At 70.8% G+C, this 115,343-nt stretch carries 96 protein-coding genes (2 of these 96 only partly in view); 26 read left to right on the plus strand and 70 right to left on the minus strand.

Annotation, left to right across the window (positions count from 1 at the left end):
* From G4G93_RS22290 to pepT, 4 genes are all read left to right on the plus strand, one after another.
* A protein-coding gene (locus tag G4G93_RS22290; protein ID WP_165087256.1) for an efflux RND transporter periplasmic adaptor subunit crosses the window boundary here: on the plus strand, positions 1-341 show its final stretch. Its footprint begins 1,009 nt before the window's first position; the window shows 341 of its 1,350 coding nt (coding positions 1,010-1,350); its start codon lies off the left edge, out of view; it ends in the stop codon at positions 339-341.
* Between the two features lie 7 nt (positions 342-348).
* Complete coding sequence (locus G4G93_RS22295; RefSeq protein ID WP_165087258.1) at positions 349-3,498, plus strand: efflux RND transporter permease subunit; 3,150 nt, start codon at positions 349-351, stop codon at positions 3,496-3,498.
* 132 nt (positions 3,499-3,630) lie between these two features.
* Positions 3,631-4,254 carry a glutathione S-transferase family protein gene (locus G4G93_RS22300; protein ID WP_165087463.1) on the plus strand — a complete coding sequence of 208 codons (624 nt, stop codon included), beginning with the start codon at positions 3,631-3,633 and terminating at the stop codon, positions 4,252-4,254.
* A gap of 15 nt (positions 4,255-4,269) precedes the next feature.
* Positions 4,270-5,544 carry a peptidase T gene (gene pepT / locus G4G93_RS22305; protein WP_246736948.1) on the plus strand — a complete coding sequence of 425 codons (1,275 nt, stop codon included), beginning with the start codon at positions 4,270-4,272 and terminating at the stop codon, positions 5,542-5,544.
* A gap of 385 nt (positions 5,545-5,929) precedes the next feature.
* Here the strand turns inward: pepT and G4G93_RS22310 are convergent, their stop codons facing one another.
* Positions 5,930-6,514 carry a TetR/AcrR family transcriptional regulator gene (locus tag G4G93_RS22310; RefSeq protein ID WP_165087259.1) on the minus strand — a complete coding sequence of 195 codons (585 nt, stop codon included), beginning with the start codon at positions 6,512-6,514 and terminating at the stop codon, positions 5,930-5,932.
* Positions 6,515-6,606: 92 nt separating this feature from the next.
* On the opposite strand from G4G93_RS22310, the gene G4G93_RS22315 reads away from it, so the two are divergent.
* On the plus strand, positions 6,607-7,824 hold the full coding sequence (locus G4G93_RS22315) for an MFS transporter (RefSeq protein WP_165087261.1): 1,218 nt from the start codon (positions 6,607-6,609) through the stop codon (positions 7,822-7,824).
* 34 nt (positions 7,825-7,858) lie between these two features.
* Here the strand turns inward: G4G93_RS22315 and G4G93_RS22320 are convergent, their stop codons facing one another.
* The gene (locus G4G93_RS22320; protein ID WP_165087263.1) at positions 7,859-10,171 is read right to left on the minus strand and encodes a PAS domain S-box protein; all 2,313 of its coding nucleotides are present in this window, start codon (positions 10,169-10,171) and stop codon (positions 7,859-7,861) included.
* A gap of 135 nt (positions 10,172-10,306) precedes the next feature.
* Positions 10,307-10,729, minus strand: coding sequence for a DUF1236 domain-containing protein (locus G4G93_RS22325; protein WP_165087265.1), 423 nt, complete (start codon positions 10,727-10,729; stop codon positions 10,307-10,309).
* 289 nt (positions 10,730-11,018) lie between these two features.
* Here G4G93_RS22325 and G4G93_RS22330 point away from each other — a divergent pair, with 289 nt between their 5' ends.
* Entirely contained in the window at positions 11,019-12,098 is a 1,080-nt protein-coding gene (locus G4G93_RS22330) for a replication initiator protein A (protein WP_165087465.1), read from the plus strand.
* A gap of 1,239 nt (positions 12,099-13,337) precedes the next feature.
* On the opposite strand, the gene hutU is transcribed toward G4G93_RS22330, so the two are convergent.
* Both hutU and hutI read right to left on the minus strand, forming a co-directional pair.
* Complete coding sequence (gene hutU, locus G4G93_RS22335) at positions 13,338-15,002, minus strand: urocanate hydratase (protein WP_165087267.1); 1,665 nt, start codon at positions 15,000-15,002, stop codon at positions 13,338-13,340.
* 217 nt (positions 15,003-15,219) lie between these two features.
* A complete protein-coding gene (gene hutI / locus G4G93_RS22340; protein WP_165087269.1) occupies positions 15,220-16,485 on the minus strand; it encodes an imidazolonepropionase in 1,266 nt (421 codons plus the stop codon).
* A gap of 119 nt (positions 16,486-16,604) precedes the next feature.
* Between hutI and G4G93_RS22345 the strand changes: the two genes are divergently transcribed.
* The 3 genes from G4G93_RS22345 to mqo all read left to right on the plus strand — a co-directional run bounded on the left by G4G93_RS22345 (position 16,605) and on the right by mqo (position 20,788).
* A complete protein-coding gene (locus G4G93_RS22345) occupies positions 16,605-17,963 on the plus strand; it encodes a formimidoylglutamate deiminase (protein ID WP_165087270.1) in 1,359 nt (452 codons plus the stop codon).
* 221 nt (positions 17,964-18,184) lie between these two features.
* A complete protein-coding gene (locus G4G93_RS22350; protein WP_165087272.1) occupies positions 18,185-18,691 on the plus strand; it encodes a CYTH domain-containing protein in 507 nt (168 codons plus the stop codon).
* A 396-nt stretch (positions 18,692-19,087) separates the two neighbouring features.
* A complete protein-coding gene (mqo, locus tag G4G93_RS22355) occupies positions 19,088-20,788 on the plus strand; it encodes a malate dehydrogenase (quinone) (protein ID WP_165087274.1) in 1,701 nt (566 codons plus the stop codon).
* Positions 20,789-20,905: 117 nt separating this feature from the next.
* Here the strand turns inward: mqo and G4G93_RS22360 are convergent, their stop codons facing one another.
* The 6 genes from G4G93_RS22360 to G4G93_RS22385 form a co-directional block, all read right to left on the minus strand.
* The gene (locus tag G4G93_RS22360; protein ID WP_165087275.1) at positions 20,906-23,239 is read right to left on the minus strand and encodes an FdhF/YdeP family oxidoreductase; all 2,334 of its coding nucleotides are present in this window, start codon (positions 23,237-23,239) and stop codon (positions 20,906-20,908) included.
* 77 nt (positions 23,240-23,316) lie between these two features.
* Positions 23,317-23,784, minus strand: a complete 468-nt coding sequence (locus G4G93_RS22365) for a YaiI/YqxD family protein (RefSeq protein WP_165087277.1) — start codon at positions 23,782-23,784, stop codon at positions 23,317-23,319.
* Between the two features lie 5 nt (positions 23,785-23,789).
* Positions 23,790-23,981 carry a lytic transglycosylase domain-containing protein gene (locus G4G93_RS22370; protein ID WP_165087278.1) on the minus strand — a complete coding sequence of 64 codons (192 nt, stop codon included), beginning with the start codon at positions 23,979-23,981 and terminating at the stop codon, positions 23,790-23,792.
* 281 nt (positions 23,982-24,262) lie between these two features.
* Complete coding sequence (locus G4G93_RS22375; protein ID WP_165087280.1) at positions 24,263-25,411, minus strand: glycosyltransferase family 4 protein; 1,149 nt, start codon at positions 25,409-25,411, stop codon at positions 24,263-24,265.
* Positions 25,412-25,427: 16 nt separating this feature from the next.
* The gene (locus G4G93_RS22380) at positions 25,428-26,450 is read right to left on the minus strand and encodes a glycoside hydrolase family 5 protein (RefSeq protein ID WP_206289953.1); all 1,023 of its coding nucleotides are present in this window, start codon (positions 26,448-26,450) and stop codon (positions 25,428-25,430) included.
* A gap of 1 nt (position 26,451) precedes the next feature.
* The gene (locus tag G4G93_RS22385; protein ID WP_165087282.1) at positions 26,452-27,819 is read right to left on the minus strand and encodes a lipopolysaccharide biosynthesis protein; all 1,368 of its coding nucleotides are present in this window, start codon (positions 27,817-27,819) and stop codon (positions 26,452-26,454) included.
* A 371-nt stretch (positions 27,820-28,190) separates the two neighbouring features.
* Here G4G93_RS22385 and G4G93_RS22390 point away from each other — a divergent pair, with 371 nt between their 5' ends.
* The 4 genes from G4G93_RS22390 to G4G93_RS22405 all read left to right on the plus strand — a co-directional run bounded on the left by G4G93_RS22390 (position 28,191) and on the right by G4G93_RS22405 (position 33,095).
* Positions 28,191-29,000: a WecB/TagA/CpsF family glycosyltransferase gene (locus G4G93_RS22390; RefSeq protein WP_165087283.1), complete on the plus strand. Its 810-nt coding sequence runs from the start codon at positions 28,191-28,193 to the stop codon at positions 28,998-29,000.
* Between the two features lie 135 nt (positions 29,001-29,135).
* On the plus strand, positions 29,136-30,986 hold the full coding sequence (locus G4G93_RS22395; RefSeq protein ID WP_165087285.1) for an alpha/beta fold hydrolase: 1,851 nt from the start codon (positions 29,136-29,138) through the stop codon (positions 30,984-30,986).
* Positions 30,987-30,996: 10 nt separating this feature from the next.
* Positions 30,997-31,929, plus strand: a complete 933-nt coding sequence (locus G4G93_RS22400; RefSeq protein WP_165087287.1) for a glycosyltransferase family 2 protein — start codon at positions 30,997-30,999, stop codon at positions 31,927-31,929.
* Between the two features lie 122 nt (positions 31,930-32,051).
* Entirely contained in the window at positions 32,052-33,095 is a 1,044-nt protein-coding gene (locus G4G93_RS22405; protein WP_165087289.1) for a zinc-dependent alcohol dehydrogenase family protein, read from the plus strand.
* 7 nt (positions 33,096-33,102) lie between these two features.
* On the opposite strand, the gene G4G93_RS22410 is transcribed toward G4G93_RS22405, so the two are convergent.
* Positions 33,103-35,043: an SDR family NAD(P)-dependent oxidoreductase gene (locus tag G4G93_RS22410; protein WP_165087303.1), complete on the minus strand. Its 1,941-nt coding sequence runs from the start codon at positions 35,041-35,043 to the stop codon at positions 33,103-33,105.
* Between the two features lie 268 nt (positions 35,044-35,311).
* Between G4G93_RS22410 and G4G93_RS22415 the strand changes: the two genes are divergently transcribed.
* Positions 35,312-36,337 carry a UDP-glucuronic acid decarboxylase family protein gene (locus tag G4G93_RS22415; protein WP_165087305.1) on the plus strand — a complete coding sequence of 342 codons (1,026 nt, stop codon included), beginning with the start codon at positions 35,312-35,314 and terminating at the stop codon, positions 36,335-36,337.
* A gap of 336 nt (positions 36,338-36,673) precedes the next feature.
* On the plus strand, positions 36,674-37,786 hold the full coding sequence (locus G4G93_RS22420) for an FAD-binding domain-containing protein (protein ID WP_165087306.1): 1,113 nt from the start codon (positions 36,674-36,676) through the stop codon (positions 37,784-37,786).
* Between the two features lie 258 nt (positions 37,787-38,044).
* Here the strand turns inward: G4G93_RS22420 and katG are convergent, their stop codons facing one another.
* From katG to G4G93_RS22455, 7 genes are all read right to left on the minus strand, one after another.
* Positions 38,045-40,345 carry a catalase/peroxidase HPI gene (gene katG / locus G4G93_RS22425; protein WP_165087308.1) on the minus strand — a complete coding sequence of 767 codons (2,301 nt, stop codon included), beginning with the start codon at positions 40,343-40,345 and terminating at the stop codon, positions 38,045-38,047.
* Between the two features lie 647 nt (positions 40,346-40,992).
* Positions 40,993-41,925, minus strand: coding sequence for a glutathione S-transferase family protein (locus G4G93_RS22430; RefSeq protein WP_165087310.1), 933 nt, complete (start codon positions 41,923-41,925; stop codon positions 40,993-40,995).
* A 36-nt stretch (positions 41,926-41,961) separates the two neighbouring features.
* Entirely contained in the window at positions 41,962-42,378 is a 417-nt protein-coding gene (locus G4G93_RS22435) for an ester cyclase (protein ID WP_165087312.1), read from the minus strand.
* Between the two features lie 146 nt (positions 42,379-42,524).
* On the minus strand, positions 42,525-44,240 hold the full coding sequence (ilvD, locus tag G4G93_RS22440; protein ID WP_165087313.1) for a dihydroxy-acid dehydratase: 1,716 nt from the start codon (positions 44,238-44,240) through the stop codon (positions 42,525-42,527).
* Positions 44,241-44,338: 98 nt separating this feature from the next.
* A complete protein-coding gene (locus tag G4G93_RS22445) occupies positions 44,339-45,103 on the minus strand; it encodes an alpha/beta fold hydrolase (protein ID WP_165087315.1) in 765 nt (254 codons plus the stop codon).
* A gap of 73 nt (positions 45,104-45,176) precedes the next feature.
* Positions 45,177-46,376, minus strand: coding sequence for a hypothetical protein (locus G4G93_RS22450; protein WP_165087317.1), 1,200 nt, complete (start codon positions 46,374-46,376; stop codon positions 45,177-45,179).
* A gap of 322 nt (positions 46,377-46,698) precedes the next feature.
* On the minus strand, positions 46,699-47,064 hold the full coding sequence (locus G4G93_RS22455; protein WP_312892206.1) for a DUF3140 domain-containing protein: 366 nt from the start codon (positions 47,062-47,064) through the stop codon (positions 46,699-46,701).
* A 129-nt stretch (positions 47,065-47,193) separates the two neighbouring features.
* Between G4G93_RS22455 and G4G93_RS22460 the strand changes: the two genes are divergently transcribed.
* Positions 47,194-47,991, plus strand: coding sequence for an enoyl-CoA hydratase/isomerase family protein (locus tag G4G93_RS22460; RefSeq protein ID WP_165087319.1), 798 nt, complete (start codon positions 47,194-47,196; stop codon positions 47,989-47,991).
* Positions 47,992-48,592: 601 nt separating this feature from the next.
* Here G4G93_RS22460 and G4G93_RS22465 read toward each other — a convergent pair.
* From G4G93_RS22465 to G4G93_RS22490, 6 genes are all read right to left on the minus strand, one after another.
* The gene (locus G4G93_RS22465) at positions 48,593-48,751 is read right to left on the minus strand and encodes a hypothetical protein (RefSeq protein ID WP_165087320.1); all 159 of its coding nucleotides are present in this window, start codon (positions 48,749-48,751) and stop codon (positions 48,593-48,595) included.
* Between the two features lie 441 nt (positions 48,752-49,192).
* Positions 49,193-49,501, minus strand: coding sequence for a hypothetical protein (locus G4G93_RS22470; RefSeq protein WP_165087322.1), 309 nt, complete (start codon positions 49,499-49,501; stop codon positions 49,193-49,195).
* 151 nt (positions 49,502-49,652) lie between these two features.
* On the minus strand, positions 49,653-50,255 hold the full coding sequence (locus tag G4G93_RS22475; RefSeq protein ID WP_165087324.1) for an NUDIX hydrolase: 603 nt from the start codon (positions 50,253-50,255) through the stop codon (positions 49,653-49,655).
* Positions 50,252-50,530: a sulfurtransferase TusA family protein gene (locus G4G93_RS22480; RefSeq protein WP_165087326.1), complete on the minus strand. Its 279-nt coding sequence runs from the start codon at positions 50,528-50,530 to the stop codon at positions 50,252-50,254. Before G4G93_RS22480 ends, G4G93_RS22475 begins: the two co-directional genes overlap by 4 nt.
* Before the next feature lie 127 nt (positions 50,531-50,657).
* The gene (locus G4G93_RS22485) at positions 50,658-51,083 is read right to left on the minus strand and encodes a hypothetical protein (RefSeq protein WP_165087328.1); all 426 of its coding nucleotides are present in this window, start codon (positions 51,081-51,083) and stop codon (positions 50,658-50,660) included.
* A 214-nt stretch (positions 51,084-51,297) separates the two neighbouring features.
* Positions 51,298-52,665 carry a glutamate--cysteine ligase gene (locus G4G93_RS22490; protein WP_165087329.1) on the minus strand — a complete coding sequence of 456 codons (1,368 nt, stop codon included), beginning with the start codon at positions 52,663-52,665 and terminating at the stop codon, positions 51,298-51,300.
* Between the two features lie 497 nt (positions 52,666-53,162).
* Between G4G93_RS22490 and dnaE the strand changes: the two genes are divergently transcribed.
* Positions 53,163-56,699, plus strand: coding sequence for a DNA polymerase III subunit alpha (gene dnaE, locus G4G93_RS22495; protein WP_165087331.1), 3,537 nt, complete (start codon positions 53,163-53,165; stop codon positions 56,697-56,699).
* Positions 56,700-56,870: 171 nt separating this feature from the next.
* Here the strand turns inward: dnaE and G4G93_RS22500 are convergent, their stop codons facing one another.
* The 7 genes from G4G93_RS22500 to G4G93_RS22530 form a co-directional block, all read right to left on the minus strand.
* On the minus strand, positions 56,871-58,418 hold the full coding sequence (locus G4G93_RS22500; RefSeq protein ID WP_165087333.1) for a hypothetical protein: 1,548 nt from the start codon (positions 58,416-58,418) through the stop codon (positions 56,871-56,873).
* 4 nt (positions 58,419-58,422) lie between these two features.
* Positions 58,423-60,027, minus strand: coding sequence for a glycosyltransferase (locus G4G93_RS22505; protein ID WP_165087335.1), 1,605 nt, complete (start codon positions 60,025-60,027; stop codon positions 58,423-58,425).
* 409 nt (positions 60,028-60,436) lie between these two features.
* Positions 60,437-61,144, minus strand: a complete 708-nt coding sequence (locus tag G4G93_RS22510; RefSeq protein ID WP_165087337.1) for a sulfotransferase family 2 domain-containing protein — start codon at positions 61,142-61,144, stop codon at positions 60,437-60,439.
* 588 nt (positions 61,145-61,732) lie between these two features.
* Positions 61,733-62,473: a class I SAM-dependent methyltransferase gene (locus G4G93_RS22515; protein WP_165087339.1), complete on the minus strand. Its 741-nt coding sequence runs from the start codon at positions 62,471-62,473 to the stop codon at positions 61,733-61,735.
* Between the two features lie 377 nt (positions 62,474-62,850).
* Complete coding sequence (locus tag G4G93_RS22520) at positions 62,851-64,032, minus strand: winged helix-turn-helix domain-containing protein (RefSeq protein WP_165087340.1); 1,182 nt, start codon at positions 64,030-64,032, stop codon at positions 62,851-62,853.
* A gap of 4 nt (positions 64,033-64,036) precedes the next feature.
* A complete protein-coding gene (gene ilvD, locus G4G93_RS22525; RefSeq protein WP_165087342.1) occupies positions 64,037-65,866 on the minus strand; it encodes a dihydroxy-acid dehydratase in 1,830 nt (609 codons plus the stop codon).
* A gap of 92 nt (positions 65,867-65,958) precedes the next feature.
* A complete protein-coding gene (locus G4G93_RS22530) occupies positions 65,959-66,228 on the minus strand; it encodes a hypothetical protein (protein WP_165087344.1) in 270 nt (89 codons plus the stop codon).
* A gap of 174 nt (positions 66,229-66,402) precedes the next feature.
* Here G4G93_RS22530 and G4G93_RS22535 point away from each other — a divergent pair, with 174 nt between their 5' ends.
* Positions 66,403-68,262 carry an ABC transporter ATP-binding protein gene (locus tag G4G93_RS22535; protein ID WP_165087346.1) on the plus strand — a complete coding sequence of 620 codons (1,860 nt, stop codon included), beginning with the start codon at positions 66,403-66,405 and terminating at the stop codon, positions 68,260-68,262.
* Positions 68,263-68,319: 57 nt separating this feature from the next.
* On the opposite strand, the gene G4G93_RS22540 is transcribed toward G4G93_RS22535, so the two are convergent.
* From G4G93_RS22540 to G4G93_RS22605, 14 genes are all read right to left on the minus strand, one after another.
* Positions 68,320-69,165, minus strand: coding sequence for a BLUF domain-containing protein (locus G4G93_RS22540; RefSeq protein ID WP_165087348.1), 846 nt, complete (start codon positions 69,163-69,165; stop codon positions 68,320-68,322).
* Positions 69,162-70,901: a bifunctional diguanylate cyclase/phosphodiesterase gene (locus tag G4G93_RS22545; protein ID WP_246736949.1), complete on the minus strand. Its 1,740-nt coding sequence runs from the start codon at positions 70,899-70,901 to the stop codon at positions 69,162-69,164. Before G4G93_RS22545 ends, G4G93_RS22540 begins: the two co-directional genes overlap by 4 nt.
* A gap of 680 nt (positions 70,902-71,581) precedes the next feature.
* Entirely contained in the window at positions 71,582-71,734 is a 153-nt protein-coding gene (locus G4G93_RS36780) for an antitoxin MazE-like protein (RefSeq protein ID WP_409513825.1), read from the minus strand.
* Positions 71,735-71,781: 47 nt separating this feature from the next.
* The gene (locus G4G93_RS22555) at positions 71,782-72,423 is read right to left on the minus strand and encodes a class I SAM-dependent DNA methyltransferase (protein WP_165087350.1); all 642 of its coding nucleotides are present in this window, start codon (positions 72,421-72,423) and stop codon (positions 71,782-71,784) included.
* A 39-nt stretch (positions 72,424-72,462) separates the two neighbouring features.
* On the minus strand, positions 72,463-73,203 hold the full coding sequence (locus G4G93_RS22560) for a PIG-L deacetylase family protein (RefSeq protein WP_165087352.1): 741 nt from the start codon (positions 73,201-73,203) through the stop codon (positions 72,463-72,465).
* Positions 73,203-74,333, minus strand: a complete 1,131-nt coding sequence (locus G4G93_RS22565) for an acyl-CoA dehydrogenase family protein (RefSeq protein WP_165087354.1) — start codon at positions 74,331-74,333, stop codon at positions 73,203-73,205. Before G4G93_RS22565 ends, G4G93_RS22560 begins: the two co-directional genes overlap by 1 nt.
* 49 nt (positions 74,334-74,382) lie before the next feature.
* Entirely contained in the window at positions 74,383-75,606 is a 1,224-nt protein-coding gene (locus G4G93_RS22570) for a glycosyltransferase (RefSeq protein ID WP_312892212.1), read from the minus strand.
* Between the two features lie 214 nt (positions 75,607-75,820).
* Positions 75,821-76,813: a catalase family peroxidase gene (locus G4G93_RS22575; protein WP_165087357.1), complete on the minus strand. Its 993-nt coding sequence runs from the start codon at positions 76,811-76,813 to the stop codon at positions 75,821-75,823.
* 104 nt (positions 76,814-76,917) lie between these two features.
* Positions 76,918-78,159 carry a PLP-dependent aminotransferase family protein gene (locus G4G93_RS22580; RefSeq protein WP_165087359.1) on the minus strand — a complete coding sequence of 414 codons (1,242 nt, stop codon included), beginning with the start codon at positions 78,157-78,159 and terminating at the stop codon, positions 76,918-76,920.
* Positions 78,160-78,252: 93 nt separating this feature from the next.
* A complete protein-coding gene (locus tag G4G93_RS22585) occupies positions 78,253-79,869 on the minus strand; it encodes an ABC transporter ATP-binding protein (RefSeq protein ID WP_165087361.1) in 1,617 nt (538 codons plus the stop codon).
* A gap of 285 nt (positions 79,870-80,154) precedes the next feature.
* Positions 80,155-81,570 carry a M20 family metallopeptidase gene (locus G4G93_RS22590; protein WP_165087363.1) on the minus strand — a complete coding sequence of 472 codons (1,416 nt, stop codon included), beginning with the start codon at positions 81,568-81,570 and terminating at the stop codon, positions 80,155-80,157.
* A gap of 157 nt (positions 81,571-81,727) precedes the next feature.
* Entirely contained in the window at positions 81,728-82,660 is a 933-nt protein-coding gene (locus tag G4G93_RS22595; protein WP_165087365.1) for an ABC transporter permease, read from the minus strand.
* Complete coding sequence (locus G4G93_RS22600; protein WP_165087366.1) at positions 82,657-83,571, minus strand: ABC transporter permease; 915 nt, start codon at positions 83,569-83,571, stop codon at positions 82,657-82,659. The genes G4G93_RS22595 and G4G93_RS22600 overlap by 4 nt, the downstream gene beginning before the upstream one ends.
* Before the next feature lie 10 nt (positions 83,572-83,581).
* Positions 83,582-85,102 (minus strand): ABC transporter substrate-binding protein, encoded by a 1,521-nt coding sequence (locus G4G93_RS22605; RefSeq protein WP_165087469.1) that lies wholly within the window; start codon positions 85,100-85,102, stop codon positions 83,582-83,584.
* 181 nt (positions 85,103-85,283) lie between these two features.
* Between G4G93_RS22605 and G4G93_RS22610 the strand changes: the two genes are divergently transcribed.
* On the plus strand, positions 85,284-86,186 hold the full coding sequence (locus tag G4G93_RS22610) for a LysR family transcriptional regulator (protein WP_165087368.1): 903 nt from the start codon (positions 85,284-85,286) through the stop codon (positions 86,184-86,186).
* 37 nt (positions 86,187-86,223) lie between these two features.
* On the opposite strand, the gene fhuF is transcribed toward G4G93_RS22610, so the two are convergent.
* The 10 genes from fhuF to pdxY form a co-directional block, all read right to left on the minus strand.
* Entirely contained in the window at positions 86,224-86,952 is a 729-nt protein-coding gene (gene fhuF / locus G4G93_RS22615; RefSeq protein ID WP_165087370.1) for a siderophore-iron reductase FhuF, read from the minus strand.
* Positions 86,949-88,178, minus strand: a complete 1,230-nt coding sequence (locus G4G93_RS22620) for an MFS transporter (protein ID WP_312892213.1) — start codon at positions 88,176-88,178, stop codon at positions 86,949-86,951. Before G4G93_RS22620 ends, fhuF begins: the two co-directional genes overlap by 4 nt.
* Positions 88,179-88,565: 387 nt before the next feature.
* Entirely contained in the window at positions 88,566-89,192 is a 627-nt protein-coding gene (locus G4G93_RS22625; RefSeq protein WP_165087372.1) for a LysE family translocator, read from the minus strand.
* Between the two features lie 278 nt (positions 89,193-89,470).
* Positions 89,471-89,854, minus strand: coding sequence for a hypothetical protein (locus G4G93_RS22630; protein ID WP_165087374.1), 384 nt, complete (start codon positions 89,852-89,854; stop codon positions 89,471-89,473).
* Positions 89,855-89,913: 59 nt separating this feature from the next.
* Positions 89,914-91,872 carry an alpha/beta hydrolase domain-containing protein gene (locus tag G4G93_RS22635; protein ID WP_281409725.1) on the minus strand — a complete coding sequence of 653 codons (1,959 nt, stop codon included), beginning with the start codon at positions 91,870-91,872 and terminating at the stop codon, positions 89,914-89,916.
* Positions 91,873-91,973: 101 nt separating this feature from the next.
* Positions 91,974-92,672 carry an NUDIX hydrolase gene (locus G4G93_RS22640; RefSeq protein WP_165087376.1) on the minus strand — a complete coding sequence of 233 codons (699 nt, stop codon included), beginning with the start codon at positions 92,670-92,672 and terminating at the stop codon, positions 91,974-91,976.
* Positions 92,669-93,571 carry a PhzF family phenazine biosynthesis protein gene (locus G4G93_RS22645; RefSeq protein WP_165087378.1) on the minus strand — a complete coding sequence of 301 codons (903 nt, stop codon included), beginning with the start codon at positions 93,569-93,571 and terminating at the stop codon, positions 92,669-92,671. Before G4G93_RS22645 ends, G4G93_RS22640 begins: the two co-directional genes overlap by 4 nt.
* A gap of 203 nt (positions 93,572-93,774) precedes the next feature.
* Positions 93,775-94,077, minus strand: coding sequence for a BrnA antitoxin family protein (locus G4G93_RS22650; protein WP_246736950.1), 303 nt, complete (start codon positions 94,075-94,077; stop codon positions 93,775-93,777).
* A gap of 13 nt (positions 94,078-94,090) precedes the next feature.
* On the minus strand, positions 94,091-94,477 hold the full coding sequence (locus G4G93_RS22655; protein WP_246736951.1) for a BrnT family toxin: 387 nt from the start codon (positions 94,475-94,477) through the stop codon (positions 94,091-94,093).
* Between the two features lie 258 nt (positions 94,478-94,735).
* The gene (pdxY, locus tag G4G93_RS22660) at positions 94,736-95,584 is read right to left on the minus strand and encodes a pyridoxal kinase PdxY (RefSeq protein ID WP_165087381.1); all 849 of its coding nucleotides are present in this window, start codon (positions 95,582-95,584) and stop codon (positions 94,736-94,738) included.
* Between the two features lie 193 nt (positions 95,585-95,777).
* On the opposite strand from pdxY, the gene G4G93_RS22665 reads away from it, so the two are divergent.
* Together G4G93_RS22665 and G4G93_RS22670 are read left to right on the plus strand one after the other, a co-directional pair.
* Positions 95,778-96,302 (plus strand): DedA family protein, encoded by a 525-nt coding sequence (locus G4G93_RS22665; protein WP_165087383.1) that lies wholly within the window; start codon positions 95,778-95,780, stop codon positions 96,300-96,302.
* A gap of 154 nt (positions 96,303-96,456) precedes the next feature.
* On the plus strand, positions 96,457-97,611 hold the full coding sequence (locus G4G93_RS22670; protein ID WP_165087385.1) for a GGDEF domain-containing protein: 1,155 nt from the start codon (positions 96,457-96,459) through the stop codon (positions 97,609-97,611).
* A 4-nt stretch (positions 97,612-97,615) separates the two neighbouring features.
* On the opposite strand, the gene G4G93_RS22675 is transcribed toward G4G93_RS22670, so the two are convergent.
* From G4G93_RS22675 to G4G93_RS22685, 3 genes are all read right to left on the minus strand, one after another.
* Complete coding sequence (locus G4G93_RS22675) at positions 97,616-98,620, minus strand: ABC transporter substrate-binding protein (protein WP_165087387.1); 1,005 nt, start codon at positions 98,618-98,620, stop codon at positions 97,616-97,618.
* A gap of 124 nt (positions 98,621-98,744) precedes the next feature.
* On the minus strand, positions 98,745-99,530 hold the full coding sequence (locus G4G93_RS22680) for an ABC transporter permease (protein ID WP_165087388.1): 786 nt from the start codon (positions 99,528-99,530) through the stop codon (positions 98,745-98,747).
* 22 nt (positions 99,531-99,552) lie between these two features.
* The gene (locus G4G93_RS22685; protein WP_246736958.1) at positions 99,553-100,383 is read right to left on the minus strand and encodes an ABC transporter ATP-binding protein; all 831 of its coding nucleotides are present in this window, start codon (positions 100,381-100,383) and stop codon (positions 99,553-99,555) included.
* A 386-nt stretch (positions 100,384-100,769) separates the two neighbouring features.
* On the opposite strand from G4G93_RS22685, the gene G4G93_RS22690 reads away from it, so the two are divergent.
* A complete protein-coding gene (locus G4G93_RS22690; RefSeq protein ID WP_246736952.1) occupies positions 100,770-101,252 on the plus strand; it encodes an MmcB family DNA repair protein in 483 nt (160 codons plus the stop codon).
* 126 nt (positions 101,253-101,378) lie between these two features.
* Here the strand turns inward: G4G93_RS22690 and G4G93_RS22695 are convergent, their stop codons facing one another.
* Positions 101,379-102,074, minus strand: coding sequence for a PilZ domain-containing protein (locus G4G93_RS22695; protein WP_246736953.1), 696 nt, complete (start codon positions 102,072-102,074; stop codon positions 101,379-101,381).
* A 115-nt stretch (positions 102,075-102,189) separates the two neighbouring features.
* On the minus strand, positions 102,190-102,792 hold the full coding sequence (locus G4G93_RS22700) for a PAS domain-containing protein (RefSeq protein ID WP_165087394.1): 603 nt from the start codon (positions 102,790-102,792) through the stop codon (positions 102,190-102,192).
* A 473-nt stretch (positions 102,793-103,265) separates the two neighbouring features.
* On the opposite strand from G4G93_RS22700, the gene G4G93_RS22705 reads away from it, so the two are divergent.
* Together G4G93_RS22705 and G4G93_RS22710 are read left to right on the plus strand one after the other, a co-directional pair.
* Positions 103,266-104,084 carry a rhomboid family intramembrane serine protease gene (locus G4G93_RS22705; RefSeq protein WP_165087395.1) on the plus strand — a complete coding sequence of 273 codons (819 nt, stop codon included), beginning with the start codon at positions 103,266-103,268 and terminating at the stop codon, positions 104,082-104,084.
* Positions 104,085-104,213: 129 nt separating this feature from the next.
* Positions 104,214-104,645, plus strand: coding sequence for a CBS domain-containing protein (locus G4G93_RS22710; protein WP_165087396.1), 432 nt, complete (start codon positions 104,214-104,216; stop codon positions 104,643-104,645).
* Between the two features lie 201 nt (positions 104,646-104,846).
* Here the strand turns inward: G4G93_RS22710 and G4G93_RS22715 are convergent, their stop codons facing one another.
* From G4G93_RS22715 to G4G93_RS22730, 4 genes are all read right to left on the minus strand, one after another.
* Entirely contained in the window at positions 104,847-105,899 is a 1,053-nt protein-coding gene (locus G4G93_RS22715; protein WP_165087397.1) for a patatin-like phospholipase family protein, read from the minus strand.
* Positions 105,900-106,037: 138 nt separating this feature from the next.
* Positions 106,038-106,847, minus strand: a complete 810-nt coding sequence (locus G4G93_RS22720) for an FkbM family methyltransferase (protein WP_165087399.1) — start codon at positions 106,845-106,847, stop codon at positions 106,038-106,040.
* A gap of 115 nt (positions 106,848-106,962) precedes the next feature.
* Positions 106,963-107,157, minus strand: coding sequence for a hypothetical protein (locus G4G93_RS22725; protein ID WP_165087400.1), 195 nt, complete (start codon positions 107,155-107,157; stop codon positions 106,963-106,965).
* A gap of 395 nt (positions 107,158-107,552) precedes the next feature.
* Complete coding sequence (locus tag G4G93_RS22730; protein ID WP_165087401.1) at positions 107,553-108,044, minus strand: Lrp/AsnC family transcriptional regulator; 492 nt, start codon at positions 108,042-108,044, stop codon at positions 107,553-107,555.
* Positions 108,045-108,177: 133 nt separating this feature from the next.
* On the opposite strand from G4G93_RS22730, the gene hppD reads away from it, so the two are divergent.
* Positions 108,178-109,296, plus strand: a complete 1,119-nt coding sequence (gene hppD / locus G4G93_RS22735) for a 4-hydroxyphenylpyruvate dioxygenase (protein ID WP_165087403.1) — start codon at positions 108,178-108,180, stop codon at positions 109,294-109,296.
* Positions 109,297-109,627: 331 nt separating this feature from the next.
* Here hppD and G4G93_RS22740 read toward each other — a convergent pair whose 3' ends face one another.
* From G4G93_RS22740 to G4G93_RS22760, 5 genes are all read right to left on the minus strand, one after another.
* Positions 109,628-109,939: a DUF1330 domain-containing protein gene (locus tag G4G93_RS22740; protein ID WP_165087405.1), complete on the minus strand. Its 312-nt coding sequence runs from the start codon at positions 109,937-109,939 to the stop codon at positions 109,628-109,630.
* Between the two features lie 29 nt (positions 109,940-109,968).
* The gene (gene pyrF / locus G4G93_RS22745) at positions 109,969-110,679 is read right to left on the minus strand and encodes an orotidine-5'-phosphate decarboxylase (RefSeq protein ID WP_165087407.1); all 711 of its coding nucleotides are present in this window, start codon (positions 110,677-110,679) and stop codon (positions 109,969-109,971) included.
* Between the two features lie 171 nt (positions 110,680-110,850).
* Positions 110,851-111,543 (minus strand): uracil-DNA glycosylase family protein, encoded by a 693-nt coding sequence (locus tag G4G93_RS22750; protein ID WP_165087409.1) that lies wholly within the window; start codon positions 111,541-111,543, stop codon positions 110,851-110,853.
* A 40-nt stretch (positions 111,544-111,583) separates the two neighbouring features.
* Positions 111,584-113,788, minus strand: coding sequence for a xanthine dehydrogenase family protein molybdopterin-binding subunit (locus tag G4G93_RS22755; RefSeq protein WP_165087410.1), 2,205 nt, complete (start codon positions 113,786-113,788; stop codon positions 111,584-111,586).
* 13 nt (positions 113,789-113,801) lie between these two features.
* Positions 113,802-114,284, minus strand: a complete 483-nt coding sequence (locus tag G4G93_RS22760) for a (2Fe-2S)-binding protein (RefSeq protein ID WP_312892218.1) — start codon at positions 114,282-114,284, stop codon at positions 113,802-113,804.
* Positions 114,285-114,515: 231 nt separating this feature from the next.
* Here G4G93_RS22760 and G4G93_RS22765 point away from each other — a divergent pair, with 231 nt between their 5' ends.
* On the plus strand, positions 114,516-115,343 hold the 5' portion of the coding sequence (locus tag G4G93_RS22765) for a sensor histidine kinase KdpD (protein WP_165087414.1). It continues 708 nt past the right edge of the window; only the first 828 of its 1,536 coding nucleotides appear in the window; the start codon lies at positions 114,516-114,518; the stop codon falls past the right edge of the window.

Consider the following 115,343-nt stretch of genomic DNA (forward strand, 5'->3'; position numbering starts at 1 on the left):
TCGATCCGGCCACCGGCACCGCGCCGGCCCGCATCGAGATCGCCAATCCGGGGGGCGCCCTGCGCGCCAACATGTTCGTGTCGGTCGAGATCGGTGCCGATCTCGGGCGGGAGGGCACGACGATCCCGGCCGCCGCCGTGCAGCAGACCGAGGACGGCCCGGTCGCCTTCGTGCGCGACGCCGACGACCGGTTCGAGAAGCGGGCGCTCAGCCTCGGGGTGCAGCGGGCCGACTGGGTCGAGGTGACCAAGGGCGTTTCGCCCGGCGAGACGGTGGCGACGAAAGGAAGCTTCGGCCTCAAGGCGATCCTGCTGCGCAGCCTCCTCGGCTCGACGGATTGAGGGTGCGATGACGTCCTGGTTCGCCCTCCTGATCCGGCGCCGCTGGCTCGTCCTGGTCGTGGCGCTCGCTGCCGCCGCCGGCGGCCTCGTCAACCTCCGGGGCCTGTCGATCGACGCGGTGCCGGACATCTCGCCCAAGCAGGTGATGATCCTGACGCTCTCGCCCGGGCTCGGGCCGCTCGAGGTTGAGCGCCTGGTGAGCTTTCCCGTGGAGAGCGCGATGGCCGGCGCGCCGGGGCTCACCGGCATCCGCTCGACCTCGCGCTTCGGCGTCTCGGCGGTCTACGTCACCTTCGACGAGTCCATGCCCGTCACCGAGGCGCGGGCCCAGGTCTTCCAGCGCCTGCCCCAGGCCAAGGCGATGATGCCGGCCGGCATCGGCGACCCGCAGCTGGGCCCGATGGCGACGGGCCTGGGCGAGATCTACCAGTTCGAATTGCGCGGGCCGGCCACCTCGCCGATGGAGCTGAAGCGCATCCTCCAATGGACGATCGCGCCGCGGTTGAAGCTCACGCCCGGCATCGCCGACGTGAACATCTATGGCGGGCAATTGCCGACCTACGAGGTGCGGGTCTCGGCCGAGAGCCTGCAGCGCTACGGCGTCACGCTGGGCCAGGTCTACACGGCGCTCGCCGAGAACAACCTCGCCCGGGGCGGCGCCTATCTCGAGCACAACGACCAGCAGGAGGTGATCCGGGGCTTGGGGCTCGCGACCGGTCCGGAGGACATCGCCCGCATCGTCGTGGCGACGAATCCCGGCGGCGTGCCGGTGACGGTGGCGAGCCTCGGCGAGGTGGTGGAGGCGCCGAAAGTGCGCCTCGGCGCGGTGACCCACGACGCCGCCGGCGAGACGGTGGTCGGCATCGCCATGATGCAGCAGGGCGAGAATGCCAGCGCGGTCGTCGAGCGGGTGAAGGCGACGATCGAGGAACTGCGCCCGCAATTGCCGCCCGGCATCGCGATCCGGCCCTATTACGACCGCTCGGCCCTGGTCGAGCGGACGATCCACACCGTGGCCCACAACCTCGTCGAGGGGGCGGTGCTGGTGATCGTCGTGCTGCTGCTGCTGCTCGGCAACCTGCGGGCCGGCCTCGTGGTGGCCGCAGCGATCCCGCTCTCGATGCTCGTCGCCTTCGCGGGCATGCGGGTCCTCGGCCTGTCGGGCAACCTGATGAGCTTGGGGGCCATCGATTTCGGGCTCATCGTCGACGGCGCGGTGGTGATGATCGAGAACGTGCTGCGCGCCCGCGGCGAGCATCCGGAGCAGCCGGCCCATGCGGTCATCCGCGACGCCGCCGCGGAGGTGGCAAAGCCCGTGATGGTCGCGGTGGCGATCATCATTCTGGTCTACCTGCCGGTGCTGGCCCTCGAAGGGGTGGCCGGCAAGATGTTCCGGCCGATGGCGCTCACCGTCATCCTGGCGCTCGCCGGCTCGCTCGTCGTCACCCTGACCCTGATGCCGGCGCTCGCCGCCCTGGTGCTCTCGGGGCGCGGCATCGGCGAGCGCGAGACCCGCCTCGTCCACGGGATGCGGGCGGCCTACACCCCCGTCCTGCTCGTCGCCGAGCGGCGGGCCGGCGCCACCCTGCTGGTGACGCTCGCCCTGTTCGCCGGGTCCTGCATCCTCGCCACCCGGCTCGGCGGCGAGTTCCTGCCGAAGCTCTCGGAAGGCTCGATCGTCGTCACCTCGGAGAAGCTGCCGGGCATCAACCTCGACGCCTCGCTGGCAGTCATGCGCCGGATCGAGGCGGTGCTGAAGTCCTTCCCGGAGGTGAAGCGGGTGGTCTCGCTCACCGGCAGCGCCGAGATCCCGACCGACCCGATGGGCGTCGAATCGACCGACAGCTTCATCACGCTGACCGACCCCGCCACCTGGACGACGGCGCAGGATCAGGACGGCCTCGTCGCGGCGTTCCGCGAGCGCCTGCTCCGGGAGGTGCCGGGGGTCGCCTACGCCTTCTCGCAGCCGATCCAGATGCGGATGGACGACCTCCTGGAGGGCGTGCGCGGCGACGTGGCGATCAGCCTCTACGGCGACGACCTCGCCGTCCTGAAGGACAAGGCCGACGCCATCGTGCGGGCGGTCTCCGCCGTGCCGGGCGCCACCGACGTGAAGGCCGAGGCCCAGGCCGGGATGCCGGCCTTGTCGATCACGGTCGACCGGGCGGCGGCGGCCCGCTACGGCGTCAGCGCCGGCGACGTCCTCGACGTGGTCGAGGCGATCGGCGGCCGCCCGTCGGGCCAGGTCTATCGCGACGACAACGCCATCACCGACATCGTGGTGCGGCTCGCCGGATCCGACCGCGCCGACATCGAGCGGGTGCGCGCCCTGCCGGTCGGGCGCGGGGGTAAGGATGCCGCGAAGGGCACCGTGCCGCTCTCCCTCGTCGCCTCGGTCGAGGTCGCCAGCGGCCCGGCCCAGATCAGCCGCGAGCGGCTGCAGCGCCGCATCTCGGTCCAGGCCAACGTGCGCGGGCGCGACGTGCAGAGCTTCGTCACCGAGGCCCAGGGCGCCGTCGCGGCGCAGGTGCCCCTGCCGCCGCGCTATTCCCTCGTCTGGAGCGGCCAGTTCCAGAACCTCCAGGAGGCGACGGCCCGGCTCGCCGTGGTGGTGCCGGCGGCGCTGGCGGCGATCCTGGTGCTGCTGGTGGTGCTGTTCTCCGACATCCGGGTGGCGGGCCTGATCTTCCTCAACGTGCCGATGGCGGCGACCGGCGGCATCCTGGCGCTCCATGCCCGCGGCCTGCCGTTCTCGGTCTCGGCGGCGATCGGCTTCATCGCCACCTTCGGCATCGCCGTTCTGAACGGCGTGGTGCTGATGAGCACGCTGCGCGACCTCGAACGGGCCGGCCTCGATCCCCGCGCGGCCGCCACCGAGGCGGCCGAGCGCCGCCTGCGCCCGGTGACGACGACGGCGCTCGTCGCGACGCTCGGCTTCCTGCCGATGGCGCTCTCGACCAGCGCCGGCGCCGAGGTGCAGCGCCCGCTCGCCACGGTGGTCATCGGCGGCCTCGTCACCGCGACGCTCCTGACGCTGGTCGTGCTGCCCGCCCTGTACCCGTACGTCGCGCGGCTGCGCCGGCCGACCGGGGGCGGGGGAGGGGAGGTGGACGGCCGGGAGGGGCGGCGGGAGAGGCGGGTCGGGTCGGACGCGTGACGGGTCACGGCCGGTGACCTTTTCCCCGGCGCCTGCCATGCCGTGGACGCGGATCCGCCCCGCCCACCCCGCCCAAAACCGGCGCGACTCCGCGCCCGAACCGGCCTACGGTCCGGCACCGGAGGAGAGCGCATCATGATCCAGCTCTACACCTGGGACACGCCGAACGGGCGCAAGATCAGCGTCGCCCTGGAGGAGATGGGGCTGCCCTACCGGGTCGAGCCGGTGGACATCACCAAGGGCCGGCAGTTCGAGCCGGACTTCCTGGCGTTGAGCCCGAACAACCGCATCCCGGCGATCGTCGATTCCGAGGGGCCGGACGGGGCGCCGATCTCGGTGTTCGAGTCCGGCGCGATCCTGGTCTACCTCGCCGAGAAGACCGGGCTGTTCCTGCCGGCAGGCGGGCGCGGCCGGGTCCAGGTGATGGAGTGGCTGATGTGGCAGATGGGCGGCTTCGGGCCGATGCCGGGCCAGGTCCACCACTTCCTCGGGGTCGACGAGAAGGACCGCACCTACGGGCTCGAGCGCTACCAGACCGAGACGCGCCGGCTCTACGGCGTGCTCGACCGGCGCCTCGCCGAGGGCGAGTTCGTCGCCGGCGCGCTCTCGATCGCCGATTTCGCGATCCTCGGCTGGGCCTGGCGCCACGCCCGGCACCGGATCGACCTCGCCGACTACCCCCACGTGCGACGCTGGTACGACGCCTTGATGGCGCGGCCGGCGGTGCAGCGCGGCTTTGCCGTCGCGCTCAGCTGAGGATGAACCAGGACCATGCCGGATGAGACGGCCCTGCGGGGCATGCCGGACGAAACGGCCCTGCGGGCCGAGCTCGTCGCGCGCTTCTTCCGCTACCTCGCGGTGGCGAGCCAGAGCGATGCCCGCGCGACTACCCTGCCGAGCACCCCGGGCCAGCGCGCCCTCGCCGAGCTGCTGGCCGGGGAATTGCGCGAGATGGGCCTCACCGAGGTGGTGCTCGACGAGCACGCGATCCTGACCGCGTGCAAGCCCGGCACCCGGCCCGGCGCCCCGCCGATCGGCTTCGTCGCCCATCTCGACACCGTCGATGTCGGGCTCTCGCCCGAGATCCGCCCGCAGGTGCTGCGCTTCGACGGATCCGACCTCTGCCTGAACCGCGACCAGGACATCTGGCTGCGGGTCGCCGAGCACCCGGAGATCGCGCCGTGGGCCGGCGAGGACGTGATCGTCGGCGACGGGACCAGCGTGCTCGGGGCCGACAACAAGGCGGCGATCGCCGTGCTGATGACGCTCCTCGCCACCCTGACGCCGGAGGACGCGCATGGCGACATCCGGGTCGCCTTCGTGCCCGACGAGGAGATCGGCCTGCGCGGCGCCAAGGCCCTCGACCTCGCGCGCTTTCCCGTCGACTTCGCCTACACGATCGATGCTTGCGCGGTCGGCGAGGTGGTGATCGAGACCTTCAACGCGGCCGGCGCCGAGATCGTGTTCACCGGCGTCGCCGCGCATCCGATGTCGGCCAAGGGCGTGATGGTCAACCCGCTCCTGATGGCGCACGACTTCATCGGTCGCTTCGACCGGGCCGAGACGCCGGAGAACACCGAAGGGCGCGACGGCTACATCTGGTTCAACGGCCTCCAGGCCCATTCCGGCGAGGCCCGCCTGCAGGCGATGATCCGCGACTTCGACCGCGCGCGCTTCGCCGCCCGCAAGGCGCGACTGCACGCGGTCGCCGACGAGATCGCGGCGCTCTATCCGACGGGCCGCGTGGCGTGCCGGATCACCGATACCTACGGCAACATCCGCGACAGCCTCGGCGACGACACCCGCCCGGTCGACCTGCTGTTCGCGGCGCTCGAGGCGGAGGGCATCGCCCCGAACCAGATCCCGATGCGCGGCGGCACCGACGGGGCGGCCCTCTCGGCGCGCGGCCTGCCGACGCCGAACTACTTCACCGGCGCGTGCAACTTCCATTCGCGGTTCGAATTCCTGCCGGTGCCGGCCTTCGCGGCGTCGTGGCGGGTGACGCGGCGAATCTGCGGGCTGGCGGCGGGGGAGGGGGCTGCGTGAGCCGACGGGAGGCTCGAATCCCTTCGGGTCGTTCCGGGATGCCACTCCGCACCGCATCCACGACATTGGCGCAGGCTGTGCCGACAGTCTGCCGTTCCGCCGCGAGCCGCTCCCCTGTCCCGGACGAATGCGGCGTCAGCGGACGGAGATCCGGGATCCAGCCCAAGACGTGCCGCGAAGCGGCTCTCCGTGCTGCAACGTGGCAGACACACGGTCGCTTCACGACGTCTGATGGCCGGATCCCGGATCTCCGTCCGCTGACGCCGCATTCGTCCGGGACAGGGGGTTTGGGCGACGAAGACCGTAGAGCCGCCCGTCCCGCCGTCGTGGATCGTGCGTTGCGCAGCCCCGGAACGACCCGGAGAGTGGACAATCCGTCCGCGGATCAGGCCGAGGCCGGGACCGACCTCCGCCCGACGCCCGCGAACACCCCCTCCACCAGTTCCCCGACCCGCTTCCCCCCCAACGCCTCGTCGAACAGGATCCGGAACAGGATCGGCGCGATGACGCCGTCGAGCACCGCGTCGAGGTCCGGAAAATCCTCGCCGCGGGCCGCGGCGCGCTCGGCGATGGTCGCGATCTGCTGACGGGCGTAGCCGCAGCAGCGCCGCGGTCCCGCGGCGCCCTCGGCGGCGAGCACGTCGCGGATCATCTCGCGGCCGATCCCCGACGACATCTCCTCGGCATATTGCTCGGCCCAGGCGAGGAGGTCGCCCCGCCCGCTGCCGGTCTCGACCGGCCCCATGTCGGGGCGCAGCCGCTCGACCGCGACGTCGGCCAGCAACTCGTTCAGCTCGCCCCACCGGCGATAGATCGTCGAGGGCGTGACGCCGGCCTCAGCGGCGATCAGCGGAATCGTGACCTCGGCGCGGTCCATCCGGGCGAGCAGCGCCCGCACGGCGCGGTGGACCGAGGCCTGGACACGCGCGCTGCGCCCGCCCGGGCGCGGCCCTCCCTCCCTCTCCGCCATCGCTGTCCCACCTCCAAACGCAAATAATTTGCTTTTAGCGCATCGCGGCGCTAGATCACTAACGCAACGAATTTGCTTTAAGGGGCACGGCGATGCGTGCAGGTCAAGACGCCCGGCAGCAGGAATCCCGGCAGGAGGCTCGGGCAATCGATCCGCTCGCGTTCCATGCCGCGACGCTCGGGGCGTTCTTCGCCGCCGCGGCGGCCCCGACGCCGCTCTACCGGATCTACCAGGAGACCCTGGCCCTCTCGCCGGTCTTCGTCACCCTGGTCTTCGCGGTCTACGCGGTGGCCCTGCTCAAGGCGCTGCTCGTCGCCGGCTCGCTCTCCGACCATCTCGGGCGCCGGCCGGTGATCGCCGGGGCGCTGCTCCTCGAGGCCGCCGCCATGGGGCTGTTCCTGCTGGTCGGCAACGGCGCCGCCTGGCTCATCGTCGCCCGGATCGTCCAGGGGCTCGCCACCGGCATCGCCGCCGCCTCCCTGGGCGCGGCGCTCGTCGACGTCGACCGCACCCGCGGGCCGATCGTCAACGCGGTAGCGCCGCTCGCCGGGATGGCGCTCGGCGCGCTGGGCACCAGCGCGCTGATCCAGTACGCGCCCCTGCCGCTCCACCTCGTCTACGGGTTGCTGATGGGCACCTTCGCCGGGCTGGCGCTGGCGGTCCGCTTCATTCCCGAGAGTGCCGCGACGCGACCGGGGGCGCTCGCCTCGCTCAAGCCCCACATGGCCGTCCCGCCGCGGATCCGGCGCTCCCTGGCGCTGGTGACGCCGATCAACCTCGCCAACTGGACGCTCGGCGGGTTCTACCTCTCGCTGGTGCCCTCGGTCGTCGCGGCGGCGACCGGCAGCCGGGCGCCGCTCACCGGCGGGGCGGTCGTCACCGCGCTGATGGTGGCCGGCGCGGTCTCGGTGCTCCTGCGCCGGGGCCGGGCGCCGCGGGACAACCTCACCTTCGGGGTGCTCGCCACGGCGCTCGGCGTCGTCATCGTGGTCGCCGGCATCCACATGGCCAGCGTACCGGTGCTGATCCTCGGCACCCTCGTCACCGGCGGCGGCTTCGGCGCCAGCTTCCTGGGCTGCCTCGGCACGATCATGCCCCTGGCCGGGCCCGACGAGCGCGCCGGCCTGCTCGCCGCCTTCTACGTCCAGAGCTACCTCGCCTTCAGCCTGCCGGCGGTCGGCGCCGGCCTCCTCGCCCGCAGCCTCGGCTACGCCGCGACCGCCGACCTGTACGCGGCGGCGATCCTGGCGGTGAGCGTGGGCGGGCTCGCGGCGCTGCGGGCCCGGACGGAGCGGGAGCCGGCGGCGTAGGGGAGGGCGCTCGGGCGAGGTCGCGGACTTCGTATCACTCCCCCGCCAGCAGCTCCGCCAGCGGCGCCGTGAGCGTGCACACCACACCCTCGGGCAGGAAATGCGTGGCGACCTCGCCGTCGACGGTGCCGGCGAGCCCCCGCTCGATCAGGCGCGAGCCGAACCCCTTGCGGGCGGGCGGCGTCACCCGCGGCCCGCCATGCTCCTGCCAGCGCAGCGCGAGCACCGGGGCGGCGGAGGCGCTCACGGTCCAGTCGAGGGTGACGTAGCCGTCGGGGTGGCGCAAAGCGCCGTACTTGACCGCGTTGGTGGCCAGCTCGTGCGTCATCAGGCTCAGCGACAGGGCCGCCCGGGCGCCGCACGGCACCGGCGGGCCCCGGAGCCGGAACCGGCCGGGGCGGCCGTCGTCGTGGATCGCCAGCGCGCCGTCGAGCACCGCCCGCAAGGGGGCGCTCTCGCCCTCGCCGGTCAGCAGGATGTCGTGCGCCTTGCCGAGCGCCACCAGGCGGGCCACCAGCGCCTCGCGGGCGGCGGCCGGGTCGGGGGCGTTGCGCAGGGTCTGCACCGCGACCGCCTGCACCATCGCCAGGGTGTTCTTGAGCCTGTGGCTCAGCTCGCGGTTGAGGATCTCCTGCTGCGCCTCCGCCGCCTTGCGGGCCGAGATGTCGTGGCTCACCGCCGCGAACCCCTCGAACGCGCCGCCCGGCCCGCGCAGGGCGAACAGGTTGTAGCGCACCGGCACCACGGCCCCGGTCGCGAGATGGCGCAGGCGGTATTCCCCGCTCCAGCTGCCGCCGGCCCGGATCGCCGGCAGGATCGTGGTCTCGGCGAAGGGCAGGTCCTCGGGGACGAAGACGTCGGTGAGGCGCGCGATCCCCACCGCGTCCTCGCCGAGGCCCACCAGGGCGCGGCCGGCCGGGTTGACGTAGTCGATGACGCCGTCGGCATCAGCGATGGCGATGAAGTCGCTCGACTGCTCGGCGACGAGGGCGAGGCGCCGCAGCTGGGCCTCGGCCCGGCGCTGCTCGGTCACGTCGAGGAAGACCGTCACCGCCGCCCGGATCGCCCCGTCCTCGTCCCGCACCGGGGCGCTGGACACCTCCAGCAGGCGCAAGGCCCCGCTCGCGCCGTGGCGGTAGCGCATCGCCTCGCCGGTCACCACCGCGCCGTCCCGCAGCGCCCGCAAGGACGGGTCGTCGCCCGGCGCGTAAGGGCGCCCGTCGGCATGCTCGGCGCGGAAGGAGGCGTCGCGCGCGAGCGCCGGCCCGCCGGGGCTGCGGCCTAAGATCGCCTCGGCCCGGGCATTGACCAGGTTCGGCGCGCCCGGCCCGATCCCGGTGACCGAGATGCCGACCGGCGCCTGCCGGAAGACCGATTCGAGCAGGCCGCGCTCCAGGTCGAGCCGGCGTTCGGAATCGCGCCGCGCCGCCTCGGCGCGCCGGCGCTCGGTGAGGTCGAGCATCGCGCCGATCATCCGGACCGCGCGGCCCGCCTCGTCGCGGATCACCGAGCCGCGGTCGACGACGTCGGCGTAGGTGCCGTCGGCGCGCCGGAAGCGGTATTCGTCGCCCCAAGCCGTCCCGGTGCCGTCGACGACGGCGTGGATCGAGGCGTCGATCCGGGCGCGGTCGTCGGGGTGGATATGGTCGATCCGCCACGCGCCGGTCGGCGCGACCGTGCCCGGGGCATGGCCGTAGGCCGCCTCCAGCGCCTCGTTCCACAGGACGTGGTCGGTGGCGAAGTCCCAGTCCCAGATCGCATCGCTGGTGGCCCGCGCCGCCAGGCGGTAGCGCTCCTCGGTGGCCTGCACCGCCCGCAACGCCGCCTCGCGCTCGGCCGCCGCCCGCCGCATCGCCAGATGACCCATCACCTGGCGCGCCAGCGCCCGCAGGTCGCCGGCCTCGGTCGCGGTCAGGCCGTCGGGGCGCGACACGTAGTCGATCACGCAGAGCGTGCCGAGCACGTGCCCCTCCGGCGTGCGCAGGGGCGCCCCGGCATAGAACCGGATGCCGGGCGAGGCGGTGACGAGCGGGTTGTCGCGGGTGCGCGGGTCCTGCGTCAGGTCCGGGATGACGAGGAGCGAATGCGGGTGCGCCAGGGCGTGGGCGCAGACCGAGCGGCCGAGATCGGTCTGGGCGAAGGGAAAGCCGGTGCGGGCCTTGAACCATTGCCGGGTGTCGGCGACGAGGCTCACCAGCGCGACCGGCGCATCGCACAGCCGGCTCGCCAGCCGCACGACGTCGTCGAATCCCGGCTCGGGCAGGGTGTCGAGCACGGCGTGCGCCTCGAGCGCGGCCAGCCGGTCGGGATCGTGGACGGCGCTCGGAGGATCGGGGGCGCGTGACATGCGGGACGGGGTTTCTTCCTACCGGCTCTTACCCCGAACCCGGCCCCGGCGTCACGGCCGCTCCTGCCTCCGTCCCCCGTCATGCGATGTCCGCATCGCGCGATCCTGTCCGGACGCGTCCTTCCGGACAGCGTATCAGTCGATGACCTCGACGACGCGGCGGGTGCCGGGCTCGACCAGGACCGGGTGGTCGTTGACGATCGTGTAGTTGTAGCCCTTGAGGGCGAATTCCGGCGGCACGTCGTAATAGACCACGCCCTCGGGCGGCAGCACCGCGCCGACGCGCAACGGGCCCTCGTAGCGGAAGGACGGCCGGCGCTCGCCGGCGGCGTAGATGCGGAAACGCTCGCGCCGGTCGATGCCGAGCAGGCTGTTGGCGGTGCCGACGGCGGCTCCGATCGCGCTCCCCACCACCGCCCCCACCGGCCCGGCGATCGCCTCGCCCCGCGCCGCGCCGTCCTGCGCGCCGCGGACGGTGCCCTGGGCCTGGGCGGCGGTGGAGAGAGGGGCGGCCAGCAGGAGGGCGGCCAACGGGAGGGCGACGAGGGCGAGGCGCATGGGAGATCCCGGGGCGAGCTTGGCTGTTGCGGGAGAACGGCGGGGATGCGGGGGAGGTTCCGGTCGGGGCGGCGGGTGTGGAGGACGGCGGCGATCCGGAATCGACGTTAACCGCGATTGAAGAGGATCGGGGACGGCCGGCAAAACCCCATTGGCGTCCACGATTTGGAAGGCGGGCGGGGCCTAGCGTCCTCGCCATGAGCGGGATTTCGGACGGCAGGGCGGCAAGGCACGGCACGGCGCGGCGAGGCCCGGGACTGCCGGCGGCGGGACGGATGCGGGCGTGACGATGAGCCATCGGCGCAACGACCAGATCGACATGGTGGTGCCCTTCGTGCACTTCCGCGACCAGCGGGAGACGATGGAGCGGCCGTTCTTCTCGATCGCCAAGCAGAAGCGCCTGAAGGAGATCGACTATACCAGCCCCGACGGCTCGGTCTGGGTGCGGGTGCTGCCGAACCAAGCCTACGGCATGGCGACGATCTGGGATGCCGACATCCTGATCTGGGCCGCCTCGACGATCTGCGAGATGAAGAAGCGCGGCCGCAACGACATCCCGCGCAAGCTCAACTTCATGCCCTACGACCTTCTGAAGGGGATCGGCCGCGAGACCGGCGGGCGGCAGTACAAGCTTCTGCGCGACGCGCTGTTTCGCCTGCAATCGACCTCGGTGCGCACCAACATCCGGGCCGAGAAGGCCAAGCGCAAGGAGCGGCAGTTCAGCTGGATCGACGCGTTCGACGATACGATCGACGAGGAGACCAATGCCAGCCGCGGCATGTCGATCACCCTGTCGGACTGGTTCTACGAGGGCGTGCTGATGGATGGCGGCGTGCTCGCCATCGACCCGGCCTATTTCGGCATCACCGGCGGGCGCGAGCGCTGGCTCTACCGCATCGCCCGCAAGCATGCCGGCGGGGCGGGGGAGGGGGGTTTCGCCATCAGCCTGCCGACCCTGTTCGAGAAGTCGGGCGCCGAGGGCACCTACCGCCGGTTCAAGTTCGAGATCGCCAAGATCGCCAAGGCCGACGAGCTGCCGGGCTTCGTCCTGCGGCTCGAGGAGAAGGAGCGCGGCGAGCCGCACCTGCGGATGATCCGCCGCGACCTCGTCACCGACGAGATCCTGGTGACGCCGGCCGCCAAGCCGAAGCGGACCCGCAAGCCGAAGGCGGCGCCCGAGCTGCCGCTCTTCCGCCACCTCTCGGACGAGACGATCGCCTTGTGCCGCAAGGCCCATCCGGGCTGGGACGTGTACGGGCTGAAGACCGAGTTCGACCACTGGCTCGAAGGCGACGCCAACCGCGAGCCGAAGAACTACGAGAGCGCCTTCCTGGGGTTCGCCGAGCGCTTCGTGCGCGACGCCCGATGATCCACAGGCCGCCCCGTTCCCGATGTACGGGTGCGGCCTCACGCGGACCGGGCGGCCCCGAGGGGAAATCCCCGGAATCCCTGTGAACGAGTCGGGTGGACTCGGCACTTCGGGAACGCCGGGAAGGGTGGACGGCACTTCGGGAACGGTCCCCGTGCGATCGGGAACGCCGGCACGGCACTTCGGGGACAGGACAAGCGGCACAACGGGGACGGATCCTCGGCACTTCGGGAACGGCCCGCCGCCATTAAGCATTTGGGCGAGTTCCAGGAATCGCCGCCGCCGGAGCGCCTAAATCCATAAAGATTCCTGTAACACTCTAAGCGGTGCATTCTGGGGAAAAGCCGGACAGTGACTCAAAGCCCGAGTCCTGCCCCGCAATCGCGAGTCGAGATCGGGTCCACAAGGCACCCACAGGAGTCCAGGCGAGGCACCGGAACGAATCAGCGCATCGCGGCATCTGTCGAAGCGGAACAGGGCGACCGGACTCGACTCCGCTGAGCTTTCCTGTGGGACTCTCCGGGATGGAGGATCGCGATCTCGACTCGGCGAAGCTCGCATCGTACAGGCGGATTCAGGGGTCGATGGAACGAGTCGGGCGGGGCGAGCGTACGGCTGGCGAGGATTCGGGTGATGGCGAACCGTTCGTGAAGTACGCCTCGGCGGCGGCGGATCCTTCGATCGGGCCGTTCCGGACGGCAGCGTGCCTGGCGTGGATCGGCTCGCCGGCGGGGCGCGGGACGACGTGAGGACCGGGCGACGTACATCGGGGACAGCGGGGATGAGCGACCGATCGGAGGGACGGGCCTGCACGGTTTCCCCGCAATTCCGGACCCAGCGTCAGTGGACGGAATGGGCGCGAGACGGCGGCCCCGGGGATCGGGGGCGGCAAATCGAGGACGGGACGGCCGCGCCCTGCACGAGGTCCGGCGTGGGCGCGCGAGTGGAAAAGGCGCAGTTCCCGAAATACGTCGGCTGGAGGCGGGAGGTTTCGGCGAGCGCAGGCAAGTCGTCGGGAGGCAGAGAACCCGCTCCGGCCGCAGGACGATCCCAGTCGTCCGAGTGGCCCGACTTTTCTCATCGGTACCCAGCAACCTCCGCGTCATTCGAACGCCGCGTAGCGGAGCCCGGAATGGCGCACTGGGTATGAGCAAGGATGAGGATCGATCGGACAGGTCCCGACGGCGAGAGCCGCCGTGAAGACCTGTCCGATCGTCCCGGATCACCTTGGAAAAGACCTCACCCGAGGCTCGGCAAATCCAGCCCATGCTCCCGCGCACAAGCCGCGGCATCCTCGTATCCGGCATCGGCGTGGCGCATCACACCGGTGGCGGGGTCGTTCCACAGGACCCGTTCCAGGCGCCGGTCGGCGGCCTCGGTGCCGTCGCAGACGATCGCCATGCCGGCATGCTGCGAGAAGCCCATCCCGACCCCGCCGCCGTGATGCAGCGAGACCCAGGTGGCGCCGGACGCGGTGTTGAGGAGGGCGTTGAGCAGCGGCCAGTCGGAGACCGCGTCCGAGCCGTCGCGCATGCTTTCCGTCTCGCGGTTCGGCGAGGCGACGGAACCGGAATCGAGGTGGTCGCGGCCGATGACGATCGGCGCCTTCAATTCGCCCTTGCGCACCATCTCGTTGAAAGCGAGGCCGAGGCGGTGGCGGTCGCCGAGGCCCACCCAGCAGATCCGCGCCGGCAGGCCTTGGAACCGGATCTTGTCCCGCGCCATGTCGAGCCAGCGGTGGAGGTGGTGGTTGTCGGGCAGAAGCTCCTTCACCTTCGCGTCGGTGCGGTAGATGTCCTCCGGATCGCCCGAGAGGGCGCACCAGCGGAACGGCCCGATGCCGCGGCAGAAGAGCGGGCGGATATAGGCCGGCACGAAGCCCGGGAAGGCGAAGGCGTCCTCGACGCCCTCCTCCAGCGCCATCTGGCGGATGTTGTTGCCGTAATCGACCACCGGCACGCCGGCGCGGTGGAAATCGAGCATCGCCCGGACATGCACCGCCATCGAGCGCCTGGCGGCGGCGGCCACCGCGGCCGGGTCGCTCTCGCGCCTGGCTTCCCACTCGGCGACCGTCCAGCCCGAGGGCAGGTAGCCGTTGACGGGATCGTGGGCCGAGGTCTGGTCGGTGACGCAGTCGGGGCGAACGCCGCGGGCGTAGAGCTCGCCGAAGATGTCGGCGGCGTTGCCGAGCAGCGCGACCGAGCGCGGAATCTTCGTGCGGGCGGATTCGGCGATCAGCTCCAGCGCGTGGTCGAGGTCGCGGGCCTGGACGTCGACGTAGCCGGTGCGCAGGCGGAACTCGATGCGCGAGGCCTGCGCCTCGACGGCGAGGCAGGAGGCGCCCGCCATGGTGGCGGCCAAGGTCTGCGCGCCGCCCATGCCCCCCAGGCCCGCGGTGAGAATCCAGCGGCCCGACAGGTCGCCGGCATAATGCTGGCGGCCCATCTCGACGAAGGTCTCGTAGGTGCCCTGCACGATGCCCTGGCTGCCGATATAGATCCAGGACCCGGCCGTCATCTGGCCGTACATCATCAGGCCCTTGCGATCGAGCTCGTGGAAATGCTCCCAGGTCGCCCAGTGCGGCACGAGATTCGAGTTGGCGATCAGCACCCGCGGGGCATCGGCGTGGGTGCGGAACACTCCCACCGGCTTGCCCGATTGCACCAGCAGGGTCTGGTCGTCGTCGAGGTCGCGGAGCGCCGCCACGATGCGGTCGAAGCTCGCCCAGTCCCGCGCCGCCCGGCCGATGCCGCCATAGACGACGAGCTCGCCCGGCCGCTCGGCGACGTCGGGATCGAGGTTGTTCATCAGCATCCGGAGCGGCGCCTCGGTGAGCCAGCTCTTGGCGGTGAGGGCGGTGCCGTGGGGTGCGCGGATGGTGCGGGCGTTGTCGATGCGGGTCATGGCTGGGGGCTCCGGACGATAAAGTGAGTCAGAAAGGCTTTGACGGCACCGGAAGAATTCAAACCCTCCATCGTCATTCGGGGCTGCGCAGCGGAGCCTGGAATCCAGAACGGCTGGTGGGAAAGGATGATGCGGATCGCGCCTCGCTCTTTCCTGAACCATCGTCGCTTCCGGATTCCGGGCTCCGCTGCGCGGCCCCGGAACGACCCGGTGGGTGTCAGGTCCGTCGAGGTTGGCGAACGGCCTCCGGCCGCGCCCCGCAGATACGGGCATGAAGCGGGTTGAACCCCATCCGGTAGACCAGCTCCGCCGGCCGCTCGACCGACCACACCGCGAGGTCGGCGCGCTTGCCGGCTTCGAGCGTGCCGACCTCGGAGAGGATCCCGAGGGCGCGGGCGGCCTCGCGGGTGGTGCCGGCCAGGCACTCGTCGACGGTGAGGCGGAACAGGGTCGCGGCCATGTTCATGGCGAGCAGCAGCGAGGTCAGCGGCGAGGTGCCGGGATTGGCGTCGGTGGCGACCGCCATCGGCACGCCGTGCCGGCGAAACAGCCCGACCGGCGGCAGCTTGGTCTCGCGGATGAAGTAATAGGCGCCGGGCAGCAGCACCGCGACGGTGCCGCTCCCCGCCATCGCGGCGGCGCCGGCCTCGTCGGTATGCTCCAGGTGATCGGCCGAGAGCGCCCCGTAGCGGGCCGCGAGCGCCGCGCCGCCGAGATTCGAGAGCTGGTCGGCATGCAGCTTCACCGGCAGGCCGAGAGCCCTGGCGCGCTCGAACACCCGCGCGACCTGATCGGGCGAGAAGGCGATGCCCTCGCAGAACGCGTCGACCGCATCGACGAGGCCCTCCGCGGCCAGCGCCGGCAGCATCGTGTCGGCGACCTCGGCGATGTACGCGTCCTTGTCGCCGCCGGCCTCCGGCGGCAGGGCGTGGGCGCCGAGGAACGTGGTGCGGATCCCGACCGGGCGGACCTCGCCGAGGCGGCGGGCGGCGCGGAGCGCCTTGCGCTCGCTCGACTGGTCGAGGCCGTAGCCGGACTTCACCTCGACGGTGGTGACGCCCTCGGCGATCAGCGCGTCGAGCCGCGGCAGGGTCTGGCGCACCAGCTCGTCCTCGCTCGCCGCCCGCAAGGCGCCGACCGAGGAGACGATGCCGCCGCCGGCCCGCGCCACCTCCTCGTAGGAGGCACCGGCGAGGCGCAGCTCGAATTCGTGCGCCCGGTCGCCGGCCCAGACGAGGTGGGTGTGGCAGTCGATCAGCCCCGGGGTGATCCAGCGGCCCTCGCCGTCGACGATCTCGGCACCGTGACGCGCCGCCGCCGGCAGGTCGGCCTCAGGCCCGGCGAACACGATCCGCCCGTCGCGGATCGCCAGCGCCCCCGTCTCCACCGCGCCGATGCCGGGAAGGCCCGGCGCGAAGGTGGCGAGCCGGACGTTGCGCCAGACCCGGTGCCGGACCTGGCCCGCGCTGTCTCTCTCGCTCATGCCCGCCTCCTCCTCGCGATTCCTCATTATGTATAGACATGAGAGATCGCGCTTGTATAGACAGGAACGGACGAAAGCGGGCCGAGAGCCTCGAACCCCCGAAGGCAGGAGATGCGCCGATGACCGTGCTGCACGCCGCCCACGCCCTGACGCCCGCGGGCTGGCAGGCCGATGTCCGGCTGACGCTGGCGGAGGGGCGGATCTCGGCCGTCGAGGCCGAACGGGGGCCGGAGCCGGGAGACGAGCGGGTGGCCGTGCTGGTGCCGGGCCTGCCGAACCTGCACAGCCACGCCTTCCAGCGCGGCATGGCCGGGCTCGCCGAGCGGCGCGGCCCCTCCGCCGACACGTTCTGGACCTGGCGCGAGACGATGTACCGCTTCGCCCTGCGGATGACGCCCGACGAGGCCGAGGCGGTGGCGGCGCAAGCCTATGTCGAGATGCTCGAATCCGGCTTCACCCGGGTCGGCGAGTTCCACTACCTGCACCACGGGCCCGACGGACGGCCCTACGCCAACCCCGCGGAGATGGCCGAACGGATCGCGGCCGCGGCGGCCCTCACGGGCCTGCGCCTCAGCCTGCTGCCGGTGCTCTATCGCTGGTCGAATTTCGGCGGCACCGCCCCCACGGAGGGCCAGCGCCGGTTCGTCAGCGACCTCGATCTCTTCGCCCGCCTGGTCGAGGCCTCCCGGGCCGCCGTGGCCCATCTGCCGGGATCCACCCTCGGCGTCGCGCCCCACAGCCTGCGTGCGGTGATGCCGGACGACCTCTCCGCCGCCCTCGCCCTCGCGGCCGGCGGGCCGGTCCACATCCACGCCGCCGAGCAGGTGCGCGAGGTGGAGGAGTGCCAGGCCTGGTCCGGCGCGCGGCCGGTGCAATGGCTCCTCGACCGGGCCGGGCTCGATGCGCGCTGGTGCCTGATCCACGCCACCCACATGACGCCGGACGAGACCGCCCGGTTCGCGAAGAGCGGCGCCGTCGCGGGCCTGTGCCCGGTGACGGAGGCGAGCCTCGGCGACGGCATCTTCCCGGCCCCCGGCTTCGTCGCGGCGGGCGGGCGCTACGGAATCGGCACCGATTCGAACGTGCTGGTCGGCGCCGCCGACGAGCTGCGCCAGCTCGAATACGCCCAGCGCCTCGGGAATCGCCAGCGCAACGTGCTGGCCGCCCCCGGCGCCTCAACCGGGCGGGCCGTGTTCGACGCAAGCCTCGCCGGCGGCACCCAGGCGCTCGCCGCAACAAGCGGTGGGCTCGCGGCCGGGGCCCCGGCCGACTGCGTCGCCCTCGACGGGGCCGACCCGGCCCTGCTCGAACGGCGGGGCGACGCCCTCCTCGACGGCTGGATCTTCGCCGCCGGCTCCCGCGCGGTGGACGCGGTCTGGGTGGCGGGAAACCGGGTCGTCGCGGGCGGGCGGCACGTCGCCCGGGAGGCGGTGGCGGCGCGGTATGCGGGCGTGCTCCGGCGGCTGATGGCGGAGTGAGAGGCCGTCCCGGGTCCGCGCTTTACCGAAGGACGACCCTGCGGCAAAAATGATGCACGACGAAAAACCAAAGCAGAGTCCTGCCATTCCTCTCCGTGAGGACGGACGCTCCGCCCTGGCCCTCACGGGCGCGATCGGCTATCAGCCCCGCCGCCCCGGCCACGGCCGGGCGTTCGCAAGGTCATGGTTCCGCCCGGGCGGAGCGTGAACGGTCGAGGGCGATGCGGTACGAGGTCGAGCGGAAGTTCCTGGTGGCCCATGCGGGCTGGCGCGCCCGCGCGGTGAGCCGGAGCCGGCTGACGGACGGGCTGGTCGGCGAGTTCGCCGGCGGCAAGGTCCGGGTGCGGCTCGACGAGGAGACGGCCTGGCTCACCGTCAAGGGCCCGCGCGACGGCCTGGCGCGGCCGGAATTCGAGTACGAGATCCCCCGCACCGATGCCGAGGCGATGCTGCGCCTGGTCTGCGAGACCTGCCTGATCGAGAAGACCCGCCACTGCGTGCCGCATGACGGCGTGGTCTGGACGGTGGACGAGTATCGCGGCGCGCTGTCGGGCATGATCCTGGCCGAGGTCGAGCTGGAGCACGAGGCGCAGGTCGTCACCCTTCCGGACTGGGTCGGCCGCGAGGTCACGGCGGATCCACGCTTCCGCCAGTCGACCCTGCTGCGCCTCGCCCGCGAGGCCGGCCGCCCGGTGACCCTGCGCGAGGTGATCGCCGCGCCGCTGTGAGGGGCCGGTGGGGACGGCACCGCCGTCTCCGGCGCGACCCGGCCGACACGCCACGGCGATTGTCCTTCCGGCCCGCATCGTCTATGAGCCCGCCGCAACAGCATCGAGCCCAACCGGCCAATCGATCTCGCCGCCACTGAGGCCGGCCCGCGGCTCGCCCGCGCCGTGCCGCCTCGCGATTCCGGCGAGTGGACGCTCCCTCCGCCGATTGCGCGGGCGCCGGAGCCGACGCGTCGCGAGGGCTCGACCGATCCCGGTCGGGGTGCCGCGACCATCCCCGAGGAAACCCACCCGAACGGCTTCGCGACGAGCGGTGACGCTTGCCCGCGATCGGACGCCTGTCACGACCGGGGGCGCCCATGCGCCGGCCGGTCCGCACGAGAACGGGATTGGGCCATGCGCGCCGACGACACGACCACCTGCCCGACCGGCGTGAGCCGGCGCCAGATCCTCGGCGGCGCCGCGGCCGGGCTCGCGGCCTCGGCGCTGCCCGGGTCCCTCGCCCTCGCGCAAGCGGCCGAAAAGGTCGACGTGCTGCTGATCGGCGGCGGCATCATGAGCGCGACCCTCGGCGTGTGGCTGAACCAGCTGGAGCCGGACTGGTCGATCCGCATGGTCGAGCGCCTCGACCAGGTGGCGCTGGAGAGCTCGAACGGCTGGAACAATGCCGGCACCGGCCACTCGGCGCTCGCCGAGCTGAACTATACCCCCGAGAAGAAGGGCAAGGTCGAGATCGCCAAGGCGATCGAGATCAACGAGGCGTTCCAGGTCACGCGCCAGTTCCTGGCCTCGCAGGTGAAGAACGGCGTCCTGAAGGACCCGACGACCTTCATCAACTACACGCCCCACATGAGCTTCGTCTGGGGTGACGACAACATCGCCTATCTGCGCAAGCGCTACGAGGCGCTGAAGGCGAGCCCGCTCTTTGCCGGGATGGAGTTCTCGACCGATCCCGAGCAGCTGAAAAAGTGGGTGCCCCTGATGATGGAGGGGCGCGATCCGAACCAGCGGGTCGCCGCCACCTGGTCGCCGCTCGGCACCGACGTCGAATGGGGCGAGGTCACCCGCCAGTACGTCGCCCATCTCCGGAAGCAGAAGAGCTTCCGTCTCGACCTCTCGACCGAGGTCCAGGGCATCGTGAAGAACCCGGACGGCTCCTGGCGGGTTACCGCGCGCAACCTCAAGGACGGGTCGCGCCAGGCGGTCGACGCCAAGTTCGTGTTCATCGGCGCCGGCGGCGGCGCCCTGCACCTGCTCCAGGCCTCCGGCATCCCGGAGGGCCAGGACTATGCCGGCTTCCCCGTCGGCGGCTCGTTCCTGGTCAACGAGAACCCGGACGTCGCGACGCTCCACCTCGCCAAGGCCTACGGCAAGGCCTCGGTCGGCTCGCCGCCGATGTCGGTGCCGCATCTCGACACCCGGGTGCTCGGGGGCAAGCGCGTCATCCTGTTCGGGCCCTTCGCGACCTTCTCGACCAAGTTCCTGAAGGAGGGCTCGTACTTCGATCTCCTCACCTCGACCACGACCAGCAACGTCTGGCCGATGATGAAGGTCGGCCTCGACGAGTACCCGCTGGTGGAATACCTCGCCGGCCAGCTGATGCTCTCCGACGACGACCGCCTGGCGGCGTTGCGCGAATACTTCCCCAACGCCAAGAAGGGCGAGTGGCGCCTGTGGCAGGCGGGCCAGCGCGTGCAGATCATCAAGCGCGACGCGGACAAGGGCGGCGTGCTGAAGCTCGGCACCGAGATCGTCAATGCGCAGGACGGCAGCATCGCGGCCCTGCTCGGCGCCTCCCCCGGCGCCTCGACGGCGGCGCCGATCATGCTGCAGGTGCTCGAGAAGGTCTTCGCCCGGAACGTCGCCACCCCCGAGTGGCAGGCGAAGATCCGCGGGATCGTCCCGAGCTACGGCGCGCGGCTGAACGACGACCCGGAGAAGGTGGCGCAGGCCTGGGCCTTTACCAGCGAGCAACTGCAGCTCCCGACCCCGCCGGCGATCGATCGCGGCCCGCTCAAGCCGACCCCGGTGAGCAGCACCGTGCTCGACAGCGCCGACACCCCGGTCAAGGCCCCGGTGCACGACCTGGCGCCCTGACGGGTTGGCCCACGCGGGCCTTCGGGCCGCGGCTGTTCTCGGTGGATGCGCCTGCGCGTATCGCCTGTTTCCGGATCGGTGGTTGCCGTCATCGAGGACGGCAACCGCCATCCCGCCTCAGATCGGATGCGCCGAATGCCCGGTCGGCTCGCGCCGGTCGGTCTTCGGGCCGCCGGCCTCCGGCCGGATCCGCACCGGCACCGATTTCGCCGCCGGCGTCTTCGAATGCACGTCGTGGTGCGAGAGCGCCATCAGCGGGTTCATCTCGGGGTAATAGGCGCCCAGGCAGCCGTCCGGCAGCGAGAACGGCGTCACCGTGAGGCCGGTCACCACCCGCTCGATCCCGTCCCCGGCATCGCCGACGAGGGAGACGACCTGGCCCTCGGCGAGGCCGGCCCGGCGGATCTCGTCGGGGTTCATCAGGAGCACGTCGCGGGTGCCCTCGATCCCGCGCAGGCGGTCGCTGTAGCCGTAGATCGTGGTGTTGAACTGGTCGTTCGACCGCATGGTGATCAGCCGGTAGCGACCGGGCTCGTCCTGGAATCCCGTCGCCGACAGCATCGCGGGCGCGGTGAACTCGGCCTTTCCGCTCTCGGTCTTCCAGATCCGCTCGCGGGCCGAGTTGCCGCGGTAGAACCCGCCCGGGATCCAGAGACGGTCGTTGAAGTCGTGGAACTCTTCCCGGTAGGTCTTGGCGATCTCGTCGCGGATCAGGCCGTAATCGCCGACCCACTCGTCCCACCGGACCTTCGGGTTCGGCGCCAGCGTCGCCTTGGCCAGGCCGGCCACGATCGCGACCTCGGACTTCAGGAAGTCGCTCGCCGGGGTGCGCCGGCCGAGCGAGCCGTAGATGCAGCTGAACGTGTCCTCGATGCTCACCGCCTGCGGTCCCGACGCCTGGCGGTCCTCCTCGGTGCGGCCGAGGCAGGGCAGCAGGTAGGCGATCTCCCCGTTGACGAGGTGCGAGCGGTTGAGCTTGGTCGCGACCTGGACGGTCAGGCGCATCCGCGTCCAGGCCTTCTCCATCCGGTCCTGGTCGGGGATCGCCCGCACGAAGTTGCCGCCCAGCCCGATGAAGCTGCGCACGTCGCCCGACAGGATGCCCTCGCAGGCCTCGACGGTGTTGACGCCCTTGTCCCGCGGCGGCTCGAAGCCGAACTGCTCGGCGATCCGGTCGAGGGGCACCAGCTCCGGCTTCTCCGAGATGCCGACGGTGCGCTGGCCCTGGACGTTGGAATGGCCCCGCACCGGCGACACGCCGGTGCCGTCGCGGCCGATATTGCCCCTGAGGAGCAACAGGTTGACGACCATCGCGACGTTCTCGAAGCCGTTGACGTGCTGCGTCAGCCCCATGCCGTAGAAGGCGCAGGTACGCTCGGCCTCGACATAGACCTGCCCCGCCGCCTCGATGTCGGCGCGGCCGATGCCGGATTCGCGCTCGATCTCCTCCCAGGACGTCGCCCGGACCTTCGCCTCGAATTCCTCCAACCCGGTCGTGTGCTGGGCGATGAAGTCGACGTCGAGGACGCGCGTGCCCTTCGCCTTGGCGGCGTCGTCGGCGTTGAAGACGTGCTTGCACAGGCCGAGAATCACCGCGATGTCGCCGCCGGGCCGGACCTGATGGTACTGCGCGCTGATCGGCGTCGCCTTGCGGGTCAGCATCTCGACCGGGCTCTGCGGGTTGGTGAAGCTCTCGAGCCCCCGCTCACGCACCGGGTTGAAGGTGATGATCTTCACGCCCCGCTTCGAGGCCTCCTGCAGCGGGTGCAGGAACCGCGGCGAGTTGGTGCCGGTGTTCTGGCCGAAGAAGAACATCGCGTCGCATTTCGACAGATCGTCGAACACGACCGTGCCGACGCTGGCGCCGATCACCTGCTTCAGCGCCACGGACGTCGTCTCGTGGCACATGTTGGAGGAGTCGGGCAGATTGTTGTTGCCGTAGAGCCGGGCGAACAGCGCGTAGAGATACGAGGTCTCGAGGCTGGCGCGACCGGACGAGTAGAACACCACCGATTTCGGATCGAGGCGGCGCAGCTCGGCGCCGATCTCGCGGAACGCCTCGTCCCAGCCGCAAGCGAGGTAGCGGTCGCTGGCGCGGTCGTAGCGCATCGGGTGGGTGAGGCGGCCCAGCTGCTCGAGATCGTAGTCGCTCCAGCCGCGCAGCTCGGTCAGCGTGTGCTTGGCCAGAATCTCGGGCGTGCAGCGCCGGGTGGTCAGCTCCCACAGGGTCGCCTTGGCGCCGTTCTCGCAGAACTCGAAGGGATGGTAGTTCGCCGGCTTCGCCCAGGAGCACGAGGTGCACATGAAGCCTTTCGGCTTGTTCTGGCGAAACAGGGTCTCGGTGGCGAGCGGCGTCGCCCATTCCTTGCCGAACACCTCGGCGATGCCGCGCACCGAACCCCAGCCGCCGGCCGGGCTGTCGTAATGGACCGTGTTCTCCTCGCCCGACATGCTGGTTCTCCCGGCGGCGAAGGAACGGCCGCCGACAGGGAACCCGCCGGGATTGGGTAAGTTCGCCGGGTTCCGCGTCAGCCGCCCTGGGCGTTGCGCCGCAGCCGCACCAGGGCCCGGTCGAGGGCACCCAGGAAGGCGGATCGGTCCTTCGCCGAGAACGGCTTCGGGCCGCCGGTGACCGCGCCGGCCTCGCGCAGGGACTGCATCAGGTCGCGGGTGGCGAGCGCCATGCCGACGGAGGACTCGGTGAAGGCCTTGCCGGTGGGGCCGAGCACGCTGGCGCCGGCCTTCACGCAGCGGCTCGCCAGCGGCACGTCGGCGGTGACGACCACCGCCTGCGGGCCGGCCCGCTCGGCGATCCAGTCGTCGGCGGCGTCGAACTTGTCCGAGACGATCACCCGCTCGATCCACGGCTCGCGCGGCACGGTCAGGAAGGCGTTGGCCACCACCACGACGTGAGCGCCGTGACGCCCGGCGACGCGGTAGATCTCGTCCTTCACCGGGCAGGCATCGGCATCGACGTAGACGGTGATCCCCGGCATGGCCGTCAGGTGCCGGGGTTGAGGAAGAGGCTGTCGAATTCCGGCGGCGCGTAGTTCCGGCCGGTGATGTCGGTGATGACGACGTGATCGTGGCCGTCGGCCTCGAGTTCCTGCGCCTTCTCCAGGGCCTCCTCGGGCGAGGTGCGCTGGTGCGAGAGCGGGCCGTTGGCGGTGTGGGCGGTCACGACGAGGTGCATTGTCATCCTTGGTTGAGGGCTCGCGGGCTTATCGCACGAGACGATGCGAAGAGGCGAGCACCCAGGGCGAGGCCCACCCGGGCAGGGGAGGGCGGCGGCCCGGCCAAGGTCGCGGATGAGGGTTAACGGTGTGTTGACGGGGCAGGAGGGGCGCGCGGCTTGAACCCTCCCCCGTCCCAAGTCGGGCCTGCCCGACTTGGGCACGTCGATCCGGGCCTCGAGCAAGCCCGAGGTCCGTGGGGGGAGGGTTCATCCCGTGCTCTATGCGCGCATCGGCCACCTCACGCCGCCGTCGCCGCTACCCCGCGACCGGCTTCCGCCAGCGCCGCCTGGTAGACCGCGACGTAGCGGGCCGCGACGCCCGACCAGCGGTAATCCGACAGGTCCTCGCCGCCCCGCGCGGTCTCGCCCCGCGCCAGGCGGTCGTAGGCGCCCCGGATTGCCCCGGCGGCGGTCTCAGGTTCCGCGAAATCCGCCAGCGTGATCAAGGGGTGGCGTTCCTTAAGCCAAGCGAAGGCGTCGTTGGGATGGGCCACCGGGACGAGCCCGGCGCTCAGGGCCTCGATCAGCGCGATGCCGAAGCCCTCGTATTCCGAGGCCGACACGAACAGGCTCGATTGGCCGATCAGCTCGCGGATCGCCGGAGCATCGAGCCCGGTATGCAGGGTGACCGCGCCGGTGAGGCCCATCCGGTCGATCTCGTCAGTCAGCGCCCCGGCGGTGACGTCGGAGGGCATCCCGACGATCCGCAGGCGCCAGTCCGGGCCCTCGGCGTTGAGCACCCGCAGGGTCGCGAGCAGGCGGTCGAGGCGCTTGTTGCGGGCGAAGCGGCCGATCGTCAGGAGCGCGGGCCGCGGCTCCGGCGCGGCGGCGCCGGCGAACTTGTCGAGGTCGACGCCGTTCTGGATGACCTCGACGCCCCCCGGGGCGATGCCGGCGAACAGCCGCGCGTCGCTGTCGCTGCAGGCGACGATCGCCTCGTAGCCGCGCACGCTCATCCGGGTCGGGCCCTCGAACCACAGCTTCTTCAGCCGCGAATGCGCGCTCGTATGGAAGAAGCCGCCATGGGTCGTCGCCACCATCGGCCGGCGATGGATCGGACGGGCCAGCGCGAAGGCGTCGAAGAAGAAGTCGATGGCGTGGACGTGGACGAGGTCGGCGTCGCCGAGATGCCGGAACACCGACGGGGCGACGGGGTAGCGGGGCGAGCCGAAGAACGGGATCCGTTCGATGTCGATCCCCTCCAGAATCTCCCGCGCCGGCAGCCGCGCCTCGGGCGCCGAGAACAGCCGGTCGAGGGTCAGCACCCGGACCTTGTGGCCGAGGCGGGCCTGCTCGCGGGCGAGGTTGGCGACGAAATCCTCGAGCCCGCCGCGGTTGGGCAGGAACTGGCGGACCACGTGCAGGATCGACAGGGGCGCGGCCGGCATCGTCGTCACTCGGGCTCTAGCGTTCGCAGGACGGTTCGGCCCGGGCGGCGGCCTGCAAGGCAGCCACGACCGGGGCGTTGGCCCCGCCGGGATCGAGCTTGAGGGGGTAATCCGGCGCCCACAGCTCGCCGGCGGCCCAGGCGGTCCAGCCGACCCATTGCTGGGGATTGCGGTTGAGGTGGTCGAGCACCGCCCGCAACCGCTCCGGGCAGCCCTTGCGGCTCGAGGCGCCGACCTCGCCGAGAAAGGCGCGGCGCCCGTTCCGGGCGAGCCAGTCGGTCATCCGCTCCACCGCCTGCAGGGCGTCGGCGCCGCGGCTGCACTCGGCATGGGTGCCGGAGAAGTCGGCATCGAGGTACTGGTGCACCTCGTAGGCGACGTTCTTGCCCGGATCGACCACCCCGAGCATGACCGCAGCGTTGTTGCCCGTCGGCAGGTCGGCGGTCCAGCTATGCGCCCCGGTCCAGCCGGAGCCCGGCACCAGCGCCAGCTGCCTGGCGCCCGTCTCGCGGATCGCCGCGAGGGCGGCATTGGCCGAGACCAGCCAGCGCGCCGCCGGGATGTCGTGCGGCTCGTTCATCAGCCCGAACACCACCGAGGCGTCGCCGCGGAAATGCCGCGCCAGGCGCTGCCAGACATCCGCGAAGGCCTCCGGCGTCACCATCTCGGAATCGACCCGCGCCTTGCCGTGATAGGCGTAGTTGTGCAGGTCGATCACCGTGCGCATCCCGGCTTGGCTCGCGGCCGAGACCGCGGCGTCGAGGCGGGCGAGCTCGTCCGGGTCGAGGGGCTGTCGCAGGGCCGGCTGCAGCCGCTCCCAGCGGATCGGCAGCCGCATCGCCGTGAGGCCGAGGGCCGCGAACCGGCGGATCGTGTCGGCGGAGGGATAGAGGTAGTCGAAGCCGTAGCGCCCCGGCACGGTGCCGAACTCGGCCCCGCTGATGTTGACCCCGCGCAGGCACAGGGATGCCGCGGCGGACGGGAGAGCGAGGATCGGGCCGGCACAGGCCAGGACGGCGAGGGTGAGGAGGCGGCGCATCTTACTCGGCCGCCTGCGGGGCGATCTGGGCAGGGGCGATCTGGGCGGCGGGCGTCCAGGCCCGGCGGGTGAAGAAGGCGGTGGCCCGGCTGTCGACGTTCCAGTGCCGGCGCACCCAGCGGGCGAGCACCAGGTTGATGACGACCGTCCAGCCCACATTCGCCACCGCGACGCCGAGGATGCCGAACGGCACCGCCACGAGGCAGAGCAGCACCGCGTAGACGGAGAACAGCACAGCGTTGCTGACCAGGATGTAGCGCTCGCCGCCGCCGATCGTCAGCAGCGTGGCGCCGGGCCCGAAGAACGCGATGACGACCGAGGACAGGCTGAGCACCATCAGCACGTCGGTATGGGCGGCGAAATCCGGCTTGAACAGCGCGAGGGCGAAGGGCGCCCCGACCGCCATCACCACGGCGCCCGCCGCGGAGATCGCGAAGCTCGCCAGCGACAGCCGGCCGACCAGCCGCTGGGCGCCCTCGCGGTCGCGGGCCTGGAAGTGGCTGGCGATCATCGGCATGCTGACCGTGTCGATCGCCGCGCTCGGCAGGTTGACCAGCGTCGCGTAGCGAAGCGCCACGAAGTAGAACGCCGCCTGCTCCATGCCGAGCAACGCCCCGACGATCACGGTCTCGAGGAAGGCCGTCACCGCCACCATCACGTTGTTGGCGGTGAAGAGCAGGCTCTCGCCGCCCCAGGCCGGCCCCTTCCCCGGGTGGCGGAAGCCGCCGTACCAGGAATCCCAGCCGTGATGCGCGGCGAGGTGCCAGGCCTGGTACAGCGTCATCGCGAGCAGGAGGCCGAGCACGATCTCCATCGCCGCGGTGGCGCCGGTCAGCAGGCCGGCGAGCGAGGCGCCCCAGAGCACCACCGAGCAGGCGCCGCGCCAGACCACCTCGCGCGGCAGCAGCGCCAGCCAGATCCGGCCGTGGATGCGGAAGTAGCTCTGCAGGTACTCGGCGACCGCGAACACCGCCGCGAAGGCGCAGGCGAGGTGGAGCCGGTGATAGGGATCCGGCAGCGCGTCCTCGGCGACGAACACCACCGCGCACAGGCCCAGCATCAGCGCGACGGCACCGGCGAGCCAGCCGAGATTGTAGCGCACCAGCGCGTCGTTGTGCGGCGTCACGCCGTCCTGCGCGCGGTAATGCTTGAGCACGAGGTTCTGCTGGCCGAGCGCCGCGATCAGCCCGAGTCCGCTGCCCAGCGTGAACAGGAAGACGTAGACGCCGTACTCGTAGGTGGTGAGGAGCCGGCTCGCCACGAGCAGCATCACGAAGCCGAGCATCGCGCTGGCGATCCGTGCCACGAAGGCCGAAGCGAATTGCTGCGAGCGGCCCGACCGGCGCAGCCGCGCGACGAGTGTCAGCATCGTGTCGGTCGCCTCTCGGTGGAGCCCGCGCCGCGAGCGGCCGGGGGCGGCGCGCCGCGCCCGCCACGTCTCACGGGTAGCAGCGATCCCCTATCGGGACTTTAACGCGACCCCGTGCCTTGGCCCGATTGCCGCTCAATCATCACGAAGACTGGCCTAAGACGACAAGCTTAGCCTTTGGCATGATCAGGCCCGGCGGCTTGTCGGTATCTGTCAAAGGCGGCATTAACCTTGTGCGGAGTTAAGTCTGCATCTCTGCGTCGGGCGGGTGCATTGACTGGGCGAGGGGGCCATCCCGCCGGGACTTCTTTACCGGTGCCGACGATGGTCTTGCCTCGACACGGATCATCCAACCGATTGGGAAGCCTCCCATGCCTGACCGCGCCCTCGATACGGCGCCCGGAGCTGCGAGCGTCGACCGGCTCGACCTCGAGGGCGTCAGCGTCAGCGACATCACCCGCGACGAGCTGTTCGGGCGCCTGCGCGACGCCCTCGACCGGCGCACGCAGCTCTGCCTCGGCTTCTGCAACGCCAACATGCTGCTGAAGGCCCTGTGCACTCCCGCCTACGCGGCGGCGTTGCGCAGCTTCGTCCTCGTCAGCGACGGGCTCGGCATCGACCTGTGCTCGCTGCTGTTCCGCGGCCGCTCGTTCCGGCAGAACCTCAACGGCACCGACCTCGTCCCGGCCTTCCTCGCCGCCGAGACGGGGCCGCGCACGCTGTTCCTGCTCGGGGCGAAGCCCGGCATCGCCGAGGCGGCGGCGCGCAACCTGGCGCTGCTCTATCCGCAGCACCGGATCGTCGGCGTGCGGCACGGCTACTTCGCGCCGGGCGAGACCGACGCCGTCCTGGCCGAGATCAACGCCGCCTCGCCCGACATCCTCCTCGTCGCCCTCGGCAACCCGGCCCAGGAGGCGTTCATCGCCGAGAACGCGAGCCGAATCGACGCGCGGCTGCTGCTGGGGGTCGGCGCCCTCCTCGACTACACCGCCGGCGCGGCGGTTCGCGCGCCTGCGGCGTTCCGCCTCATGCGGCTCGAATGGGTATTCCGTCTCCTGCGCGAGCCGCGCCGCCTCGGGCGCCGCTATACCGTCGATATCGTGGTGTTCCTGGCGACGATCCTGCGCCTGCGGCTGGCGAGCCTGGGGCGGGGCCGCCCGGTCCGCGTCGCCCGCTCGTGAGCCTGCGGGAGGTCGGCCCAGGGCCGATCGAGCGGTTTTCCAGGTGACAATACAGGAAACAACAAGACATAAAACAATCGACCGGAGCAACGCGCTCGGGCGTTGCCCGGCGCCGGTGAAGGGGGAAGAGGTAAGATGCTGACCGACGGCGCGGGCAAACAATCCATCGCGGAGCCCATTACGGGGCCGATCGCGGCGGAGCCGGTCCCGGTCGCGCTCGGCGACGCGTTCGGCTGGTACAGCCCGGGCGTGCGCCGGCGCGGCGTGCTCCTGTGCGGCACTTTCGGGTTCGAGCAATGGTGCGCCTACCGCTCCTGGCGCGAGCTCGCCGGGATGATCTCCGCCGCCGGCTGCGCGACCTTGCGCTTCGATTATCCGGGCCAGGGCGATTCGCGCGACCCGGCGGCGGGGTCGGAGATCCCGGCGGCGCTCGACGCGATCCGGGCCGGCATCGCCTTCCTGCGCGAGCGGGCGGGGGCCGAGGAGATCGTCGTGGTCGGCCTGCGGCTCGGCGCCACCCTGGCGGCGCTGTCGGGCGAGGAGATCGACCGGCTGGTGATGCTGGCACCGTTCCCCAACGGCAAGGCCTATCGCCGCGAGATGGCGATGCAGTCGCGGCTCATCGACGTGATGCCCGACCGCACGCCGATGCCGCAGGAGCCCGACTCGCTGATGGTCGGCAGCTTCCTCCTCGAAGCCCAGGCCCTCGCCGACCTCGCCCGCCTCGACCTCGCGGCGGCGCAGCGTGCGCCGGCGCCGCGGATCCTGCTGCTCGGCCCGAAGGTCGACACGCTCGCCGCGCGCTACCGGGCGCTCGGGAGCGAGGTCGAGGCCGGCCCGTTCCCCGATCTGACCCAGCTCGTCTCCGACCCGCTCTTCTCCCGCACCCCCGACCAGACCTTCGCCCTGGTGCGCGACTTCGCGGCGGCAGATGCGCCCTTGCCCGCGTCCTTGCCCGCGTCCTTGCCCGTCGTCCCCGTGCCGGAGCCCTGCCGGTTCGCGGACGCGGCGTGGCAGGAGGAGGTGTCGCGCTTCGGCCCCGGCCTCGTCGGCATCCTGTGCCGGCCGCAGGGGACCTGGAGCGGCGACACCGTGCTGGTGGTCAATTCCGGCCGCAACCCGCGGGCCGGCCACGGCCGCCAGACGACGCAGCTCGCCCGGCGGCTCGCCGCCTCCGGCATCGCCTCGTTCCGCTTCGACCTGCGCGGCATCGGCGACAGCGCCGGGCGGCCGGACGGCTCGCTGCCGCTCTACGCGGCGGATTCGGTCGCCGACGTCACGGCGGCCACCGACCATCTCGCGGCCTCGGGCTTCACGCCCGGCGTCGTCCTGGGCGTTTGCAGCGGCGCCTACCAGGCGTTCCGGGCCCTCGCCGGCGATTCGCGGCTGCGCGCCGCGGTGCTGGTCAACCTGTACCGCTTCGCCCTCAAGCCCGGCACCGACGTCGAGACGATGGTGCGGGACACCTTCCGCCACAGCCAGAGCTACATGGCCCGCGCCCGCGAGGGCCGGATCTGGCGCCGGATCCTCACCGGGGATCTGAGCCTCGCCAAGGTTGCCCGCGCGCTCCTGCGCGACGGCGCGGCCCGTCTCGACCGCTGGACCACCCGGATGCCGTGGCGGACGCTGCAACGCACCAGCGTCGCCGGCCAGGTCGCCGCCATCCGCCGGCGCGGCGCCCGGATCTGCATGATCTACAGCGCCGACGACCTCGGCATCCCGACCGTCGCGGCGCATTTCGGCACCTCGGAGGCACGGGTCGCCCGCCGCCTCGGCTACCCGGTCGAGATCCTCGAGGGCACCGACCACAACCTCAGCCGCGCCGTCGACCAGGACCGCATCTTCACGATTATCCAGCGGGTGGTGCGGGAGGCGCGGCAGCAGGCGCGGGCCGCCGACCGGCCGAACGCCGCCCCCGAGCCGGCGGGCCCGCTCCCGGTGAAGTCCCCGGCCGACCTGTCCCTGCGACTGTCGCGCACCGGCTGAGGACCCGACGATGAGCCCCGAGCACTCCCCGTCCTCCGCCGCCGGGCCCGCCGCTCCCCCGCCGCGCGTCTCCCTGCTCGTCTGCACCAGGGGGCGCTCGGCGCAGCTCGAACGGCTGTTCGAGTCCCTCCTCGTCCAGACCTGCCCGGATTTCGAGGTGGTCCTCGTCGACCAGAACGAGCCCGGCACCCTCGAGCCGATCGTGGCGCGCTACCGCGACCGGCTCGCGATCGACCATGCCCGCTCGGCGCCGGGCCTGTCGCGGGCGCGCAATGTCGGCCTCGCCCGCTGCCGCGGCGACCTGATCGCCTTCCCGGACGACGATTGCTGGTACCCCCCGGACCTCGTCGCCGAGGTGGTGCGGCTGTTCGCCGGCCACCGGCAAGCCGATGCCGTGACCGGCCGCACCCTCGACGCCACGGGCCGCGAATCGCTGGGTGCCTTCCTGGCCTCGGATCAGGCGGTCGACCGGCGCAACGTGTGGTTCTCCGGCAATTCCAACGGCCTGTTCGTGCGCCGCGAGGCCGCCCGCGCCGTCGGCGGCTTCGACGAGACGCTCGGCGTCGGCGCGGCGACGCCGTTCCGCTCCGGCGAGGAGACCGACTTCCTGCTGCGCCTCCTCGGGCAGGGGAGGGGCGTGGTGTTCCGCCACGGCCTGGTCGTCCACCACGACCAGGTCGCCGAGACCGGCCGCCACACCCGCGCCGCCGCCTACGCCCGCGGCTTCGGCCGGGTCCTGCGGCTCCACCGCTACGGCCTCCTCTACCTCGCCTTCCGCCTCGCCCGCTTCACCGCCAGCGGCGGCCGCGCGCTCCTGCGCCGGGACACCGGCACCGCCCTCGACAAGGCCCTGTGGGCGATCGGGACGGTATCGGGCTACTGCGCCGCACGGCGAGCGGCGGACGGGACGGTCGCGGGCGAGCGGGAGGCCTTCGGCGGCTGAGGGCGCGCCGGCGCCTCGCATTCGAACCCCAGGGACGGCCGATCTTGAGATGGCGGATCTTGGGATCGCGGAGACCTCAGGCCCCTGCTATCGGTGCTCGGGCGAGAGAGGATGCGGCCGCCATGAGAGCGATGATCGTCGAGCTTTTCGACCGGATGCCGGAGATCCGCGACGTGCCGGATCCGACGCCGGCGCCCGACGGCGTGGTGATCGACGTCAAGGCGACGGGCCTCTGCCGCAGCGATTGGCACGGCTGGAAGGGGCACGATCCCGATATCCGCCTGCCCCACGTGCCGGGGCACGAATTCGCCGGGATCGTCTCGGCGACCGGATCGGCGGTGCGCCGGTTCCGGGTCGGCGACCGGGTCACGGTCCCGTTCATCGCGGCCTGCGGCCATTGCCGGGAATGCCATGCCGGCCACCAGCAGGTCTGCGAGGCGCAGTTCCAGCCCGGCTTCACCCATTGGGGATCCTTCGCCGAGTACGTCGCGATCGACCGGGCCGACCACAACCTCGTGCGCCTGCCCGACGACATGGGCTTTCCCACCGCCGCCAGCCTCGGCTGCCGCTTCGCGACGTCGTTCCGGGCGGTCGTCGACCAGGGGCGCGTCCGCGGCGGCGAGTGGGTCGCCGTCCACGGGGCCGGCGGGGTCGGCCTCTCGGCGATCATGATCGCCGCGAGCCTCGGCGCCCGGGTCGTCGCGATCGACATCGCCGAGGCCAAGCTCGCGCTCGCCCGGGCCATGGGCGCCGACGCGACGGTCGACAGCCGCAGCGTGCCGGACGTGGTCGAGGCGGTGCGCGAGATCACCGGGGGCGGGGCCCACGTGTCGATCGATGCGCTCGGCCACCCCGAGACCTGCTTCAACTCCATCGCCAACCTGCGGCGGCGCGGCCGTCACGTGCAGGTCGGCCTGATGCTGGCCGACCATGCGCGGGCGCAGATTCCCATGGCGCAGGTCATCGCGCACGAGCTCGAGATCTACGGCAGCCACGGCATGCAGTCCTGGCGCTACGACGCCATGCTGGGCATGATCCGGGCCGGCCGGCTCAAGCCGGAGCGGCTCCTGGGCGAGACGCTCTCGCTGGCGCAGGCCGTTCCGGCGCTCGTCGCGATGGGCGGCACCGCGCCCGACGGCATCGCGATCATCGATCCGCGGGCCTGAGCCGGCGCTACCCCGCCGGGGAGAGAAGGGCGGCCTCGCCCGCCGCGTTCGCCCGGTGCAGGAAGTCCGGGATCGCCTCCCCGAACACCCGGTCCGCCGCCGCCCGGTCGTCCGCCGCCACCGCGGCGGCCAGGCGGTCGAGCCAGGCGGTGAGCTGGGCGCGGTCGGCGAAGACGGGTTTGGCCGCCATCACGCCGTCGATGCCTTCCAGGTTCACCATCGGTTCGTCGCGGGCGAACAGGATCTCGTTCAGGCGCTCGCCCGGGCGGGCGCCGGTGACGACCACGTCGATGTCCTCGCCGGGCTCGAAGCCGGCGAGCCGGATCATCCGCTCGGCGAGGTCGCGGATACGCACCGGCTGGCCCATCTTGAGCACGTAGACCGCGGCGCGCTGGTCGCCGGCCCCCGGGTCGCGGGCCTCGCGGTCGGCATGGGAGGCGGCGGTCAGCACGAGGTCGGCAGCCTCGCGCACCGTCATGAAGTAGCGCACCATGTCCGGGTGGGTCAGCGTGACGGGGCCGCCGCGGGCGATCTGCGCCTTGAACACCGGCACCACCGAGCCGACCGAGCCGAGCACGTTGCCGAAGCGCACCGCGACGAGGCGGGTCTCGTCGGTGGTCCGCCCGGCATCGAGGGCCTGGGCGTACATCTCGGCGAAGCGCTTGGTGACGCCGAGCTGCGACACCGGCTCGATCGCCTTGTCGGTCGAGATCATCACCAGGGCCTTGGCCCCGGCCGCCAGCGTCGCGTCCGCGACGTTGACCGAGCCGAAGACGTTGGTCTTGATACCCTCGCTCCAGTCGCGCTCCAGGTAGGGCACCTGCTTCAGCGCGGCGGCGTGGAAGACGTAGTCGGGCCGGAAGTCCTTCAGCACCCGGAAGAGCCGGTCGCGGTCGCGGATGTCGGCGATGACGCCGCTCACCCCCGCGATGCCCGAGAGCCCGGGACGGCTGAGCACCCCGTGCAGGGCGGGCTCGGAACTCTCCAGCACCAGGACGGCGCTCGCCCCGAAGGCGACGGCGCGGGCGCAGATCTCCGAGCCGATCGAGCCGCCGCCGCCCGTGACGACCACCCGCTGCCCGGTCAGGAAGTGCTCCAGCCGCGGCCGGTCGATGGCGACGGTCGGGCGCAGCAGCAGGTCCTCGATCTCGATCGGGGCGAGTTCGGCCCCGCGGCCCGCATCGCCGAGGCTCGTCACCCGGGCGAGGGGCAGGCCGAGGCGGCGCGCCCGCGCGATCAGCGCCTCGGGCTCGGCCTCGGGGGCGAGCGCGCTCGGGGTCGCGACGAGGCGGCGGATCGGCACGCCGCGGGCGGAGAGCCCCGCCACCACCTCTTCCAGGTCGGAGACGGCGCCGAGCACCGGCACGCCGCGCATGGTCTGGCCCTGCTCCTCGGCCCGGGGCGAGAGGATGCCCTTCGGGTCGAGCTTGCGCACGGCGCCCGATTCGATGGCGCGCAGCACCACCTCGATGTCGTGGCCGCGCCCGATCAGCAGGGTCGGCGTGCTGGCGGCCCGGGCCGCGCTCTGGCGCGAGCGGCTGTACTTCAGGTAGCGGAACGCCAGCCGCGGCCCGCCGAGCAGGAAGACCTGCAGGACGAAGTACAGCCCGATGGCGATCTTGCCGAAGAAGTAGATGCCGAACAGCACCGGCGAGACCAGCACGTAGTCGAGCACCAGGAGCAGCAGCGTCAGGACCGCCACCGCCCGGACGATGTTGGCGAGATCCGGCAGCGAGGCGAAGCGCCACTTGGTCCGGTAGAGCCCGAAGGCACGGTAGACCAGCCCGGCGCAGGCCACGAAGGGCGGCAGCAGCACCGGCAGGTGGGCGAGCCGCTCGGCCAGCAGCGGGCCGTCGAAGCGGATCACGAAGGTGAGGAGCACGGCGAGGGCCGTCGCCACGAGGTCGTGGACGATGATCGTCGCGGTCTTGAGGATCTGTCTGCGCATCGGGAGCCGGGCGCGGTATCGGCCGGGGCTTCCGCGGTGTCAACGCGGGCGGCCGTCCGCCGTCGCGAGCCGGCGGGATTTGCCAAACGCCGCGGCTCCGCCATCTAGGGATACGGTCAGGGAGCATCGCGGGGTGCGCGGTGCCGAGAGGGAGGTCACCGCGCCGCATGCCCGGCCTCGCCTTCTACGGATCCAGCCTGCTCTCCGCCGCGCTGGGGGGCGTCCCGGGCGGGCCCGTCTCGTCCGGCCGGGCAAGAGGATCGGCCGTATGAGACACCGCGAGAGCACGCTCGTCCTGGTCGCCGGCGGCGCGGGGTTCCTGGGGTCTCACCTGTGCGATCGCTTGCTCGCCGAGGGGCACGAGGTCGTCTGCCTCGACCATTTCGGCACCGGGCGGCGGCGCAACCTGCGCCATCTCGAGCGCGAGCCGCGCTTCGACCTCGTCACCCACGACGTCGTCCAGCCCCTGCCGGCGCGGCTGCAGCGCCAGCGCTTCGCCCGGATCTACAACCTCGCCTGCCCGGCCTCGCCGCCGCATTACCAGGCCGATCCGGAGCACACGCTCCTCACCAGCGTGCTCGGCACCCGCCACCTGCTGCTGGCCGCCGAGGAGAGCGGGGCGCGCCTGCTCCAGGCCTCGACCTCCGAGATCTACGGCGATCCCGAGATGCACCCGCAAGCGGAGGGCTACTGGGGCCACGTGAACCCGACCGGCCCGCGCGCCTGCTACGACGAGGGCAAGCGGGCCGCCGAGACGCTCTGCGCCGATTACGCCCGGGCCGGCCGGGTCGCGGTGCGGGTGGCGCGGATCTTCAACACCTACGGGCCGCGGATGCGCGCCGATGACGGGCGGGTGGTCTCGAACGTGATCTGCCAGGCGCTCGCCGGCGACGACGTCACGGTCTACGGCGACGGCAGCCAGACCCGCTCCTTCTGCTACGTCGACGACCTGATCGACGGCCTCCACCGGCTGATGGAGCACGAGGCCGAGGCGCGCGAGGTCGGCGCGGTCAATCTCGGCAACCCGGTCGAGCTGACCGTGTCGGACCTGGTGCGCCGGGTGCTGAGCCTCACCGGCTCGCCCTCCGCGGTCGTCCATCACCCGCTCCCGGTCGACGACCCGCGCCGGCGCCGGCCCGACATCACCCGCGCCTCCGAGCTTCTCGGCTGGACCCCGCGGGTTCCGTTGGAGCAGGGCCTGCGCGCCACGGTGCCGTGGTTTTCCGACGAGGCCGAGGACAAGCCGCGTGCGACGACGCGGCCGGGGCTCGCCGCGCCGGCGGCGCTCGCCTGAGGAACGGTGGCGCCTTGGTGTGTCGTGAGCCGCCCCCTTTCCCGGACGAGGGCCGCGTCAGCGGAAGGAGATTCGGGATCGGGACGTAAGGAGTGCCGCGAAGCGGATCTGTATGGTGCAACGTTGCAGACATGAAGACGCTTCGCGACGTTTTGCGCTGGATCCCGGATCTCCTTCCGCTGACGTCACGGTCGTCCGGGAAAGGGTGGGGTTCACGAGGAGCCGTCAGCCCTGAAGACGCGACTGCGCCGCAGTCCTGTCTACGCCGGGCCGTCCTACATCACGGCCATGTCGATATCCCGCGAGCCGATCTCCCCCGAGCCGAACTCTCCCGTCATGACCCGCGCCGCCGGTCTCGACCGGCTCGCGGCGTTTCTCGCCGGCCCCGGCGCCGGTTACGCCGCCGCCCGCAACACCGATCGCGGCCGCGGGGCGGCGCCGACGACCTCCGCCCTCTCGCCCTACCTGCGCCGCCGGCTCCTGACCGAGGAGGAGGTGGCCGGTGCGGCGATCCGCGTCTTCGGGGAGCGCGGGGCGGAGAAGTTCGTGTCGGAGATCTTCTGGCGTATCTACTTCAAGGGACATCTCGAGACCCATCCCGAGGCGTGGTCGCGCTACCTTGCGGGACGTGACGCCGCCCGGGCCCGTCTCGCGGCCGAGCCCGGCCTGCGCCGGACCTGCGACCGGGCCGTCGCCGGGGCGACGGGGATCGACGGCTTCGACGCCTGGGCCGCGCAGCTCGTCGAGGAGGGCTGGCTCCACAACCACGCCCGGATGTGGTTCGCCTCGATCTGGATCTTCACCCTGAGGCTGCCCTGGGAACTCGGCGCGGACTTCTTCCTGCGTCACCTCCTCGACGGCGATCCGGCGAGCAACACCCTGTCCTGGCGCTGGGTCGCCGGCCTGCACACGCGGGGCAAGCATTACCTCGCGCGGCGCGACAACGTCCGGGAGTTCACGCGGGGACGCCACGATCCCGCCGGCCTCGACGAGCGCGCCGCCTCCCTGGAGGAGGAGGTGCCGCCCCGCGAGGTGCCGCTGGCGCCGGCCGATGCCGCGACCGACGGTCCGGTCGCCCTGCTCCTGCATCTCGACGACCTGCACCCGGAGAGCCTGCCCCTCGGCGCCGCCCGGGTGACGCGGGTCGGCGGCCTCGTCGCTTCCGTCGAGGGGGCGACCGAGCGGGTCCGCGCGGCGGATGACGCCGCGATGGCGGACGCGCTCGCCCGCGCGGGGGAGCATTTCGGCTGCCCGGTCGGGCCGGTGCGGGAGGGGTGGGCCGGCGACCTGCCGGTGATCACCGCCTGGGCGCCCCTCGGCCCCTCGGCGGAGGCGCTGCCGGCAGGCTGTTCCCGGATCCGGCGGGACTGGGACGAGCGGGCCTGGCCCCTGTCGAACCGGGGATACTCGCGGCTGCGCGGGGCGATTCCGAAGGTGATGGGGGCGTGAGGCGGTCTGACGCGATGCGTTGCGTCCGCTCGCGGAATTGAGGTCCTCCGGGTCATCCCGGGACTGCGAAGGCGGAGCCCGGGCTGACCCGGAGGGTGTCAATTCCGTCGCTCACCTTGAACGGGCCCCCGACATTCGCCGACCCCTGTCCCGTCGAACGAAAGTCGCTGGATCCCCTCTCCCCCACCGTGCAGCGATCCCGGGCTTGCCCGGGATCGCCTGGAGAGGAGGACGTGTTTGACGGGTAAGGAGGCGAACCTACGCCGCTTTCGTCATCCCGGCCTCGTTGCGCTTCACGTCGTACCGGTCGAGCATCATCAGCTTGTGCCAGACCTTCACGAAGTCGCGCACGAACCGGTCCTGCCCGTCGCGGCCGGCATAGACCTCGGCGATCGCCCGGAGCTGCTGGTTGGAGCCGAACACCAGGTCGCACCGGGTCGCCGAGAACTTGGTGCCGCCGCCCTGGCGATCGTCCAGGGTGAAGGTCAGGCCGGCCTCGTCCGCCTTCTTCCACTCGTAGTCCATGCTGGTCAGCACGGTGAAGAAGTCGTTGGTCAGCACGCCGACGCGGTCGGTGAAGATGCCGTGGCGCGAGCCGTCGTGGTTGAGATCGAGCGCCCGCAGGCCGCCGGTCAGCACCACCCATTCGGGAGCCGTGAGGGCGAGCAGGTTGGCCTTGTCGAGGAACACCTCCTCGGGGGCGACGCGCCCTTGCGTGATCTCGGCGAAGGATGGATCGACGTAGTTGCGGAAGCCGTCGACGAGGGGCTTGAGCCACTCGAAGCTGTCGGCGTCGGTCAGCGCGTCGGTGGTGTCCATCCGGCCCGGCACGAACGGCACCGGGGTCGCGGCGCCGGCCGCCTTCGCCGCCTCCTCGACCGCGGCGCAGCCGCCGAGCACGATGAGATCGGCGAGCGAGACCTTCTTGCCCCCGGCCGCCCTGCCGTTGAACGCGGCCAGGATGCCGCGCAGTTTTTCGATCACCGGCAGGGTGCGCCGGTTGACGGTCCAGCCCGATTGCGGCGCCAGCGCCAGGCGGGCGCCGTTGGCGCCGCCGCGCTTGTCGCTGTTGCGGTAGGTGGCGACGGCGGAGAACGCCGTGAAGGCGAGGTCGGAGACCGACAGGCCGCTGCCCAGGATCTCCGCCTTCAGGGCGGCGATGTCGGCCTCATCGACGAGCGGGTGGTCGACCGGCGGGATCGGGTCCTGCCACAGCAGATCGTCCTCGATCTTCGTCTCCGGCCCGACATAGCGCTCCTTCGGGCCCATGTCGCGGTGGGTCAGCTTGTACCACGCCTTGGAGAATTGCAGCGTGAAGTAGTCGAAGTCGGAGAGAAAACGCTCGCAGATCGCGCGGTAGACCGGATCGGTCTTGAGCGCGATGTCGCTGGTCATCATCATCAGCGGGTGCGACTTGCCCGGGATGTGGGCGTCGGGCGTGCGCGGCGCGTCCGGATCGACCGGCTCCCATTGCAGGGCGCCGGCGGGGCTGCGGGTCTGCTTCCACTCGAACTTGAACAGGTTCTCCAGGTAGCTGTTGTCCCAGGTCGTCGGATCCTGCGTCCACGAGCCCTCGATGCCGTTGGTCATCGTGTTCTCGGCAGCCCCCGTCCCGACCGGGTTGTGCCAGCCGAGGCCCATCGCCTCGATCGGGGCGATGTCCGGCGGCGGGCCGATCCGGTCGGCCTTGACCATGCCGTGGCTCTTGCCGAAGGCGTGGCCGCCGGCGATCAGCGCCACGGTCTCCTCGTCGTTCATCGCCATGCGGGTGAAGGTGACCCGGATGTCGCGGGCCGAGCCCATCGGGTCGCCGTTGGCGTAGGGGCCCTCCGGGTTGACGTAGATCAGCGACTGGTGCGACGCGGCGAGCGGGTTCTCGAGGTCGTAATCGGCCTCGCCGTTCTTGCCGCGCCAGCGCTTGTCGCGGTTGACCATCTCGTCGAACGACTTGACGTTGGTCGGGTCCCACAGCTCCGGGCCCCAATAGGTCGAGTTGTCCGCTTCCCACGCATCCTCGCGGCCGCCGGCAAAGCCGTAGGTCGGGAAGTTCATGATCTCGAGGGCGCAATTGCCGGTCAGCACCATCAGGTCGGCCCAGGACAGGGCGCTGCCGTATTTCTGCTTGATCGGCCACAGCAGGCGGCGCGACTTGTCGGTGTTGCCGTTGTCCCACCAGCTGCTGATCGGCGCGAAGCGCTGCAGGCCCTGGCCGGCGCCGCCGCGCCCGTCGGCGATGCGGTAGGTGCCGGCCGAGTGCCAGGCCATGCGGATCATCTGCGGGCCGTAATTGCCGTAATCCGACGGCCACCAGGCGACCGAGGTGGTCAGGAACTGCTTGATGTCGCGCTTGAGCGCCTCGAGGTCGAGCGACGCGAAGGCCGCCCGGTAATCGAAATCCTCGCCGAGCGGGTTCGCCTGCGGCCCGTTCTGGTGCAGCGTCTCGACGCGCAGCCGGTCCGGATACCATTGCTCCAGGGTGGGCGGCGTCGCGAAGGCGCCGCCGACGCGGTCGCCGCCGAAGGGGCATTTGCCCGACAGGACGTCTTTATAGGTTTCCACGCCGTCGCTCCTTCCAAGACGATCGCGTGCCGCGATCGTGGTGCCAAGCCGATCGCGTGCCGCGATCGTGGTGCCAAGCCGATCGCGTGCTGCGATCGTGATGCCGTGCCGATCGCGCGATGCGATCGGGATGCGCGGGCGGCCGGCCTCGACCCTGCGAGGCGGGCCGCTCAGGCATCGTGTGATGATCCCGTCGGGTGCGGTATACTATTGCAGAGTATCTGGACGAGGCCGCGACGGTGGGCGACGGGCGAATGGGCCCTGGCGCCGACCTGATGACACGACACTTCATCCCGAACCCGGACCGACCCTACGGTGCGCCGAGGCAGATAGGCGCCGCTTCCGTTGCGGCCACTAAATTCGCGTTCACCGCGGCATGGGGTCTCGGGTGGGGGCGTGCGGGGGGGGCGGATGCCCGCGAGGACGACGAGGAGCGCCGAGCGGGCAACCCGGGTCCCACGGCCCTGTGCCATCCCGGGGCCCGCCGCAGACGAGAACCCGGGATCCACGACCGCTGACGGCGCCGGAGAAGGCGGTGCGCTGTCCGCGTCGTCCTGAAACCCCAGCGTTCATGGATCCCGGGTTCCGCTGCGCGGCCCCGGGATGACGTGGAGGTGTCGGTTCGAACGGCGGGGAGGGAGCTGCCTTCAGCTCCTCGCCACCGTGAACCCCGCCCGCGGGAAGTGCAGGTGCAGCGTCCCGACCTGCGGATCGTCGCGGCGGATGACGATGCGGCCGGCCTCCACCGCGACGAGCCGGCCTTCCACCGGCACGCGGGCGAAATCGTCCGGCGTCACCGTCACGGCGTCGCCGGGGGACGCCGCGATCAGCGCCGGCACCGCGTTCACCGCCTCGACCGGCGCCGGCTCGGCCGCCTTCGCCACGTCCAGCGCCGCCTCGGCTTTCATCTCCTGCGGCCGGCCGTGGCCGAGGGCGGCGACCCGGTCGATCCAGCCGCGCAGGGGGCCGAGCCCGAGCAGCGTGTCGACCGCGGCGGCCCGCTCGCCGCCGCGCATCAGCCAGAGCAGGTGGTAATGCGCCAGATCGACCGCCCCGGCCCGCTCGCCGGCGAGGAACGGCCGGCCGTCCGCGAGGGCGCCGGCGAGCCACGCGGTCCAGGCCGCGACCCGCTGGGCGTTGCGGGCGAAATCCGGCTCCATCGCCCCGTGGCTGATGTCGACGTAGAGGTAATCGTCCTTGCGGTCGCGCAGGAACGCCTCGGGCAGGTCGCCGGCGAAATGCACCGTGACGCCGATGACCGCGAGCCACAGGTCGCGCTCGAGGCCGTAGGTCAGGCCCTCGGCGAGCGGGGCTCCAACGCCCGGATACAGGCTCGGCTCCGGCGCCAGGCGCTCCAGGGCGGGCAGGATCGCGTGGGTGTCGCAGTAGATGTCGGCCCCGACCTGCAGCACCGGGATGCGGCGATAGCCGCCGGAGAGCGGGTCGAGGAGCGGGCGCGGCGGCATCATCGCGACGTCGACGGAGTGCCAGGCGAGCCCTTTCAGCCCGAGAGCGAGGCGGACCTTCTCGGCGTAGGGCGAGAAGGCATAGTGGTGCAGGATGATCTGGGGGGCGGACATGCGGATATCTCCCGGCTGGACGACGAGGCGAGGGGATCAGGCCGGGAGGGCGCCGACCTGCTTCAGCATGCCGAGATTGTCGAGGAGCGCCCAATGCTCGACGAGGCGCCCGTCGACGATGCGGAACAGGTCCATCACCGCGATGTCGATGCCGCGGTGGCTGGCGGGCAGCCCCATCAGGTCGCCGGTGTGCCGGCCCTGGAAGCGCAGGCGCACCAGCACCCGGTCGCCCTCGGCGACCACCTCCTCGATCGGCAGCTTCATCTCGGTGACGCCGCCATGCAGCACCTCGCCGAGCCGGGCCACGCCCTCGGGGCCGCGCACGTCGAAGTTCAGGCCGGGATCGTGGCGCACGAAGTCCGGCGCGATGTGCCGCTGCCACCACGCCGCGTCGCGCTCGAGGAAGGCGGTGAAATAGGCGCGGGCGAGAACCTTGTTGGCGTCGATCGACATGGCGTCCTCCCTGGATGCGCGCACCCTCTCCGGGATGCGCGGCGGCCATATTGTTTTGCGCACAACTGATCGGCTGGCAATCCGTTCTTGGTGTGATGGGAGAGGCCCGCGCTCATCCGGCGACGGGGCCAATCCCCACGCCCCCCTCACCCCTCCTCCGACCCCACCCAATCGGTCACCGCGCCCCGCGACGCATTGCCCACGAGCCGCGCGTATTTCGCCAGCACCCCGCGCGTATAGGCCGGCCGCGGCGCCGGCCTCCCGGCGAGCCGGCGCGCGATCTCCTCGTCCGAGAGGGCCACGTCGAGCCGGCGGTTCTCCACGTCGACCGTCACCGCGTCGCCGTCCCGGATCGCTGCGATCGGGCCGCCCTCGAACGCCTCCGGTACGACGTGGCCGATGACGAAGCCGCGGGTCGCGCCGGAGAAGCGGCCATCGGTCATCAGCGCCACGTGCTCGCCGAGCCCCGAACCTTGGAGCGCGCCGGTGACGAGCTGCATCTCGCGCATCCCGGGCCCGCCGCGCGGCCCCTCGTTGCGGAGCACCATCACGTCGTTAGGGACGATCCGTCCGTCCTTGATCGCCGCGAAGGCGTCCTCCTCGCGCTCGAACACCCGGGCGGGACCGCGATGCAGCCGCTTGGTCTGGCCGGAGACCTTCATCACCGCGCCGCCGGGCGCCAGGTTGCCGCGCAGGATCACGAGGCCGCCCTCGCTCTTGAACGGATCCTCGGCCGAGCGGATCACGGTCTGGCCCGCGGGCTCGGGCGCCCGGGCGATCTCGTCGCCGAGGCTGCGGCCGGTCACGGTCCGGGCCTCGGGGTGGAGGAGCCCGGCGGCGACGAGGCGCTTGCCCACCACCGCCATGCCGCCCGCCGCGTGCATCTCCGGCGCGGTGTAGCGGCCCCAGGGGCGCAGATCGGCCAGCACCGGCGTGCGGCGCGAGATGCGGTCGAAATCGTCGAGGTCGAGGGGGATGCCGAAATCCCAGGCGGTGGCCAGCAGATGCAGCACCGCGTTGCTGGAGCCGCCGGTCGCCATTACGCCGGTGATGGCGTTCTCGAAGCTCGCGCGGGTCACGAGCGCCCGCGGGGTCAGCCCCTGGCGGACGAGGTCCACCGCGAGGCGCCCGCAGGCGACCGCGGCCTGCGCCTTGTCGGCATGGCCGGCCGGGATGTCGTTGGCGCCCATCGGCGAGATGCCGAGCATCTGGTAGGCGGTCGCCATGGTGTTGGCGGTGAACTGGCCGCCGCAGGCGCCGGCCCCCGGGCAGGCATGGTCCTCGACGTCGCGGAACTCCTCTTCCGTGATCCGCCCGGCATTGTAGGCGCCGACCGCCTCGTACACGTCCTGGACCGTGAGGTTGCGGCCCGAGAACATCCCTCCCTCATGCGTGCAGCGGCCCGACGCGATCGAGCCGCCATAGAGCATGGTGCCGGGGATGTTCAGGCGCCCGAGCACCATCGCCATGGCGGGGATGGTCTTGTCGCAGCCCGAGATGGTGACGATGCCGTCGAACATGTGCCCGCGGGCGACGAGCTCGACCGAATCGGCGATGACCTCGCGGCTGACGAGGGACGTCTTCATGCCCTCGGTGCCGGTGGTGATGGCGTCGTTGATCGAGACGGTGTTGACCTCGAGCGGCGTGCCGCCGGCCTCGCGCACCCCTTGCGCCACCAGGGCGGCGAGCTCGCGGTGGTTCCAGTTGCACGGCATCGTGCCGATCCAGCAATGCGCGATGCCGATCTGCGGCCGCGCCAGGCTCTCGTCGGTCTCGCCGATCGCCTTCATCATCGAGCGGGCCACCGCCCGGTCCGGCCCCTCGTAGAGGCGCCGGCTGTTGTATCGCGGATCTGCCGCCATCGTTCCCTCCCCGGCACGGGGGCCGGCCGTCTCGGCGGCCGGTCTCCCATTGCCTCGGGGGTAATATGGCCCGGCCGCGCGGTCCGGTCGACGCCTCGTCAGGGCCGCGCGGCGAGGAACTCCAGCACGCCGGCCTTGTGCACCTTGTCGCCGACCGCGAGGTTGTGGTCGCGGTTGGGGATGTCGAGGGCCTTCGCCTCCGGGATCAGGGCGGCGAGCGCCGGGCCCGATCCCGCCACGGTGTCGGCGGTGCCGACCGCGACGAGGACCGGCACCTCGATCTGCGCCACCTCCGCCCGCGACAGGGTCTGGCGCGAGCCGCGCATGCAGGCGGCGAGCGCCCGCAGGTCGCTGCCGGTCTGCTCGGCGAAGACCCGGAACATCCGCGCGGTCGGATCCGCGACGGCGTCGCGCGAGGGCGCCTCCATCGCCTCCGAGATGCCGGCCGGCAGCCCCCGCCCCTCGACGAGGTGGATGCCCAGACCCCCGAGCACGGCCGAGCGGACCCGGCTGGGATGGGTCAGCGCCAGGAAGGCGGTGATCCGCGCGCCCATCGAGTAGCCCATCACGTCGGCGCGGGGGATCTCCAGGTGGTCGAGGAGCCGGCGGGCATCCTCGGCCATCAGGTCGGAGGCGTAATCGTGCGGCTCGTAGAGCTTGCCGCTGCGGCCGTGGCCGCGATTGTCGAGGGCGATCACCCGCCGCCCGGCCCCGGTCAGGCTGCGCACCCAGGAGGTGTTGACCCAGTTGACGGCGTGGTTCGACGCGAAGCCGTGGATCAGCAGGATCGGCTCCCCCGCTCCTTCCTTCGGCGGGACATCGACATAGGCGATCGATACGCCGTCCGAATCGAAGGTCTGCATGGCAAGGGGCTCCCGCGCGAGGTCGGGCCCGGCTTAGCCAGTGCCGGGCGGCCCTGCAACGCGGGGGCGCGGCCTACGGCTCCTCCGGCAGGGCCGAGGCCTCCAGGCGCCGGCCGCTGCGGCCGAGCAGCGCGTCCCGCAGCCGCGCGGGATCGCCCCGGTCCAGGATCCCGGCGAGGCGGCGGCGCAGGTCGATGCAGGTCACGGCATGGGCGGGCCGGTGCACGGTCGGGGCCGGCAGGCCCGGCCCGGCGAGCGCCCGGTCGAGGAGGGCCCGCATCCGGCGGGTCCCGCCCCCCTCCGGCAGCGCCTCGGCCGCCGTCACGAGGTCGCCGTCCCGGCCGATGGCCCGGCACGCCTCCTCGCTGCCGCTCGCCGCCATGGCGTCGAGGATCAGGCGCCCGAGGCTCGCGACGGTCGCGTCGTCGGCCCCCGCGAAGGCCGCCCGCAGCGCACCCGAAGCCTCGCTGCGGATCAGGTCGAGGCCGTCGCCCTCGCTGCGGCCCTGGCGGTAGCTCTCGCGGTAGCGCGCGGCGATGCCGTCGAGCACTCCCGGCCGGCGTGCCGCGAAGGCGGAGAGCAGGTCGACCGCGCGCAAGGAGGCCGCCCGGGCGCCTGCCAGGGAATCGTCGTCGTCGAGGGTCGAATCCGGCAGGTCGCCCGGATCGGCCACCCGGGTGACGACGCCGGCGGCGCGCAGGCGGGCGGGATCGGGGATCCAGATGTCGCGGGAGGGGGTGCCGAGGGCCTGGTCGACGAAGGCGGGTTCGAGGCCGGCGGCGAGGTAGCGGCCGCGCTCCTCGCTCGCATCGACCTGGATCATCCGGCCGAAGGCGCCGGGCTCGTAGGGAGCGTGGAAGCCGAGCCGGCTGTCGCCCATGATGATCCGCTCGCGCCCACGCACGAAGGCGAGGGTGCAGGCCGAGACGCAGTAATCCGGCACGTAGGTGGACAGGCCGCGCGCGGCCACCAGCTCGCCGATCGCCGCGCCCTCGTCGACGAGGCCGCCGTCGCTGGTCAGGTGCAGCCGGGTCACGCCGGGATGGGCGTCGAGCAGGCGGCGCAGCCGCTCGGCGGTGCCGTCGTTGAGGTCGCCCCACAGCCGCACGTCGCGACCGCCGGGACCGAGGGTGACGCGGGCCGGCGGCCCGTCGGAATCCGGGGTCAGGACCGTCTCGATGTCGCGCGACAGGCCTCCGAAGGCCGGGGTGAGGGGGCCGGCCAGCCCGACGAGGCCGAGGCACGCCAGCCCGACGCCCGCACCGGCCGCCAACCAGGTCCTGCCCCGCCGGATCGTGCCCCTCCAGGCTCGGCCCCGCCGCCCACCCGCTCCCGTCATCCCGGACCCCCATGCCGCTCGTGCCAGGCCATTCGGCCTTGGTCGCTCTTGCTTGCCCCCACTCAGCCACATCGGGCGCGCGATGCGAAGACGTTGAGGTACCTGCAAGGGTCAGCAAGATCCGGGCCGAACTGGGGCCGCAGCATGGTTCGTTTCGCCAGTGGGGCCGGCGGCGGAAACAGTTCTCAGGGAAGCGGCGGCGCGGGAGAAACTTGCGCTCCGGCCCGCGCCACCATGTCGCGGCGGCGGGTTTGCCTCAATCCTTCAGAGGATCGTGGCCCCAGTTCATCAGGGAGTGGCGCCAGCGCGAGGTCTTCACGTCCTCGTTGGGACCGCCTTGGGCGAGGTGGCGCTTCACGTATCCCACCACCTTGCGCATGTCGGCGTAGTCGTCGTCGGTGAGGTCGGCCTTCCGGGTGTGCTTGATCTCGACGATCCGCCGCCCCTGGTGATGGCCGACCGATTCGCCGCCCTTCGCGCTCTCCTTCTTGGCGCCGTCGCTCCAGCCGACCGACCGGCTGTCCTCGCTGTCGAGCCACTTCTCCAGCTCGCCGGGCGTCATGTTCACCGCCTCGCGGAAGGCCGCATAGGTGTCCTCGTGGGATTCGGTGTCCTTGCTCACGCGTCGTCTCCGCTCGTGATGATCGCGCACCAACGCCGGGGCGGGCGATGCGGTCCTTCGCGCGACCGCGCGTCACCGGGAGACGGGGAGGGCCGTGCGCGCTAGGGTCCGGCCGCACGCCGCATCCGGATGTCCGCCATGACCGAGACCGACGAATTGCTCTACCGGGTCGATGACGAGGGCATCGCCCGCATCACCCTCAACCGGCCGCAGGCGCGCAACGCCCTGACCTTCGCGATGTACGAGCGCCTGCACGGCCTGAGCGTCTCGATCGACGCCGATCCGGCGATCCGCGCGGTAGTGATCCAGGGAGCGGGGGACCGTGCCTTCGCGGCCGGCACCGACATCGCGCAGTTCCGCGCCTTCTCCACGGCCGAGGATGCGCTCGCCTACGAGCGCTTCATGGACCGGGTGCTCGGGGCGCTGGAACGCTGCGCCAAGCCGACCATCGCAGCGGTCGCCGGAGCCTGCACCGGCGGGGGCGCGGCGATCGCGGCGGCCTGCGACCTGCGCATCGCCACGCGCGACGCCCGCTTCGGCTTCCCGATCGCCCGCACCCTCGGCAACTGCCTCTCGGTCGGCAACCTGCGCCGGCTCTCGGCGCTGATCGGCGCCGCGCGGGTCAAGGAGATGATCTTCACCGCCCGCCTGGTCGAGGCCGAGGAGGCGCGGGCGATCGGGCTGGTGAGCGAAGTGGTGGCGGATGCCGATGCCCTGCACGCGCGGGCGACCGACCTCGCCCGCCTGGTCGCCGGCCACGCGCCGCTGACGCTCGCCGCCACCAAGGAGGGCCTGCGCCGGGTCCGCGACGAGGCCCCGTCCGAGGCCGGGGACGACCTGATCCTGCGATGCTACACCAGCGCGGATTTCCGCGAGGGGATGGAGGCGTTCCTGGGCAAGCGGCCGCCGCATTGGACCGGGCGGTGACCGGGCCGGGTTCGGGGCGTCCGAGGCGTGTGTCGGTCCGGCCGACGGATCTGACCCTCTCCATCGTCATTCGGGGGCCGCGCAACGGAGCCCGGAACGAGGAGGCGGGTGCGACAGCCCTCGGATGCAATCGAGCAGGCTTCGAGGGGGCGGACCGACTCGAACCGGCCCCTCCGCCGCCAGGACACCGAAAAGTAGCCCGGCGCCCGCCAGAGACGAGCCCCCGGGATCCGGAGCCTCGACCGTGCAGCGGCCGGCCATGCACCGTCCGCCTCATCGTCGGACGGTAGCGCCTACGGATCCCGGGTTCCGGTGCGCAGTCACGGGATGCCGTCAAGGCAAGCCGGCTCAATCGAACGGGCTCGCGCATGAGCCCATGCGCAGATATCGCAAGATCTTGTGAGAAAATCACCGCATGCGGCCAAGTCTGTCGGCCGACAGCGATATCATCGCGAGATCGGGACGCCCTGAGCATCCGGATCTCTCGTTACCGGCGGAAGCACAGTCTCTACCGGATCGTTCGAACCGACGGCGGGCATTGCGCCGTCGGCCTCGGCCGAAGATCGGCCACGGGCCACGCCGCTCCGGCGGCGCGAGACGCTCAGTGGAGCGGTTCGTCGGGCTTGCGCTCGTTCTGGGCGAGGGAGGCCTCGTAGCTCTCGGCCTGCGCACGGGTCAGGCCGCTGACCAGCACGAGCGTACCGCGATACACCGTATAGGTCCCGTCCTGCGTAGGCTTGACGCGAATGATCTGAGACATGCGCTGGCTCCCTTGCGCGAATCACGACTGATTTTCTTGGACTTGAACGTGACGTTAACGACTCGAGGGAAACGCGCAAGAGGGAGAGCCGCGAAACCGCCGAGCTTTCGACACGATCATGACCAAAGTACAGTCGGGCGAGAAACGGCGCCGTCTCCTCGCACGGGACGGCAACGTGCCGATCCGCCTCGGGGTCCGGCCTTGCCGGCTAAAGGTTACCGGAAAGAATGCCGCAGGGGCAAAGCGGAGACCAGAGGTCGTGAGACGATGACCTCCGGTTTCGATCCCAATCGTCCAGGCGTCTTATGTCCAGGCAGCTTCGGCCCGGTGACGACACGTCGGGCGGGAATGGGTGCCTTGCCGATGTCGGGCCGCGAGGCGGCCGACCGGCCTCCTCCACGATTCGATGGCCCGGCCGACGGGACTGGTCGACGCCCCGGTTCAGGACGGCGAGCGGACGCTCGAGAGGTGGATCGGCGCGGCGGGCGTGGTCTGGGCGGAGGGGGCCAGGATCGGGGCCTTGCCGGGCAGCGTCCACCAGCCGACCGCCGAATGCACCGCCAGGGTGAGGCAGAGCAGGACGAGCATCGAGAGCGCGTGGCGGGCCATGCTGGGCTCCGCAGGCGCCGGCGATGCCTCGCGCGGTGCGCCCTGGACGGGATCCAGAACGTCCGGCTCCAGCGGGAGGAGCGGGGTGGTGAACCCGGTGGGCTGCCCGGTCGGGCGGTGGAAGGGTCCAATGCTGAACATCGGCGTCTCCTGTCGAGGCCCCTGCGACGGAGGGCTATCGGAACCGCCTAAAGTTAACAGCTGCTGAACGAGACGCTAGCCCCGATCACGAACCCGTGAATGGCGACGCTTGTACACCACCCGTTCAGGATGCCGGCGTCGCCTTTTCCCCTCAAGGCTGCCTTTCGGCCTGCTCCGCGAACAGGCCGGGATGCCGCAGGCGCAGGGTCTGGACGAGGCAGAGGGTCTTCATGTCGCCGACCTCGCCCCGGTCGGCCATGGCGGCGAGGTCGGAGAGGGCGATCTCCACCACCTCGATGCTCTCGTTCTCCTCGGCCAACCCGCCACCTTCGCCCTCGCGGTCGGCGGCGCGGTAGGGGGCGAGGAAGAGGTCCATGCGCTCGGTCGAGAGGCCGGGCAGCGACCAGACCCGGCCGACGGGTTCCAGGGTCGACAGCCGCAGGCCCACCTCCTCGAAGGCCTCGCGCCGGGCGCAGGCCTCGGGGTCGTCCTCCTCGCGCAGGCCCGCGGGCGCTTCCAGCACGCAGGACGTCCCGTCGACGAGGCAGGGCGGCGTGCGGAACTGCCGCACCAGCAGGGCGACACGGCGCTCGGAATCGTAGGGCAGCACGGCCACCGCCGGTCCGTGATCCTCGACCTCGCGGCCGACGTGCTGGCCGTCCGGCATCCGCACATCCGCGACCAGGTAGCGCGCCCAGCCCTCGTAGACGGTGCGGGTGCCCTCGATGCGCGGCGCCTCGTCGTCCCGGCTCATGCGGCGCTCTCCCGGCTCTCGCTCTCCTGGCTCTCGTCGCGACGGTCCCCGGGCCCGCGGCGGATCTCGAAGATCAGGACGCCGTCGTCCCGCTTCATCCGGTCGAGGTGGTCGCCGCTCTCGCGCAGGAGGTTGGGAATGTCGATGGCGGAAAGCGGGTCGGTGCAGCGCACCGACAGGCCCTCGCCCGGCGCCAGCCCGCGCAGGGCCTTGGCGGTTCTCAGCACCGGCAGGGGGCATTTGAGCCCGCGCAGGTCGAGGTCGTGGTGTCGCATCGTCGCCCCAAGCTGGCCGCCCGACCGGTTGAGCACATCCGGCGCGCACGAGAAAGCCCGGCCAAAAGAAAGCCCGGCGCGGGCATCCCGCGCCGGGCTCTCCTCAAGTCAGCCGGTGCGGCCAGTCTCAGTAGCCGTAGCCGTAGTAGCCGCCATAGGCCGGGTAGCTGTAGCCGTAGGACGGATAGCTGTAGCCGTAGCCGTAGCCGCCGACCGGGGCGTAGCCGCCGCCGTAGTAACCGCCATAGGCCGGATAGCCGTAGCCGTAGGACGACGCCGTGCCGGCCGCCAGCGCGCCGCCGATGATGCCCAGGGCCGCGCCGGCCGCCAGGGCGCCGCCGGCGCCGATGCCGCGGCGGTAGCCGTAGCCGCGGTAGCCGCGATAGCCACCATAGTAGCCGCCGCCGCGCCAGCGCACCTGATCGACGGTCGCGCCCGAGCCGGCGATCGCGGCCGAGGTCGCCGCAGGAAGCGGCGCAGCCTGGGCGCCGACGGTGCCGGCGGTCAGGGCGGCGGCGCCGGCCACAACGGCGAGGGTGGTGATGCGAGACATACTGGATTTCTCCGATCAGTCTGAGGAACGTGCCCCGTAGGCCTCAAGAACGACCAAAGGCCGGGATCTGTTCCAGGATTCGGAGCAGATTGACGGACCGTCAATCCGTATCGGCTACGCTTACCCTATGGCGGCGCGCCGGCCGCCGCCGGATGGACTGGGACGGCCGGGGGTTTAAGCTTGGGCGTGAGCCGGTTCGCGGCTCACGCTTTCGTCAGAACGCGCAGGCCGCGAAGACCGGATCGACCGAGCCGTTCCACGGCCCGTGATAGAGCGCGAGCAGATCCTCGGCCCGGGTCCGCGAGGCGGCGATGGCGTGGAGCGGGGCGAGATAGAGCGTCTCGTCGCGCCCCTGCGTGTCGCGGCGGGCGCGCGCCTTGAGCCCGGCCTCCGCCAGCGCCAGGGCGTCGCGGGCCAGCTCCCGCAGGCGCCGCCTGCCGGCACTGGCGTCGAGCCCGAGGCGCGGAGCCTCGGCCCGCATCGTCTCGCGCTCCTCCGCCGTCAGCTCGCGCACCAGCTGCCAGGCGCCGTCGAGCGCGGCCGGATCGTAGTAGAGCCCGGCCCAGAACGCCGCCTGCGCGGCGATCATGTTGGCGTCGCCGACATCGGCCCCGCGCATCTCCAGGAAGCGCTTCAGCCGCACTTCGGGGAAGGCGGTCGAGGCGTGGTTGGCCCAGTCGGAGACCGTGGCGCGCTCGCCCGGCAGGGCGGCGAGCCGCCCCTCCATCAGGTCGCGGAACGAGGCGCCGCTGACGTCGTGGTAGGTCTCGCCGCGCTTGACGAAGTACATCGGCATGTCGAGCAGCCAGTCCGCATAGGCCTCGTAGCCGAAGCCCTCGTCGAACGCGAAGGGCAGCATGCCGGTGCGGTCGCGGTCGGTGTCGCGCCAGATCTCGGAGCGGCGGGACAGGAAGCCGTTCGGCTTGCCGTCGGTGAAGGGCGAGTTGGCGAAGAGCGCGGTCGCCACCGGCTGCAAGGCCAGCCCGACCCGCATCTTCGTCACCATGTCGGCCTCGGACGCGAAGTCGAGGTTCACCTGCACGGTGGCGGTGCGCAGCATCATGTCGAGGCCGAGCGAGCCGACCTTGGGCATGTAGCCCTTCATGATGCGGTAGCGGCTCTTCGGCATCACGGGAGTTTCCTCCCGTGTCCATTTCGGGCTCATGCCGAGGGTGAGGAAGCCGATGCCGAGGGGGTCGGCGGCCTGCCGCACCGCGTCGAGATGCTGGCTCAGCTCGTGGGCGGTGGCGTGCACGTCCGCCAGCGGCGCGCCCGAGAGCTCGAACTGGCCGCCGGGCTCGAGCGAGATCGCGCCCCCGCCCTCGATCGCCGACAGGCCGATCACCCGGCCCGCATCCTCGATCGTCTCCCAGCCGGTGATCGCCCGCAGGCCGTCGAGCAGGGCCTCGATCCCGCGCTCGCCCTCGTAGGGCACCGGCGCGTGGTCGGCGCGGTAGAACGGGACCTTCTCGTGCTCGGTACCGATGGCGAAGGCGTCCTGCGGCTTCTCGCCGGCCGCGAACCACTCGATCAGCTCGGACCGCGCGCTGAGCGGGGTCGCGTCGGACACGTCGCGCGCCATGCGCCACCTCGTGCTTGCAAAATGAGAACGGACGATTCCCGGTGGGCCGGCGGCCCACCGTCAAGGTTGCGCTTAAATAGGCCGTGGGCGACCGAGCCGCAACGCGGCCGGTTCATACCCCGGGAAGCCATCGGGCCCGGACCGTCAACCAACCGTTCACCACATCGTCGGGATCCGGTCCATCACCCCTTTGACATGGAACAAAACAAGAACAAACATCGGGCCGTCGAAAGGGGACAGACCATGAACATACGCAAGATCCTCCTCGCTGTCACGGAGGTCGCTTCGATGGGGCTGCTCACCGGCGCCGTCGTCCTGTGGGCGGTGGCGCTCTCGCCGATGCACTGATGCCGGGCGTTGCCGTGCGGCCACGTCGAGAGAGGTTCCATCGATTTGGCGGTGAATCCCCGGCGATTTTCGGCCCGGTGAGGCGCGCCGGGTCGTGACTCTCCGGGCGGCACCGGGAATGCTGCCTCGCTCAGTAGGAGCGAGTCGCCTTGCAGATCCTGAAGCCCGTCGGCTACGTCCACCTGCACGTCCACTCCTCGTATTCCCTGCTCGAGGGCGCCCTGAAGATCGGCGACCTCGTGAAGGCCGCGGGCGCCGACCGGCAGCCGGCCCTGGCGCTCACCGACACCAACAACCTGTTCGGCGCCCTCGAATTCTCCGAGAAGGCGGCCGGCTCCGGCATCCAGCCGATCGCCGGGATGCAGCTCAGCGTCGCCTTCGAGGCGCCGGAGGCGAACGCCAAGCTCAACGCCGCGCATCCGCACATCGTGGTGCTGGCCAAGGACGAGGCCGGCTACGGCCACCTGCTGCGGCTGGCGAGCCGCGCCTATTTCGACAACCAGCTCGGCGAGGTGCCCCGGGTCTCCGCGCAGGCCCTGGCCGAATGCGCCGGCGGCCTCGTCGCGCTCACCGGCGGCATGGGCGGCCCGGTCGACTCCGCCCTGCGGGCGAACCGGCCCGAACTGGCGCTCGCCCGGTTGGAGGCCCTGAAGGCGGCCTTCGGCGAGGACCGCCTCTACGTCGAGCTGCAGCGCCACGGCTTGAGCGACGAGCGCGCCGTCGAGGGCGAGCTGATCCGCCTCGCCGACAAGCACGGCCTGTCGCTGGTGGCGACGAACGAGCCCTACTTCGCCAAGCCCGAGGATTACGAGGCCCACGACGCGCTGCTCGCCGTCGCGGAAGGGCGGCTGGTCTCCGACGACAAGCGCCGCCGCCTGACGCCGCGCCACGCCTTCAAGACCCGGGCCGAGATGGCCGACCTGTTCCGCGACCTGCCCGACGCGCTCCAGGCCACCGTCGAGATCGCGATGCGCTGCGCCTACCGGGCGCGCACCCGCAAGCCCATCCTGCCGAGCTTCGGCGCCCCGAGTCTGACGACCCCGGCGCAGGGCACGAAGGAGGGCGCGGCCCAGCAGGCGCTCGCCGCCGCGGCCACGACCGCAGTGGCCAAGGAGATCGCCCCCGACGAGGCGGCCGAGCTGCGCCGCCAGGCGGAAAAGGGCCTGACCGAGCGCCTGCGCCAGCACGGCCCGGCCGAGGGGCTGACGGAGAAGGATTACCGCGACCGGCTCGAATACGAGATCCGCGTCATCACCAACATGAAGTTCCCGGGCTACTTCCTGATCGTCTCGGACTTCATCAAGTGGGCCAAGGAGCACGACATCCCGGTCGGGCCGGGCCGCGGCTCGGGCGCCGGCTCGCTGGTCGCGTGGTCGCTCCTCATCACCGACCTCGATCCGATCCGCTTCGGCCTGCTGTTCGAGCGCTTCCTCAACCCCGAGCGCGTCTCGATGCCGGATTTCGACATCGATTTCTGCGTCGAGGGCCGCGAGCGGGTGATCCGCTACGTGCAGGAGCGCTACGGCGAGGGCCAGGTCGGGCAGATCATCACCTTCGGTACGCTGCTCGCCCGCGGCGTGCTGCGCGACGTCGGCCGGGTGCTGGAGATGCCCTACGGCCAGGTCGACAAGCTGACGAAGCTGGTGCCGCAGAACCCGGCCAACCCCGTGACGCTGGCGCAAGCCATCGAGGGCGAGCCGAAGCTCCAGAGCGCGATCGAGGAGGAGCCGGTCGTCGCGCGGCTGATGAGCATCGCCAAGAAGCTGGAGGGCCTGCACCGCCACGCCTCGACCCACGCCGCCGGCGTGGTGATCGGCGACCGGCCGCTGGAAGAGCTGGTGCCGCTCTACCGCGATCCGAAGACCGGGATGCGGGTGACCCAGTTCAACATGAAGTGGGTGGAGCAAGCCGGGCTGGTGAAGTTCGACTTCCTCGGCCTCAAGACCCTGACGGTCTTGCGCGCCGCGACCGACCTGCTGAAGCTGCGCGGGATCGAGGTCGACCTGCCCTCGCTGCCGATCGACGACACCCTCACCTACGAGCGCCTGCGCAAGGGCGAGACGGTGGGCGTGTTCCAGGTGGAATCGGCCGGCATGCGCAAGGCGCTGGTCGAGATGTGCGCCGACCGGTTCGAGGACATCATCGCGCTGGTGGCGCTCTACCGGCCGGGCCCGATGGCCAACATCCCGGTCTATTGCGAGCGCAAGCTCGGCCGTGACGCCGGCAACGAGAAGAACTGGTACCCTCACGAGAAGCTGGAGCCGATCCTCGCCGAGACCTTCGGCATCATCGTCTACCAGGAACAGGTGATGGAGGTGGCCAAGGTCCTGGCCGGCTACTCGCTGGGCGACGCCGACCTGCTGCGCCGCGCGATGGGCAAGAAGATCAAGGCGGAGATGGACGCCCAGCGCGACCGCTTCGTGAAGGGCGCGGTCGAGCGCGGCCTCGACAAGGGCAAGGCCAACGAGATCTTCGACCTGCTCGCCAAGTTCGCCGATTACGGCTTCAACAAGTCGCACGCGGCGGCCTACGCGCTGATCACCTACCAGACCGCCTACCTGAAGGCGAATTTTCCCGTAGAGTTCCTGGCCGCCTCGATGTCGCTCGACATCGACAACACCGACAAGCTCGCCGAGCTGCGCCAGGACGCGCAGCGGATGAACATCAAGGTCGAGCCGCCGAACGTGAACCGCTCCGGCGTCACCTTCGAGGTGCATGACGGCGCGATCCGCTACGCGCTCGCCGCCGTCAAGGGCGTCGGGCGGTCGGCCGTCGAGGCGATCGTGCAGGCCCGCGGCGACACGCCGTTTCGCGATCTCGGCGATTTCGCCCGGCGCCTCAACCCGAAGCTCGTCAACAAGCGCACCCTGGAGAACCTCGTCGCCGCCGGCGCCCTCGACGCGATCGAGCCCGACCGGGCCAAGGCCTTCGCCGCCGTCGAGCCGATGATGCGGCTGGCGCAAGGAGCCGCCGAGGCCGAGACCGTCGGCATGGTGGACATGTTCGGCGGCGTCATCGCCGCCGAGGTCGCTTTACGCATCCCGCCCTACGAGAACTGGCCGATGGCCGACCGGCTCAAGCGCGAATACGACGCGGTCGGCTTCTTCCTCTCCGGCCATCCCCTCGACGAGTACGGCGACCTCTTGGCTAAGCTCCGGGTCCAGACCTGGGCCGAGTTCTGCCGCTCGGTCCGCGCCGGCACCTCGACGGTGGGCCGGGTGGCGGCGAGCGTGCTCGACCGCGCCGAGCGCCGCACCAAGACCGGCAACAAGCTCGGCATCGTGACCCTCTCCGACCAGACCGGCCATTTCGAGGCGATCATCTTCTCGGAAGGGCTCTCGCATTACCGCGACCTGCTGGAGCCCGGCGCCGCCCTGGTGCTCCAACTCCAGGCCAGCACCGAGGGCGAGGACGTTCGCGCCCGCATCCAGACCTGCGAACCCCTCGATCAGGCCGCCGCCCGCCACCAGAAGGGTATGCGCATCTACCTGCGCGACGAGCGCCCGCTGTCGAGCGTGCAGCAGCGATTGCAGGTGCGCGGGGAGGGGGAGGTATCGCTGATCCTGATCCTCGATGGGGGTGAGCGGGAGGTGGAGGTGAAGCTGGGGGGCAAGTACCAGGCGACGCCGCAGATTGCGGGGGCGCTCAGGGCGGTGCCGGGAGTGGTGCAGGTAGAGGTGAGCTGACGGAGGGTTCCAGGCAACCGGCGAGGGGCACTCTCGCCGGGCCCGAGAAGCCCGGTCGGTCGCCTGCGCCGCACGTGCCTCTCGTCACGACCACCGGCCCGGGGCATCGCGAGACCGCTCCGGTCCGCGATGCCCTTGCCTGGCCGGCCAGCGTCGATTCGCCGAGAACGACTACGCTTGGCTTATCCCACCGGACGGCTGCGCCTCGGCGTCGGTACCGGATGCGACGGTTGCAGTCCTCTCGTCCTGAACGGGGACATCACGGTCGTGACGTCGCACTGTCGGCGGCGTCCGGATAAGCCTTTGCGAGAGTGGCACGTTCAAGCTCTGGCATAAACTCCAATTATTTAGAGATGTCAGCATCGGCTGGGGGGCTAAACTTTCGATCGACCACTCCCAGGTGCCGAATATATGATTGTCAAACAGGAACAACCGGGGCAGTGGCGTCTCGAAGCGAAACCCCACCCGACTTGACCCTCGAATGGAGTTGAGAATGAATGTTTGTGACAAGAACGATTGATCGACCGGTGTCGCGACGACGATCGCGATGCCTTCCGCACGATCGGCCGCATCGTAAACAAAATTGTTAAGAGCTACGATCCCGCCGCCTGAGGATCCTTCGATTTTTATCCCGACCCCTTGATGCATGTCGAAATTATTTCTAAATATATAGTAAAATGCAGTATCTATAATATTTATTAAAGCTTTCGGCCGGCTTGATGGATGCAAGTTCAATCGGTTGTCGGAGACAATCAAGCCGTAAACGTATTGTTCGATTCTCACGGCCTCATGCGATGAGCCACCGACATTGTTGCGCTCGAACCATATGCCTGCGGCACGGGCGCATCGCAGCGCCGAACCGCTTTCGAGCGTGAAATTGCATTCGACGACATAGGCGTGGGTCGGGTGCCTCATCAGGAGAGCGTCTCGATCAAGCTCCAATCCGAGCGCGGAGGGATCGGTCTCGTAGCCGCGTGCGCTCAAGGCCCCCTTGATCTGGATGCAACTGGCGTCGCCGGTTTGAACGTCCCGCGCGGAGTTGTGAAAATTACAGCGGGTGATGGCGAGCTTGCAGATCTCGCCGGTTGCGTCGATGACAGCGTCGCTTGATCCCAGGAACGAACATTTGTCGATCAGAATCCGGTTGCAGGTGCCCAGTATGGTCACGGCGCGAGACGAGTAATCGTGCAATGCGCAGCCGATCAGTGCAACATCGTTCGAATTATCGATGGCAATCCTGCAATCGTCGAGGAGCGGAGCAGACAGTCCCCGGATCAGCAACCTCTCGCACCTAGATATGACGATCAGCGGCGCATTGTCATATTTGATCGATATGTCTTGGAGTTTAAAGTCGATCGTAACATCCTGGCGGTCTTTTATATGTAATGGCCGGCTCCAATCGAGGTAACCGCTCGCGGCGAAGAAAATATGTATCGGGCGATGAGCCGTCTCGATGGCAATTTGCAAATCATCAAAGCTATCGACATAAACATTGAATTTGATATGCGGCGACGCTGCGCCATTATCGATGTCACTTGCCGGACCGGAGATGTCCAGAGCGTCGATCGCTCGATCCGCCCCGCCAAATGTGTGTGAAAATAAATCATGATTATTGTTCCATGCATCTTTTACGCTATCAAACCCGTTCGGTAGCGGCCGGCCAGATTGATGGTCCTCCCATGGCGCAGGAATATGCATCAGTTTTATCAAATCTGCCATGATCTTATACGACGGCTCCGATGGTATGGGCGGGGAAGGACGCAAAGCGATCCGATTTCTTGAACTGTTGAATTGGATGCCTGCGTCTTGGCGTGACAGACTCACCGATACGATCCGGACCGACACGCGTTATACGGCCGTATTCTGCGAGCATTTTTTCTATATGTGTCGGCATATCGATTAAGCTCAAGCAATTATCCCAGAATCTCGATAGCTCAAGATCTCCATTCACGAGCTTGTTGATCACCTGAATCAGGCTTGAGGGGGATCCTGCTTCAAAAACAAAATCGGGATTACCGCCGATTTCCTGCGCGCCGCCCAAATCAGAGGTGATGATTGGTACTCCGTAGCTCACCATCTCCAGGGCAACTTGCGGAAGATTGTCCTCCCACAAAACTGGAATGATGCCGACATCGACATCGGAAAGGAGGTTCGAAATTTCGTCCTGCCTATATCCATCGACGTACTTTACGTCAAAAAACTTTTTGCGCAGCTGATCCAGTCGATCGAGCGCATTCTTATCGCCATGATTTCTTGCCGCAATTTTCAAATATATTTTAGAAGATAGATGAATAGGCATTGCTTCCAGTGCGTCAATAAAAAAATAAAAACCTTTATCTGCACGCATGTATCCGAGATAACAGAGGGAAATATATTCACTATTTATCGGACTGGTCTTTTGTTTGTTTGATTTGAAAGCGCCTGCATGCTTCGTTCCTATATACGAAATCTTAATATTATCTCCATTGATGCCGTAGGAAGTCAGCACTCTTGCAACGCGACTGGAAACAGCAAGATTCAGGTCGACCTTGTCATTGATCAGTTCAACGAAAGCCCGGCGCCTTGTCAGATAATCCGATTGATTGCCGACGTTTGCAGGCACGGCATCGGACAACCGACGACACCATTTGCGCATGTTGATATCTTTAAATAGAGCAATCGCTTTATCGTGATTTCCGCCGCCCATTTGGGCCGCATCGAGCAGTGAGATATTGTTATTTTGAAATATCGTAGCCAGCTGATATCTCGATAATGTCTCGACAGTCGATGGTCTGTGAATCAGGCAATGTTCGCAGTCGCGCCCATCATGAAAATCCCTACAATTGACGCGATCTCGCTTCCAGAGGTTTACCTGAGGGCATATGGCAAAATAATTATGATGAGTGACAACGAGGCGCGTGTTGGGAAACTTATCTTTTATGCTTAGAAATGTAAGGGGGATGCCTTCAAGATTATTAAAATGTATCACATCATAAGGGCCGTGCTCGGCAATGAATCGCTCGAAGCACGAATCTGCTTCTGTGCGCACAAAGAGACTCTTGTTGAGCCCGAAGGCGCTGTGGGCAGGTGCCGGGATAGGCGAGTTGAAAAGTTGAAAAGATCGGCATTTTTCTTGGAACATATTATTTGTTTTTATAATAAAAGGGCGATCATCGTCTATTGAATAGGCTGTTCCACTGGAAAGAAAATCGATCTGTTCGCTTCTTGATAAATACCCTTCGATGAGATTGCGTTGATATACCGATACGCCGCCGCCTCTGTTCTCTTCTTCATCGAGCGGCGTCCAGTTGTAATACAATATCTTCATGACTGGGGCGGCCTTCTGCATCCAGGGATGTCAAAAATAACGATGCCCAATACCGCAAGCCTCCGTGTATTGAGTGGGACAGAAGATGTTGCTTATCGGATGCTCCTCGGTATTGCGCCTGTCCGGTTGCCGGCAAATGGTGATCCCGCGAAGCGTTTCCTGCCGGTATAGTCTCCTGCTGTCGCAAGGTTCGTGTACGATTCGCCGAGGCAGTCGGGGTCCTGGTCGCGATGTCTCGTCGCAGGCGCCTCCGACGATCGTCGCCCTGACGAAGGCGGGAACCATCGGCTGCATGCGCCCGGTATGCCGGAATGGTCCATGGCGATCTGGCACGTAACCACTCCGGATCTTCTTGGCAGGCTCACGACGATGGCAAATTGGCAACGGCGCCGTTTCCACGACATGGAATCCCGATCGCATCTAGTCTGTATCAAATCCGGGTTTGATCGGAGGTGTCACAACCGCGGTACTCGGGCCAGAGCGAAATGTAATCGGATTGTATCCTGCCTCGTGGCGCCTGGACCTCGACCGGCACCTTTTCGTATGAAAATATTTCAAAATCGCGCGCGTAGAGATCATTCAAGCGGGCGATGAGTCGGTCGGACATGCCCGACCGGTCGATTTTTGGGCCGACATTGTGCAGGGGAAGTGTCGGCGCAAGGCCGACGCTTTCCGAAAATGCCGGCCACGCTTCCGAAAAATCCTCCATTCTGATAATTTTTGACACCGATATTTTGTTGTTTATGCACAGGATGCGATATTGCGGGCAGAAATGAATGAATTTCCAATCAAAACGAATCCGCTCCTCGTCAATGAAATCAAATGCAAACTCCTCTTCTGTGACACCCGTCAAACCTGGATTGCCGCCTTGCAAGTAAGAAAATGCCGATCTGAACCGTTCATACGGATTGCGCACGACGCCAAAACTGAATAAATCATCTGAATGACGAACGAAATCACGGGACAGGGCGACACTGATATGGGCTAAGTCCAATATATTATCAAATCGAGAAACATATTGTCTTCCCCAGAAAGTGGTTGCAGCTGGAAATTGCTGTCGAAGTGCAGATGAGATCGACGACCCTGCGCATTTGGGATTGTGGATAAAAAGAAGATTTTTTTCCTCTACCCATATCATTCGACTTCTCCAGCTTGCCGACACCGTGGATTGCCGTTGCGTAGTGCTTCATGCCAATACGTTGGTATCATGGCGTTTTAGATTCAATAAACGATTTATTCAATCGGTGGGACTATCGCACGCGGCCCATGGGGCTGAGTCGGCGGTCGCGGTCGCGGTCGTTTCGGGTCGGACCGCGACCGACGCGTGCCGAGAAAGGCAGCACCGTGCCGGGAGCAGGGCGGGCTGCAGATCGTCGGCGCGGCCTCTGGCGAGGGAGCGGTCAGCACGTAATACCCATGCTGGCGCGGGGCGGCCGGGGTGTAGATCTCGATGCGGTAGCGGAAGGCCGAACAGGCGCTCGAAGCGGGCGCGCTCCCAGACCAGGGGGTCGAAGGGGGAGCAAAGCCCGGGCGTTGACGCCGAGGGAGAGTTTGGCGTCGCGGTGGAAGTGAAGCTGGGGAAGGTGCTAAGCGAAGCCGCAGATCGCGGCGTCGCTCAGGACGGTGCCGCGGGGAGCAGGGGGAGGTGAGTGCGCGAGGGCAGCCCCACCCGCGAACCTACTCATCGTTCGCTGCCCTTAGCGGCCCCGTCGTGACAGCCCGTGCCTTACGCGCCCTGCGTCGAACGTACGCAGAGCGCGCCGCAATGATAAGTGAACACCTTCGGGGCGAGGCTCTCGCTCATCCGCAGAAGCGACGAGCGCACCGCGCGCTTCAGATACCCCTTCAGCGGCGAGGTATGGAATGCATGCACCGCCACGCTATGGTCGAAGCAGCGCAAGTCGAGCACGTCCAGCCCGGAGGTCGCCAGGGTCAGCGAGAAGGATTCGGGCGTGTAGGCGTTGATGTGGCCGATGTCGAGGGATGTCTGGAGGTCGCGGTAGCGGGTCCGGGCGTGCAACTCGCAGGGGACCTCGAGATACAGGTACCGGCGGCTGACGCGGGCCATCTCCTTGAGGAAGGCACGCTCGTCCTCGACGTGCTCGAGCACGTGGCTCGCGAAGACGAGGTCGAACGCGCCGTCCTCGAACGGCAGGTTCGGGCCCGTCTGCTGGACGAAGGACAGGTTGTCCCGGTCGCGGACATGGTCGTTGTTCATGCCGGGATCGATCACGTCGACGCCGACGAAGGCCTGGCCGATCCTGAGTTTGCTCAGTTGGGCGACGACGTCGCCGGTGCCGCAGCCCACTTCGAGCACGCTGCCGACCTGCGACGTCCGGTCTCCCAGTAGCGTGATGATGTGGCTCGCCTTGTCGAGAGCGCAGACTTGCCGCCAGCGGCGCTCCGTCGCGTCGTAGACCGCATCGTAATGCGCGTTCAACGCCGTCGTCCGAAATTGGAAAGTCATCGCTGTGCCTTCGGTTCGCGAAACTGCGCCGTGTCGGGAGTCCTGACGGATGCCATCGACTCGGATGCCATGAAGACTTGCCGGAAGGATCGCCGGAATCGGCGGCCAGCCTCGCTCGCGCAATCTCCCCAGCGAGCGGCAGCCGATCCGCGCCCGGCCGTCGATAGAGATGGAAAGACCTTATGCGCAAAAAAATCTCTGCGAAAGCCCGGTATTCTCAATGCTAAATACTTAGAAATACGAATCCGACTTGTCCCTCGTGTCCATGACCGGTCCGGCGCCCCGCGACCGGCCGGAGCGGAGGCACGGACACGGTCATCGCGGATCGCAACCGGACGCTTTCCCACTCCCAGGGCCGGGCTGAGCGGATGCCATCTTCAGCCCCCGGTCCGCCCGCCAAGCGGCGGTACCCCATCCAGATCGGCCAGCCCCAGCCACGCCGCCAGGGCCCGCAACTCCGCCTCCAGCGCCTCCCCGGCCCCCTCGGGCACCCCCGGCTCCCAATGCACCGCCTGCGCCGCGAGCCGCGACCCCGCCCGGTCCGCCTTCAGGTCGACCCGCCCGACCAGCGCCTCCCCGAGCAGGAACGGCAGCACGTAATACCCATGCTGGCGCTGGGCAGCCGGGGTGTAGATCTCGATGCGGTAGCGGAAGCCGAACAGGCGCTCGGTGCGGGCGCGCTCCCAGACCAGGGGGTCGAAGGGGGCGAGCAAGGCCCGGGCGTCGACGCGGCGGGGGGCTTTGGCGTCGCGGTGGAGGTAGGCGGGGGGCCAGCCGGGCACCTCCGCCGGGAGCAGGAGGCCCTCGTCCACCAGTCGGGCGATGGCCGGGGCGGCATCGGACGGGGAGAGGCGGAAATAGTCGCGCAGTTCCGCGGCGGTGGCGATGCCGAGCGCCTGGGCGGAGAGGGCGATGAGCGCCGCCTGCGCCTCCGCCTCCGGCACATCGGGCAGCGCGAGAATGTCCGGCGGGATCACCCGCTCGGTGAGGTCGTAGACCCGCTCGAAGCTGCGCCGCCGCGTCGCCGTGGTGACGCGGCCGGCGTAGAAGAGCCATTCGAGCATGCGCTTGGGCTCGCTCCACGCCCACCAGCCGGCCCGGCCGGTCTGGAAATCGGAGGCTGCCATCGGGCCTTCGTCGCGCAGGCGCGCGAGCAGGGCCATCGCCTCCGCCCGGCGCTCGCCCGCGAAGACCCGCATCCCGGCATAGCCGGCCTCGCCCCGGTCGGCCCGTGCCATGCGCCAGCGCAGGAGCGGGTGGAGCGCGAGCGGCAGCAGCGAGCACTCATGCGCCCAGTACTCGAACAGCCGCCTGTCGCGCCGCGGGCCCCAGGCGCGGCGGTCGAGGAGGGCCGTGTCGTAGGCGCCGAGCCGCGAGAAGGCCGGCAGGTAATGCGCCCGCACCAGGACGTTGACGCTGTCGATCTGGTGCAGGCCGAGCCGGTCGATCGTGGCGGCGAGGTGCCGGTGTCCCGCCGCCGCCGGTCGTGCGGCATGAAAGCCCTGGGCCGCCAGGGCGACCCGGCGGGCTTCCCCGGGCGTCAGCCGCACGATCCCCACGGGGTCAGATCTTCCGCACGGCCCCGTGGGCGGCGCTGGTGGTCATGCTGGCGAAGGCCCGGAGCGCCGCGCTCACCTTGCGCTTCCTCGGGGCGGCGGGCTGCCAGCCCTTCGCACCTTGCGCCGCCCGCCGGCGCTCGATCTCGGCGGGATCGACCGCGAGGTGGATGCGCCGGTTCGGGATGTCGATCTCGATCCGGTCGCCCTGCTCGACGAGGCCGATCAGGCCGCCTTCCGCCGCTTCCGGCGAGACGTGGCCGATCGACAGGCCCGAGGAGCCGCCCGAGAAGCGCCCGTCGGTGACCAGCGCACAGGCCTTGCCGAGGCCCTTCGACTTCAGGTAGCTCGTCGGATACAGCATCTCCTGCATGCCGGGGCCGCCGCGGGGGCCCTCGTAGCGGATCAGCACCACCTCGCCGGCCTGGACCTTGCCGCCCAGGATGCCGTCCACCGCCGCGTCCTGGCTCTCGAAGACGTGGGCGGGGCCCGAGAAGGTGAGGATGCTGGCGTCCACCCCTGCGGTCTTCACGATGCAGCCGTCCTCGGCGAGGTTGCCGTACAGCACCGCGAGGCCGCCATCCTGCGAATAGGCGTGGGCGGCGTCGCGCACCACCCCGCCCTCGCGGTCGAGATCGAGCTCGTCGAAGCGCGAGGCCTGGGAGAAGGCGACCTGGGTCGGCACGCCGCCGGGCGCCGCGCGGTAGAACTCGCGCACGCTCTCGCTGGTGGTCCGGGCGACGTCCCAGCGCGCGAGCGCGTCCCTGAGGGTGCCGGCGGCGACGTTGCCGACATCGGTGTCGATCAGGCCGGCCCGGTCGAGCTCGCCGAGGATCGCCATGATGCCGCCGGCGCGGTGCACGTCCTCCATGTGGACGTTGGCGACGGCGGGGGCGACCTTGCACAGGACCGGCACCCGGCGCGACAGCCGGTCGATATCGGCCATGGTGAAGGGCACCTCGCCCTCGTAGGCGGCGGCGAGCAGGTGCAGCACCGTGTTGGTCGAGCCGCCCATGGCGATGTCGAGGGTCATGGCGTTCTCGAACGCCGTCATCGAGGCGATCGCGCGCGGCAGCACCGAAGCGTCGTCCTGCTCGTAGTGGCGCCGGGCGAGGTCGACGATGAGGTGGCCGGCCTCGACGAAGAGGCGCTTGCGGTCGGCGTGGGTCGCCAGCACCGAGCCGTTGCCGGGCAGCGACAGGCCCAGAGCCTCGGTGAGGCAGTTCATCGAGTTGGCGGTGAACATCCCTGAGCACGAGCCGCAGGTCGGGCAGGCCGAGCGCTCGATCACCTGCACGTCCTCGTCGGTGACGCGGTCGTCGGCGGCGGCGATCATCGCGTCGACGAGGTCGACCTTCTTGATCCCGGTCGAGAGGTGGACCTTGCCGGCCTCCATCGGCCCGCCGGAGACGAAGACCACCGGGATGTTGAGGCGGAGCGCCGCCATCAGCATGCCGGGGGTGATCTTGTCGCAATTGGAGATGCACACCATGGCGTCGGCGCAATGCGCGTTGACCATGTACTCGACCGAATCGGCGATCAGGTCGCGGGACGGCAGCGAGTAGAGCATGCCGTCATGGCCCATCGCGATGCCGTCATCGACCGCGATGGTGTTGAACTCCTTGGCGACGCCGCCCGCCGCCTCGATCTCCCGCGCCACGAGCTGGCCGAGATCCTTCAGGTGGACGTGGCCCGGCACGAACTGCGTGAACGAGTTCACCACCGCGATGATCGGCTTGCCGAAGTCGGCATCCTTCATGCCGGTGGCGCGCCACAGGCCGCGGGCGCCGGCCATGTTGCGGCCGTGGGTGGTGGTGCGGGAGCGATAGGCGGGCATCGGAACTCTTCTAAGGGAGGCTCCCCCGCGTCATGCCGCCGCGACCCCGCCTCCCGCAAGTCCCTGGATGCAGATCAGGCCCGCTTGCGCCGCTACTTCGAGCAGCCGATGCAGATGCCCTTCATGATCTGGTCCTCGCGCTTCTCCTCCTGGCGATTGCGCGGGGTGACGGTGCCGGTCTCGTCGGGACCGAGGGCGCCCGGCTTCGGCACCGTCTGGCCGACGGCGCTGGTGTTGGGCGCCCGGATCGTCGAGGCCGGCCCGCCGCCGGTGCCGGTCTCGCTCACCGGGTTTTGCGCGAGGGCGGGGAGGGGGGCCAGCAGACCGAAGGCGAGGAGGGGGGCGAGGAGACGGGTCGGCATGGGGATCGTCCTTGGGGTTCGTCCTGGTGACGCTGTTGCCGAATCGACGCGGAGCGGGCGGCGAAGTTCCCATCATCGCCCAAGCTTCGGGGCTCGCGCGGGAGGATTCAACCCATGCGAGCCCGGAGACGGTGCGGCCGGCGAAAGCGGGGCCGGCAGACCTATATCCGCCCCATGGACGCCCCCTCCGACAGCCGCCTCTCCACCTTGCGCCGCGCCGCGAGCGCCCGGCTCGGGCCCTTGCGCCACCTGCCCGCCCTGTTCCGCCTCGCCGTCGCGGCCGATCCGCGGCTGACCCTCGCCAGCCTGACCTTGCGCCTCCTGCGCGCCGGGCTGCCGGCCCTGATGCTCTACGTCGCCAAGCTCGTGGTCGATGCCGTGGTGGCGGGGCGGGGCGGGCCCCCGCCGGAGGCGGGGTGGCTGTCCGATCCGCGGCTGCACCACATCGGGTTGCTCGTCGGCATCGAGCTCGGCCTCGCCATCGCCTCGGACCTCCTCGGGCGGGCCACGTCCTACGTCGACGGGGTGCTGGCCGAGAAGGTCGGCAACGTCACGACCTTGCGGCTGATGACCCATGCCGCCTCCCTCGACCTCGAGCAGTTCGAGGACAGCGCGGTGCAGGACCGGCTGGAGCGGGCGCGGCGGCAGGTGGCGTGGCGCTCGAACCTGATCGGCCAGCTGCTCGGCCAGCTCCAGGACCTCGTCACCGCCATCACCCTGGCGGTCGCCGTCGGCACGATGCTGCCGGGGCTGGTGCTGCTGCTCGTGCTCGCCCTGATCCCGGCCTTCCTCAACGAGCTGCATTTCAATGCCCGCGGCTATCGCCTCGCCTGGCGCCGCAGCCCGGACCGGCGCGAGACCGATTACCTGCGCTATCTCGGCGCCGACGCGCACAGCGCCAAGGAGGTGAAGCTGTTCGGCTTGGCCTCCCACCTCGCCGAGCGCTTTCGCGATCTCGCCGGCCGGCTGCTCGCCGAGAACCGGGAACTGGCCCGGCACCGGGCGCTCGCCGGCGGCGCCTTCGCGACGCTCGGCACGCTGGCCTACTACGCCGCCTACCTCGTCATCGCCGGAGAGGCGCTCGCCGGCACCCTCACCGTCGGCGACCTCACCTTCCTGGGCGGGGCTTTCCTGCGCCTGCGCGGCCTCGTCGAGGGGTTGCTGCTCGGCGCCTCGCAGCTGCTCGGCCAGGCGCAGTATCTCGACGACCTGTTCTCGTTCTTCACCATCGCGCCGACCATCCGTTCGAAGCCCGGGGCGCTCCCCGTGCCGGAGCGCCTGCGCGAGGGGTTCGCGTTCGAGGATGTCGGCTACCGCTATCCGGGCGAGGAGCGCTGGGCCGTGCGGCACCTGAGCGTGCGCATCCGGGCCGGGGAGGTGGTGGCGCTCGTCGGCGAGAACGGCGCCGGCAAGACCACGATCGTCAAGCTGCTCGCCCGCCTCTACGCCCCGACCGAGGGGCGGATCCTGCTCGACGGCCGCGACCTCGCCGAGTACGACCTCGACTCGTTGCGCGCCCGGATCGGCGTGATCTTCCAGGACTTCATGCGGTTCGACTTCACGGCCGGCGACAACATCGCGGTCGGCCGGATCGACGCGCGGGAGGACCGGGACGGCATCGCGCTCGCGGCCCGGCGGGCGCTCGCCGACGCGGTGATCGCGCGGCTGCCGGGCGCGTACGACCAGCGCCTCGGCCGGCGCTTCGAGGACGGGGTCGAGCTGTCGGGCGGCGAGTGGCAGAAGGTGGCGATCGCCCGGGCCTACCGGCGCGACGCTGCGGTGCTGGTCCTCGACGAGCCGACGGCGGCCCTCGATGCCGGCGCCGAGGCCGAAATCTTCCGCCGCTTCGCCGATCTCGCGGCCGGGCGCACCGCGCTCCTCATCTCGCACCGCTTCTCCACCGTGCGCCGGGCCGACCGGATCGTGGTCCTGGCCGGGGGCCGGGTGCTGGAGGAGGGGACCCACGCGGAGCTGGTCGCGCGGGGCGGGCGCTACGCCGAGCTGTTCGAGCTGCAGGCGGCGGGGTACCGGTGAGGCGAAGGAGTCGAGGCACGGTCGTCGGGCCGTCGGAAACCCCGCCGCGAAGGCCTCTCAGGCCACCGAGCGCGCCGGCACCCGCACGCCCCGGGTCGCCTCCTCGTCCGCGCGGCGCACCTCCTGCACTTCCCGGCACAGCAGGTCGGCGAGCATCCGGGCCCGCTCGGCCCAGTGGTCGCGCTCGGCGCGCAGGGCGTCGAGCCGGTCGCGGCCGGCCGCCAGGGCGACCGCGAGGTCGTCGACCTCGGCCGAGAGGGCGTGCGCCCGGTCGCGCTCGCGGGCGAGCGCCTTGCGCATGACCGCGAGCGCCGCGGATTCCGCTTCCGGCACCGGTAACTCCCGGGCAGGCGTCACCCGGGCGGGCGTCTCCCGCGCGGGCGCCTCGCCCGGTGCGGCGGGGTCCGGAGGCGGCGCCTCCGCCGGGGCGACAAGGACGGGCGCGGCCGGGACCGGCACCACCGCGATCGGGGTGCCCTCCTCCTCCAGCACCAGGCCGTGCAGCATCGCGAACACCCCGTCGCCGTCGAGGCGGGCGAGGTCGAAGCCGCTCTCGGCGGCAAGCCCGCACCACAGGGCCTGGCCGCGGGCGGACTGGCCGACGAAGGCCATCGACCAGTCGGGGAAGCCGCGGGCCTCGACCGGGCCGCATTGCAGCACCGTGACGTCGCCGTGGCGCTCGTCGCGCTGGATGCGCTCGAACGTGTCCTCCACCCCGGCCCGCGGCCCCTCCAGCACCTGCGCGAAGGCGCCGCCGTTGAACATCAGGGCGCCGGTGACGCCGACCTTGCGGTTGTTGGCTTGCGAGGCCGCGAGGATCTGGCGCACCGCCGCCGTCACCTCATGGTCGGGGCCCTGGAGCAGGTTCTTGCTGGCATAGACCAGGCGGTAGAGATCGCTCATGCGGGGGCTCCGGGAAGGGGTGTGGCGGGGGCGCTCAGGAGGCGCAGGAGGTCGTCGGCCGCGAGCGGCTTGCTGATCAGGTAGCCCTGGACGTCGGTGCAGCCCTCGGCGCGGATGCGGCGCAACTGCTCGGCCGTCTCGACGCCCTCCGCCACCGTGGTCATACCGAGGCTGCGGCCGAGGCCGGCGATGGCCCGGATGATCGCCTCTCCGTCGGCCTTGGTGCCCATGTCGGTGACGAAGGAGCGGTCGATCTTGATCTTGTCGAACGGAAAGGCGCGCAGGTAGCTCAAGCTGGAATAGCCGGTGCCGAAATCGTCCATCGACACCCGCACGCCCAAGTCCCGCAGGCGGTGGAGGGTGTGCAGGGTCTTCTCGTTGTCCTGCAGCAGCACGCCCTCGGTGATCTCGATCTCGAGGCGGGCCGCCGGCAGGCCGGCATTGGCCAGCGCCGACACGATGGTCTCGACGAGGCGGTCGCTCTTGAACTGCGCCGGCGAGACGTTGACGGCGACCGAGAGCGGCTGCGGCCAGGAGGCGGCGTCGCGGCAGGCCTGGCGGATCACCCACTCGCCGATCGGCACGATCAGGCCGATCTCCTCGGCCAGCGGGATGAAGTCGAGGGGCGAGACCAGTCCGCGCTCGGGGTGGCGCCAGCGGATCAGCGCCTCGCAGCCGACCAGCCGCTCGTCGGCGAGGTTGAGCTGCGGCTGGTAATGGAGCTGGAACTCGCGCCGGGCCAGCGCCTGGCGCATGTCCAGCTCGAGGCGCCGGCGCGCCTGCATCCGCGCATCCATCGCCGGCTCGAAGAACCGGAAGGTGTTCCGCCCGTCGAGCTTGGCGCGGTAGAGGGCGAGGTCGGCGTTCTTCAGCAGACGGTCGGCATCCTGCCCGTCCGCCGGCGCCAGGGCGACGCCGACGCTCGCCCCGATCGAGAGCAGCTGGCCCTCGATCATGTAGGTGCGGCCGACGAGGTCGACGACGCGGCGCGCCAGCGCCTGGGCCTCGTCGGGTCCTGAGACCCCGGCCTGCAGCACCACGAACTCGTCGCCGCCGATCCGTGCGACGGCGTCGCCGGCCCGGACCATCGCACGCAGGCGGTCGGCCACCTTCTGCAGCAGCGCGTCGCCGACCGGGTGGCCGAGCGTGTCGTTGACCGGCTTGAAGCGGTCGAGGTCGACGAGGAGCACGGCGCAGCCCTCCGCCTTCCGGTGCAGGCGGAGCAGAGCCGCGTCGAGGTGCTCGCGCAGCTGCAGGCGGTTCGGCAGGCCGGTGAGGGGATCGAGGCGGGCGAGGGCATGGGCCCGGCTCTCCGCCGCCCGGCGGGCACTGACATCCTCTAGCACCAGGGCCGCGCCCTCGCCCGGGACCGGGTGCAGCTCGACCTGGACGCTGTGGCCGCCGAGGGCGACGTCGAGGACGATTCCGCCGCGCAACCGCGCGACGAGTTCCCGCGTGCCCAGGCCGCACCCCGACCGGGCGAGGCGCAGGAGCCGGCGGAACGTGGGAGCGCCGCCGAGGCCGAGCCGGTGCAGGAGGGCGAGGGCCGGCGCGGTGCAGGCGGTGATGCGGCCGTCGGCATCGACCAGCAGGACGCCGTGCCGGACGGCGTCGAGGCCGCGGGCGAGGCGCTGCGACGCGGTCGCGTCCGGCCTGAGCCCCGACGCAGGATCCGGCAAGAGGGTCGGCGTGGGACTCGGCATCAGCCGCAGGGCGGCGGAGAGGGAGGCTGTCATGGCAGGCGGGTCGGGCTCCGCGAGGGACGCCGGCTCGGCGTGGGCGCGATACTGGATAGGACTATTTTGCTGGGATTAATGGATCGTCTCTTCCGGCACAGGTCAGATCGGTTTTCCGGCGGGATCCGTGTCGTGGGAACAGGGCTTGGGTGCAGCCATCGTCATCCTCGAAGGTAACGAGGCAAGGTGCGACAAGCTCCGCCGTTCTCTCTGTGGATGGCTAATGGATCGTCATCGGGCGCGTGTCGGCGGTGCGGACGCCAGGGGCGTGCGGAGATGTTTCCATCCCGACGAGAGTTGGGCGCGTCATGAGAGAAGATGACGGGCATATGACGCAGCGGATCTGTGAATTGGGATCGTTCCGACGGGCGGAGCTTCGGCGTTCGCCCAATGACCGACTGGATGACCGAATTTATCCGCGGTAGATAGCAACTTAGATTTTGAATGAAATTTTCATTCCACGACGACGTACTCTCTCCTCCCCCCTATGGCCTGTTTGATTTGCAAGGCAGTATGGACACCCGCATCGTCATTCCGGGCTCGGCTACGCGGCCCCGGAATGACGATGCGGGTGTGACTACCGTCGATAAGGTCAAGCAGGCTCTAACGACGGCAGTCGGACAAGGTCTTCGGAGACGTTCGCAAGGTCGGCGAGGGCCGCGTCCAGGCGGCCATGCAGGTCAGGGTCGACCGAATCGTCGGCAGTCCCCGGCGAAGGCGGGCAGGCGCGTGTCGGGATGCCAGATCTTTCCCGGTCGAAAGCCGGCCCCGCGCAGCCTTTCACGCCGGCTCCGATCGCGACGGGCTGCGGATGTCGCCACGCGATTTTCCACGACATCTTGCTTGCGTCACGAAAACAAGGGACTTTCGGACGACACGATCAAGGTGAAGAACCGGGCGAGCCGCGTCTCGGCCCGATCGCCTCCACCGCTTCCGCCTCCCGCCCCCGCAGCACGTCGAGCCGGTACTCCCCGGTCCGGACCTGCCGGTCGACCGCGAGGTGGCCGCTTGTCTCGCGGATGAACAGGTCGGCGGCCTCGTCGCCGGTGAGCGGGTAATGCGTCTCGCCGGTCCAGTGCACCAGGACGACGTCGCCGCCCGGCAGGAGGCAGGCGCGGATGCGGGCGGCGAGGCCGGCGACGTCGCCGGCATCGAGGTAGTAGACCACCTCCGACAGGAGGATCAGGTCGAAGCGGCCCTCCGGCCACTCGCCCGGCACCTGGGCGCGCATCAGGCGCACGCCCGGGAGGTCGCGGCAGCGCGTGCGGGCCTGCGTCAGGGCGGCCTCGGCCACGTCGATGGCGAGAAGCGCGTCGCAGCGGGCGCCGAGGGCGGCGGTCAGCACCCCGATCGAGCAGCCGATCTCCAGGGCCGCGGCGTAATGCGGGCGGGGCAGGGTTTCGAGGGTGGCGGCGTACTTGTCGCGCTCGTAGGGGCTGGCGGCGAAGTTCCAGGGATCGGGATCGGCGGCGTAGCGCGCGTCGAAATAGTCGGGCGGCAGGGAGGTCGTGTGGCGGGTCATCGGATCGTCCTCACGGCGCGACCTTGAGGACGATCGAGATCAACGAAGATCGACATCAAGAAAGATCTCGTGGCGTTCGGTGAAGCGGGCGATCATGGCCGGCTCCAGGCGGAAGCCCTCCGGATCGTCGGCGATGAGGTCGGTGGTCTGCGAGCGGTGGGCGGCGATGGCCGCCGCCTTGGCGGCGCGGTGGCGCGTGACCGCGAGGCGTGCGCCCCGGGGCGGCGGGCCGACCTCGGTCTCCGGCGGCAGCGTCCAGCCCCAGACCGGGTAGGCGTGGAGCGATCCACGACCGAGGCGGGCGCGGGCGAGGCCCGCGATGGCCGCGCTCGCCCGGTGGTCGCAATGCGGGTCGTGCGCCCAGGTCACGAACAGGGCGCCGGCTCCGCACCCCTCAGCCTCCGCCGCGATGGCCTCCGCCGCCGCCTCGGCCGCGGGGCCGGATTCGGGCACGAACCGGTCGGGCAGGCGAAGGAAACGCACGTGCTCCCCCGCCAGCCCGAGGCACGCCGCCGCCGACAGGGTCTCGGATTCGCGCAAGTGCCGCAGGCGCTCGGGCGGATGGCTCGGGGAGTTCGGGTGCGAGCCGACCCCGTCGCTCACCACCACGAGGCGGACCGGGATCCCGCCGGCGCAGGCCTCGGCGATGAGCCCGCCGCAGCCGAGGCTCTCGTCGTCGGGATGCGGCGCCACCACGACGATCCCGCCCGCCGGCACGATCTCGCGCAGGATGCGCAGAGGCAGCGCCTCGGCGGCGGCGAGGAAAGCGTCGGCCCGCATCAGCGCGGCTCCTGCCACAACGCGGCGACCGGCCCGTCGGCGGCGAGGATCGTGGCGGCGGCACCGGTGAGCGCCCGGTCGGGTGCGGGCTGGCGCAGGTAGGTCGCGAGGTCGCGCGACAGCCGCTCCAGCGGATGCCCGCGCAAGAAGCCCTGGAGCCCGACCGAGCGCTGGGCGAGGGACAGCACCTCGAGCCCGGCCCGCTCGACCGCGAGCCGGGTCAGGTTGACGAAGGCGACGACGCGCTCCGCCGGCAGCGTGTCGTCGGCGACGAGGCCGGCCGCCCGCGCCACGAACAGCCGCGCGCCCTCGAGGGCGAGGGCGCCCTCGCCGAGGCGGGCGAGCTGATGGGGATCGTCGCCGCGCCCGGTCCGGGCGAGGTGGCCGCGCCAGGCCTCGAACACCGCCTCGATGCCGCCCAGCTGCACCGCCGCGAAGCGCCAGGCGCCGCCGGAGAAGTGCGGCTGGCGGTGGTAATCGTCCGGCCCGCCGAGGATGGCGAGCGGCGTCAGGCCCGTGAGGTCGACGGTGCCGGTGGCCGAGGCGCGCATGCCCTGCGCCCGCCAGGCCGAGAGATCGGCCCGGGCCCCGGGATCCAGGGCGGCGACGAGCATCAGGGGCGCGGTCTCGCCCGGGCGGCGCGCCGTCACCAGGGCGCGGGTGACGTGACCGGCCCCCGACGCGAAGGTCTTTCTCCCCGCCAGGCGCCCGTCGGCACCGAGGACGAGGCCGTCCGCGGGCGCCTCGGTGTTCCAGACCCCGAACAGGCGCCCCGCGACCGCATCGGCGAACAGGGCGCGCCGCTGCCCCGGATCGCCGTAGCGGGCAACGAGCTGGAGCGCGTTGACATGGCCCTCGTAGACCCGGCCGAGCGCCAGGCTGCCGAGCCCGACGAAGCGCAGGACCTCGGCGAGGTCGGCGCCCCCCGGCTCGTCGCCGAGGCCGGCGCCGCCCTCGGCCGCCGGCACCGGGGCGGCGAGGAGGCCGGCATCGGCGAGGTCGGCCACGTCCTCGGCCGGGAAGCCGTCGTCGCGATCCTGCGCGTCGGCCCGCGCGGCGGCGAGGGCCGCGACGCGGCGGGCGGCCGCGACGGAAGCGCGGGCGAGATCGGGCGGCGTCCGCCGGTCCATCGTTCGATCCTGAGGCTGCCGTGTGGTCGGGCGCGGGAGGGTGTCGAGGTCAGGCATTGCCGGCCCGCTCCGCGGCCTGCCCGAGGGCGGGTCGGGTCTTCCTCGGGTCGAGGCCGCGCAGGACCTGCACGCCGTGCCTCCCGTGCCGCAGCCCGGCGAGCAGCATCCGCGCGCCCCGGATGTGACGCGGCAGCGCGCCCGGGCGCAGCGGCCAGGCGGCGAGGAGCGGGCTCTGCGCCTCGATCGCCGCCAGCCGGGCGCCGAGGGTCGGCAGAGCGACGACGCGTCGCGCCTCGGCCGGCCCGATCCGCAGCCAGGGCGCCCAGAGCCCGGTGCGGTCGAGCCGCCCGGCGGCGTGCAGGCGCCGCAGCCGGCGCCCCCAGGCGAAGCGGAACAAGGCGCGCCACAGGGGTTCGAGGCGCGGGTCGCAGGGGCTCCCGGGGGCTTCGCAGCGCCGGCGTATCGTATCGGCGGCCCCTCCGGGAGCGCGGCCGTCGAGCCGGCCGGACGTGACGACGACGATGTCGGGGGCGTGGCGCACCCGCGCATCCGCCGCCAGCAGCGCCGCCACGAAGGCCCGGTCCTCGCCGAGCGGGACCGCCGGCATGCCGCCGGCGGCGCGGTAGGCCGACAGGCGCACCGCCAGGGTCGCGCCCGAGCGGGTGGCGTGCCGCGGCCAGGGATCGTGCGCGACCGGGTCGATCCGCGCTTCGAGGGCGATCAGCAGCGCCTCGTAGGCACCCTCCAGCCGGCCGCGGGCATGGAGCGCCTCCGGCAGGCACGCCGCCTCCGCCGCGTCGAGGGCGATGGTGCCGGCCACCGCGTCGGCGCCCCGCGCCAGGGCCGCGAGGTTGCGCGCCACCCAGTCCGACGGCACCCGGCTGTCGGCGTCGGTGGTGAGGATCACGCCGTCCGGCGCCGTCCCGTCTTCGCACGTCTCCCCTTGCACGCCCTCCTCGAGCCAGGCGGCGGCCGCCTCCATCGCCTCGCGCCGGGCCCAGCCGGCATTCGCTCCGGCGAAGTCGCGCTCGATCACCCGGATCGGCAGGCGCAAGCGGGGCGCGAGCGCCGCGACGACCTCGGCCGTGCCGTCGGTGCAGTTGTTGAGGAACAGGACGATCCCGAGGGCGCCCGCCCCGATCTCCGCCTGCCCGGCCAGGGCCGCGAGGCAGGCCGCGATCCGGTCGACCTCGTTGCGCACCGGCACGGCGACGATGCAGCGCGGCGCGGGCGGAGCGCCCCGCCCCGGATACTGGCCTTCTGGATGGGTCACGCGCGGCGTCTCCGGCGGGCCGCGGCCTCGCACGGCGCGCCCCTGGCGACCAACATATGTCATACCCCACCCCAGTTCTCCGGGGTGCGACCAAATCGACCGCGAATCCCTGGAAGGCCATCATGCCGCCAAAAGGCGAGCCTTCCGGCCCTCGGCGTTGCCCTGGCAGGCGCGCGGGAGGGGGCGGTCCCGTCCCCGGCGGCGGTCGCCGCGGTCAGTTCGAGCGCCGCGACAGCGAGACCGCGTAGGCCGGCGAGCGGATCGCGAACATCGGGTCGTCGGCCGGGCCGGCGATGCCCTCGGGCAGGTCGACCACCGGATCGAAGGTGGCGGCGTCGCAGGTGGAATCGGGCTCGATGCCGGTGATCGCCAGGGTGCCGAGGGTGCGCGTCCGGCGCTCCTCCGGCAGGTCCGCGGTGGCGTCGGTCGTCGGGTCGCCCGGTTCGGGCAGGATCGCCACCAGATCGAACTTCGCCGGGCCGCGGGCCAGCCGCTCCTTCAGCTCGTCGGCGTAGAAGCTGTCGGGCTTGACCTTCAGCTCGTCGTCGGAGAGCGTCGCCTTGTCGGCGGCGACCAACTTGAGCCGGGCCTTGGTCGCCTCGCCCTTGGCGTTGGTCAGCGTGTAGGTGTGCACCGCCCAGTAATCGGTGCCCGCGAAGCTCGCCGGCACCGGCCGCGCGTTGAGCCACGCCGCCTGGCGGCCGGTCTCCGGGTTCTTCGCCGCGAAGGCCTTGATCTTCTCCGGGTCCGGCTTGCCGTCCGGGCCGGGCGCCCGGACCTGCAGGAATTCGAGCAGCTGCGCCGGGGTCCTCGTCGAGAAGACCGGGGCGGAGATGACCACGAAGGTCATGTCGCCGGCCGGGTCCTGCATCCGCATCGCGAATCCGCGGGTGGTCGGCTTGGTCTTGTCCGAGACCTTCGGGTTGCCGCCGCCCATCGAGAAGCGGGCGGTGACCGGCACGGGCATGGCCGGGTCGGATTTGCCGAATTGCGGTGCCTTCGACAGGCTCGCCGCGTCGGCGGCCGGCGTGAACTGACCCTTGAGGCAGACGCCCTTGGCGCCGCTCGCCCGCACCCCCTTGTGGTTCCCGCTGACGGCGAATTGCAGGGCCACGATGGCGCCGGGATCGACCTCCTCGGCGGATACGGGCGCGGCGAGGGAGGCCAGCACCGCGGCGCTGGCCAGAAGGGGGAGGGACCGGATCATGGGGGGCGCTTCCTCGATCTTATCGAGGGTGACTTTGAATTGCGGGCAACTTTATTGCAAGAGTGATTCCAGGCCGTATCCGGGCCGTTTCCGGCCCCCCGCGATCAGGCGACCTGGCGCCCGCCCCGGCAGGCGGCGACGGCCGTCGCGAGGCGGCGCATCCCCTCGTCCAGCCGCTCCGGCGGGTTGAGGGTGAAGTTGAGCCGCATCCCCCGCCGGTTCGCCCCGGTCGCGTCGAAGACGCTGCTCGGCGAGTAGCAGATCCCGGCCGCCAGGGCGTGGGGCAGCAAGGCGTCGGTGTCGAGGGCCGGATCCCTGGCCAGCGCCCAGACGAACATGCCGCCGACCGGCACCTCCCAGTCGAACCAGTCGCAGAGGTGGGTGGCGAGCGCCGCGCAGAGCGCGTCCCGGCGGCTCCGGTACAGGGCGACGAGCGCCGGCTGGATCTCGTCGACGAGGCCCGTCTCGATCGCCGCCAGGGCGACGCGCTGGGTCACGCCGCTGGTGCAGAGGTCCGAGCCCTGCTTGGCGAGCGTCAGCGCCTCGATCATCTCGGGTGCCGCGACGATCCAGCCGACGCGCAGGCCCGGCGCGATCTCCTTCGAGAGCGTGCCCATGTAGATCACCGGGCCGGCATAGGGCTCGCCCGGCGCCGCTTGCGCCGACAGCTCGATCAGCCGCGGCAGCGTCGCGCCGTCATAGTGCAGCGTGCCGTAGGGATCGTCCTCGACGAGCCAGGTCCCGGTCCGGTGCGCCGCCGCGACGAGGGCCCGGCGCGTCGCGAGATCGACGAGGCGGCCGGTCGGGTTCGAGAAGTTCGGCACCGCGTAGGCGAATTGCGCGCCTGCCAGGGCCTCCTGCGGGTCGAAGCCCGGCGCATCCAGCACGAGGTTGCGGAACGACGGCGCGCGCGGGCGCCAGGCATCGAGGGCGCCGAGATAGGTCGGGAACTGGCCGGCGATCAGGCCGCCCTCGTCCAGCAGCACCTTGCCGATGAGGTCGAGGCCCTGCATCCCGGAGGTGGTCACCAGCACGTTGGCCCGCGTCAGCGGCAGGGCCGCGGAGCTGAAGCGGCGCGCGATGGCGTCGCGCAGGGGCGCCAGACCCTCGATCGGCCCGTAGCCCAGCGCCTCGCCCGGATGCTCGGCCACCGCCCGGCGGGCGAACTCGGCGAGCCGCCCGGTCGGGAAGATCTTTGGGTCGGGCAGGCCGCCGCCGAGGTTGATGAGACCCGGGATCGCGCCGGCGGACAGGAAGGTGCGGGTGACCTGGTTCGTCGTGCCCATCCACCGGGCGAAGGCCGGCCGCGTCGCGGTGCGGGCGGACGGGGAGGGGGACGGCACCATGGGCTCGGCTCTCAGTGCGGGGTGAACCCGGGAACGGTGTCCCGGGTGATTCCGATCCTCTACCACCGGCCGCGCGACGGTGCCGTGCCCGCGTCACGCCGGCGCGGCGGCGCGGGACGCCCCCGGCACCGCCGCCAGCAGGCTGCGCGTATAGGGATGCTCCGGCGCCCGGAACAACGACGCGGTGCGGTTCGTCTCGACGATCTCGCCGCGATGCATCACGGCGATCCGGTCGCAGATCGTCGCCGCGACCCGCAGGTCGTGGGTGATGAACAGCATCGCGATGCCGAGGCGTGCTTTCAGGTCCTCCAGCAACGCCAGGACTTGCGCCTGGACCGAGACGTCGAGGGCCGAGACCGCCTCGTCGGCGACGAGCACGTCCGGCTCCATGGCGAGCGCCCGGGCGATGCCGATGCGCTGGCGCTGGCCGCCCGAGAAGGCGTTCGGGTAGCGCTCGGCGGCGCTCGGCGGCAGGCCGACGAGATCGAGGAGCTCGCGCGCCCGCGCCCGGGCCCGGCGGGACGGGGTGCCGTGGGCGATCGGGCCGCCGGCGATGATCTGCTCGACGGTGCGGCGCGGGTTGAGCGAGGCGAAGGGATCCTGGAAGATCATCTGGATCCGCCGGCGCTCGTCGCGCAGCGCCGTCGGCCCGAGTGCGGTGAAATCGAGGCTGCCGAGGCGCACCGTGCCGCGATCGGGCTCGATCAGGCGGATCGCCAGCCGCGCGGTGGTCGACTTGCCGGAGCCCGATTCGCCGACGAGGCCCAGCGTCTCGCCCCGGCGCAGATCGAAGCCGACTTCCTTGACCGCCGCCACCACGCGCGGCTTGCCGAACAGGCCGCCGCCCGTCGCGTAGGTCTTGGCGAGGCCCGACACCGCAAGCGCCACCGGCGCCTCGGTGACCGGTGCGCGCTCCGGCGGGGTCAGGCTCGGCACGGCAGCGAGCAGCGCCCTGGTATAGGCGGCGTGCGGGCGGCGCAGGACGGCCTCGGCGGGGCCGGACTCGACCAGCCGGCCGCGCTGCAGCACCGCGACGTGGTCGGCGATGTCGGCCACCACGCCGAAATCGTGGGTGATGAACAGGACCGCCATGTTGCGGCGGGCCTGGAGGTCGCGGATCAGCTTCAGGATCTGCGCCTGGGTGGTGACGTCGAGGGCCGTCGTCGGCTCGTCGGCCACCAGCACGGCGGGTTCGAGGGCGAGCGCCATGGCGATCATCGCCCGCTGGCGCTGGCCGCCGGAGAGCTGGTGGGGATAGGCGCGGACGATCTGCTCCGGGTTCGGCAGCCCGACCTCGCCGGCGAGCGCCACCGCGCGGGCGCGGCGCTCCCTCGGGGTCAGGAGGTCGTGGGCCTCGAACATCTCGGCGATCTGGTCGCCGATGCGCATCACCGGATTGAGCGCCGTCATCGGCTCCTGGAAGATCATCGCGATCCGCCGGCCGCGGATGTCGCGCCAGGCGCGCTCGTCGAGGCGCAGGAGGTCCCGGCCCTCGAACCGGATCTCGCCGCCCGCCACCGTGAGGGCCCGGGGCAGCAGGCCGGTGAGCGCGTAGGCGCTCATCGACTTGCCCGAGCCCGACTCGCCGACGACGCAGAGGATCCTGCCCGGCCTCAGGTCGAGGCTCAGGTCCTCGACCGCATAGGGCCGGTCGGCGCCCCCCGGCAGCGCGAGGGTCAGGTTGCGGATCTGGACGATCGGTTCGCTCATCTCTGCCCCTTGGGTGTCCGGTGCGCGGGCCGGCTCAACCGGATGAAGTCTTGCCGGGAATGTCGTCGGTCTATCGACAGTCGTCATGCCCTCTGCGTCATCCCGGGGCTCGGCGAAGACGAGAACCCGGGATCCATGACCGCTGACAGTGCCGGATGAGGCGACCGGCGTTCCGCCTCTTCCTGAAACGCCAGCGGTCATGGATCCCGGGTTCCGCTGCGCGGCCCCGGGACGATGAGGAGGGTGTCGAGGCCGCGTCCAGAGCCGACAGCCGTCGCCTGGCTCTCAAGCCGCCGCCTTGCGCCCGGCCAGGACCGCCGGCCCGGTCTCGCCGAGGTCCCAGAACAGTCCCGCCATCAGCCCCAGCGCCTCGCGGGTCGAAGAGCCCAGCAGGTGCTCGTCCGGCGCGTGCTGCGAGCAGGCCGGGTAGGAATGCGGCACCCACAAGGTCGGCAGGCCGAGGATCTCCGAGAAGGCGTCGTTCGGCAGCGAGCCGCCGAGATTCGGCAGCAGGGCCGGACGCTTGCCCGTGCTCGCCGCGATCGAGGCCAGCGCCCACTCCACCCACGGATCCTCGACGGGAAGACGGGTGGCGCGAAACACCTCGGTGCGGGTCTCCCGCACCTCGACCATGGGAAAGCCGTTCTCGTCGAGGTGGCGGCGGATCGCCGGCAGCAGCCCCTGCCAGTCGGTGCCGACGACGAAGCGCAGCTGCATCGTCGCCTTGGCGGAGGGCGGTACGGCGTTCTGCGGTCCGTCCGGGTCGCCGCACTTGAAGGCCAGGACCTCCAGGGTGTTCCAGGCGAAGACCCGCTCGGCCGGGGACAGGCCCGGCTCGCCCCAGCCCTCGTCGATCGCCGGCGCGTTCGGATCGCCCCCGACCGTGATGTCGGCGAGCGCCGCGCGCACGCCCTCGGGGATCGCCGGCGGGCGAAGGGCGTCGAGGAGGATGCGGCCCTGCCCGTCGACGAGGCTCGCGATGGCGCTCGCCAGCACCGTGCCGGGATTGCGCAGGAGCCCGCCCCAATTGCCCGAATGGTGGCCGCCCTCGCGCAAGGCAACCACCAGCTCGAAGGTATAGCCGCCGCGCGAGCCCAGGAACATCGTCGGCCGCGCCGCCTCGATCCGCGGCCCGTCGGAGGCGATGAGGAGATCGGATTCCAGCGCCGCTCCTTCCGCCCGGCAGACCTCGCGCAGGCCCGGCGAGCCGGCCTCCTCGCCCATCTCGATCAGCAGCTTGACGTTGAAGCCGAGCTGGCCGCCGCGGGCCTGCATCACCGCCGCGAGCGCGCCGAGGTTGATCAGATGCTGGCCCTTGTTGTCGGCGGTGCCGCGGCCGTACCAGCGCTCGCCCTCGACCGTGACGCTAAGCGGGTGCAGGCCCTCGCGCCACTGCTCGGGGTAGTTCCGCACCGTGTCGCCGTGGCCGTAGGTGAGCATCGTCGGCAGGGCGTCGCCCTCGTGCCGCGTGGCGATCAGGAACGGCCCGGCCCCCGGCTTCGGGTTGTCGACGATCCGGGTCTCGAAGCCGAGCCGCGACACCAGGGGGATCATGAACCGGTCGAGATAGGCGGCGAGCGCCGGTCCCTGGCCCGGGGCCTGGCTCTCGGTCGGCAGCCCGACCGCCTCGCGGAGCACGGCGAGGAAGTCGCCGTCGTCGAAATGCCGGTGGGCCAGTGCGATGGCGTCGCGTCGCGACATGGGGGGGATTTCGTCGCTTCGCGACATGGAGGGGGTTTCGTCGCTTCGCGACATGGAGAAGGACTTTCCGTACGCGTGTGGAAGGGGTGGATGTTAGTTCCTGACCACCGATCGATGGAAGCCTGGCCGGCGCCGTTTCATCCCGCCGGACATACCCTCAATTCCGCCCCTCCGGCGCGGTGATGTCGCGCACGCCGTCGCCGAGCAGGTTGATGCCGAGCACCAGGACCAGCAGCGCCACGCCCGGGATGGTGATGACCCAGGGCTGGAAGAACATGTACGGCTTGCCCTCGGCGATCATCAGCCCCCAGGACGGCAGCGGCGGCTGCACGCCGAGGCCGAGGAAGGACAAGGCCGCCTCGAGCAGGATCGCGTGCGCCATCTCGAGCGTCGCCACCACGATCAGGGCGTTGAGGATGTTGGGCAGGATCTCCTGGGCGAGGATCCGCACCGGCCCGAAGCCCGCGGCTTTTGCCGCGGCGACGAAGTCCTGGGCCCGCACCTGCCGGGTCGCCGCGCGGGTGACCACGGCGAAGCGGTCCCAGAGCAGCAGGCCCAGCACCAGCACCACGACTTTCAGCGATCCGCCGACCAGCGAGGCCATGGCGAGCGCCACCAGCACCACCGGCAGGGCGAGCCGGGTGGTGACGACGTAGCTCACCACCGCGTCGACGCGGCCGCCGTAATAGCCGGCGAGCACCCCGAGCGCGGTGCCGATCACCCCCGAGATCAGGGCGGCCGAGAGGCCGATCAGCAGCGAGATCTGGCTGCCATAGATCAGGCGGCTCAGGTAGTCGCGCCCGAGCTTGTCGGTGCCGAGCCAATGCTCGGCGCTGCCCTTGGCGTGCCAGAACGGCGGGATCAGCCGGCGCGATACGTCCTGGGCGTAAGGGTCGTGCGGGGCGATGAGCGGCGCGGCGAGCGCCGCGAGCACGATGATGCCGACGATGCCGGCCCCGATCAGGAAGCCGCCATGCGACAGCCCGCGCCGGAGCGCGATGGCGGCCGGCGAGCGCGCCGGGGGCAGGACGATCTCGGCAGAGGGCGCGGCTGTTGCCGGAGCGAGAGGGGCGGCGGGCCGGACGGTCATGCGCGCAGCCTCGGATCCAGGAGGGCGTTGAGGAGGTCGGCGGCGAGCGTGAGCGCGATGTAGATCATCGCCAGCACCAGCACGATCGCCTGGACGACGGGGAAGTCGTTGCGGGCGATCGATTCCCAGGCGAGCTGGCCGAGACCCTGGAGCGAGAACACCGCCTCGATCACGATCGAGCCGCCGAGCATGAAGCCGAACTGCACCGCGGCGAGCGCGATCACCGGGATCACCGCGTTGCGCAAGGCGTGGCGGATCAGGATCTTGCGCGGGGGCAGACCCTTGGCGCGGGCGGTGCGGACGTAGTCCGAGGACAGGACCTCCAGCATGCCGTTGCGGGTGAGCCGCATCACCGCCGGCATCGCGTAGTAGCCGAGCGCCACCGCCGGCAGGATGAAGTGCTTCCAGGTCGCGTTCCCGGAGACCGGCAGCCAGCGCAGGTTGACCGAGAAGATCAGGATCAGGGTGAGGCCGAACCAGAAGCTCGGCATCGCCTGGCCCAGCACCGAGACCGCGAGCGCCGTCCGGTCGATCCAGGTGTCGCGGTGGAAGGCCGCCAGCACGCCGAGCGGGATCGCCACCAGCAGGGCCACGGCGAGCGCGATCACGCCGAGGGTCAGGGTGACGGGGAGCCGGGCGGCGAGCAGGTCGGTCACCTGCTCGGGGAAGTAGAACGAGCGCCCGAAATCGAGGTGCAGCGCCTGCCAGGCCCAGGCGCCGAACTGCACCGCCAGCGGCCGGTCGAGCCCGTGCTGGGCGCGGATCGCCGCGATCTGCGCGCCGGTCGCCTCCGGGCCGGCGATGGCGGTGGCGAGGTCGCCCGAGAGGTGAAGGAGCAGGAAGCTCGCCACCGAGACGGTCAGCGCGACGCCGACCGCCACCAGGATGCGCCGCAGCGCGAAGCGGAGCATGGCGGCGCCCCTATTTCTTCCACGAGGCCGCGTAGAAGCGCGGCACCTCGTCGGTCTGCGCGGTGAAGGCGAGGTCCGCCGTGAAGGCGTAGTTCGACGGGTAGGAGAACATCGGCAGCGCGTAGGCCTGGGCACCGATGCGCGTCAGCGCCGCGGCGTATTTCGCCTTGCGGGTGCCCGGATCGGTGCTGGTGTCGCCGGCCTGGAGGTCGGCGATCACCGTGGGGTCGCGGGCCAGGTCCTCCTCGCCGCCGCGGAAGTAGATCCCGGTGAAGCCCGAGACGTCGTTGATCGAGAACGAGCCCCAGGTCTGGTAGCCGATCGAGGTCTTGCCGGCCCGCATCGCGTCGCGCATGGCCGCGTAGCGCAGGTAGTTGAGCTTCGCCCGGATGCCGACGGCGCGCAGGTAGCCGATCACCGCCTCGGCATAGTCGCGCTCGCGATAGGCCGAGAGGTCGATGTCGAGGCCGTTGGGGTAGCCGGCCTCCTTGAGCAGCGTCCGCGCCTTGGCCGGGTCGTAATCGTAGCGCGGCACGCCCTCGTCGGTGCAGCCGAACTGCTCGACGAAGCAGAGCGCGTTCATCACCCGGGAGCCGCCGCGCACTAGGTTGTCGACCATCGCCTTGCGGTCGATGGCGTGGGCGATCGCCTGGCGTACCCGCACGTCCTTGAGCGGGGAATTCTCCTGGGCGCGGCCCAGCACGTCGAATTGCAGGAAGCCGACCCGCATCGTCTCGGCGGAGACCACGGTGAGCGTCGGATCGTTCTTGAGCTGCTCGGCCTGGTCGGTCGGCACGCGCCAGATCCAGTCGACGCCGCCGGTCATCAATTCGGCCATCCGGCTGTCGCCGTCCGGGATGATGCGGAATTCGAGCTTGCCGATCTTCGCCTTTCCGATCGGGCTGCCCGGCCAGTACTTCTCGTTGCGCACCATATTCACGCCCTTGCCGCTCTCGGCGGAGACGATGCGGTAGGGACCGGTGCCGACGGGCGCCTTGCTGAAGCCGTCGAGGCCGACCTTCTTGAAGTAGGCGGCGGGCAGGATCGGGGTCGGGCCCGACAGGTATTCGAGGGCGGCCGGGAACGGCGCCTTGAGAAGGATGCGCACGCTGTGCGGCCCGGTCACCTCGGTCGACTTCATCCAGTCGACGTTGCCCTTGGTGATGATCCTCGCCTCGGGCGTCAGCACGTAGTTGAACGTGAAGGCGACGTCCTCGGGCGTCAGGGGATCGCCGTTGTGGAAGGTCACGCCGTCGCGGATGGTGAGGTCGAGGGTGACCGGGTCGACCCAGGTCCAGGCGGTGGCCAGCATCGGCTGGTGCTCGCCGGTCTTCGGGTCGCGGTAGAGAAGAGTATCCCAGACGTTGCGGGCCAGGATCACCCCCTCGCGGAGGTTGTTGTGGTAGGGGCTCAGGTTCTCCGGCTCGCTGTCCGAGGCGTAGACCAGGGTGTCGTTGGCCTTGCCGGCCCAGGCCGGGTCCGCCGTCCCGGCGAGGAGGAGACTTGCGAGCGCGAGGCCCATCTTGCGCATCCGGCCCGCGTCGATCCGTGTCGGCATGTCGGCTCCGTCCCGTCGGGGGCAGCGCGGGCGTCTCACCCGCCGTGTTGCACTGCCGCAAAATTCACCCTGCCAGGATGTTGCGCAGATCCGATCGCAGCAAGACGAATTTATCGATAGGGTCGTTGCCGAAACGGCAAGGCAGAGGGTTGCGATGCAGACCACGGCGTTGCGCTACTTCCTGGCGGTGGCCCGCGACGGCACGATCGCGGCGGCCTCGAGCCGGCTCAACGTCGCCCCCTCGGCGATCAGCCGCCAGATCGCCAACCTGGAGGCCGAGCTCGCCTCCCCGCTCTTCGAGCGCCGGCCGCGCGGCATGGTGCTGAGCCAGGCGGGCGAATTGCTGGCGCGCCACGCCCATCAGGTGCTGCTGAGCGCCGAGCAGGTGGTCACCGAGATCCAGGAGCTGGAAGGCCTGCGCCGCGGCCTCGTGCGCATCGCCACCACCGAGGCCTTCGCCATCGACCTCGTGCCCGGCGTGATCACCGCGTTCCACGCCCGCCATCCGGGCATCCGCTTCGAGCTGAGCGCGCTGCCGCCGGGCCAGGTCACCCAGCGGGTCGTCCAGGGCGAGGCCGATCTCGGGCTGACCTTCAGCCTGGAGCCGTCGGCCGACACCGCGGTGGCCTACCGCACCAGCCTCGACATGGTGGCGTGCTGCGCCCCCGACCATCCGCTCGCCGGGCGGCGGCTGATCGGTCTGTCCGACCTCGCCGCCTATCCGGTGGCGCTCCTGCCCCGCGACACCACCCTGCGCACCATCCTCGACGCGGCCTGCGCGGCGGAGGGCATCGCGATCGAGCCGGTGCTCACCTCGAACGTCCTCTCGGCCATCCTGCCCTTCGTGCGCCGTACGCGCGGCCTCACCCTGATGTCGTCGATCGTGCTGCAGGGCGAGGGCTGGCGCGACGCGTTCCAGGTGCTGCCGATCCGGTCCGCCCGGAGCCTCGCCCGCAGCATCGAGATCCAGACCCTGCGCGACCGGCGGCTGCCGCGGGCGGTGCAGGCGTTCCTGGCGGCGCTGGTGGCGGCGTTGCCGCCGTCGCCGGATCGATGAGACGCGGCACTCCCGATCGCGGCGGGCCGGATCCGACTCAGGACGCCGCCCCGCAGCACCCTCCGCCCTCCTGGACCGGACACAACCCGCCGCAGGATGCCACCCCCGGCAGGCGCCGGCGCAGGCAGCAGACGCGGCGGCGCCGGCTGCCGCCCGCCGCGCACAGGGCCTGGGCGAGCGGATTCTTGGCGCAGGGTGGTCCGCCGCACCAGCCGAGGCAGGTCGCCACCTCAGGGCAGGCCAGGGTCTCGGGCTCGCCGAGCTCGCGGGCGACGTGGTCGAGGATCACCGCGGCATTGCCCCAGATCACCCGGGGGGCGATGCCGCAGCGGGCCCGGCACAGCTCGACGAAGGGCCGCAGGTGGTCCTCGACGAGGCTCGCCAGCCCTGCGGAGCGGCAGGGCATTCGGCACGCCGCCTCGGGCTGGACCAGGAAGCGGGCCGGGCGGCCGGCCGCGTCGAGTTCGAGGCTCGTCGTCGCGAAGGCGAGCGGCAGCGGCTGCCGGAGGCGCACCAGGGCCGTCATCGCCGGGGTGGCGAGCGGCGCGAGGTAGAACTGGCTCCAGTACGAGACGAGGGCCCGCCGGTCGGCCGTGCCCGGCGCGACCCCGAGCCCGGCTTCGAAGGCCGCGAGCGCGGCGTCGAACACCGTGGGGTCGTGCAAAGCCGCCAGGGGGGTTGCCTGCGGCCCGCCGGGGCCCGCGGCCACGCCCTCGCGGTAGGTGCCGAGCGAGGCCGGCACGGCGGCGGCGATCTCGGGCGTCATGGGCGGTCCGCCCGCCGGGTGCGGGCGATGGTCAGCGCCAGCCAGGCGAGCGACGCGGCGTAGAGCGGCATCGCGGCGGCGAAGTAGCCCGGCCAGCCGGCCCAGCCGGCGAGCGCCGGGGCGGCGACCCGCAGTGGCATGGCGGCGAAGAAGGCGGCGCCGAACAGCAGCGCGTAATCGGTGGCGGGCCGCGGCCCCTGCGCCCAGCGATAGATCATGTTGAACACCGGCACCCCGAGGACACCGCCGAAGACGTAGTTCAGGACCGTGGCGGCCAAAGCCAGCTCCTCCGACCGCACCGCGCAGGCCGCCGCCATCAGGCCGCCGGCGGCGAGCACGCCGAGCCCGCCCGCCGCGACCAGCCGCACGGTGCCGAACCGGGCCGCGAGGCCGCCGGCGACGAGCGCCATCACGAGGTTGACCGCGGGCAGGACGGTGCCGGTCAACGCCCCGACCCGGGCGAGCGGCACCCCGAGATCGAGGAGCGCCAGGGTGTTGGGGCCGCCGATGAGGTAGGCGGCGGCGAAGTAGGCGCCGAGCGCCGCGATGCGGCCGGCGAGCGCCCGCAGGCGCGCCACCGAGCCGGACCAGCGTTCCGGCGCAGCCCCGACACCCTGCAGCCTGGCCTCCGGATAGGCGAGGATCGGCAGGAGGCAGAGCGCGTCGAGCGCCGCGCAGGCCAGCACCGCCGCCCGCCAGCCGAGGACGTCGTAGGAGCCGACCAGCACTCCGACCCCCAGGATGCCGCCGAGCGAGGCGCCGCAGAGCTTGGCCGAGGCGACGAAGGCCCGCCTTTCCGCCGGCACCGTCTCCACCACCAGGGCCTCGAGGGCGATGTCCATGGTGGCGATGCCCGCACAGACGGCGACCGCGAGGGCCAGCAGGGCCGGAAGCGGCCAGTGCTCGCCGAGGCTCAAACCCGCCAGCAGCGCCACCGTCGTGCCCTGCGCCGCGACGATCCAGCCGAGGCGGTGGCCGAGAAACGGCAGACGCACCCGGTCGAGGAGGGCGGCCCACAGGAAGGTCAGACCGACCGGCAGGTTGATGAGCTGCAGCAGCCCGACCTCGGCGAGGTCGAGGCCCCGCGCCCGCAGGATCAGCGGCGCGCCCCCGGACAGGAAGCCGAGCGTCGCCCCGAAGGCGACGTAGAGGCAGAAGAACGGGGCGAGCGGGCGCAGGGCCGCGAGCGCCCCCCGCGCTTCGCGGATCGCCGGGGAGGAGGTCACCGGGATCGAGGCCCCGCGCACGTCGCCCCGGGGCTGCGGTAGTTTGGAATCAAACTAATTCGTCTTTATGTCCAGTCACTTGATAGGTCTTACGGAGGTGGGGCCCGGGCCGCAAGGGCGGTCCCGGCCGGCGCTGCGTCCCGTGTCGCGCGCAAGGTCGAAAGGCATGGTGCGCAGGTGCGGATGTCAGCAGCTCGAGGTGGGCCGAGACGCCCGGACCGAGGCGCCTCCCAAGCCGGTGATGCGACTTCCGATCGATTGCTCGGCGATTGCTGCGCAATCGCGGTCGCGATGCGGAGGTCGGCTTCGCTCGAGCGAGGGGAGCCTGCGGCTCCACCGCGCGGGCGGGTGAGACGAAGTCCGGACGGGGTCCGTCCGGACTTCGTCTCACAGCTTCTCGGTGATGAGCCGCAGGCCGATGGCCGCCAGCACTGTCCCGATCCCGCGCTCGATCCAGCGCCCGAACCGTCCATAGGCGGCGCGAGCCGAGGGGCTGGAGAGCAGCACCGCCGCCGCGCCGTACCAGGCGACCTCGATCGCGAAGCTGCCGAGCAGGATCACCGCCTTGGCCCACAGAGCCGTGCCCGGCGGGACCGCCACGGCGTAGAGGCTGAGGAAGAACGCGATCCCCTTCGGGTTGAGAAGGTTGACGACGATCCCGTCACGCAGGCCCTGCCGCACCTGCCGGGACGTCGCGCCCGGTCGCGAGGCGGCCGCGCCCGGCTTGCCGGACAGCCACGCCATGCACCCGAGATAGACGAGGTAGCAGCCGCCCGCGACCTGAACCACGCTGGCGAGCCAGCTCACGCGGGCCAGGACCAGGCTCAAGCCCGCCATGGTGAGTACGGCATAGAACCCGGAGGCGAGGGCGAGCCCGCAGGTCGCGCCGAGCGCCGCGGAGCGCGAGCCCGAGACCGCGAGCCGGGTGACGAGGGCGAAGCTCGGCCCCGGGCTCAGGACCGCGAGGGCGTAGAGGCCGAAGACGGTGGCGATGGTGAGAAGGTCTTGATGCATGGCGGGACGCTCGATGTCCGACGATCGCCCGACCCTGCAGGCGTGAGACGATGTTCCACCGGATCCAGGCGATCCGGCCTCCCCATCGATATTGCTCGACGTCATCGCGAGGTCGCGTGGCGGAGCCCGGGATGACGATGGCTAGTGTCAAAAACGCCGGTATGACCGCACGACGCACGGGGTCTGCCGGCCGGCATGTCTCAAGTAATCGGATATTGACCTTTAGGCAGATTTGCACGGGCCGCGCCGAAGCGCAACCCGGCCGACCGGGGCGCAGGTCAGGGCGAGGGCCGGCGCGCCGCCTCCCGCAGCCGTTCCCCGGCTTCACCGTAACCCGAGGCCGCCGCCGCCCGGTTGGCGATGCCCCGGCTCAGCACCACCCATTCGAGGTCGTTGATCGCCTTCACCAGGCGCCCGCGCTCGGGGACGTCGTCCTCGTCGCCCGGTCTCGCCTCGGCGAGGTTCACGGCGGCGATCAAGACCTGGTCGCGGCCGTCCTCGATCCGGGGATCGCGCTCGACGTTTCCCCGGACGTGGTCGTCGAACGGCTTGATCACGGTCCAGGGCAGAGCGTCGGCGCTGCAGCCCGCGGGGTAGCTGCGGGCGACGAGACGGGCCTGCGCGGCGGCGTCCCGGACGAGTGCGACGAGCGTGGCGATCATGGCGTATCCGCTATGAGTGTCGAGCGGAAACCCGCGGATGGGCCCGCGGGTCCCGGGCCTCACCGCGCCAGCCGCCCCTCGTCCGCCTCCTTGGCCATCTCGGCGGCATCGGCCGGCAGCAGCGTGCGCTCGGCCACCATCCGGTCGGCCGCCGCCTTCACGGCGGCCGCGTAGGCGTTCGGCTCCGGGTAGCGCTCCTCCAGGGAGGGCCGCGGGTCGTGGGCGGCGTCCGCCGCCGCCTTGGTCGCCGCGAAGGGGAGCACGCCGCCCTTCTGGTTGCACAAGGTGCCGGCGGCGGTGCCGCGGGTCGGGTTCCAGGCGGTGTAGGTCGCCCGCGGCGCCTCGATCAGCGGCAGGCGGATGCCCGCCAGGGTGTTGCCGTCGGGACCGACTTTCGGCAGCAGCAGCGGATAGGTGCCGCGCACCACCGGCGGATTCCCCGGTTCGACCCATTCGGCCGGGTTGTAGAGCCCGGTATAGGGCAGGCCGGGAATCGGCGGGTAGAGATGGGCGGGGGCACCCAGCGTGCCGTCGGCCCGGGACGGGTAGCGGCTCGCCGGCGGCGCGACGCCGTCGGTGACCCAGGAATCCAGGGCGGTGAGGAGCGCCCGCGACGCGGCGCCGGCATGGAGCGGGCTCACCGGCAGGGCGCAAGCGGGATCGGTCGCGGTCTTCGCATCCGGGTTCGCGAAATGCGGGGCACCGGTGACCATGTAGACGCGGACCTCCGGCGGCTGGCCTAAGTCGGCGCCGCGCGTGTCGGTGGTCACCAGCGCCCCGCGCGAGCCCCACAGCTCGTACTCGCTGTCGACATGCATCAGCTTCGGGCAGGTGTTGGAGAGCCGGCAGCGCAGGAACAGCCCGTCGCGCCTGCCCGTCAGGGCGTCGGTCGTCGTCGCGTAGGCGAAGGGGAACTGGTCGGCCGGGTAGTAGCGGTCGAGATGCGGGCCGGGATTGCGGCCGGGCTGGGCGAAGCGGGCATTGGTGAAGCTGCGCCGGCTGCCGGCGATGTGCGGCATCATCCCGTCGAACACCATCCGGCCCTGCTCGTCCTCGTTGAGGCCGAGATAGAGCAGGTCGCGCAAGACCCGGCCCGATTGCGAGATGCCGAAGCCAACCGCCCGGTCGATGGTGCTGCGCCCCCGCGCGGCGAGGGGATTCCGGTCGCTCGCGTCGTGGCGCAGGAAGGTCGCGACGTCGCGGATCGCCGCGAGCCCCAAGCCCATCACCGCCGGGTCGCGGGCGGTGTAGCTCAATTCGTAGAGCGCGCTGCCGTCGAACCCGGCGGGCCTGGTGATCGCGATGCGCTTCGCGTCGAGGAAGCGGAACGACAGGCCGGGCGGGGTGGCGCGCGGATCCTCGGGCTTCGCCCGCACGGTGAGACGGGCCTTCGCCGGATCGAGCTCGGCGGCCGGCCAGGTCAGCGGCGCCTCGACCGGGGATTGGGTGTTCTCGAAGCTCCATTCCTCGCGCGACGGTCCGGTGACCCCGGCGAGCACCGGCAGGCGGATGCCCATGCCGGCCCCGGCTCGACCGTCATGGGGTGCGATGTCGCCCTGCCAGCCGATCCAGGCGAGGGTATAGCCCTGCGCCAGCAGGAATCCCCGGCCGGCATCGTCGGCCTGTTCGAGCCGGCCCGACGCCTCGGTCGCGCTGCCCTCGACCAGCGGGCCGATCAGCTTGCGGCCGCGATTGGGGATCTCGACCAGCAGGAGTCCGTTCGGGCGCTCGGGGCGCAGCAGCACCACGTCGGCGGTGGCCTCGACCCGCCCTTCGGCGTTGCGGGGGCTGAGTGCGATGTCGGCGATGACCGCGTTGCGGGGATCGGCGGGGTCGAGGGCGATGGTCGCCCGCCCGGTGATCTTCTCCGCCCGGCCGCGGGTGCCGAAGCTGCGGCCCTGCAAGGCCGGCATCTCGGCGGAGATCGTCTCGAACCGCGTCACCTCCGCCGCCGCCGGACCGGCGGCGAGGCCGCCCCCGATGAGCGCCAGGGTCGCGATCGTCGGCATCGTCTTCATGGCGGCTCCCGAGGGGCGCCACGTCCGGGCGCCTTGGCGCGAGCGTAGCGGGGCGGGCTCCTGCTGTGAACCGTATCGAGGCTTGGTCGCGCGGTCTCCGCTCAGGCCAGCACGCTCGCGAGGTAGTGCCGGACGAAGCCCGGCATCCGGGCCGGATCGAGATCCGCCACCCCGCGCACGGCGACGATCGCCGACAGTTCCGGCTCCGCGTCCGCCGCGAGGTGGGCGGCGATGCTCGCCGTCACGCTCGCCTCGTCGTCGCTGAGCGGCACCGGGCGCAGGAGCGCCATCAGGCCGCCGTCGCGCACGATCGTCCAGCCGGGATCCGGTCCTTCGGGGGCGACGAGGCCGGTCTCCTCGCGCAATTCGCGCAAGGCGCTCGCCGCGAGGTCGACGCGGCCGTCCGGGCCGATATCGGTCGGGTCCGGCGTGCCGCAGGGGAAGTAGACGCGGCCCGCGGCGGCGGTGTGCGGGCCCATCTCGCCGAGGATGAAGGTGCCGTCGGCCGTGCGCGGCACGACGGCGGCGAAGACGTTGAGGACGCCTCCGTCCGGGAACCCCCAATCCTTGAGGGCGGTGAGGGCGGCGTACTCGGCCTCGAACAGCTCGGCCGTCAGCACGCCGTCGGCGAGCGCCCAGCGGCGCAGCATCAGCACCGTGCCGTTGAACATCGCCGGGCGCGCCGCCCGGCGCGCCTCCCAATGGGCGGCGATCCGCTCCCGGTTCTCGCGCGCCCAGCCCCAGTCGTGCGAGACCACGGCGGCCTCGACGCGGCGGCAAGGGGTGATGGTGACCGTCACAGGCGCAGCTCGCCCTCGGAGATCAGGACGGCGCTGCCGCCGATCTCGGCCGCCCGCAGGGCGCCGTCCTCGATGGTGAGCTGGAGCGCGATCTCGCTCGGCCGGCCCATCTCGAACCCCTGCGCGATCGTGAGGTCGTGGGTGCCGCTGCCGAGGGGCTCGTACTGCATCAGGGCGCCCGCGAAGGCCGCGACCGCGCCGCCGGTCGCCGGGTCCTCGGCGATGCCGGCGGCGGGCGCGAACATTCGGGCGCGGAAGCTATGGCGTGGGTCCCCCGTCTCGCCGGTATAGAGGAAGACCTTGGCGCCGGGCCCGAGGGCCTCGGTCAGGGATTCGGCGCTCGCCCGCGCCCGACCCAAGGCGTCGAGATTCTGGACCGGGACGAGGTGGAACGGCGTGCCGGCGCTGTAGCAGCTCGGCCGGTGCCGGGAAAACCCGATCTCGGAGGGCGCGAGGCCGAGCGCCCCGGCGAGGCGCGTGGCGTCCGGCTCCTCGCCCCAGCTCTCGGGCAGACGCGGCAGGCGGAAGCGGGCGCGGCCGACACCGTCCCCGGTCTCGACCACGCAGGGCACCACCCCGACCTGCTCCTCGAGCCCGAAGGCCACCGCGTCGGCGATCGCCGCCCGCCGGTCGCCGAGGGCGAGCAGCACCGCGGTGCCGACCGTCGGATGGCCCGCGAAGGCGAGTTCCTGGGCCGGCGTGAAGATCCGCAGCCGCGCCCGGTGCCGGCTCTCGGCCGGCGGCAGCACGAACACCGTCTCCGACAGGTTGAACTCGCGGGCGATGGCCTGCATCGCGGCGTCGTCCAGCCCCTCGGCGTCGAGCACGACCGCCAGCGGGTTGCCGGCAAGCGGGGTATCGGTGAACACGTCCAGGGTGGCGTAGCGGCGTGCGGGCATCCGTGTCTCGTCCTTGCCGGGGTTCGGGGGCGAGGCAGCACGGATCGGGGGGAGGGCGCAAGCCCCGGGGGCGGAGGCGGCCGCTGCGGGGAACCGTCACGGCCGTTTCGCGAAACGGCCGTGACGGGACTGGGCAGGGGCACCTGAGAAGGCTGGATCGTTCGGATCGACAGGCCTGCTGCCCACGCGGATCCCGGGCTGGATCAACGGTTCGACCCGAGCCCTTTCGCAGCCCGCTTGACCGTCTCGTTGATGCGGGTCTGCCAGCCTGGGCCGGACGCCCTGATGGCTTCCAGGGCCTCGGGATCGAGACGCAGCGTAACCTGCACGAGTTTGCTCGGCGATCTCGGCCGTCCGCGCTGCTTCGTGAGGGCGTCGAACGGGGCCGGCGGCAGAACCTCGCGGGCGGGGCGCATCCGGCCGAGTTCCTCCTCCGTCATTTCGCGAGCATCCGGATCCGCCGCCATCCGGGCCTGAAGCTCGGCCTCTTCGGCCTCACGCAGCATCGGGACCGTTCGTTCATTCGGAGCGTGCCGCATAGGCCTTCCTCTCTCGATTGCTGGCGGTTCGCAGACGGATCGCGGAAATGGCCTCCGTGCCGAGAAGCGAGACGGTCAGCGTAACGAGTTTGCCGTCGAGGTAGCCGGTTGCCATGTATCGTGCGCCGCCAGACTTGCCGCTGTAGCTCTCGCTGATCGCCGCGGTATCCCATCGGAAGCGGTCGCGAGCATCGGCGAAATCGAGTCCGTGACCACCGGGAGGAGGCTGGCAATTCCTCGCGCGCTTGCGCTCGTCCCAAACCATCGGCACGTATTTTTGTAACTCCGGAAATACCGATGGCAAGCCGAGAAGGGACGATCGGACGACGCTCGGAACGATCCGACCCAAATCCTTCTTGTGCGGCACACCCCAAAGCCGAGAGCCGCGACCCTCAACCCTCGGCTGTGACGGCCGGGACTGTCGCGACAAGCCGTGCCACCCACTTGGGCGGGCGATCACACGCCTCACGCTCGTGGCTGAGAGCATTTTCCCGCGAAGTGGAACCGGTTCGTCGCAGAAAATGCCGCGAAATCACAAACCTAGAGCAGGGCCGATTGCAGCGTGATCGGGCCCTGCTCGAGAGACTTGGTATCGGAGCTTTGAACCCGACGTTTCGACGCAGGCTCACACCGCCTCGACCGGAAAAGTCCGGCTGGGCGCCACGAACTCGTCCTGCGCCGCCACGGTCAGGATCTCCCGCGCGCCGGCCTCCGCCGTGCGGCGCAGAAGGCCGAAGACCGAGGCGGCGGCGGCGCCCAGGGCCTCGCCGGCCGAGCGGCTGCGGGCGTAATGCACCAGGAACAGGGCGGCGGTGGCGTCGCCCGCGCCGTTGACGCTGAGCGACAGCCGCGGGGTGCGCAGGCGCCAGAACCGGCCGGCCTCGCCGGCCAGCATGTCGATGCTGTCGTCGGGCGTCTCCGCGGTGTGGAGCGAGGTGACGAGCACCACCTTCGGCCCGCTCGCCTGCACGGCGGCCACGGCAGCCTTCGCGTCGGCCAGCGTCCGGCTCTCGATCCCGCTCAGGTAGTCGAGCTCGAACTGGTTCGGCGTGATGAGGTCGGCGGCCGGCACCGCGTGGTCGCGCATGAATTCCGGGATGCCGGGGCGCACGAACACCCCGCGGCCGACATCGCCGATCACCGGATCGCAGCAATAGAGCGCCGCGGGGTTCGCCGCCCGCACCCGCGCCACCGCCCGCAGGATCGCCGTGCCGATATCGGCCGAGCCCATATAGCCCGACAGGACCCCGTCGCAGGAGGGCAGCACCCCGCGCTCGGCGATGCCCTCGACCAGCTCCTCGATGGCCGGGCCGTCGAACACCCGGCCGCGCCAGGCCCCGTACCCGGTGTGGTTCGAGAACTGCACCGTGTGCACCGCCCACACCTCGACCCCGAGCCGCTGCATCGGGAAGACCGCCGAGGCGTTGCCGACATGGCCGTAGGCGACGTGGGACTGGATCGACAGGACGTTCATCGCGACACGAGACCTCGCGCGGGGGAGCGACGCCCGCAACGTTCCCGGAACCGGGCGCTCCTGGCAACCGCCTTTAAGGGCACGAGGGCGGGTTCACGCGGCGCTCACACGTCCCCGGTTAAGCAAGCCGAGGGGGAACGCCCGCCCGGCTCCCCGACTTGTCCCGCCACCCGGCAACCTACGGTCAGGCTCCATGGATTTCGAGAGCGTACGCACCACGGTGATCGATTTCGTGCGCGACCACCAGGCCTGGGCGCCGGTGATCACCGGGATCATCGCGTTCTGCGAATCCCTGGCGGTGCTCTCGCTCCTGGTGCCGGCGACCATCATCCTGATCGGGATCGGGGCGCTGATCGGCTCGGGCGCGATCCCGTTCCTGCCGGTGATGGTCGGGGCGGCGATCGGGGCGATCCTGGGCGACTGGCTCTCCTACGAGATCGGCCGCTACTACAAGGACGGCGCCAAGCGCCTGTGGCCGCTCAGCCGCTACCCCGAGATGGTGCGGAAGGGCGAGACCTTCTGCCAGCGCTGGGGCGCGTGGGCGATCTTCGTCGGCCGCTTCATCGGCCCGGCCCGGGCGGTAGTGCCGCTGGTCGCCGGCGTCGCGCTGCTGCCGCGGCTGGCGTTCTGGCTCGCCAACCTGTCCTCGGCCTTCGTCTGGGCCTTCGTCTGGCTCGCGCCCGGCGCCGGATTGATCGACTGGCTGCGGCGGACCTGACTTTGCGGCAGGCACCGTGAAGGATATCGTCGTCCTCTCGTCCGTCCACGGCCGTAATCGTGGGGGATTCTCCGCGAATCTCATGGATTCTTAAGCCGCGGCGCCAGACTTGTCTGGCGCGGTTCCGAACGGGGCCGTCCCCGGAACCCGTGCCATGCCAGACGCGCCGCCGACCTATCTGCTGCCCCGCGCCGCGCTCCTGCGCTGGCTCGTGGAGTCGGGCCGCGACCTGCCAGCCGACCTGAGGATCGGCCTGCTGGCGACGCTCCTGTCCTCCGCGCCCACGCTGGTGATGGGGGCGATGGGGATGCTGACCATCGAGGTCATGGCGGCGATCCGGCATCCGGGGCCGGTCTTCCTCGGCCTGCTGGCGGCGGATCTTGCCCTGCTCGGTGGTCGCCTGGTCCTGATCCGGCGGCTCCACCGCGCGGCCGCGGCCGGCCGGCCGGCACCGACCGACCTGATGCTCGCGACGAGCCTCGCCTGGGCCGGCATGGTCGGGCTCGCCACGGTCCTGTGCGTCACGAGCGGCGACACGGTGCTGCAGGTCCTGGGGCCGCTGACCATGATGGGGATCCTCAGCGGCATCGTCACCCGCAACTATGCCGCTCCGCGCCTCGCCGTCGCGATGATCTTCCTGTGCGATGTGCCGATGAAGGCGGCGCTGCTCGCCTATTACCGTGATACTTGGTTCCTGATCGGGGTGGCCCTGGGCCTGCTGTTCGTGGCGGCGATGAGCGCGACGACGGCGCAGCTCAACCGCACCTATGTCGAGGTGCTGCTCGCCAAGCGCGAGAGCCAGCGCCGGGCCACCCGCGATCCCCTGACCGACCTGTGCAACCGCACCGGGCTGATGGAGACGCTCGCCGCGCGGCTGAGACGGGGGACCGACGACCTCGCCCTGCTCTATCTCGACCTCGACGGCTTCAAGGCGGTCAACGACTGCCTCGGCCACGCCGCCGGCGACGCCCTGCTGGTGGAGGTCGCCCGCCGGATCGGCGCCACGATCCCGGAAGGATGGCAGGCGGCCCGGCTCGGCGGCGACGAGTTCGTGATCCTGGCCAGCGGCGAGCGGGCCCGCGAGGCCGCAATCGTGGCGGCGCGCCTGATCGAGGCCGTGAAGGCCCCCACCGAGATCGGGGTCGGCGTGGGCTTGAGCGTCGGGATCGGCTGGGCGACCCTGGGGATGACCCCGGAGGCGCTCCTCGCCGAGGCAGACGCGGCGCTCTACCGCGCCAAGGCCGCCGGCAAGGGCCGCATGGCGGCCACGCCCGGGCCGCGCCCCGCGGCCCGGGTGGGCTGGGCGTGAGCCTTCAACCCATCGCCCGCTTGACGAACCGGTCCTCGACGGTCTGCGCCAGGTCGATCTTGGCGCCCTGCAGCTCGGGATCGAGGGTGCGCACCAGCTCCAGCACGCTCGCCATGCCCTCCTGGGTCGGGATCCCGGTGCGGGAATAGCTCTCGAGCGAGTTCTTCACCGCCTGCACGTAGAGCGGCTTGTCGCCGAAATGGTAGGCCGGCGGCACCGTGTCGGCGATCTCCTCGGGCGAGGCGGCGACGATCCACTTCAGCGACTTGACGAAGGCGTTGACGACCTTCTGGGTCGCGGCGGCGTGGTGCTCGATCCAGTCCTGCTTGGTGTAGACCACCGCGGCCGGGTTCGGCCCGCCGAACAGGGCCCGGGTGCCGGCCTCGGTGCGGGTGTCGATGATGACCTGAATGTCGCCGTCGGCCTCGAGCTTGGCGATCACCGGATCGAGATGGGAGATCGCGTCGATCTCGCCCTTCTTCATCGCCGCGATGGCGCCGGCCCCGCCGCCGACCCCGATCAAGGCCGCGTCGCTGGCCTTCAGCCCGGCCTTGATCATCGCGTATTGCGCGGTCAGCGAGGTCGAGGAGCCCGGCGCCGTGACGCCGATCTTGCGGCCCTTGAGGTCGGCGGCCGTCTTCACCGTGCCGGCGAGGTCCTTGCGCACCCCGATCACGATCGCCGGGAAGCGGCCGAGCTCGCACACGGCGCGCACGTCCTGACCCTTGGCCTGCATCCGGATCGTGTGCTCGTAGGCCCCCGTCACCACGTCGACCGAGCCGCCGATCAGCGCCTGGAGCGAGCGGGCGCCGCCGCCGAAATCGTTGATCTCGGCCTCGATCCCCTCCTCCTTGAAGAAGCCCTTCCTCTCGGCGATCGTCAGCGGCAGGTAGTAGAGGAGCGGCTTGCCGCCGACGCCGATGCGGACCTTCACGGTGTCGGCCTCGGCGGGAGCCGCCGGCGCGAGAGCCAGGGCGGCGGCGCCGGCGAGGAAGCTGCGGCGTTGCATTTCGGAAATCCTCCCCAAAGCATTTTCCGACGAAGTGGATACCGGTTCGTCGAAGGAAATGCGGCAAAATCAGATGCCGAGAGCACTGTCCGGTTGCGGCGCGACCAGGCAGTGCTCCCGTCTCTCAGTTCTGGCCGCCGGCTTGCGGCCGCCAGACCAGGAGGCGGTTCTCGATCAGGGTGACGATCGTGTCGATCACGATGACGAACACGGTCAGGATCAGCATCCCGGCGAAGACCCCGGTGACGTCGAACACGCTCTCGGCCTCGTGGATCTTGTAGCCGAGGCCGGCCGACGAGCCGAGATACTCGCCCACCACCGCGCCCACCAGGGCGAAGCCGACCGCGGTGTGGAGCGAGGAGAACATCCAGGTCAGCGCCGAGGGCCAGTAGACGTGGCGCAGCAGGCCCCGCTCGCTCATGCCGAGCATCCGGGCGTTGTTCAGCACCACCGGACTCACCTCGCGCACGCCCTGGTAGACGTTGAAGAACACGATGAAGAACACCAGGGTGAAGCCGAGCGCCACCTTCGACCAGATGCCGAGGCCGAACCACAGGGCGAAGATCGGCGCCAGCACCACCCGGGGCAGGGCGTTCGCCGCCTTGATGTAGGGGTCGAACACGGCCGCCAGCAGCGCGTTGCGGGCGAACAGGAACCCGAAGGCGATGCCGCCCGCCGCGCCGAAGACGAAGGCCAGCACCGTCTCCTGCAGGGTGATCCACAGGTGGCCCCAGATCTCCGGGTTCGTCATCTCCATCCAGGTGCGCTTGAGCACCTCGACCGGGGTCGAGAAGAAGAACTGGATCTGCTTGGGCGCGCCGAGAATGGGATAGACGGTGAGCACGTGCCAGATCGCGAAGCCGACGAGGCCGACGAGGATCTGCAGGGCGAGGAGGCCGAGGCGGTTCACGGGACAGGTCTCTGAAGGGACATCACGCCGGGCCGCCGGCATAGGCGCGGGAGACCTCGACCCGCAGGCACGACCAGATCTCCTTGTAGAGGGCGTGGAATTGCGGCTCGAGGCGGATCTCGCTGATGTCGCGCGGGCGCGCCAGATCGACCTTGAACTCGCCGACGATTCGGGCGGCCGGGCCGGCGGAGAGCACCACCACCCGGTCGGCGAGAGCGATCGCCTCCTCCAGGTCGTGGGTGACGAACATCACCGCCTTGCGGTTGGCCGCCCACAAGTCGAGGAGCAGGTTGCCCATGATCTGCCGGGTCTGCGCGTCGAGCGGCCCGAACGGCTCGTCCATCAGCAGGATCTCGGGATCGCGGATCAGCATCTGGGCGAGGGCCACGCGCTTGCGCTGGCCGCCCGAGAGCATGTGCGGATAGCGGTCGACGAAGGCGGTGAGCCCGACCCGGGCCAGCCACTCGCGGGCCCGCGCGAGCGCGTCCGAGCGCGGCACCCGCTGCGGCTCCAGCGCCACCGCGACGTTGTCGAGCGCCGTCTTCCACGGCATCAGGGCGTCGGCCTGGAAGAGGTAGCCGGCCCGCGCGTTGAGGCCCGACAGCGCGGACGAGAACACCGTGACCGAGCCGGAGGCGGGCTTGAGCAGGCCGGCGGCGGCGTTCAGCAGCGTCGACTTGCCCGAGCCGGTCGGCCCGACCACCGCCACGAACTCGCCCGGCATCACCCCGAGGTCGATGTTCTCGACCGCGACGTAGCGCTTGGCCCCCTTGAGGCTGAAGGCGATGCTGACGCCGTCGAGACGCACCGCGGCGTCGTCGTGGGCGAGCGCCGTGCCGCCGACGAGGCGCATGCCGGCCCGTCCCGTTTTTCGTCCCTCGGCGGCGTGCTGCCCCACCATGCCGTCGCTCCCTCCCGCCCCATTCCTGGCCGTCTCGCGCGGCCCCGGGGCGGCGACCATCGGCGAGCGGGCGCGTGAGATCAACCGCTACGTCCGTCGCGCCACCCGGTTTCGCTGCGCATGGGTTTTCCCGGGGCATGGGTCCTCGCGGGGCATGGGTTCTCCCGGGTATGGGTCCTCCCTGGGGGCCATGGGGCCGTCCCGGGGATCCTGAAGGTCCGGCGGGGCCGCGCGGCCTGCGACATGGGCCGCAGGTGACAACGAGGGCCGAAGCTGGTCCGATGGCGTTCCCGATTCGGTCTCCTTGGCAACCTCCCGATCAGCGTTCCTCCACAGCCTTGTCCGCCGCCCTCGCCCTCTCGCTCCCCGTCGACCGCCGCCAATCGCCGACCGCGCTCAGCGTGCAGCGGGGCGTGCGGCGCCTGTTCGCCGAACTGGGGCACGTCACGATCCCGGAATTCACCCTGGCCAACGGCCGGCGCGCCGACCTCATCGCGCTGGGGATGTGCGGCAAGCTGACGATCATCGAGATCAAGTCGAGCGTCGCCGACTTCCGCGCCGACCGGAAATGGCCTGATTACCGCGACTTCTGCGACCGCTTCTACTTCGCGGTGCCGCCGGAGCTGCCGGTGGAGATCCTGCCCGAGGACACCGGCCTGATCGTCGCCGACGCCTTCGGGGCCGAGATCCTGCGCGGCCCGCCCGAGCATCCCCTGGCCGGCGCCCGCCGCAAGGCCGTGACCCTGCGCTTCGCCCACGCGGCCGCGGGCCTGCTCCACGCGCTGGCGGATCCGGGGTCGATCCGGGAAGGGGCGCTGTAGCGGCCCGTCGGAAGCGGAGTCCCGTTGACGCTGACGGTGGTCGAACCCTCGGCGTCGTCCGGACCGGGCGCGGATCGGTGCCCAAGCCCGGTCTGCGCGGCCGACAAGGAATCGACAGCAACCGCCCTACAGCACCAGGTTCTCGTCGAACCGGTCCGGCGACAGCGGCAGGCGGAACTCCACCGCGACGCCGCCCTTGAACTGGCGCACCACCCGGGCGGGGGTGCGGCCGACCGTCAGGCTGGTCTCAAGCGGCAACTCGATCTCGCAGGACACCGCGGCGCCCGACAGCGAGATGTCGACGATGCGGGCGGCGATCTCGCGCCCGCCGTCGAGGCGCAGGGTGGTCAGGGCCTGGCGCGGCACCACGCGCTCGTGCCGGCGGTCCTCCGGCAGGCCGAGCACCGCGCGGTTGGCGAGCCAGGTCAGCTGCGAGGCGATCTTGTCGCGCTTGCGGGTCGTGGCGCTGATCGCCACCGCGAAGCCGTCCGGCAGGAGCCGGGCGATGGTGCCCTCGATCCGCCCGACATGTTCGAGATAGATCACGGTGCGCTCGCCGACCTCGCCGCCGACCGCGCAGGTCAGGCGTACCCCGCCGGGGGACATGTCGACGGTCTGGCAGGGATATTCCTGACGGTCGGAGAGCATGTAGCGGCCCAGCAGGGCCACCGCCACGCGGCGATGCCGGCGCTGCTCGGTCGCCGCCTTCAGGGCGAGGGGGCGCAGGCTCGACAGGACGGACCGGCCCGTGCCGCCGCCCGCCGGATTGCCCACCAGGCCACCCGCGATACCGCCCGCCATGCTGCCCAGGACGCTCGCCATGATCCCGACCCTCCCGGTGCGGCCCGGGCCGCGCGGACGATCCTGCACCGGAACGGTTAAGGAAACGCGGAGGTTGCGGGCGGCGCCGTCAGGCCGACCATCGCGGGCGGTGCCGTCAGGCCCGCCCGCCGTGGTGGACCACGAAGCGCTTGCGGCGTGCGAGGCCCGGCTCGTCGTTGGCCGCCGGCGGGGGCGCCGCGAGCGGGGCCGGGGCGGCGTTGGCCTCGGGGGTGAGGATGCGCAGGGACACCGTGCGCAGGGCCACGATCGGGCGCAGGCCGAGCCAGGTCGGGATCACCGACGGCGACAGCGAGCCGATCACCCGGGCCTGGGTCTTGCCGCGGTGGCGCAGGGGCAGGAGCAGCAATTCGAGATCGAGGGTCTCGCCGGCTTCCGTCACCCCGACGAGGCCGACCACCACGCCGGTCGTCTCCTGGATCACCACCTCGATCAGCCGCCACGGATCGGCCGCCGGGGCCTCGCCCCACAGGCCGGCGAAGGCGTGGCCGCGCAGTTCCGCGCCGAACAGCGCGCAGAGCCGGGTGCCGGCGAGGCGGACCGTGGCGGCCTGGTCCGGCGCGTCGATCTCGAGGATCAGGCTGTCGGCCAGGACGTGGCGGATCTCCCCGGGCTCGATCTCGCCCCGCTCCGGCGCGGCGCGGGCGCCGCGCAGGCCGTTCCAGTAGGCGTGGAGCATGCGGCTGGTCGGGTGCTTCATGGCGTTTCGGTCTGGTACGGGATCGGGGCGGGCGGTCCAAGGGGCCGCCGACACCTGTCCCGGATCGGGACGAAGGCCGGCTGCACTGATTCGGTTCAGCAGACCGTATGCCGAACGGCCGAGCCGCGAGAGCGCAAGGTTTTATTAGGGTTAATGGACCATCAATGTTGCGTTTCTCCCACACCCGCGCGATTGTCGCGGACGACAGGGATTTCGGGCTGGCTGGGGTCGCGGAGGCGCCCTAAGCCGGCCTGCGTGAAAAGGGGTGAGGGCCGGGTCCGGCCCGCGTCGTCACGGTCCTGACGGCGTCCTGTGCCCGGCCCCGCAATGGGCCGGGCGCGATCACCCTCTTGCGGGGAGGGCGGCAACGCTCTCCCCTTTTTTTCGTCCGCCGACCTGTTTCCTCGCGATGCGGCCCACCCGCGGCGCCGGCCTCCCTTGCGGTCGGCCCCGCGTCCCCGCAATGGTGCCGCATGGACGCCACTCCCGACCTCCCGCGACCGCCGCGCGTGCCGGTCTTCAACATGCCCGCCGTGGTCACCGCCTCGGTCGGGATCCTGGTGCTGATCCACGCCGTGCGGCAGGTGCTGCCCGACGTCTGGGACATCACCCTCCTCCTCGACCTCGCGCTGGTGCCGGCACGCTGGACACTCGCCCTCGATCCCGGCCGGGCCGCCGACGTGCTGCGGGCGGCCGCCGCCTCGGAGGGCGGTGCCCTCGAGGTCGAGGCGCGCAAGGCCTTCGCCGCCTACCTGGTGGCCGATCCGGGGGCGATGCCCTGGACCTTCGTGTCGTACGCGCTGCTGCACGGCTCCTGGGCCCACGTGCTCCTCAACAGCGTGTGGCTGGCGGCCTTCGGCACGCCGGTGGCGCGGCGCTGCGGCGCCTGGCGCTACGGGGTGATCGCCCTCGTCTCGACGGCGGCGGGCGGCCTGCTCCACGTCCTCATCGATCCCCTGAGCACCGTGCCCTTGATCGGCGCCTCGGCCGGCGTGTCGGGCCTGATGGCGGCGGCGGTGCGCTTCGCCTTCCAGCCGGTCGAGGCCGCAGGCATCGCCGCATTGCCGTGGCAGCGCCCGGTGCCGACCCGGCTCCAGACCATCCCGGAGCTGATGCGCAACCGCTCGGCCGTGGTGTTCCTGGTCATCTGGTTCGTCACCAACCTGCTGTTCGGCCTCGTCGCCCTGCCGCTCGGCCTGACCGACTCGGCGGTCGCCTGGGACGCGCATCTCGGCGGTTTCGTCGTCGGTTTCCTGATGCTTCCCCTGGTCGAGCGGCTCGGACGACGCTGAGTCCCGCCGGGAATGACGCCTTTCGACTTCCGGGGTGCTTGCGCCGTCCGGCGGGCGGTCACACACTCGACCTCCAAACGAGCGTCCGCCCGGACCGCGAGGCCGGGGGGCCCGAGCAGGGAGGTGTTGATGACCGTTGCGCGCATCCTGTCGCAGAAGGGCCGCACCGTGGTGACCGTGCAGCCCCACCGCACGCTGGCGGAAGCGGCTGCCCTCCTGACCGAGAAGGGCATCGGCGCCCTGGTGGTGAGCGATGCCGGCCAGAGCGTCCTCGGCATGCTGTCGGAGCGCGACATCATCCGGGCGGTGGTCCGCGGCGGCGGCGCCGCGCTCGAAGGCCCGGTCTCCCGGCACATGACCGCCAAGGTGGTCTGCTGCAGCCGCGCCACCGCCGTCGACGAGGTGATGGAGCTGATGACCGACGGGCGCTTCCGCCACGTCCCGGTGGTCGAGGACGGCCGCCTCGTCGGCCTCGTCTCGATCGGCGACGTGGTCAAGCACCGCATCGAATCGGTCGAGGCCGAGCACCGGGCGCTGCGGGAATACATCGCGACGGCGTGACGGGCCTTCTCCATTCGAGCCCGATCCGAGCCTCGCACCCTCGACCTCGTCCGGAGGGGCCCACGAAATGGGCCTCGCAGGAAGGGGCCAGGGGTCTCGGTGGTTTCGGGGAGCCTCCGAGGTCAATCGATCCATGATCGACCGACGCCTCAGGACGAGGTCGAGGATCGCGGGAGGGCACCCTGTCGGGCGGCCCGCGCCTCACACCGGCGTCACCGCCGCCGCGATCATCTCGTGGATCTCCGGCAGCAGGCGCCGCGTGGCCTGCCGGCCGAGTTCGATGCACTCCTCGGCGCGGTGGAACTCGAACAAGCCCATCTGGGCGAGCTTCGGGTTGATCATCACGTCGGGCGGGTCGCCGGCGAGCCGCGAGCGCGAGATCCGGTCCTGGGTGATGTTGAAGGCGTCGACCATCACGCTGGCGATGCCGCTCGGCGCGCCGGCCTCGGGCCGCGGCTTCGGTTTGGTGCGCCGGCCGCCGATCAGCGGCCAGCGCCGCGGCTCGTCCGGCATCGCCCCGGCGGCTTCGGCGGCGGCCTCCATCACCGCGTCGGCCCCTTCCGCCCCGTGCGACTGGATCACCGTGCCGCGCACCCGCATGTCGCCGTTGAGGTTCACGCACAGGACCACGTCGGCGCCCAGCGCCCGGGCCGCCGTGACCGGCACCGGGTTGACCAGCGCCCCGTCCATCAGCCAGCGCCCGGCGATCTTGACCGGATCGAAGATGCCCGGCAGCGCATAGGACGCCCGCACCGCCTCGACGAGGCCGCCGCGGGTGAGCCAGATCTCGTGGCCGGTGCCGAGCTCGGTCGCCACCGCCGCGAAGGTCAGCGGCAGATCCTCGATGCGGGCGGCGCCGAGGTCGCGCTCCAGGAGCCGCCGCAGCCGCTCGCCGGCGATGAGCCCCGAACCGCTGATGTGGAAGTCGAGCAGGCCCATCACCCGGCGCTTGGTCAGCGACAGGGCGAAGTCCCGCAATTCGCCGAGCTTGCCGGCGGCGTGGCACGCGCCGACCGCGGCGCCGATCGAGCAGCCCGCCACCACGTCGATGGGGATGCCGGACTCCTGCAGCACCTCGATCGCCCCGATATGGGACCAGCCCCGGGCGGCGCCGCCGCCGAGCGCCAGGCCGACCTTGGCCCGCCGCGGCCGCTCGGGCTCGCGCAAGGGGGGAGCACCCGCGGCACCCAGCACGCCGTCCGCTGAGCGCCGCACGGGCGCGCCGGAGAAGAGTGCGATGCCGTCCCACATCATGGCGCCTGACCTCTGCCGGGACTGTCCCGGTTCCGAGTGTGGCCTGGATCCATCAAGCGTTCGTCAACGGCGGAGGTTGCATCACACAAGCCGGGGGGCGCAAAATCCTCGGCGAGGGGCGGCGGGCCCGGGCGTCGTTCAGCGGTTGGGGACGACGTTGAGAAGCTCGCAGGCGAAATTCAGGTTCGCGCGGGTCTTCTCGTCCTGCTGCGCCGCCCAGGCCCGTGATTTCGTGAAGATGGCTTCGACCTCGACCAGGTCCATCTGGAAATGGTGGTCGCCATTGAGGTCGGCGCTGCGATCGTTCGCGATCCGTCTCAGAACGAGATCGTATCCTTTCAGGTATTCGATAATGTCAGACAGCAGCTTCTGATCTTTGTAAATCGGATAAAGATGGGACTCCAGAGTGATGCCCAATGTGTGCTGCAGCAATCCCCCGAAGCCCTGCAGGACTTGGTGCTCGAACCCCTGCACGTCGATCTTCAGGATGTGGGGAAGGGGGAGCTGCTCACGGTAGTAGAGCGTGTCGTAGCGACTGCAGACGAGCGGTGTCGCGCATTTGAACGCGAAATGCTCGACCAGGTTCTCGTACTGGTCGAGAACCTCATGATTGACCGGCAGCATCGACGAGCAGAATGGGTTGACGGTTTCCTGGAAGGTGAACTCACCGTCCCGATGGGCCAGGGCCGTGCCGATGACGCGGTAGTTTTTCCCGTTGTCGCTCAGCGCGCGAAGCCGCGCGGACTCCTCGGCTTCCGGCTCGACGAGAACCTGGATAAGCCGATCCTTGTGGCTCGCAACCACAGGAGAGATTCCGCCACGTGCCCCGATATCGATGAATCCAAGACGATCGTCTTGTGTTGTGCGCGAGACGTCGCTTTTCAGGAAGGGATTTTTGACGCTGATGCGCAATGTCGTCTGATTCCCACGGCTGAACAACAGAGTCATTACCGATCATAGCCAGAATTGGCAATGCCGGGTTGCCCCGGTCGCCGCCGGCGTGATGTCGGGGATGGAGCGGCCGCGTTCTGCGGAGCCCTCGCCATCGCAGCCCGGCGGCGCGTCAAGCCGATTTGAACACGAGGCCCTGCTCGGACCACGGCAGGCGGATCACCCGGCTGCCCTTCGATTCGATGTAGCGGTCGAACGCCCAGGGCGGGGCACCGAGATGGCCGTAATTGTCGAGCAGCAGCGGCGCTCCGGGGCTGAGATGATTCCAGATATAGTCGAGGGCGACCGGCTGGGGCCCGAGATCCATGGCGACATTGCGGGGTCGCGTCACCCTCGCCGGAGACGAATGGGAGCGACCGGCGCCGGGACGATGCATCGTATCGCCTCGATGAGCAGGCCGACATCGATCACGACATCGACGGAAGCGGCCATGACCGGGACCGACCGTTGGCTTGCGACCGGGATCGACGCCGGCATCGGCCTGCCCGTCCCTCCATCGCCAGGACACGGTCCGTGAAGAAGGCACCGATACGTCGCAGAACATGCTGCAACAGCAAAGACCTGAACAGATTTCGCGGAAGGGGTTGCCGGTCTTGCGACAAAGATCTGCGACAAAACAGGAGTCTAGGCGGACGAGGCGTCGGCCTGCCGACGCAAGCCTGCCGAGAGCCACGTGTCATTGCGGCGCGATCCGGCGACGGCTCAGCCGGACGTCGGCCCCCGCGGCAACGGCAGGGGGGCGGCCTCCTTCAGCGTGTCGAGCACCACCGAGGAATGGACATGGGCGACGCTCTCATGCGGCAGGAGCACGTCGTTGACCACCGACGAGAGCGCCTTCAGGTCGGGGACGATCAGCTTCAGCAGGTAGTCGCTGTCGCCGGTCATGACATGGGCCTCCAGCACGCAGTCGAGGCCGCGGACCAGCTCGGCGAAGCGGCGGGCATTGTCGCGGGTATGGGTGGCGAGCGCCACCTTGGTGAACACAGTGACGGTGAGGCCGAGCGGCCCCGGCGCCAGCTCCGCCCGGTAGCCCCGCACGACGCCGCGCTCCTCCAGCCGCAGGCGCCGGCGCGAGCACTGGCTGGCCGAGAGGTGGACCCGCTCGGCGAGGTCCTGGTTGCCGAGCCGGCCATCCTCCTGCAGAGCCGCGAGGATCTTCAGGTCGAACCCGTCGAGGGTGAGAGAATCGGTCATCGCGGGCGGTGATCGTGCACGGTTCGTGCGTGCGGGGCGGCACGGCGCCCGGATTTCGCACGCCCCGCGCGCGCCGTCCATGCTCTGATGGCGCCGACGAACCCGATCCCACGCACGCGAGGAGCACGCATCCATGGGCCCCTATCCGCACGACGCCCCGGCCGCCGAGATCACCGCCGCCAACCCGATGGGCACGGACGGGTTCGAGTTCGTGGAATACGCCCATCCGGCGCCCGAGGCCCTGCACGACCTGTTCCGGGCGATGGGCTTCGCGCCGGTGGCACGCCACCGCACCAAAGCGATCACCGTCTACCGCCAGGGCGACGTGAACTACCTCGTCAACGAGGAATCCGGCAGCCACGGCCACCGTTTCGTCGCCGCCCACGGGCCCTGCGCCCCGTCGATGGCGTTCCGGGTGGTCGATGCGAAAGCCGCCTACGCGCGGGCGATCTCGCTCGGCGCCGAGCCGGCCGACCCGGCGGACGGGGACAAGACCCTCGACGTGCCGGCGATCAAGGGCATCGGCGGCTCGCTTCTCTACTTCGTCGAGACATACGGCCGCAAAGGCTCGCCCTACGAGGCCGAGTTCGAGTGGCTGGGCCCACGCGACCCGAAGCCGGAGGGCCTGGGGCTCTACTACCTCGACCACCTGACCCACAACGTGCATCGCGGCCGGATGGGCGTCTGGGCCGGGTTCTACGAGCGCATCTTCAACTTCCGCCAGATCCGCTACTTCGACATCGCCGGCAAGCAGACCGGCCTGTTCTCCAAGGCCCTGACGTCGCCGGACGGCAAGATCCGCATCCCGATCAACGAATCGGCCGACGAGAAGAGCCAGATCGAGGAATACCTGCACGCCTATAACGGCGAGGGGATCCAGCACATCGCCTGCGGCTGCCGCGACATCTACGCGACGATCGAGGCCCTGCGGGCGGGCGGCGTCGCCTTCATGCCCTCGCCGCCCTCCGTCTATTACCGCCGCGTCGACCGGCGCCTGCCCGGCCACGGCGAGCCGCTGGAGCGGATGGAGCGGAACGGCATCCTGATCGACGGCGAGGGCGTGGTCGAGGGCGGGATGACCAAGATCCTGCTGCAGCTGTTCTCCGCCAACGCGATCGGGCCGATCTTCTTCGAGTTCATCCAGCGGAAAGGCGACGACGGCTTCGGCGAGGGCAACTTCAAGGCCCTGTTCGAGTCGATCGAGGAGGACCAGATCCGCCGCGGCGTGCTGGCGGCGGATACGGCGGCCTGAGGGCCTGTGCGGGGCGGTTCGAGCGGCCTCTCACCTCGGCATCCCCTGGCTGACGCGTGCTCGAAAGCCTCACCCTTTTCCGGACGACTGCAGCGATGGCGGAAGGAGGTCCGGAATCCAGCACAAGGAGCCGCGAAGCGTCTCTGTGTCTGCAACGGTGCAGCAGACTGAGTCGCTTCGCGATACGGCCCCCCTGGATCCCGGATCTCCTTCCGCTGACGCTCCAGTCGTCCGGGACAGGGGAGCTTGCGACGAACCTGGCGCCAGCCGGCAATCCAGGCCGCGGCCGAGAACCCGAAAGACGGCAGAAGGTTTCGGCGCCGCCGGCGCCTCACCCTTCCCCGGGCTGCGCCCCGTCATAGCCCTCGATCACGATCAGATCGATCTCGGCGCCGCCCTCCTGCTTGGCGCGGGCGGCCTGGTACTCGGGCGAGTGCCAGCAGGCGAGCGCCTGGTCGTAGCTCGGGAACTCGATCACGACGTTGCGGGCGCGGCTCGACCCGCTCACCGCCTCGAAGGTGCCGCCGCGCACCAGGAAGCGCCCGCCGAACTTGGCGAAGGCGGCGCCGTTGGCCGCGACGTAGTTCTTGTAGGCCTCGGGCTTCGAGACATCGACGCGCCCGACCCAGTATCCCTTCGCCATGCGGCTCCTCCCGTGTTGTCGCGCTGGTTCTAGAGCGCCGCCGCCATCTCGTCGACGATGCGCCGGGCCACGTCCCGCGGGTCGGCGGCGCCGGTGATGGGGCGGCCGACCACGACGTGATCGACGCCGGCGCGCATCGCCTCGGCCGGGGTCACGACCCGCTTCTGGTCGCCGATCTCGGCGCCGGCCGGGCGGATGCCCGGGGTGACGATCAGCCGGTCGGGCCCGAGGATCGCCCGCACCTGCGCGGCCTCCGCCGCCGAGCAGACGATGCCGTCGATCCCGATCGCCTTGGCGGCGGCGGCCCGCACGGCGACGAGGTCGGCCACCGTCAGGGCGTAGCCGGCCTCGCGCGCATCGGCGTCGTCGTAGGAGGTCAGCACCGTGACGCCCAGAATCTTCAGGCCGGTCCCTGCCTTGTCGCGCCCGCTCGCCGCCGCCCGCATGGTCTGCGGATAGGCGTGCACCGTCAGGAAGGTGGCGCCGATCCCGGCCAGCGACTGCACGCCCTCCTCGACGGTGTTGCCGATGTCGTGGAGCTTGAGGTCGAGGAAGACCTTGTGCCCGCCCCGGACCAGCCGCTCGGCGAGGGCCAGGCCGCCGGCATAGCCGAGGCGGTAGCCGATCTTGTAGAAGCTCGCGGCGTCGCCGATCCGCGCGATCAGGCGCTCGGCCTCGTCGGCGCTCGCCATGTCGAGGGCGACGATCAGGCGGTCGCGGGGGTCGATGGGCTCGGGCACGGGACGCTCCATGCGTGAAATGCGTACGCTCCCTTCGGGGGAGCGGGGCCGGGAATCAAGCCCGGCTCGCCACACTCGCCCCATCACAATCCCGGGCTCTGCTGCGCGGCCCCGGGACGACCCCGGGCCGTGGACATGTCGGCGGCCATCCTGCGGACGGGGATCGATCGATTACCGCCCGACCTCCCGAGCCATCCGCCCCACCTCCTCCCGCAAGACCGGCAGCAGCTCCGCCTCGAACCACGGATGCTTCCTCAGCCACGGCGTGTTGCGCCAGGACGGGTGCGGCAGCGGCAGCAGGCGCGGCCGTTGCGGCTCGGAGACGATCTCGCGCCAGCGTGCCACCGTGCCGGTGAGGCCGCCGGGCTGGCGGCCGAGATGCCAGTTCTGCGCGTATTGCCCGATCAGCAGGATCAGTTCGAGGTCCGGCAGCCCGGCCAGCAGCGGCGCCCGCCAGGCTTCGGCGCATTCGCGCCGCGGCGGCAGGTCGCCGCCCTTGGCATCGTGGCCGGGAAAGCAGGCGCCCATCGGCACGATCGCGATCAGGTCGGGATCGTAGAAGGCCGGCTCGTCGAGGCCGAGCCATTCGCGCAGGCGCTTGCCCGAGGGGTCCTGGAACGGCACCCCGCTCCGGAACGCCCGGTTGCCCGGGGCCTGGCTGGCGATGCAGATCCGGGCCCGCGACGTGCCCTGGACGATCGGCCGCGGCTCGACGGGGAGGGGAGGGCCGTGGATCGGCGCGTCGCGGCAGAGCCGGCAGGCGCGCACCCGCGCGGCGGTCTCGGCGAAGTCCGGGGCGGATGAAAAAAGGGCGCGGCTCTCGCCGCACCCTGAAGTCGTCTCGGGTCCAAAACTGGAAGTCATGCCCTCCATATAGGGCGGGGGGTGAGGCTGGGGTGCGCGATCACACGCCGCGGAGCGCCGTGAGGTCGAGGGGGAGCGAGCGCAGGCGCTGGCCCGTGGCGGCAAACACCGCGTTCGAGATCGCCGGGCCCAGCACCGGCACGCCGGGCTCGCCGATGCCGGTCGGGGCGGCGGCGGAGGGCACGATGTGGACCTCGACCTTCGGCATCTCGCTCATCCGGGTCGGCTCGTAGGCGTCGAAGTTCTTCTCCTGCACCTCGCCGTCCTTGAACGTGATCTTGTTGCGCAGGACCGCCGAGAGCGCGAAGCCGACCGCCCCCTCGACCTGGGCCCGGATGACGTCCGGGTTCACCGCCACGCCGACATCGACCGCCGCGACGATGCGGTTCACCTTCACCTTGCCGGCCTCCGCCGTCACGTCGGCCACCATCGCCACGTAGGAGCCGAAGGATTCATGCGCGGCGACGCCGTAGCCCCGTCCCGGCTTCGTCTCGCGGGCGCTCCAGCCCGCCTTCTCGGCGGCGAGCGTCAGGGCGGCGGAGAGCCGCGGCGCCTGGCGGAGGAGACCGAGGCGGTAGGCCACCGGGTCCTGGCCGGCGGCATGCGCCAGCTCGTCGATGAACACCTCCATCGCCTGCGCGGTGTGCGAATGCCCGACCGAGCGCCACCACAGGACCGGCACGCCCTCGCGGGCATTGTGGACCTCGAACCGGTAGGCCGGCAGGGAATAGGGCGTGTCGGCCGCGCCCTCGACGGTGGTCGCGTCGACCCCGTCCTTCACCATCATCGCCTCGAGGGGCGTGCCGATGATGATCGACTTGCCGACGATCGTGTGCTCCCAGCCGGTGATCGCCCCCTTGGCGTCGAGGCCGGCGCGGATGCGGTGATAGGCGGCCGGGCGGTAATAGCCGCCGGTGATGTCGTCCTCGCGGGTCCAGACGAGGTGGATCGGGGCCTTCTCGCCGGTGGCCTTCAGGATCGCGGCGGCCTCGGCGATGTAGTCGGCCGAGGCGGTGGCGCGCCGGCCGAACGAGCCGCCGGCCCACAGGGTGGTGATGCGGACCTTGTCGGCGGTGGTGCCGAGGATGCCGGCGGCGACCGCCTGCTCGATGGTCTGGAACTGCGAGCCGGCATGGATGTCGTAGGAGCCGTCCGCCGCCCGCTCGATCGTGGCGTTCAACGGCTCCATCGGCGCATGCGCCAGGTAGGGGAAGGAGAACTCCGCCTCCAGCACCTTGGCGGCGCCCGCGATGGCGCCGGCCGCGTCGCCGCGCTTCGAGGCGACGAGGCCCGGCTTGCCGGCCATCGCCTTGTAGGCGGCCTGTTGCGACTCGGTCGATTGCCGCTCGGCGCCGGCATCGTCCCAGGTCAGTTTCAGGGCCTCCCGGCCCTTCATCGCCGACCAGGTGTCCAGGGCCACCACCGCGACGCCGCTCGGGATGCGCACGACCTGCACGACACCCGGCACGGCCTTGGCGGCGGCGTCGTCGACGCTCTTCAGGGTGGCGCCGAAGCGGGGCGCGCGGGCGACGAGCGCCGTGAGCTGGTTCGGCCGGCGCACGTCGAGGGCGTATTGCGCGCTGCCGTCGGTCTTGGCGTCGGAATCGAGCCGCTTCAGCCGGGTGCCGATCAGCCGGAAGGCCGACGGATCCTTCAGCGTCGGGTTCTCGGGAATGCTCTGGACCGCCGCCTTGGCCGCCAGCGCGCCGAACCGGCTCTCCTTGCCGCTGGCATGGCGCAGCACGCCTTTCTCGACGGTGATCTCGCCGGCCGGCACCTTCCAGTCCTGGGCCGCGGCCGCGACCAGCATCGCGCGGGCGGCCGCCCCCGCCTTGCGCAGCTGGATCCAGGAATTCGCCACCGCGGTCGAGCCGCCGGTGCCCTGGATCGGCCCGAAGGCGAGGTTGTTGTAGAGGCTGGCATCGGCGGGGGCGAAGACCGCGCGCATCTGCGCCCAGTCGGCGTCGAGCTCTTCCGCCACGATGGTGGCCAGCCCCGTCGTGTTGCCTTGGCCCATGTCGAGGTGCTTGATCACCACCGTCACGGTGTCGTCGGCGGCGATGCGCACGAAGGCGTTCGGCTTGGCCGGAGCCTTGGACAGGTCGGGGCCGCCCGCAGCCCGCGCCCCTCTCGGGTCGAGGGTGAGGCCGATCACCAGGGCGCCGCCGGCGGCGGCGGTGCCGCGCAGGAAGGCGCGGCGGGAGGAGACGCCGGCGTCGCGCGTCTTGAATCTGTGGTTCAGCATGGCGGCGTCCCGGTCAGGCGAGGGAGCGGGCGGCGTCGTGGATCGCCGCGCGGATGCGCTGGTAGGTGCCGCAGCGGCAGACATTGCCATCCATGGCGGTGTCGATGTCGGCGTCGCTCGGCGTCTTGTTCTCGGTGAGGAGGCCGATCGCCGACATCATCTGCCCCGACTGGCAATAGCCGCACTGCACCACGTCGAGACTGCGCCAAGCATTCCGCACCGCCTCGGCCACCGGGCCCGAAATCCCCTCGATCGTGGTGATCTTCGCCTCGCCGACATCGCCGAGCCGGGTCTGGCACGCGCGCACCGGCTGCCCGTCGAGATGGACCGTGCAGGCGCCGCACTGGGCGATGCCGCAGCCGTACTTGGTGCCAGTGAGGTTGAGGTGATCGCGGATCGCCCAGAGCAGCGGCATCTCGGGATCGGCCTCGACCTCGTAGGTCCGGCCGTTGAGGGTGAGCTTCGTCATCGTGCGCTTCCGACGAGTGACTGGAATGGTTCCAGCCCGACAGGTGTCGGCCGCTCCTGCACCCTCGGCAAGCGGGGCCGATGTGCGCTGGCGCACCCGGTCTTGCCTGCCGCTGCGGCAGGGCGGGACGGGAGCAGAGGGCGGGGGATCGGTGGCATTCGCGGGGTTCCGGCAGGGGGGCCTTAACGAATTTCAACGAACGTCTCCCCGACCGGCCTGCGGTCTGCGGCGGTGAGGGAGCGGTACGACCCGATCGCGATGTCCGAAGTCACGGCGCAAATGGTGCAGCGCGGGCGCGGCCCGACGGCGGAGGAAGCGGCCCGGCGGCGCAAGGTCGCCCGGGACGTGCGCTCGGCCCGTGAGCGGCTGACCTCCTCGATCGGCCTCGAGCGCGCCTTCGACTACGAGCTGCTGCGCGTCTACGCCCAGTACCGGCTCGGCGCCTTCTTCCCGCTGGTCCTGCTGGCCTGCTGCATCGCCACGGCCTCGGTGTTCTGGGCGCCGTCCCTGCTGAGCGGAGCCTGGTGCGCCGGCGTGCTCGTCGCGATCGCCGGCAACACCGCCCTGTCCCGCTCGCTGCTGCGCCAGGATCCGGACGCGATCTCGCTGCGGGTTTCGCGCCGGCGGGTGATCCTCGGCGAATTGGTGCAGAGCGTCGCCTGGGCCCTGCTCGCCTTGATGCTGGTCAAGGTCGATGCCGCGAATGCCCGCACCTTCGTGATGTTCGTGCTCGTCATCGTGGCGGCCGTGACCACGATGCTCGCCGCCACGGTGCCGCTTGCGGCCTATGCGGGCCTCCTGCCGCTCAGCGCCGCCACCGCGGCCTTGCTGCTCCTGTCGCGCGAGGGGGAATCGGTCCTGCTCGTCGCCATGGCGGTCTGCGCGCAGATGTTCTTCCTGTTCCTGTCGAACCACCTGCACGCCTCGACGGTCTCTGCGCTGCAGTCGCGGGCCGAGAAGGACGCGATCTTCGGCGAGCTGGAACAGGCCAAGGCCAATTCCGACGAGGCGCGCCGGCGCGCCGAGGAGGCCAACCTCGCCAAGTCCCGCTTCCTCGCCACGATGAGCCACGAGCTGCGCACGCCG

The organism is Methylobacterium sp. DB0501 (assembly GCF_011043735.1).
GTDB lineage: Bacteria > Pseudomonadota > Alphaproteobacteria > Rhizobiales > Beijerinckiaceae > Methylobacterium > Methylobacterium alsaeris.

Excerpts from the sequence above, each read along its gene's own strand:
- G4G93_RS22320 (WP_165087263.1), bottom strand. The coding sequence starts at position 10,171 with ATGTCACGCGCCCCCGATCCTCCGAGCGCCGTCCACGATCCCGACCGG.
- G4G93_RS22580 (WP_165087359.1), bottom strand. The coding sequence starts at position 78,159 with ATGGTGCCGTCCCCCTCCCCGTCCGCCCGCACCGCGACGCGGCCGGCC.
- G4G93_RS22665 (WP_165087383.1), top strand. The coding sequence starts at position 95,778 with ATGGATTTCGAGAGCGTACGCACCACGGTGATCGATTTCGTGCGCGAC.
- G4G93_RS22365 (WP_165087277.1), bottom strand. The coding sequence starts at position 23,784 with ATGCCGGGGATCACCGTCTACGTCGATGCCGATGCCTGCCCGGTGAAG.
- G4G93_RS22730 (WP_165087401.1), bottom strand. The coding sequence starts at position 108,044 with ATGACCGATTCTCTCACCCTCGACGGGTTCGACCTGAAGATCCTCGCG.
- G4G93_RS22685 (WP_246736958.1), bottom strand. The coding sequence starts at position 100,383 with ATGCGCCTCGTCGGCGGCACGGCGCTCGCCCACGACGACGCCGCGGTG.
- G4G93_RS22435 (WP_165087312.1), bottom strand. The coding sequence starts at position 42,378 with ATGTCGATCGACGCCAACAAGGTTCTCGCCCGCGCCTATTTCACCGCC.
- G4G93_RS22375 (WP_165087280.1), bottom strand. The coding sequence starts at position 25,411 with ATGCCGGCCGCGCCCCTGTCGATCCTGCACGTGGTCCGCCAGTTCCTG.
- ilvD (WP_165087313.1), bottom strand. The coding sequence starts at position 44,240 with ATGGCGGCAGATCCGCGATACAACAGCCGGCGCCTCTACGAGGGGCCG.
- G4G93_RS22330 (WP_165087465.1), top strand. The coding sequence starts at position 11,019 with ATGAGCCATCGGCGCAACGACCAGATCGACATGGTGGTGCCCTTCGTG.
- G4G93_RS22715 (WP_165087397.1), bottom strand. The coding sequence starts at position 105,899 with ATGATGTGGGACGGCATCGCACTCTTCTCCGGCGCGCCCGTGCGGCGC.
- G4G93_RS22385 (WP_165087282.1), bottom strand. The coding sequence starts at position 27,819 with ATGCTGACACTCGTCGCGCGGCTGCGCCGGTCGGGCCGCTCGCAGCAA.
- G4G93_RS22380 (WP_206289953.1), bottom strand. The coding sequence starts at position 26,450 with ATGCGCCGCCTCCTCACCCTCGCCGTCCTGGCCTGTGCCGGCCCGATC.
- G4G93_RS22480 (WP_165087326.1), bottom strand. The coding sequence starts at position 50,530 with ATGCGACACCACGACCTCGACCTGCGCGGGCTCAAATGCCCCCTGCCG.
- G4G93_RS22315 (WP_165087261.1), top strand. The coding sequence starts at position 6,607 with ATGCGTGCAGGTCAAGACGCCCGGCAGCAGGAATCCCGGCAGGAGGCT.
- G4G93_RS22430 (WP_165087310.1), bottom strand. The coding sequence starts at position 41,925 with ATGTCCGCCCCCCAGATCATCCTGCACCACTATGCCTTCTCGCCCTAC.
- G4G93_RS22600 (WP_165087366.1), bottom strand. The coding sequence starts at position 83,571 with ATGCTCCGCTTCGCGCTGCGGCGCATCCTGGTGGCGGTCGGCGTCGCG.
- G4G93_RS22575 (WP_165087357.1), bottom strand. The coding sequence starts at position 76,813 with ATGATCCGGTCCCTCCCCCTTCTGGCCAGCGCCGCGGTGCTGGCCTCC.
- G4G93_RS22500 (WP_165087333.1), bottom strand. The coding sequence starts at position 58,418 with ATGGCAGATTTGATAAAACTGATGCATATTCCTGCGCCATGGGAGGAC.
- G4G93_RS22560 (WP_165087352.1), bottom strand. The coding sequence starts at position 73,203 with ATGCGGGCCGACGCTTTCCTCGCCGCCGCCGAGGCGCTGCCTCTGCGC.
- G4G93_RS22755 (WP_165087410.1), bottom strand. The coding sequence starts at position 113,788 with ATGCTGAACCACAGATTCAAGACGCGCGACGCCGGCGTCTCCTCCCGC.
- G4G93_RS22400 (WP_165087287.1), top strand. The coding sequence starts at position 30,997 with ATGAGCCCCGAGCACTCCCCGTCCTCCGCCGCCGGGCCCGCCGCTCCC.
- ilvD (WP_165087342.1), bottom strand. The coding sequence starts at position 65,866 with ATGCCCGCCTATCGCTCCCGCACCACCACCCACGGCCGCAACATGGCC.
- G4G93_RS22390 (WP_165087283.1), top strand. The coding sequence starts at position 28,191 with ATGCCTGACCGCGCCCTCGATACGGCGCCCGGAGCTGCGAGCGTCGAC.
- G4G93_RS22705 (WP_165087395.1), top strand. The coding sequence starts at position 103,266 with ATGGACGCCACTCCCGACCTCCCGCGACCGCCGCGCGTGCCGGTCTTC.
- G4G93_RS22535 (WP_165087346.1), top strand. The coding sequence starts at position 66,403 with ATGGACGCCCCCTCCGACAGCCGCCTCTCCACCTTGCGCCGCGCCGCG.
- G4G93_RS22310 (WP_165087259.1), bottom strand. The coding sequence starts at position 6,514 with ATGGCGGAGAGGGAGGGAGGGCCGCGCCCGGGCGGGCGCAGCGCGCGT.
- G4G93_RS22410 (WP_165087303.1), bottom strand. The coding sequence starts at position 35,043 with ATGCGCAGACAGATCCTCAAGACCGCGACGATCATCGTCCACGACCTC.
- G4G93_RS22565 (WP_165087354.1), bottom strand. The coding sequence starts at position 74,333 with ATGGACCGGCGGACGCCGCCCGATCTCGCCCGCGCTTCCGTCGCGGCC.
- G4G93_RS22585 (WP_165087361.1), bottom strand. The coding sequence starts at position 79,869 with ATGAGCGAACCGATCGTCCAGATCCGCAACCTGACCCTCGCGCTGCCG.
- G4G93_RS22445 (WP_165087315.1), bottom strand. The coding sequence starts at position 45,103 with ATGCAGACCTTCGATTCGGACGGCGTATCGATCGCCTATGTCGATGTC.
- G4G93_RS22295 (WP_165087258.1), top strand. The coding sequence starts at position 349 with ATGACGTCCTGGTTCGCCCTCCTGATCCGGCGCCGCTGGCTCGTCCTG.
- G4G93_RS22555 (WP_165087350.1), bottom strand. The coding sequence starts at position 72,423 with ATGACCCGCCACACGACCTCCCTGCCGCCCGACTATTTCGACGCGCGC.
- G4G93_RS22630 (WP_165087374.1), bottom strand. The coding sequence starts at position 89,854 with ATGATCGCCACGCTCGTCGCACTCGTCCGGGACGCCGCCGCGCAGGCC.
- G4G93_RS22645 (WP_165087378.1), bottom strand. The coding sequence starts at position 93,571 with ATGCCCGCACGCCGCTACGCCACCCTGGACGTGTTCACCGATACCCCG.
- hutU (WP_165087267.1), bottom strand. The coding sequence starts at position 15,002 with ATGACCCGCATCGACAACGCCCGCACCATCCGCGCACCCCACGGCACC.
- G4G93_RS22675 (WP_165087387.1), bottom strand. The coding sequence starts at position 98,620 with ATGCAACGCCGCAGCTTCCTCGCCGGCGCCGCCGCCCTGGCTCTCGCG.
- G4G93_RS22545 (WP_246736949.1), bottom strand. The coding sequence starts at position 70,901 with ATGACAGCCTCCCTCTCCGCCGCCCTGCGGCTGATGCCGAGTCCCACG.
- mqo (WP_165087274.1), top strand. The coding sequence starts at position 19,088 with ATGCGCGCCGACGACACGACCACCTGCCCGACCGGCGTGAGCCGGCGC.
- G4G93_RS22395 (WP_165087285.1), top strand. The coding sequence starts at position 29,136 with ATGCTGACCGACGGCGCGGGCAAACAATCCATCGCGGAGCCCATTACG.
- G4G93_RS22515 (WP_165087339.1), bottom strand. The coding sequence starts at position 62,473 with ATGACTTTCCAATTTCGGACGACGGCGTTGAACGCGCATTACGATGCG.
- G4G93_RS22740 (WP_165087405.1), bottom strand. The coding sequence starts at position 109,939 with ATGGCGAAGGGATACTGGGTCGGGCGCGTCGATGTCTCGAAGCCCGAG.
- G4G93_RS22485 (WP_165087328.1), bottom strand. The coding sequence starts at position 51,083 with ATGTCTCGCATCACCACCCTCGCCGTTGTGGCCGGCGCCGCCGCCCTG.
- G4G93_RS22625 (WP_165087372.1), bottom strand. The coding sequence starts at position 89,192 with ATGCATCAAGACCTTCTCACCATCGCCACCGTCTTCGGCCTCTACGCC.
- G4G93_RS22650 (WP_246736950.1), bottom strand. The coding sequence starts at position 94,077 with ATGCTGCGTGAGGCCGAAGAGGCCGAGCTTCAGGCCCGGATGGCGGCG.
- G4G93_RS22415 (WP_165087305.1), top strand. The coding sequence starts at position 35,312 with ATGAGACACCGCGAGAGCACGCTCGTCCTGGTCGCCGGCGGCGCGGGG.
- G4G93_RS22460 (WP_165087319.1), top strand. The coding sequence starts at position 47,194 with ATGTCCGCCATGACCGAGACCGACGAATTGCTCTACCGGGTCGATGAC.
- G4G93_RS22360 (WP_165087275.1), bottom strand. The coding sequence starts at position 23,239 with ATGTCGGGCGAGGAGAACACGGTCCATTACGACAGCCCGGCCGGCGGC.
- G4G93_RS22610 (WP_165087368.1), top strand. The coding sequence starts at position 85,284 with ATGCAGACCACGGCGTTGCGCTACTTCCTGGCGGTGGCCCGCGACGGC.
- G4G93_RS22470 (WP_165087322.1), bottom strand. The coding sequence starts at position 49,501 with ATGTTCAGCATTGGACCCTTCCACCGCCCGACCGGGCAGCCCACCGGG.
- G4G93_RS22695 (WP_246736953.1), bottom strand. The coding sequence starts at position 102,074 with ATGGCGAGCGTCCTGGGCAGCATGGCGGGCGGTATCGCGGGTGGCCTG.
- G4G93_RS22350 (WP_165087272.1), top strand. The coding sequence starts at position 18,185 with ATGCGGTACGAGGTCGAGCGGAAGTTCCTGGTGGCCCATGCGGGCTGG.
- G4G93_RS22590 (WP_165087363.1), bottom strand. The coding sequence starts at position 81,570 with ATGTCGCGACGCGACGCCATCGCACTGGCCCACCGGCATTTCGACGAC.
- G4G93_RS22345 (WP_165087270.1), top strand. The coding sequence starts at position 16,605 with ATGACCGTGCTGCACGCCGCCCACGCCCTGACGCCCGCGGGCTGGCAG.
- G4G93_RS22635 (WP_281409725.1), bottom strand. The coding sequence starts at position 91,872 with ATGAAGACGATGCCGACGATCGCGACCCTGGCGCTCATCGGGGGCGGC.
- G4G93_RS22420 (WP_165087306.1), top strand. The coding sequence starts at position 36,674 with ATGACCCGCGCCGCCGGTCTCGACCGGCTCGCGGCGTTTCTCGCCGGC.
- G4G93_RS22725 (WP_165087400.1), bottom strand. The coding sequence starts at position 107,157 with ATGGATCTCGGGCCCCAGCCGGTCGCCCTCGACTATATCTGGAATCAT.
- fhuF (WP_165087370.1), bottom strand. The coding sequence starts at position 86,952 with ATGACGCCCGAGATCGCCGCCGCCGTGCCGGCCTCGCTCGGCACCTAC.
- G4G93_RS22720 (WP_165087399.1), bottom strand. The coding sequence starts at position 106,847 with ATGACTCTGTTGTTCAGCCGTGGGAATCAGACGACATTGCGCATCAGC.
- G4G93_RS22700 (WP_165087394.1), bottom strand. The coding sequence starts at position 102,792 with ATGAAGCACCCGACCAGCCGCATGCTCCACGCCTACTGGAACGGCCTG.
- pdxY (WP_165087381.1), bottom strand. The coding sequence starts at position 95,584 with ATGAACGTCCTGTCGATCCAGTCCCACGTCGCCTACGGCCATGTCGGC.
- G4G93_RS22465 (WP_165087320.1), bottom strand. The coding sequence starts at position 48,751 with ATGTCTCAGATCATTCGCGTCAAGCCTACGCAGGACGGGACCTATACG.
- G4G93_RS22510 (WP_165087337.1), bottom strand. The coding sequence starts at position 61,144 with ATGATATGGGTAGAGGAAAAAAATCTTCTTTTTATCCACAATCCCAAA.
- G4G93_RS22530 (WP_165087344.1), bottom strand. The coding sequence starts at position 66,228 with ATGCCGACCCGTCTCCTCGCCCCCCTCCTCGCCTTCGGTCTGCTGGCC.
- G4G93_RS22405 (WP_165087289.1), top strand. The coding sequence starts at position 32,052 with ATGAGAGCGATGATCGTCGAGCTTTTCGACCGGATGCCGGAGATCCGC.
- G4G93_RS22595 (WP_165087365.1), bottom strand. The coding sequence starts at position 82,660 with ATGACCGTCCGGCCCGCCGCCCCTCTCGCTCCGGCAACAGCCGCGCCC.
- hppD (WP_165087403.1), top strand. The coding sequence starts at position 108,178 with ATGGGCCCCTATCCGCACGACGCCCCGGCCGCCGAGATCACCGCCGCC.
- hutI (WP_165087269.1), bottom strand. The coding sequence starts at position 16,485 with ATGAGCGAGAGAGACAGCGCGGGCCAGGTCCGGCACCGGGTCTGGCGC.
- G4G93_RS22750 (WP_165087409.1), bottom strand. The coding sequence starts at position 111,543 with ATGACTTCCAGTTTTGGACCCGAGACGACTTCAGGGTGCGGCGAGAGC.
- G4G93_RS22370 (WP_165087278.1), bottom strand. The coding sequence starts at position 23,981 with ATGCACCTCGTCGTGACCGCCCACACCGCCAACGGCCCGCTCTCGCAC.
- pepT (WP_246736948.1), top strand. The coding sequence starts at position 4,270 with ATGCCGGATGAGACGGCCCTGCGGGGCATGCCGGACGAAACGGCCCTG.
- G4G93_RS22540 (WP_165087348.1), bottom strand. The coding sequence starts at position 69,165 with ATGAGCGATCTCTACCGCCTGGTCTATGCCAGCAAGAACCTGCTCCAG.
- G4G93_RS22670 (WP_165087385.1), top strand. The coding sequence starts at position 96,457 with ATGCCAGACGCGCCGCCGACCTATCTGCTGCCCCGCGCCGCGCTCCTG.
- G4G93_RS22605 (WP_165087469.1), bottom strand. The coding sequence starts at position 85,102 with ATGCGCAAGATGGGCCTCGCGCTCGCAAGTCTCCTCCTCGCCGGGACG.
- G4G93_RS22505 (WP_165087335.1), bottom strand. The coding sequence starts at position 60,027 with ATGCAGAAGGCCGCCCCAGTCATGAAGATATTGTATTACAACTGGACG.
- G4G93_RS22325 (WP_165087265.1), bottom strand. The coding sequence starts at position 10,729 with ATGCGCCTCGCCCTCGTCGCCCTCCCGTTGGCCGCCCTCCTGCTGGCC.
- G4G93_RS22710 (WP_165087396.1), top strand. The coding sequence starts at position 104,214 with ATGACCGTTGCGCGCATCCTGTCGCAGAAGGGCCGCACCGTGGTGACC.
- G4G93_RS22475 (WP_165087324.1), bottom strand. The coding sequence starts at position 50,255 with ATGAGCCGGGACGACGAGGCGCCGCGCATCGAGGGCACCCGCACCGTC.
- G4G93_RS22490 (WP_165087329.1), bottom strand. The coding sequence starts at position 52,665 with ATGGCGCGCGACGTGTCCGACGCGACCCCGCTCAGCGCGCGGTCCGAG.